Source organism: Brevibacillus sp. FSL K6-6036, from assembly GCF_037964015.1.
Lineage (GTDB): Bacteria > Bacillota > Bacilli > Brevibacillales > Brevibacillaceae > Brevibacillus > Brevibacillus borstelensis.
This window is the reverse complement of the sequence record NZ_CP150173.1, coordinates 2,914,072-3,029,414: the sequence shown is the minus strand read 5'-3', so window position 1 is coordinate 3,029,414 and position 115,343 is coordinate 2,914,072. Positions and strand designations below refer to the sequence as shown.

The following is a 115,343-nucleotide window of genomic DNA, read 5'->3' as shown; positions in this document are numbered from 1 at the left end:
GGTAAGAATCGTACTAAGAAGTGGAGAGAGTTATCTGTAAAAAGGAAGACGAGCTTCAGTCGGATTGCATACTTTAGTAGCTTCATTAAGTATATTCCATTATATTGGTTTTGAGGAAGCGTTATGAGGTTCATGAATGGAAGAGGCGGTGGAGATAGTCATTTTGATTGCTAGGAAGCAAATTACGGTATGCCATCTCAATCGAAAACAGTGTGTCCGGTTGGGAATGAAAATGGGCTCAATTCCAATATTATCACCAAATTGATCAAAATGAGAGAATCATTGAACTGCTTACGAAAAAAGCAAAAATGGCAAGGAATGACGTGGATCAGAAGGACGAGGGACGAAAAATGATCGAAACCATTCAAAAAGCGCTCAAAAGAATAGAAGAAGAGCATCAGGTACGCATTTTATTGGCTGTGGAATCAGGGAGCAGGGCATGGGGGTTTCCGTCTCAAGACAGTGACTACGACGTGAGGTTTGTGTATATCAAACCCCTTGAGTGGTATCTGTCTATCGACGACAAAAGGGATGTCATCGAGGAGCCGATCAATGATGTACTTGATAGTAGCGGTTGGGATATCAGAAAGGCTTTAAAGCTGTTTCGAAAATCGAATCCGCCGCTCTTGGAATGGCTGAATTCCGATATTGTCTATCACGATGCGTACGGTTTTAAAGAGGAGATGCTGAATATTAGGCATCAAGTATTCTCTCCAAAGTCGTCCCTCCACCATTATCTCAGCATGGCCAAAGGCAATTATCGGGATTATTTGCAAGGCGAACAGGTCCGGATAAAGAAATACTTTTACGTGCTTCGCCCTCTGCTGGCATGCATGTGGATCGAGAAATACAACACGAATCCGCCCATATTGTTTCAGGAATTGCTCGATGATTTGCTCGATGATTCACAGATAAAACACATAATCGAGGAATTGTTGAAAAGAAAGATAGCGGGAGAGGAGCTGAATCTGGAAAAGCGGATCGATGAATTACATCTGTTCATCGAAGAGCAAATGACACATTATACGGATTACGCAGCTTTGCAAAGGAGCGTCATTGCCGATCCAACACAGCAGCTTGATGAACTCTATCGCAAATATTTGAAAATCGTATGGCAGTAGGGCCTGCTGAGTTATAATAAACTGATTGACTACATGATGGTGCACTTGAGGTGAAGATATGGATGCAGTTGTGTTTGATCTGGAGACTACATTTACATACGAAAAGGGGCAAACTCCCGAAATTATCGAGATTGGTGCAAGAAAAATAAACTTATCTGATCCTCAGTCGGCACAGATGCAAACATTTCAGTGCTATACACATCCAGAGATAAGAGGAAAGATCGGCCTGAGAACAAGAAAGTTCATAGGGATGAAAGAAGCGGATTTGCAGCGAGTAGTACCGTTTCAGCAAGGCATTCGGCAGTTCATCGATTGGCTCGGTGATGACTATTATTTATGTTCTTGGGGAGGGGATGACAGACTACTATTCGTTGAGCATTGCGCGAGATACGGAATAAGCCTGAACTGGTTGAAAAATTATAATGATATTCAACCGGCGATCAGCCAGTACTTGAGCGGTCGTACACAAATGAAGCTGAAGGACGCTGTCCTGCAATCGGGACTGGAGGTTCAGGGAAGGCTTCACTCCGCTCTTACAGACTCGATCAACACGGCAAATTTGTTAATGAAGCATCGCGCTCACGTGGAGCTTGAGAGGAATGCGCCGGAGGAGAACTATTCGATGTCGTGTGCTCTTTACTGGAAATGCAGAAGATGTTCAAAAGAAAAGTACTACACCGCTTTTTCCGGGTCGAAACGCTTTTGTCTGGAATGTGCAGCGAGCAAGCAGGAAGTGCAAAGCACTTCGCTGGTTAGGGAATAAACGTGAAGACGAGGGCCCCCATTATCCATAAGTTTTCATTCATCTAATCAACTGAAACCAGCTAGAACTCAAACGAAGAAAAGGATTGCTGACAGTTTCACAGCAATCCTTTGTCAATTTGTTTTAACCGATTTCTAAGCTGATCCTGCCCCAAAAAGGAGCCATTCATTCAACGAAGGAATACCAAAGGATCCTTGGTTGTCGAGATACGACGCACAGCAAACATTCCTTGCCGCTCCCCAGCCAGACCCGGATACGTGGATAACGCCATTTCATAACCAGCCTTTTTTAACATGGGAAACATGTAAGGGCGATGATAGCCGTATGGATAGGCGAGGATCCGTACAGGTTTGTTCAGGTGCTGCTCCAGCATTCGCTTTGACTCGATAAACTCATTCCGTACCTCTTCCGCCTTCAATTTCAACAGATTTGGGTGGCTAATCGTGTGCGACTGAAAATCTATCAAACCGCTTTCCTGCATTTCCTTAATCTCATCCCATGACAAAAAATTCGGTTTCCCGATGGAGGAAGTGACGAGGAACACGGTAGCTTTTATTTGATATTTTTTCAAAATGGGAAAAGCAGTGGTGTAATTGTCTTTATAACCATCGTCAAATGTTAACAAAATAGGCTTGGAGACCGTCTTTTTCTTGTCTTTCCACATTTCGAGCAATTCTGATGCCGTAATTGGCTGATAGCCCATTTGCAAGATTGTTTTTACTTGTTCCTCAAAAGTAACGGGGTCGACACAATACATGTTGTCTTTATTATCCACGATGGAATGGTATTCCAAAATGGGGGTGGAAGCAGAATCCGTTTCCGCAGGAGCAGGTGAAAAAGCACATGCAAATTGAAGAGCGACTAATGAGACAATGAGGAGCCATTTCTTTTTCATCATATTTTTTCCTTTGTTTCTATCAATTTTTATGCTGATCCTTAGTCGTACCTCTCGTCTTCCTCTCTTGTTTCCCCTTCGACGATCAATTCCAACTCAGTCTCAAAATTTAAGACGAGTTCGCCAGGCAATCGTTTCAAAATCTGTTCCATCTCGGGGAGTCGAACAGCTTCGTCAAGCGACTTGGGCGCCTCTTCCAGGCCTGCGAACCAGTCCCGAATCTCATCTATCAAAGCGTAGAAGGAGGCCTCAAATTGATTTGCATCTTCCTCTGCGTCATCCTCCTGACTTTTCTTTAACCGGTCCCAGTTTTCCAGCATCACGCCGAGTGCCCTTTCAATCGTCGTATCCATTTGTTCAACTCCTTTCACTTTAATTTCCAGCTATTATTGTACCATCGCTTATGGCTGCTGGAAACTTATTTGCCAGCCCCCTCTTACTTTTTCTACAGTGGAAGCAAGAGGTGATGCTTGTCTATGTACGCGCGCAGTTTTTGCGGTACTGTTTACGGGATCAACGGCATGCTGGTCGCTGTTGAAACCGATATAGCTAATGGTTTGCCCCAGTTTGATCTGGTTGGCTTAGGGGGATCAGCTGTAAAAGAATCGCGCGATCGCGTCAGGGCAGCGCTTCGCAACTCCGGCTTCGAGTACCCGATGCAGCGAATTACAGTCAACCTTGCTCCTGCTTATCTGAGAAAGGAAGGCTCCGGATTTGATTTGTCTATCGCAATGGGAATCCTGCTGGCGTCCAAACAGATTCCACAGAGAAGAGAAGCAATTTTGCTGCTGGGGGAGCTGGCATTGGACGGCTCATTGCGGCCGGTCAGCGGTGTTTTGCCCATTTTGCTGCAGGCACAGGCGGAAGGCTTTACACATGTGATCCTGCCTGAGCAAAATGCCGCCGAGGCGAAATTGGCCGAATTGACCGTTCTGCCGGCTGCGAGTTTAAGCGCTGCTGTAAAGTATTGGTCAACGACCCTCGAAGCGCCGGAGGGAGTTGAAGAGAGGTCAGATGACAACTCTGCCCGGCAGTCTTTACCCGACTTCTCCTCGGTTTACGGTCAAACTTTTGTAAAGAGGGGACTTGAAGTGGCTGCCGCCGGCTTTCACAATGTGATGCTCATGGGCCCTCCAGGCTCCGGAAAGACAATGCTGGCAACATGCTTGCCGTCCATCATGCCAAAAATGAATCTGGATGAATCGTATGATGTTACAAAAATTTACAGTATCGCCGGGCAATTGACGGATAAAAGAGGACTCATCCAGGAGCGGCCATTTCGCTCTCCGCATCACACAGTGACGACGGCAGCGCTTGTCGGCGGAGGAGCCCATAGCCCGAGACCGGGGGAATGCAGTCTGGCTCATGGCGGCATCTTGTTTCTCGATGAAATGCCCGAGTTTTCACGGCACGTATTGGAAGCGCTTCGGCAACCGTTGGAAGCGGGAGTTGTGACTATCGCCAGATCGCGGCACGTTTTTACGTTTCCAGCAAGGTTTTTGCTGATATCGTCGTTAAATCCTTGTCCGTGCGGCTTCTACGGCTCAAAAGACCAGCGTGAATGCACGTGCACACCGCAGCAAATTTACAGATATCGCGCCAAGCTCTCCGGCCCTTTGCTCGATCGTATCGATCTTCACCTAGAAGTGCCAAGAGTCCCGGTACAGTTGCTGAACGAAAGGAACGCAGCTGAAAGCTCCGCTGAAATTCGCCTTCGAGTAGAAGCAGCCAGAGCGATCCAGAGCAAGAGGTTTGCGAATCGCCCTGCAGCACCGTTCAATAGCGCAATGAATGGAGAAGAACTGCGTCGTTACTGCAAACTGGACAAGGAGGGACAGGAGCTGCTCCAGATGGCTTTCGACACGCTGGGGCTGAGCGCCCGAGCCTACGACAGGATCGTAAAACTGGCCCGGACAATAGCGGATTTGGCGGGAGCGGTAGATATTGGGTCCGCGCACGTGGCGGAAGCAATCCGCTACAGGGCGCTAGATCGCAATATCGCTGTTTGAACGAGAGTTTTGCGGATGGGAAAGCATCATTGATTTCTCCTGCGATATAAAAATAACCCTCTTCAGATGAAGAGGGTCGAGGGAAAGAAACGGACTGCAAACTCGTACAAAAAGCTGCATTCTCGTCCGGCCCCAATATTTACTGGCCGATGATAATGCGTTCCTTTGGATAGTGATACGTAATAATGCGATCGTCTTTTTTGAGGAAGAGCAACAGGTTGATGATCCCGATCCGGCCGATGACCATCATGACAATCAATATCATTTTTCCGGCACCGCTCAGCTCGGGGGTGATTCCCATAGACAGTCCTGTCGTTCCAAAGGCGGAACACACCTCAAACAGAACCTGCGGAAGCGGGAGCTGCTCAATCCACATCAGCGACACAACCGCTGCGATGACAAGTATGACGGCAACGAAGAAGACGATGAACGAACGAATGATGTCTTCTTCGACCAGTTCCCGGCGGAAGACCTTTACGTCTTTATGGCCTCTCATATATGCGACCACTGTAGCGACGAGAACAAAGAAGGTGGTCGTCCGAATCCCGCCCCCTACACTGCTTGGAGAAGCCCCGATAAACATCAGGCCAGCCAGGACTACTATCGTAGGGGTGGAAAGGAGGCTGCTATCCATTGTGGATAGCCCGGCACTTCTCGTTGTCACCGACTGAAACAAGGAGTAAAACAGTGATTCATGCCAGCTCTTTCCTTGCAAGAAGAAGTCCTTTTCAAACAGGAAAAAGAGCAATGTCCCAACAACAATCAAAGAAAAAAAAGTAACAGTCGTAATTTTTGTAAATAGAGAAAAGGCAAATCGTTGCCCTACTCGTCGATGGGCAAAGTAGTTTCTCAGCTCGATCAGAACGGGAAAGCCAACAGCACCACAGATGATCAGGCCCATTGTGATGGATTGCAGGATATAGTCGTGGGAAAAGTCCTGCAGGGAGTTTCCGTAGATGTCAAAGCCTGCATTGGTAAAAGCGCTGACGGCGGCAAAAAATCCGTAGTAGTAAGCCTCGTACCAATCTTGGTGATAGCCTGCGATCAGGAAATAGCTGCCGAGCAAAATGGTCCCTACAAGCTCGATTACTACGGCGAGTACGATGATGTTGCGCATCAATTCAACCAGGCCGGCCAAGGTTGGGCGATTGTGGTCGGTTGCGATCCACTTGCGGTACTCCAAGCCAATTCGTTGCCCCAGCATCATCCAAAAAAAGGTTCCCAATGTCATAATCCCGATTCCGCCAACTTGAAAGAGCAGCGTAAGCAGAATAATCCCCTTTTGATTAAAGACCTCATGAATCGTAATTACGTTCAGTCCGGTTACGCTAATGGCGCTGGCTGCAGTAAACATGGCATCGATGAAGGAGAGCCTCACACCTGGAAGGTGGAAAAACGGCAGCCATAGCAAAATAGAAGCTACCAGCACACTGCATAAGTACAAAAATACGATGATTTGAACGGAACTAAATCTTTTTTTGTTATAGGTGAGTGTCAAAAAAAACTGCCTCCTGACCATGATTCATACCGGTAATCATACCGGAATCACAGACAACTTGCAAAGCTAAACAGATTGGCTGATCTCCTCAAAAATACTGCGGCGTTTGGTGACGTAAAGCAGAACCAATGCTCCCAGTCCAAACAAGAAGAGAGCCAGGGCGTCGATCTGCAGAATTCCCGTGTTGCCGACAGAGATGAGTTGGCGCAGTCCCTCCACTGCATAGGTCATCGGCAAAAACGGCTGGATAAAGGAAAAGAGGCCAGGCTCCAGTTCGACCGGATAGGACCCGCTGCTAGAGGTGAGCTGCAGCATTAATACGAGAACAGCAGCAAATCTTCCCACATCATTGCCGAGTACAGACAACAGCATAAACAAAATGGCAGTAAAGCACAGTCCGATCAGAATAGCAAAACCGTAAAGCAGGAGAGGGGGGAGCTCCGTATGGACACCCAGTCCGGCATGCAGGATGAACACCGAAATGATCGCCTGCAGGATGCTGACCGAAGCCAAAGCAAAATATTTGTTTGTGATATAAGAAAGCGGTCGTTTCGGCATCGCATATACCTTCTTGATATCGATCACAAAGAACAATACCAATGAGCCTACCCAGAGCGAGAGCGCGAGGAAGTATGGAGCAAAGCCGGTGCCGTTATTCGGCACGGGATGCAGATTTTGCTCAACAGCGACGACTGGGTCGGCAATAACCTGAACTCGCTGATCGGCCTTCCCGTCCTGCTTGGCCATGCCTGCTGCTTCTTGGAGCTTTTGGGTCAGCTCATGCTGCCCGCGGGAGATTTCTCCCAGACCGCTGCTTAGTTTGTCGGCTCCATCCATGAGTCTGGAATTCCCCTCCTGCAAACGGGAGAAGCCTTGGCCAAAGGTCTGTAAACCATTTACCAGGGCCGTACTGCCCTCCTGCAGCTTGTGGATATTTTCAGACAAGCTTCGCAGTTGCTCTGGCAGTGAAGCGAGGGCGGCATCGTTTCTCAGTTTGCTCGTAAGGCCGTTTATGCCGCTATGAATACGGTTCAGCGCCGCCTGTAATTGATCGGTTTGTTTTTGAATACTCTGGTCAGCCTCATTCAGTCTGGAATGGGCACTAGCCATATCGGCTCTAAGCTGGTCGACCGAATTCTTAGCCTGCTCCATATCATCCCGTACGGTTTGTCGGTAGCGTGAGGCATTTTCCAGCGCATTCAAGGCCCTTTTTCCCGCTTCAGAATTCTTCAGCTCGGGATGCGAATCGAATAAGCTGACAAGAGAATGATTGAGTTCGTCCATAGCTGCCTGCTGCTTATCCAGTGCTGTATTGACTGGAGCCAGTGCATCATCGCGCAATTTGGCTGCAGATTGAGCGCTGGTATTGATAGAGTCAGCGACAGCTGCTATCGCCTGGCGACCGTTGCGCAGCTCGCGGATTGACGCTTGTGCTCCTTCAGAAATCACATCCAAATCACTTGACAGTTTTTCAGATGACGAGACAAGGGACTGCAAGCGCTCCGCTGTTTTTCCGATTGCGGCAGATGACAGTCCGGCCACTGTGTCCAACCGTATGATTCCGTTTTCCAGTTGATTGGCACCTGTCGACAAATCAGCAAGTCCAGAGGACAATTTTGCCATCCCTGAATGAGTTTCCTTTAATCCGGCTGCCAACGCATTTGCCCCGTTTAGGGCCTGGACGGTTCCAGCGGCAAGTGCAGCCGATCCATCAGCCGCTTTTTGGAGGCCTTCTCCGCCTTCCATCAAGTTGTCAAATACCACTTGAAGATATCGTGTGGTCAGCTCATGCTGGAGTTGTTTTTCTACAGTTTCTGCGATGGTTCTGGAAATTTTTGCTCCCAGCATGTTTGCACCTTCGTTAATGCGGTACTGAAGCTGAGTCTGTTCTGGAGCAGAAGTACCTGCACTATACGCTTTTGCAGTAAAATCCTCAGGGATCACCAACAAGATAAAATAGTCAAGCTTGTTGATCCCTTCCTCACCTTCGGCCAAGGAAACTTCCTGCCAATTGGTTTTCTCATCGGCAATCAGTTTATTCGTCAAATCTTGTCCGAGGGTAACCTTTTTGGCGCCTTGGACCATCCCTTGATCCAGATTGACGACGGCCAAGGGAAGCTTGTTGACAAGCTCGGTCGGATTCCAAAAAGCCCAGAGATAGAGAAAACTGTACAACAAGGGCAGAATCATCAAGCCAAGTACGGACCTTCTCAGTAGGTGTGAGGACCACATCTCTTTAATGTCCTGTAAAGCAAGCCGAATTCCATTCATGTCCAAATCCTCCGCATCAATTCCTTCGCAATTACAAATACAATACGAATAATGTATCACCAAAACAGGTGAGGGAAAACCAAAAAAGAGTGCCCCTCTTCATGAAGGATACTCTTTTTTTGAATGTCAGGGCTTGAGCCGATCTGATTCGGCATCGGATTGACTTCCGATGGATTCATCTTCCGACAGAATCTCGTTAAGCTCGCCGGTGTCTCCCTTGGCGTTGATGACCTCGACCAATTGCTGCAAGCCATCTGCGTCATCCGCGTAATCATGCCGCTTTGTCCAAAAAGGCTCTTTCATCTTTGGCCTCCTGTCGTTTCCATTTCCAATAGAATGCACCGTGTCCTCTGATAATATGAGGAGATGCTCCGGGCATACTGTAGAAAAACACTGTAGCAGGAGGATTGCATGTCCAAGAACAAAAACATCGATTTGCATAAGCAGAGCAGCAAGGGCAAGGCGGCCGAAGTGGCTCCGCAGACCGAGCCCACATCCAGGGAGCACCAGCAAAACAAACGTTAATAAACGAAGGATTAGGCACCGCAACATGTGAAACGTGAACGAGTGAAGCGACAGTATGTAAAACAGCGACATGTGAAACTTGGAGTGACATCATAACGTATTAGTAGAAAGACGACTTAGTTTAAACAAGCGGGAGGGTGCGAGGATGATCGTTACAACAACGAGTACATTGCAAGGGAAAGAAATCGAGGAGTATCTCGATATAGTCAGTGGGGAAATTATTTTAGGCGCCAATGTTGTCCGTGACTTCTTGGCAGGGATTACGGATATTATTGGCGGCCGAAGCGGGGCATATGAAAGCAAGCTTGCAGAAGGAAGAGAGATGGCACTGCGTGAAATGAAAGACAGGGCACGTGCTCTCGGCGCGAATGCTGTCATCGGTGTCGATCTCGACTTCGAAACCCTCAGAGAAGGCATGATGATGGTAATCGCCACCGGAACAGCGGTCAGAGTCAGATAAGCCTTACTCTCAGTGCAGGAATCGACGCATCATAAACGCCAGCAGTAACCCCCAAAAAGAAGAGGAAGCCGGACAGCAGGAAGGTCCGGCTTCTTTTTTGCTTTACTCTGCACATTGAATCGGACTATGCTAATGAATAGAAGGAATATTTGGACAGAATGGACCAAAAACTGAAAAAGAGAATTGAGGAGTGATCCGTATGACAGTACAAGAGACAATGGCGGCATTAGCAGACAAAATAAACGCGAATCCGGCCGGTTTGGAAGGACTGCGGGCAGTCTTCCATTTTCAGCTCAAGGACAGCGGTCTTTTCCAGATAACCTTTAGCGAGAACGCCGTAAGTGTGGTCGAAGGTGGTCCGGACGAAGCCGCTTGCATATTGGAGATGTCTGATTCAAATTTCATCAAGCTGGTCCGGGGGGAATTAAATCCAACGATGGCCTTCATGATGGGAAAGCTAAAAGTGAAGGGTGATTTGGGGTTGTCTCTCAAGCTGCAGTCGATCCTGCAAAAGTATCAATAACCTCAAAAAAATAGGCAATCAAACACCTTGAAAACGGGAAAACATCCAAGTCAAATTTCTGGAAAACCGGATTCATTTCCGCAATTGACAGAAAAATACTGGTCAATCGCTGAAGGGCTGATATAGAATAAGACAAATGAACCAGGAGCCAAAAGAGGGAATTATGCGCCATACGTGTACATTTTTAGCGATCATCAAGGAAACGGATGAAAAAAGCGTTCACTTTGACTTTTATCACGTCACGAAACGACCGCCGACATCCAGAGAGCTGCTGAAGAATGCTGTCACACTGCCTCGCCATTACTTCGATTATCTCTTGTACAACGGGGTACTGGAAGTGGAGAGCAGCGCCCTTTATCAACCGCTGGAAGCCCAGCCGGCAGCCATCGGGATGAACATTCGTTCTCTGGGAAGCTCCGTTTTATTTGACATGTGTTTCTCGCCGCAAACCTACAAGCTCTGGCAAAATGCAGATATGATTCTAACCGATATTTCACTGCCGGCCGATATTTTTGAGGAGTACGTATACCGCTTGGGCGCGATAAGCCGTTTTCGCTATTTGGGACGGGTGGATGACCCTGTCGTTGCTACACAGCTCGGCGAAAATGACATGATTGAGTTTAAGCGGGATTTTCTCCTTTCCAAAAGCGGCATTATTAAAACGGTAGTAGCCTTTGCCAATTCCAATAACGGCAATCTGTTTTTGGGCATATCCGATGAGGGGGAAATCATCGGAGTAAACCATGAAGTGGAACAATATGGGGACCCGGACAAGTACGTTCTGGCCATTACACAGTACATCCAGGACAAGACGGTTCCGTTTTTGACTCCGTTTCCCAAGATTACAGTAAGAAAAGTGCAGGACAAATATGTGGTCGCCATTTTCGTGGAAGTGGGCTCAGAATTGGTATGCGGCTTGGATAAGAACAACGAAAAATTCGTAGCCATCCGAACGAACAATCGCTCTGTCGCAGTCAAAGATCCACACCAGATTGGGGAAATCTACGTGAAGCGTAAATTGGGCAGCGAAATCAGCCGTCGATTGGGGCTTCTGTGAGTGTGTTGACAGAAAAGCGAACACGATGGGGAGGTACCTGCATGAAGGGGAATTTGCGTACGTATCTGTTCCCGGTACTAATGGCCGGGTTACTCTTGGCTGGGTGCGCAGAAAACACGAATGGACAACCAGCTGACATGAAAAAACAGATGGATAACGAACTTGGGTCGGTTGAAAAGGTTACCGTACTGTCTACGGATGGTGTAGAAGTTCCGCTGGAATTGCAAAAGTTTCTCAAGGAATTGCCCGAGCAGGGAGGAGACCTGCACAAGTCTGATCAAGTACTGACCCGCGATGAAATCAGATATACCCTTGTTTTGTACCGGTCAAAGCAGGCTCCGTTGGTTGTCGAAGTGGGAGAGCAGGCCAGTCAATATGGAGAAAATACATACCGGGGACAGGGTGCCGTGAAGCTGTACCAATGGATTTACCGTCAGGCTGGAGTCGGCTTGCTGTCGGGCACATACAAGAATGCAGTGCTTTCTGCTGTCGATCTGAACCAAACAATGTCCTTGGATAATGGACAGACAGAAATGGTCCAGCAGACGTTTTTAGCGGCAGAACCACTCATAGAGAAGGAAAAACGGCAGTATCCGCTACATCCGTACTATCAACTGAGGGTAGACACCGGGGAGAGAATGCTGGACGCGACTTTGCTTACACCAACGATGATTGCCATTCCGTTCGGACGGGAGACCCAATATTACCGGATTCAAGGTTCGCTGTTTTCCAAGCTGACCCAATGGATGCCTCCCCGGAAAACGACCGATGATTCTTTTCAGCAGCTTTATCAAGCCACTTCGATACGCTTGATCGCCACTGGGGACGAGAAAGTGCCAGCGTTGGAAAAAAAGCCGACAGAGACTACAGTTGAGCAAGGAATGGCTCATCAATGTATCCGCCTGTTAAAAAACAGCGTCGCCCTGACAAAAGTACCTCAAAATGTAGGGAAAGAAAGGTTTCAGTTAACGTTTTTGGTAGGAGAGAAAAATCATACCATACATTTTTTTGACGACTATTTCCGTTACGAAGGGAAATGGTACTCCCAAAACAAGCTTGATGAAGAAATGATCCGGCTCCTCGGAGCAAAAAAGTAAGAGCCGAATTTCATGAAGTTCACCTCATATGGTCAGGATAAAAGAGAAGAAACCGATCATGACACTACCACTTTTGCGAATTTTGTCGTAGAATAGTCATGTTGCACTGATAGTGGCAGTTTTTATCATGCGCAAAAAGCGTTTGGCACGGTTGGACTGCCGATCTTTATCTGCCATAGGAGGATGGAGAATGAACATTCATGAGTATCAAGGCAAACAGATACTTAAGCAGTACGGTGTAAAAGTTCCTGAGGGAAAAGTTGCTTTCACTGTCGATGAAGCGGTTGAAGCGGCAAAAGAGCTGGGCACAGCGGTTGTTGTGGTGAAAGCGCAAATCCATGCAGGTGGCCGTGGTAAGGCTGGCGGCGTGAAAGTTGCGAAAAACCTCGACGAGGTTCGTACATACGCCCAAGAGATCCTCGGCAAAGTTCTGGTGACTCACCAAACCGGTCCAGAAGGAAAAGAAGTAAAACGCCTCTTGATCGAACAAGGCTGCGACATCAAGAAAGAATACTACGTGGGTGTGGTAGTTGACCGTGCAACGGGTCGTGTCGTTATGATGGCATCCGAAGAGGGCGGTACTGAAATCGAAGAGGTTGCAGAGCGCTCCCCTGAGAAAATCATCAAAGAAGTAATCGATCCGGTAACTGGTCTGACTGCTTTCCAAGCACGCAAACTGGCTTATGCCATCAACATTCCAAATGAACTCGTTAACAAGGCTGTCAAGTTCATGATGAGCTTGTATCAAGCATTTGTTGACAAAGATTGCTCCATCGCTGAAATCAACCCGCTTGTTGTTACCGGCGACGGCGAAGTTATGGCACTGGATGCCAAGCTGAACTTCGACAGCAACGCTCTGTTCCGCCACCCTGACATCCAAGAGCTGCGCGATCTGGACGAAGAAGATGAGAAAGAAATCGAAGCTTCCAAATACGACCTGTCCTACATCGCACTCGATGGAAACATCGGCTGCATGGTAAATGGTGCGGGTCTTGCCATGGCAACCATGGATATCGTGAAATTCTACGGTGGCGACCCTGCCAACTTCCTCGATGTAGGCGGCGGCGCAACGGAAGAAAAAGTAACGGAAGCATTCAAGATCATCCTGAAAGACCCGAAAGTAAAAGGGATCTTCGTCAACATTTTTGGCGGTATCATGAAGTGCGATGTCATCGCAAATGGTGTCGTGGCCGCTGCCAAACAAGTGAAACTGGATCGTCCGTTGGTTGTGCGTCTGGAAGGTACCAACGTCGATTTGGGTAAAAAGATTCTTAACGAATCCGGTCTGAACATCGTGGCTGCCGAGTCCATGGCAGATGGCGCTGAAAAGATCGTAGCGTTGGTAAAATAACAAACATTCCCTGACGTACAGGTTCGAAAGGCCATATTTTCGAGCGGTATCTACACGTGATGAAAAAGGTGGGAAATATACGCGATGAGTATTCTTGTTAATAAAGACACGAAAGTCATTACCGTAAACATTACTGGTGCAACTGGTCGTTTCCATGCACAAGGTGCAGTCGAGTACGGAACAAAAATGGTCGGCGGCGTAAACCCTGGCAAAGGCGGCATGGAAGTCGATGGCATTCCTGTATTCAACACTGTGCAAGAAGCAGTGGAAAAGACAGGCGCGACCGTTTCTGTGATTTACGTTCCGGCTGCTTTCGCTGCTGACTCCATCATGGAGTCTGTAGATGCAGGTCTTGATCTGGTAATCTGCATCACCGAAGGCATCCCTGTTCTGGACATGGTGAAAGTAAAACGCTATATGGAAGGCAAAAAGACAAAACTGATCGGACCAAACTGCCCTGGCGTTATCACTCCGGGCGAGTGCAAGATCGGTATCATGCCAGGCTACATCCATAAGCCAGGTAAAGTGGGTATCGTTTCCCGTTCTGGTACCTTGACTTATGAAGCGGTTCACCAAACCTCTACCCGCGGCATCGGTCAATCTACCGCTGTAGGTATCGGTGGAGACCCTGTAAAAGGCATGGAGTTCATTGACGTTCTGGAAATGTTCAATGAAGATCCGGATACCGAAGCAGTAATCATGATCGGTGAAATCGGTGGTACAGCCGAAGAGGAAGCAGCAGAATGGATCAAAGCCAACATGAAAAAACCGGTTATCGGTTTCATTGGCGGTCAAACAGCGCCTCCAGGAAAGCGCATGGGCCACGCTGGTGCGATCATTTCCGGCGGTAAAGGAACAGCTGCTGAAAAAATTGCCAAACTGGAAGAGTGCGGTGTTCGCGTAGCGAAAACCCCTGCAGTAATTGGCGAAACGCTGGTTGAAGTACTGAAAGAACGCGGACTTCTCGAAAAAGTAATGAGCAACTAAGCAGGATTCCTGCTTTAGCCATAGAAAGGACAGGCCTTGTGCCTGCCCTTTCTTTTTTTGTCCCGGGTCCAATGTTGTCAAATCAGCTCATGTTTTGTTATAAAAGCTCCGACAAACGTCGACTACTAGAAAAAAACGCATATCCAGGTTTTCTAGAGTGACTCTCTGTCTCTTTGTAAAATTAATGAAAAAGGGGCTCAAGGGAGAGTGGAGAAGGGATGACACCTGTCGGAAACGAAGAAGAGATTGCCTGGTATTGCGGGCTTGTGGGCATTCCGGGGCTGGGAAGAAAAAGGCTTCGAGAGTTATATGAGAAGCATGGGTCATTTACGGCAGTGGGCAAAGGGTGGCGTCAGGTTGCGGCAGAAGCCGGATTCCCCGTCAAGCTGATCGGAGCGGGAGTAGAACGGCTGAGCGGAGTGCATTCAGAAAGACGTCTGACTTTTTTAAGACAAAACGGTATCGGTGTGATCGGATGCTGGGAAGAGGTGTTTCCTCCTCTGCTGCGAAACATTTCCGATCCCCCGCTTGCACTCTTTTACAAAGGAAATATCGAATTGATCGCCGGGCCTGCGATTGGCATTGTCGGGTCCAGAAAGCCAACGCCCTACGGCCGGGCCGCTTGCGCACAACTGGTCAAGGAGCTTTGTGGCAAAGGTCTGGTTATCGTCTCCGGTCTTGCTCACGGGATTGATGCAGAGGCGCATCGGACTGCCCTGCGGATGAAAGGAGCGACAATCGGCGTATTGGGATGCGGCATCGACGTCGTTTACCCTGCCGCCCACCGTCCCTTGTTCCGAGAGGTTGAATCCGCAGGCCTGCTTGTCTCCGAGTATCCGCCGGGTGTGCCGCCGGTACCTGGCCTGTTTCCCGAGCGCAACCGGATTATCAGCGGTTTAAGTGTAGGGACAGTGGTCGTTGAGGCGGCGGAGAGGAGCGGGTCGTTGGTTACAGCGGATTGTGCGCTCGAGCAGGGGCGAGAGGTTTTTGCTGTGCCCGGACCCATATTTTCCGAGGTAAGCGCTGGGCCGAATAACTTGGTGAAACAAGGTGCAAAGCTAGTAACAGGCATTGAAGATGTTCTCGATGAGCTGCCACCTTATTGGAAAGCGGTCATTGCGAGCAAGAAAAAGGGTTCGGGTGCTTTCGCGGACGGGAAAGTCGCACTGGATGACGAGGAACAACGGCTTTTTCAGCATATCCGCCACGAACCGATCCATATGGATGAAGTAGGCCGACGTCTTTCCGGGGCTGATCAGGCCTGCTTGTTTCGGACATTACTAAAGCTGGAAAGTAAAAATGTGATTGCCAGCCTACCGGGAGGATATTATGTGAGACGATAGTCACTTTCTCCCGGAATCGCTGGAATCCTCCCGAAGCCTTCATGCTTCAAGTGTTTGACAAATCGGATAAGCATATTTAATAATAGGGGAGATTCCTTACAGAAAGGGGAGGAAAAAGATGGCTGACACGCTAGTGATTGTCGAATCCCCGGCGAAAGCAAAAACAATTGGAAAATATTTGGGAAGCAAATATATAGTGAAAGCGTCCATGGGCCATGTACGCGACCTCCCAAAAAGCCAAATGGGCGTTGATGTTAATCAGCAGTTTCAACCGAAATACATAACCATTCGCGGCAAAGGCGACGTTTTGAAAACCTTGAAGGACGCTGCGAAAAAAGTGAAAAAAGTCTATCTCGCAGCCGACCCGGACCGCGAAGGGGAGGCCATCGCCTGGCACCTGGCTCAATATCTTGGCCTTGATATGAACCAGCCTCTGCGGGTTGTTTTCAATGAAATCACGAAAGACGCCATCAAGGAGGCTTTCAAGCATCCTCGCCATATCAATATGGACCTGGTGAATGCCCAGCAGGCGAGACGAATTCTGGACCGTCTCGTCGGCTACAATATCAGCCCGATACTTTGGAAAAAGATCCGCAAAGGATTGAGCGCAGGGCGGGTTCAAACTGTCACTGTCAAGATGATTGTGGATCGGGAAAGAGAAATTCAACAGTTTATTCCCGAAGAGTATTGGACGATCAGCAGCATGTTAATCAGCAAAGGAAAAGTTTTTGAAGCCAAATTTTACGGGATTGGCGACGAAAAAACAGAGTTGAAGTCCGAAGCCGACGTCAAACAGGTGATCGAGCAGATCGGCAATCATCCTTACCTGGTGAAAAAGGTGACCAAGCGGGAAAGAAAGCGAAATCCGGCTCCGCCTTTTATTACCAGCTCGCTTCAGCAGGAAGCGGCTCGGAAGCTGAATTTCCGAACAGCCAAAACGATGAGGATTGCCCAAGAGCTATACGAAGGGATTGACCTGGGCAACAAAGAGGGAGCGGTAGGTCTAATTACCTACATGCGTACGGATTCCACGCGAATTTCCGTGACTGCTCAAAATGAAGCAAAAGAGTACATCCTGGAGAATTTCGGTGCAGACTACATATTGACGGAACAGAGAACACAAGCGAAAAACGAGAACGCTCAGGATGCTCACGAAGCGATTCGCCCGACTTCCGTGCTGCGGACGCCCGACCAGTTGAAAGAGGTCCTCAGTCGGGATCAGCTCCGCTTGTACCGCTTGATCTGGGAGCGCTTCCTGGCGAGCCAGATGGCTTCCGCCGTTTTGGATACGATGAGTGTGGATATTGATGTAAACGGGGTGACCTTCCGCGCCACCGGTTCCAAGGTAAAATTCCCCGGATTCATGAAGGTATATATAGAAGGAAGCGACGACAATAAAGAGGAAGAATCATTCCTGCCTCCAATTGAAGAAGGAGAATCCCTTGAATTGAAGGAGATCGAGCCCACCCAGCACTTCACCCAGCCTCCTCCGCGCTATTCGGAAGCAAGGCTGATCAAGACGCTGGAGGAGCAAGGAATCGGACGTCCTTCCACTTATGCTCCAACACTCGAAACCATTCAAAAGCGTGGCTACGTTGCCTTAGAGGAGAAACGCTTTCTGCCGACAGAACTCGGAGAGCTCGTCGTTACCATGATCGAGGAGTTCTTTCCGGAGATTGTCGATGTTGAATTTACGGCAAATATGGAATCGGATCTGGACGGAGTCGAAGAAGGTATTGCAGATTGGGTAAAGGTGCTGGACCAGTTTTATCAAGACTTTGCAAAACGGTTGTCAGTCGCTGAAGAACAGATGGAAGAAGTCGAGATCAAAGATGAAGAATCAGACGAGTTCTGTGAGCTGTGCGGAAGCGTCATGGTTTACAAGCTCGGACGTTTCGGGAAGTTTCTCGCTTGCTCCGGGTTCCCGGACTGCAGGAATACCAAGCCGATTGTCAAAGAAATCGGCGTAAAGTGCCCAAACTGTGAAACCGGATCGATTATCGAACGTAAATCCAAGAAGAACCGTATTTTCTATGGATGCAACCGATATCCAGACTGTGATTTCGTCTCTTGGGATAAACCGATTGCACGTCCTTGCCCGAAATGCAGCAGCCTGCTGGTCGAAAAGAAACGCAAGAAGCAGGGCGTCAGCGTGGTGTGCACCAATTGCGATTACCAGGAAGAAGCAGATTCCTAAGCGGATTCCTGAGAACGTATGGAGGATAACAGCATGACAAAACAACCGTATGTAACTGTGGTCGGCGCCGGGCTTGCAGGAAGTGAAGCAGCCTGGCAGATCGCCGAATCGGGTGTACACGTCAAACTGTACGAAATGCGCCCGACAAAGCAGACGCCGGCCCATCATACCGATAAATTTGCCGAACTCGTTTGCAGCAACTCTTTGCGTGCCAACTCGCTGACCAATGCAGTAGGCGTGTTAAAGGAAGAAATGCGCCGATTCGAATCTGTCATCATTGGCGCTGCGGATAAATGTGCCGTACCTGCTGGCGGGGCGCTGGCAGTCGATCGGCATGAATTTGCCCAGTATGTGACCGACGCTGTGCGGAACCATCCGCTGATTGAAGTAATGACAGAAGAAGTTTCAGAGATCCCGGACGGTATCGTCGTAATTGCGACGGGACCGCTTACCTCGCCCGCTTTGTCTGAAAGGCTCAAGTCTTTGACAGGAGAGGAGTACCTGTACTTTTACGATGCAGCTGCTCCCATTATTGAGAAAGATTCCATCGACATGGAGAAGGTCTTTGTGGCTTCGCGCTATGACAAAGGCGAAGCCGCGTACCTCAACTGCCCGATGTCGGAGGAGGAATTCAACCGCTTCTACGATGCCCTGATCGAAGCCGAGGCTGTTCCGCTCAAGGATTTTGAGAAGGAAATTTTCTTTGAGGGCTGCATGCCGATCGAGGTTATGGCAAAAAGAGGCCGTCAAACGATGCTGTTTGGCCCGTTAAAGCCTGTCGGACTGATCGATCCGCGCACCGGAAAACAGCCGTATGCGGTAGTGCAGCTTCGTCAGGACAACAGTGCGGCAACCCTTTACAACATCGTCGGATTCCAGACGCATCTGAAATGGCCGGAACAAAAACGCGTCTTTTCGATGATTCCAGGTCTAGAGAACTGCGAGATCATCCGCTACGGCGTCATGCATCGGAATACGTTTATCAATTCCCCTAAGCTGTTGAAGCCGACCTATCAGTACAAGGACCGGGATACACTGTTTTTTGCGGGACAGATGACTGGTGTGGAAGGTTACGTAGAATCGGCCGCGTCGGGCTTGCTTGCTGGACTGAATGCTGCCAGACTGGCAAAAGGCGAGGAATTGCTCGTACTGCCTCCGGAAACGATCATGGGCAGCATGGCACGCTACATCACGACAACCGATCCAAACAATTTCCAACCGATGAATGCCAACTTCGGGCTGGTGCCGGAACTCGAGAAGCGCATTCGCAATAAACGGGAGAAAAACGAAAAGCTCGCTGAGCGGGCGCTAGACACAATTCAGAATTTTACACAAAAACGACACAAATTAGGTTGATATCAGATTTTTGGCTATGTTACTATATAGGTGCCTTTGAGGAGGTGCGCGTCAGATGGACAATTCACAGCAAATATCCACGGAAATTGATATGTTTGTGGACTATTTGCGTGTCGAAAAAAACGCCTCTACTCATACGGTGAAGCATTACGTGGCAGATATCAGCGAATTCGTCGCCTTTATGGAACAGCACCAAATCCCTGTATTTGCTGCTGTTTCTTATTTGCACGGCCGCTCCTTTCTCGCTCATTTGGCTAAAAAGGGTCTATCGCGGCGCAGCATCGCCCGCAAGCTGTCCAGTTTGCGAAGTCTGTACCGTTTTTTGTTAAGGGAAGGTCAACTGGCGCAAAATCCGTTTCAATTGGTATCGACACCAAAAGTGGAGAAGAAACTGCCATCCTTCCTGTATCCGAACGAAATCCAATCGTTTTTTGACCTGCCTGACACTTCGACCCCACTTGGCATGCGGGATCGGCTCATTTTCGAGCTGTTGTATGCAAGTGGGATTCGCGTGTCGGAGCTGGTAACACTAACATTGGAAGCGGTAAACCCAAGCATGGGGATTGCTCTTGTTTACGGGAAGGGTGCGAAGGAGAGATATGTTCCAATCGGCAGTTATGCGTGCGACATTCTTCGGCAATACCTAGATAATGGAAGGAAGAAGCTTCTTGCCGGCAAGGCTGACCACGGGTACCTTCTTCTCAATTATCGCGGGGAGCCGCTCTCCGACCGCAGTGTCCGCCGTATCGTCGACAAGCATGTGGAGGCCCACGCGCTCAATCTGCGCGTATCGCCGCATACGTTTCGCCACACATTTGCTACCCATCTCCTGAATGGAGGTGCGGATTTGCGTACGGTGCAGGAACTGCTTGGTCACGTCAATATTTCGACAACCCAGGTGTACACGCATGTGACCAAGGAACGGTTGCGCCACGTTTACGACGCAGCCCATCCACGTGCGGGTCATTCCCGTCCAGGATCGGCCGGAAGTACATAAGCGGGAGGAATCTGCAATGGAACAGTTTCATGCTACTACAATTTTTGCCATACACCATAACGGAGAAGCGGCCATGGCTGGCGACGGTCAAGTCACGTTCGGCAACAGCATGGTAATGAAGCACGGCGCTAAAAAAGTAAGACGGTTGTATCGCGGTGAGGTGCTGGCCGGTTTTGCCGGCTCGGTAGCAGACGCGATCACCCTGTTTGAAAAGTTTGAAGCAAAGCTGGAGGAGTACCACGGCAATCTGCAAAGAGCTGCTGTGGAACTGGCAAAGGAATGGCGAATGGACAAAGTCCTCAGGAGACTGGAAGCGATGATGATCGTTTGCAACAAAAATAATCTGCTTTTGATCTCTGGAAACGGTGAAATCATCGAGCCGGACGACGGTATTCTAGCCATTGGGTCAGGAGGAAGCTTTGCGCTTGCTGCAGGCAGGGCGTTGAAACGGTATGCGCCGCATCTGAGTGCGAGAGAGATTGCCGAAGCTTCTTTGCGGACAGCTGCTGAGATTTGCGTATTCACCAACGACAATCTCGTTGTCGACGAGATGAAGTGAAAGGAAGGGAGGACTCCTGGTGCTGAGCCTTGAACAATTAACCCCGCGTAAGATTGTAGAGCATCTGGACAAATACATCGTCGGACAAGGTCAAGCCAAAAAAGCGATAGCCGTGGCCTTGCGCAACCGATATCGCCGGAACATGCTTCCGGAGCATATGAGGGATGAAGTCATACCGAAAAACATCCTGATGATCGGGCCGACAGGTGTGGGGAAGACAGAAATCGCTCGCAGGATTGCCAAATTGACGGGCGCGCCTTTTATCAAGGTCGAGGCCACCAAATTTACGGAAGTCGGATACGTAGGCCGTGACGTAGAGTCGATGGTTCGGGATTTGATAGAGGCAGCAATCCGCACTGTAAAACAGGAGAAGATGGAATCCGTAAAGGAAAAGGCCGAGAAACTGGCCAACGAGGCCATCGTAAATATCCTCGTTCCAACGCGAAAGCAGCAGCAGTCATTTAAAAACCCGCTGGAAATGTTGTTCGGAGGCGGACAACAGCAACAGCAATCATCTGAACCCGAGGACGTTTCCATTGAACAGCAGCGACGTCAGGTTAAGTGGCAGCTGGAGGCTGGACAACTGGAAGATCAGATGATTGAGATCGATGTGGAGGACCAATCCCCCTCCATGTTTGATATGTTCCAGGTTCCGGGTACAGAACAAATGGGGATGCAAATGCAGGATATGTTGGGCAATCTTTTGCCGAAGCGGACGAAGAAGAGAAAATTGCGAATTAAAGATGCACGAAAGGTATTAATTCAGCAAGAAGCGCAAAAACTGGTGGATATGGATGAAGTCACGCAGGAGTCGATTCGGCGTGCCGAGAACCACGGCATCATCTTTATTGATGAAATCGACAAGATCGCCGGCAAGGATGGGAGAGGCCCCGACGTATCGCGTGAAGGTGTGCAGCGAGACATCCTGCCCATCGTGGAAGGCTCTACCGTGATGACAAAATACGGTCCCGTAAAGACTGACTTTGTTTTGTTTATCGCAGCTGGCGCTTTCCACATCGCCAAACCGTCCGATTTGATTCCGGAGCTGCAGGGACGTTTTCCGATCCGGGTCGAGCTCACCAGCTTGCGGGTGGAGGATTTCGTCAGGATTTTGACGGAACCGAAAAATGCGCTGTTGAAGCAATACATCGCTCTTCTCGAAACAGAAGGGATTCGGGTCGATTTTACCCCGGATGCCATTTCGGAGATTGCCCGATTGGCCGCAGAAGTGAATCAGTCAACCGACAACATCGGTGCGAGACGGCTTCACACCCTGTTGGAAAAGCTTTTGGAAGACCTTTCTTTTGAGGCCCCTGACATTCATCTGGATGTGGTGCAGATCACGCCTGAGTATGTGCGTGAAAAGCTTGGCTCTATCGTTGGCAACAAGGACTTGAGCCAATACATCCTATAAAACATACGATGGTCAATTATTGACTGGGAGGAAACCATAATGGATCTGTTGTCAAAAACAAGAAGAATTAACCGTCTGCTGCAAAAGTCAGCGGGACACGCGGTCAATTTTAGTGAAATGGCCCAAGTATTAAGCGATGTAATTGAAGCAAATATTTTCGTGGTCAGCCGCAAGGGAAAACTGCTCGGTTTCTCGATCCACCAAGAAGTGGACAACGAGCGCATCCGTAAAATGCTCGAAGAACGCCGCTTCCCTGAAGAGTACAGCCTTGGCTTGCTCAAAGTGGAAGAGACGTCCGCAAACCTGGATGTGGACAGCCCGTACACCATTTTCCCAGTGGAGATGAAAGAAGTATTCCGCACAGGCTGGACGACATTGGTTCCGGTAATGGGCGGCGGTGATCGACTCGGTACCCTGATCCTTGGACGCGTCAACAACCCGTTTGTCGACGATGACCTGATTCTCGCAGAGGTAGGGGCAACTGTCGTCGGTATGGAAATTTTGCGTGAACGTTCCGAGGCAATTGAGGAAGAAGCACGCAGCAAAGCAGTTGTGCAAATGGCGATCGGTTCCCTGTCTTACAGTGAACTGGAGGCTGTTGAACATATTTTTGAGGAGCTGGAAGGAAAAGAAGGTCTTCTTGTCGCTTCGAAAATTGCAGACCGCGTGGGCATTACCCGTTCTGTCATTGTAAATGCACTGCGGAAGCTGGAGAGTGCTGGCGTGATCGAATCCCGTTCCTTGGGTATGAAAGGGACCTTCATTAAGGTTCTGAATGAGAAGCTGCTTCCAGAACTGGAAAAGCTGAAAACTTCATGACATTTTTTTGGCTCCAGGTAAGCGGGCTATGCAAATAAATAGGTTTCAAATGAATATATAACGGGAATAGGTAAGGTGTAGCTAAACGTGCTACACCTTTTTTCTAGGTATTTGTACCTAGATATTTGTCGAAATTGGGGGAATTAAATCGAAACGGTCAAAAATTATTAACTAAAAAAGCTAGTTTATTCAAATATATGTAAGGTTCTTTTACAATTTTCCATCACACTAACAAAAATAGGGAGCATCAGGGATTTAGTCCCATTGAATCATTTTGTCACAACTTGTGAGAATAGGGCTTTTTTCGCCATAGCAGTTTTGCTATGATTGAGTCGTATTCTTGTGTCGAATTAACAGGAAAAAATGGAATATTTGTGGGAATGGAGCGAAAGCAAGATTGGGGGAGTTTGGAAAAAATGCTAGTCAGTAACCATTTAGGAATCTTGGAGCGATCTTTGGACGCCGCTATGCTTCGACAAAGAACGATAGCCAACAACGTTGCTAACATTGACACCCCGCAATTTAAGAGCAAGCAGGTTGTGTTCGAAGACCTACTGAAACAAGAGATGAATGGGGCTTCAGGACAACAAAAACTGCAGGCGTATCGTACTAATGCCCGGCATATCCCGTTTGCCGACAGCGGTTTGAATGTGGTGCCGAGAATTGTCTCCAACCCAGAGAACTTCGTTCAAAACAATGGCAATGACGTGGATCTTGAGTTTGAGATGAGCGAGTACGCCAAAAACCAGATCTGGTACAATGGGTTAACCCAATTGACTGCAGGGCATTTTCAAAAATTGCGCAGCGTAATTGAAGGCGGAGGTAGATAAGAATGAGTTTGTTCCAAGGGCTTGATACAAGCGCTTCCGCTCTGACTGCAAACCGGCTCAGACTGGATACAATTGCAGCGAACGTGGCCAACGCAAATACGACCCGCGCTACATTTGTAAACGGGGCTTGGCAGCCTTACAAAAGAAAAATGGTTGAGCTGTCCCCGAAAGCGCCCAGCCAGTCCTTCGACAGTGTACTGCAAGGAGCGATTGGCATGGTGTCCGGCAGAACGGAGCAGGGAGTGAGGGTAACGTCCATTCGCGAAGACAATACCCCATTTAAGCGGGTATACGATCCGACACATCCGGATGCGGATGCGGACGGATATGTTCTGATGCCGAATGTGGACATGATGAAGGAAATGGTCGATATGATTTCCGCATCGAGAGCTTATGAAGCGAACGTTACCATACTGAACGGTGCGAAGAGCATGATGATGAAAGCACTGGAAATCAAGTAGGGAAAGGAGTAAGAACGGATGGATATTAACGCGCTTTCCCGGATTGGCGGAGTGCAGCCTCAAATCCAGACCAAGACCTATACGCCGGATGAGGTAAGCAAATCATTCTCAGCGTATCTTTCCGATGCACTGAACCAAGTCAACCAGGCCCAGGTAGAATCGGCAAATTTGGCAGACAAGTTTGCGATGGGACAAGTTCAGGATGTCCATCAGGTCATGATTGCAGGGCAGAAGGCCTCTGTCATGCTGCAAATGACCATGCAAGTTCGTAACAAAGTCATAGAATCCTATCAGGAAATCATGCGCATGCCACTTTAATGTTTTGGCGGTATCATTGGTGAGGTGAACCATGAACGAGCGTCTAGCACTATATAAAGATCAAGCTTTGGCGAAATGGAACCAGCTGCCTGCTAAACAGAAATGGATGATTTCCGGTATCGCGCTGTTTTTGCTCATATCACTTGGCCTATACATATACATCGCTTCTCAGCCGGTGTACAAGCCGTTATACAACCAGCGGTTAAGTGAACAGGAAATCGGGATCATCAAGCAGGAACTGGAAGGAAAGAAAGTTCCATTTCGAATTACAGACAACGGCACAAGTATAGAAGTGCCAGAAAAAATGGCTCAGGATGTCATAGTTGACTTGGCTGCACAAGGGATCCCCAGCGAAGCAGGCATCAACTCAGAAATATTTTCTAACACCCTGGGAGTAACAGACCGTCAGTTTGACGTGATGAAAAAAGAAGCTTTGCAGCAAGAACTGAGAAAAATGCTGGAACGGGTAAAAGGTGTTCGCACCGCGCAGGTAATGATTACTCTGCCGCAGGAAAGCGTTTGGGTGACGGAGACACCTGATAGCGCGACAGCTTCGGTCATCGTTGATGTCGAGCCCGGAACCAGACTGGATCAAAAACAGATCAACTCCTTGTATCTGCTTGTTTCCCGCAGCGTACCCAAGCTGTCGCCTGAAAACATTACCATTTCCGACCAGTACTCCAATCTGCTGGAGCGAACTGACGGCAGTGAACCAGAAGGAAACCTGACAGCTTACGAGCAGCAAGAGAAGATCAAAGCAGATGTGGAAAGAAAGATCCAGCAAAATTTGTACACGCTCTTGGGCACGATTATGGGCAGAGACAAAGTCATTGTTCATACCTTTATCAGCATGAACTTTGACAAGGAAAACCGTGTTGAGAATCTGGTTGAAGCGCCAGACAAGGAAAACAACGAAGGACTTATCATCTCATCGCAAAAATTATCGAAAACCTTTAGCGGCCAGGGCGCCCCTCCCGGAGGAATCGCGGGAACGGGAGCGAACGACACGCCAGGCTACCCGGGCAGTACGCCGCAGGGCAACAACAGTCAGTATGAAGAACTGAATGACACGATCAATCGGGAAGTCAACCGGATCACCCGCAATATTTCAATGAGTCCCTATAAAATCGATGACATCACGATCAACGTTGGGGTAGAACCACCCGAAGGCGGACAGCTCGACGAACAAACTATCGACAGTATCAAGCAAGTCCTTCGCAATGTGGTTCGCGTTACGTTAAGCGACAAAGGCATAGATTTGACACAAGAAGAACTGGACAAGCACATCTCTGTTCTGCCGCGTCCATTCTCCGGAAAAGTCGCAGTTGATGGTTCCGGAAGTCTGACTCCTGCCCTCTTGTATGGTACGGGTGCTGTAGCCTTGCTGGCTCTCGGAGCGGTTGCCTACCTGATCTACCGCAGACGCCGCCAGGCCAAACAGCAAGAAGAGGAAGTCGCAGATGTCATGTCGATGCAACCGACGGAGGTACCCGATTTAACCTATCAAGACGATACAGATCAGGCAGTGGTGCGGAAACAACTGGAAAAATTGGCGCGCAGCAAGCCGGACGAATTCGTTGTTTTGCTTCGTACTTGGTTAGCTGAAGATTAAGGAGTGAAAGCAAATGGCTCGCGGCGCAAAAGAATTGTCAGGAAGACAGAAGGCTGCGATCCTGCTCATCTCTCTCGGGCCGGAAATCTCCGCCCAGGTGTTCAAGCACCTCAGAGAGGACGAGATCGAGCAGCTCACGTTGGAAATTGCCAACGTTCGTAAGGTAGACGCGGATGAAAAGGACAAGATCTTGGCAGAATTCCATCAGATAGCGGTCGCTCAGGAAGTCATCTCTCAAGGCGGAATTACGTACGCCAAGGAGATCCTGCAAAAAGCACTTGGCGAGACCAAGGCAATGGACATCATTAACCGCTTGACAGCAAATCTTCAGGTTCGTCCATTCGACTTTGCAAGAAAAGCGGACCCAGGCCAGATCCTGAACTTTATCCAAAATGAGCATCCGCAAACAATTGCGTTAGTTCTTTCTTATCTGGAACCTCAACAGGCAGCGATGATTCTCTCCGCGCTTCCTCAAGAGAGACAAGCGGAGGTAGCAAAGCGCATCGCCTTGATGGACAGCACGTCACCGGAGGTTATCACGCAAGTGGAGCAGGTTCTGGAACAAAAACTGTCAGCCACCGTTACTCAGGATTATACCCAGGCTGGTGGTATCGAAGCGATTGTCGCTGTTCTTAATGGTGTAGACAGAGGTACAGAGCGGACGATTCTGGATTCTTTGGAAATACAAGACCCAGAGCTGGCAGAAGAGATCAAAAAGCGTATGTTTGTCTTCGAGGATATCGCTACTTTGGACAACCGCTCCATTCAGAGGGTTATCCGCGATGTGGAAAATGCAGATCTCCAGCTTGCGCTTAAAGTTGCCAGCGAAGAAGTCCGTGAAGTTATCTTCCGGAACATGTCCAAACGGATGGCAGATACATTCAAAGAAGAAATGGAATTTATGGGACCTGTCCGTCTGCGTGATGTAGAGGAAGCGCAGTCCCGTATCGTCGCGATCATTCGCCGCCTGGAAGAAGCGGGTGAGATCATCATCGCTCGCGGCGGAGGAGATGATATCATTGTCTAGGATTATCAAGCTGTCTCACTATCAGACATCGGACGAATCTTTTCTTCTCTCTGTGAAGTCTACACACATACAGACGGTTGAATCGGATGAAAGGTTGCAAGAAAATCTACAAATTGTAAAAAATGCAGAAGAAGAAGCCGGAATAATTCTCCAGGATGCGGAAGAAACCGCGCAGGGACAGCTTCGCGAAGCGATGGAGCAGGCTGAAAAAATTCGGCAGGATGCCCTTGCGGAGATTGAACAGTGGTGGGAAAACAAACGGCAGGAAGCAGCTGCGCTTTTTTCCGAAACCGAAGCACAAGCCCGAGAACAAGGGTTTCAAGCCGGTCTTCAGGATGGCAAGCAGCTGGCATGGGAGGAAGAGCGTGAAAAGGTAGAAGAAGCTCGGAATCTGTTGGAGTTTGCCCACCGGGAGAAAGAGCGAATCATCTCTGAAGCTGAACCGTTCCTGGTGGAGTTAAGCCTGGAAATTGCAAAAAAAATTATCGGCAATGAGTTGAGCGCATCTCCGGAAGCTGTCCTTGAGATCGTAAAAAATACGCTTCAGCGTTCGCGGGTGCACGGTGAAATAACTGTCTGCGTCAATCAGCGTCACTTTGACTTTGTTCAGCAGCACCGCCCGCAGCTGCTTGCGCTTTTGGATGGACAAGCAGAGATTGCGATTTACCCTGACCACACGGTAGATGAGGGCGGCTGTGTCATCCGCACCCCGCTGGGCAGCGTGGATGCCCGGATTGATACGCAATTGACAGAAATCAGACAAGCGCTGCTGGATATTGCCAAGGGAAGTGACGAGGCATGACTGTTCTTGATGTAGGCAAGTACAGACATATCCTGCAAGGAATAGATCCGGTACGCGTCAATGGAAAGGTTACCCAGGTAGTAGGGTTGACGATCGAATCGCAGGGACCGGAGGTTAAGCTCGGAGAAATTTGCCATATCTATGCAAGTCAAAGCGAGGAACCGATTGCAGCAGAAGTTGTCGGCTTTCGAGACAATAAAGTGCTGATGATGCCGCTCGGAGAACTGACCGCAATCGGGCCGGGCAGTGATGTTGTAGCGACTGGCCGCTCTCTCCACGTCAAAGTAGGCCCGGAAATTCTCGGACGAATTCTCGATGGGCTCGGCCGTCCGCTCCAGGGCAGCCTTCCGCTGGGCCTTGCTTCATATCCTACATCGAACATGCCGCCAAATCCGTTGTTGCGGCCGCGTATTCAGGAGCCGCTTAGTGTCGGAGTGCGGGCGATTGATGGATTGTTGACAGTCGGAAAAGGTCAGCGCGTAGGGATTTTCGCCGGGTCTGGTGTCGGTAAGAGTACATTGATGGGCATGATCGCCCGCAATACGACAGCCGACATTAACGTGATCGGATTGATCGGGGAGCGCGGGCGCGAGGTCATGGAGTTTATCGAACGCGACCTCGGTGAAGAGGGGTTGAAAAGATCGGTCGTCGTAGTCGCGACTTCGGATCAACCCGCTATGATACGGATCAAGGGTGCCATGATCGCGACCTCGATCGCCGAGTATTTCCGGGATCGCGGGCTCAATGTCATGATGATGATGGATTCAGTGACTCGCTTTGCCATGGCGCAGCGCGAGATTGGGCTGGCCATCGGGGAGCCACCTGCGACTCGTGGTTATACGCCTTCCGTCTTTGCCATGCTGCCAAAGCTGCTGGAACGTGCGGGTACAGCAGACAAGGGAAGTATTACAGCCTTTTATACTGTACTCGTTGATTCTGATGATATGAACGATCCGATTGCCGATGCTGTTCGCGGAATTTTGGACGGGCATATCGTCCTTGACCGGAAAATCGCCCACAAAGGCCACTTTCCGGCGATCGATGTGATGGCAAGCGTCAGCCGGGTGATGAACGAAATTTGTACAGACGATCATCTGGAGGCAGCCCGTCAGTTGAAGCGGTATTTGGCTACCTATAAGGAAGCAGAGGATTTGATCAATATTGGAGCATACAAGCCGGGCACGAACAGGGAGATTGACCAGGCGATTCGTTACCGAGATGTGATCAGAGATTTTACGATGCAGGGCACCCATGAGCCTTCGGATCTCCAAAGTGCCATTAAGGCGCTGACAGCTCATTTCGGGGGAGTGAACTAGTGTGAAGGTGTTCCAGTTTCATCTCCAGAAGGTTTTGGATGTGAAAGAGAAAGAGAAGGAACAGGCTGAATGGGACTTCGGCAAGTCAATCCAAAGAAAGAATGAAGAAGAGTGGAAGCTGGGGCAGCTGCATGAGCTCCATGAAGAAGCGACAGGGATGCTGCACTCCGTTCAAGCCGAGCCTGTCAGTGTTGCACACCTTATGGAGATTACGCGGTATCGCCAGTCAGTCGAGCGTTCTATCCACAACCAGAAGCAAATGGTGTATGGATGCGTACGCGAAATGGAACGGTGTCAAATGCTCTTGACAGAGCGCATGAAAGAAACGCAATTGTGGCATAAGCTCCGGGAGAGGGCCCATGGGCAGTATCTCGAGGCTGAAAAACAACGGGAACAAAAAGAGATGGACGAAATTGGCACGCAGCTCTATCTTCGCAAAAGCAACTGATGGAGGTTCACTATGGAAGAGATCCAAGAAGAACGGGAATACAGCAGGTGGGAATGGTTCTTTTACATGATTGTCATCCCTGCTCTGTTTGCCACACTCCTTGGGGGGGTCTTTCTCAGCTTTCTGGGTGTCAACGTCTTGGGACAAGTGCTTACATGGGCAAACAGCATTCCCTACGTGGAAAAATTAGTTCCCGACGATTATGCGGCAGGCGATGGAGAAGCACCAATGGTAGATAAGGGAAAACAGGTACAAAGCCTGCAGGAAGAACAAGCAAAAAGCCAGCAAACCATCGCCAGCTTGCAAGGAGAAGCAGAGAAGAAGGACGCCACCATTCAAGCGCTGGAGAAACAAGTTCAGGATTTGCAAAAAATGATCGAGGACAAGCGGACGACAGAGGAAGAACGCCAAAAGCAGTACCAGGATTTGGCGAAGCTGTATTCTACGATGTCGCCGAAAAACGCGGCTGCCATCGTAGAGAATTTAAGTCTGGAAGAAGCCGTTACGGTGATGAAGAAGATGAAGGCGGATCAGCAGGCGAACATTTTGGCCAAAATGGACCCGAAAAAAGCTGCTGATATCTCGATCCTGCTGAAGGACTCGGTTGTAAACAAAGACGACGACATCGCAGCCTTGCAGGAGAGAGTTCAAGTGCTGACAAAAGCGCTGAGCGAAACGAGGAAAGATACGACCAGCTTGGACGCGCTTGTTCAGACATTTTCACAGATGCCCGCCGAGGATGCGGCCTCCATTATCCGCTCGCTCATGGGGACCAATAAGAACCGTGCAATCTCGATTCTGGCGGGCATGTCCAATGACAAACGGGCGTCTATCCTGGCGGCCGTAGCCAAGGAAGACAGCAAAAAGAAAGAAGATGTAGCAGCCCGAATTACCAGCGAGTTGCTTCGATAAGCGGAGAAGAGCCTAAAGCTTGTTCGCTTGTCGTTTTCCATAAGCAACAAAAAACAAGAGGAGGTGACAGAGATGAATGTAGCCAATGTCGCTGCGCCAGCAGTACCCGCTTCGGTAGGAACATCTGCAAACGGTTCAGCCATTCTGACGGGGACGGCTGGTCAGCAACTGCCTGGGACTCTGGAGAATTTGTTTGCCATGCAGATGATGTCAGCTCTCGAACAATTAGAGGGAATGGAGGATGCTGTCATTCAGGTTGAAGCGGACGGAATGGACACAGAAGACCAGGAAGAAATTGCTGAATTGCTAGCCATGCTCCAACAGTTGTTTGCAACGTCGCAGTCCCAGAGCCATGACATCGTCAATTCGTTGGAAGCAAAGACAAAAGAGCTGGCTGACATGATGAACAAGCTTCCGAAGACAGCGGTCTTGTCTGACAGTCAAGTTCAGAACTTGCTAGCTACGTTCACTCAACGGGGACTTTCCCAAGCAACAGCAGAAAAGCTGGCCAATTTTATGGCGGCGCTCAACCAATCCAATGAGACTATGCCCCAAGGCCTTGTGCCCGCTCGTTCAAAGGAACAGTCGACTGCAGCGTATATGTCACAGCGGACAAACCTGATGTCGACGATGCAGCCGGTGCGCGTGTCACACGCATTGTCCAGCTACCAGGCCGAGGCCGGTGTGCAGGCGAAAACAGCCGCTCCAACCAGCCAGCAGCAAACGGCAGATTTCATGATGGAGCCAGACGCCAATCCTTTGACTGCACAACAGAACAATCCGAATGTGCAAACGTTTGGGCAAAAAGGAAATGTTCCGACTGGCGGCCATCCAATCCACGCGAATCAGTTCAGCCAGCAGGTGACACAGTTGTTTGTGAAGCAAATGAAGCTGACGCAAGTGGACGGGGTGCACGAGGCAAGGCTGATCTTGTATCCGCAGTCTCTCGGACAGGTTGACGTCAAAATCACTTCCCATAACGGGATGATTACCGCTCATTTTTCCGCGGAAACAACCGCCGGAAAAGAATTGCTGGACAACCAGCTGCCTCAGCTGCGCGCTGCATTGACGCAGCAAGGACTGCAAGTCGACCGTCTGGAGGTAAATCAGCAGCAACAGGCTGGAAGCTTGCCATTTCAGCAGCAGCAACGAGAACGCCAGCAGCAGCAAAACAATGAAAATCAGCAAAGCGACAGGCAGGACAAAGCTGAATTCTCGCTCGATGCTCTTGTAGAAGGCAGCGATGAGATCAGTAAAATCGGTTATTCCGGCTAAGGAATAGGACAAGGAGGAACCGCCATGCACTCGTTTAACGTCGGGCAGACCTACTTTCCTGTCAAACCAAGCCATACCGTACCTGCACGTTCAGGCAGTTCTGCGACAAACGGGAAAGCCTTTCGCGACTACCTGACGGAATCTGTTGAGAAAGCCAAGAGGTCTCAGGAGATCACTTTCAGTCAGCATGCGTTGAACCGTTTGAATGAAAGAGGAATCAGCCTGGATGAGACCAAGATGGACCGTCTGGCTGGCGGCGTCAAAAAGGCTGCCGACAAAGGCGCAAGGGAATCTCTGATCATGATGGACAATGTAGCGTTCGTGGTCAGCATCCAGAATCGGAAAGTGATTACTGCCGTAGATGACGGACGAATGAAGGATAGCGTTTTTACCAATATAGACAGTGCTGTGTTTGTGTAACGAATGAGGGCTGGACCTCTTCGGAGGAAGCCTGCGGACTGCCGACTGACTGAAGCAGTCAATTACTGAATATTATCGAGGAGGAATCGCATTATGCTGCGTTCTATGTATTCGGGCATCTCAGGTTTGCGCGGATTTCAGACAAAACTAGATGTGATCGGCAACAACATCGCCAACGTGAATACCGTAGGCTTCAAAAAAGGACGCGTCATGTTCCAGGACATTCTCAGCCAGAACATCGCGGGAGCGACAGCGCCAGCAGATCAGGGAGGGAAAGGCGGTACAAACCCGATTCAAATCGGTTTGGGGTCGCAAATGGCTTCAATTGATACTGTCTTCTCTGCCGGCAGCCCTATGCAAACGAACCTGCCAACCGATTTGTCCATTGAAGGCGACGGCTTCTTCATGGTAACGCCCGACGATGGCACTACCTTCTACTATACGCGGGCAGGGAACTTTACCCGGGATTCGCAAGGATACTTGGTAAACTCCCAGGGTCTCAAGCTCGTAGACAGCGGTGGAGGAACCATTCAAATCCCGCAGGACACCTACGTTTCCTATTCGATTGGAAAAGATGGGGTGGTCACTACGGTTGACGCGCAAGGTGCTTTGGACACGCCGTTCACTATTGGCGTCATGAAATTCAACAATCCGGGCGGGCTCAAAAAAATCGGCAATTCCTTGTATGAAAATACGAACAATGCTGGCCCATTCGATGGTGCTCCTGATACGCCGATCACAGCTGCTCAGGCTCAAGTAAGCATCATCTCCGGACAGCTGGAAATGTCCAACGTTGACCTGTCCGAGGAATTCACCGAGATGATCGTTGCTCAGCGCGGATTCCAGGCAAACTCCCGGATCATTACGACATCTGATACGGTACTGGAAGAACTGGTGAATCTGAAACGATAATGTGTAAAGGGGATCGGGGAGTGAAGCTGCTTGCTTCCTCCCCCCTACAACCCGAAAGGAGCGGCAGATGATCCAACTAACCCGATTCAACGGCGCACAGTTTTACTTGAACGCGACGCACATAGAGACGGTGGAGTCCACTCCCGATACGGTTATCACCTTGCTTACGGGGAAAAAGCACATCGTGAAAGAAACGGCAGAGGAAGTGATCGCGCGGATCCTGCGTTTCTACCAGCACGCGTTCCCGGCGTTTACACCGCCGCGCATGCCGGAAGACGATTCCATTGAATAGCGGGAGGCGCAAAAAATGTTTCAAAATCGCTTGTTTAACATGGCCCTTATCATCATTATTGCGATATCGCTTCTAGGAGTCATATCGTTCGTGCTCTGGCAAACCTATCTCTCCCCTGCAGCACAATCAGCAAGCCATGACGAATCCAAAGAGGTAAAGGCTCTTTCGGCCAAGGAAATGCAAGAGTACTCGGTTGACACTGGCGAGATTACCACAAACCTGCTCTCCAAAAACTACATCATCGTTCGTTTCACCATCACTGCGGACAGCAGCAGTTCCAAGGAAGAGCTGGAGCAACGCCTGCCTCAGGTGAACCAGATTATCATCAAGACACTAGCAGGTCTGGAACCCGATGACATCAAGGGAACAGAGGGAATCAACAAGCTGGAAGCCAAAATCATGAACGAGATTAGCGCATTGATGCAGGAAGGCAAAATCGTTCAGGTAATCACAACGAAACAGCTCCTATCTTAACAAATGATGAATGAATACATAGCAAGGGGGTGACGACAGATGGCCGAGGTTCTCTCACAAAGTGAGATTGACGCGTTGTTGGCAGCACTTTCTTCCGGAGAGATGGATGCCAACGAGCTGAAAAAAGAAGAGACTGAGCGGCGGGTTAAAGTATACGACTTCAAGCGGGCATTGCGATTTTCCAAAGATCAGATTCGCGGATTGACGCGTATCCACGAAAACTATGCACGGTTGTTGACGACATATTTTTCAGCTCAGCTTCGTACCTTCGTGCAAATAACAGTTGCCTCCGTCGACCAATTACCGTATGACGAGTTTATTCGCTCCATTCCGAAGATGACGATTCTCAATATTTTTGAGGCGCCACCACTTGAAGGCCGAATGGTTTTGGAAGTGAATCCAAACATCGCATACACGATGCTGGATCGACTCCTTGGCGGGCAAGGAATTATCCCCGACAAAATGGGGGCACTGACAGAAATCGAGACAACCGTGATGGAGCGCGTGTTTGGAAAGGCATTGGATACCTTCCATGAAGCGTGGAAACAAATTATCGAGTTGGACCCGTATTTGGAAGGGCTTGAAATGAATCCCCAATTCATGCAGATCGTTTCTCCGAACGAAATCGTGGCGGTTATCTCCTTTAGTACAAAAATTGGAGATACGACGGGGATGATCAACCTGTGTCTGCCACACGTCGTGTTGGAGCCAATCATGTCGAAGCTGTCCGGACAGTACTGGTTTTCCAAACAGAAGAAAACGAGGGATGAAGAGGAGCGATTGCGGGTTGAGGAGCGGGTGAAAGCAGCCAGCCTGCCGATTATCGCGGAGTTGGGTACCGCTGCCATCACCGTAGGAGAGTTTTTGCAGCTTCAGGTCGGTGATGTGATCCAGCTCGATCATCTCGTCGATAACAAGTTGAGAATTAAAGTGGGAGATCAACTGAAGTTCCTGGGACAGCCCGGCACGCAAAAAGGTCGTGTTGCGGTGCAGATCGACGAAGTCCTTGAGGAAGGGGAGGAAATGAATGAGTAGAGACATGCTTTCTCAAGAAGAAATTGACGCGCTGCTGCGAGCAAACAATTTGGTAGAAGAGGAAACGGAACAACAGAGCGTGCCAGATGTGGCCGACTACCTGTCGGCGTTTGAGCAAGACGCACTTGGAGAGATTGGAAACATCTCTTTTGGCAGTGCAGCAACGGCTCTCTCTACCTTGTTAAGCCAAAAGGTGGATATTACGACGCCTACTGTTTCGATGGTTCAAGTCAGCGAGTTGGAAAAAGAGTTTCCCATGCCGCATGTCGCAGTTCACGTAGAGTATACAGATGGCTTTAAAGGCGTCAACCTGCTTGTCGTCCGGATGGAAGATGCGGCGGTTGTAGCCGATCTGATGATGGGCGGGGATGGTCGCCCGAGCACGACGGAAATGTCCGATCTGCATATAAGTGCAGTTCAAGAGGCCATGAATCAAATGATGGGGTCTGCAGCCACGTCGATGTCTACCATTTTTAATCAACTGGTAAACATCACACCGCCAGGGATTGATGTGATGGATCTTGCGCAGGGGAAGGGCGGAGACAGCTTCACGGAGGATGACACCCCGCTGGTCAAAGTCTCATTCCGTTTAAAGGTAGGGGAGCAAGGAGAGCTGATCGACTCCAATATCATGCAGCTCTTGCCGCTATCCTTTGCGAAGGATATGATCGGACGTCTGACTGGCGCATCAGATGCGGATGCCGCTGCTGCAAGTCCTGCTGAGGAAGCTCAAGCGCCCTCTGCTCCTAGTCAGCCGGCTGGCCACACCGAACCAACGATTCCGGCAAGTCCAGCCACTCAGCCGCCAGCAGCAGCTGCACAGACACCTTATCCAGAACAGCCGGCACAAGCGCCGCACCCTGGTTACGCACCACCGCCGATGGGTTATCAGGCTCCGCCGATGTACCAGGATCCATATGGTCAGCATCCTTATCCACCGGCTTATGCGTACCCGCCGCAATATGTCCAGCCGCCGGTTCCACACGCTCCCCAGCACTTTGGAGCACAGCCGATGAATGTTGCCAATGTGAAAGCAGCGCAATTTTCTCCGTTCGGTGGCGGTATGATGGCTGCACCTGACGAACAGAACCTGAATTTGCTATTGGACATTCCTCTGCAGGTGACAGTCGAGCTTGGCCGTACGAAGAAGCTGATCAAAGACATACTGGATCTTTCAGCCGGATCGATCATCCAACTGGACAAGCTGGCTGGTGAGCATGTAGACATTTTGGTAAACAACAAATTGATCGCCAAAGGCGAGGTTGTGGTCATCGACGAAAACTTCGGGGTTCGCGTAACCGACATTATCAGTCCGATTGACCGCGTTTCGAAATTGCAATAACAACGGTAAAAACGAGGAGGAGCTAATCCATGTCTAACAAAGTTCTCATTGTTGATGACGCAGCATTTATGCGCATGATGATTAAAGAAATTCTGTCTAAAAACGGGTACAGCGTCGTCGGAGAAGCAAGCGACGGAGCACAGGCAGTAGAAAAATACAAAGAACTCGGTCCTGACCTGGTCACCATGGATATTACCATGCCAGAGATGGATGGAATCTCGGCACTGAAAGAAATCAAAAAGATTGATCCGAATGCTCGTGTCATCATGTGTTCTGCGATGGGGCAGCAGGCAATGGTAATTGACGCCATTCAGGCAGGAGCAAAAGATTTTATCGTGAAGCCGTTCCAGGCAGATCGCGTATTGGAAGCGATCAAAAAGACGTTGAGCTAATGATGAAACTCCGGGACACAAGGGTGCGGCTCATCTGGATTTGTTGCCTGCTGTTGTTGTTCGTCGCTTCCCTTCCGGCTCAGGCTTTGGCGGAGAGCAGTTCTGTCGCCGATGCACTGAAAAAAGGCACGCTATCGACTGATGGGTCCGCCGGTCCACAGGAACCGGCACCCATTCCAGGAAGCGGGTCTGGCAGTATGTGGGGTTACCTGATACAGGTTATTTTCTCACTGGGCATCATTCTGGTTCTCATCTATTTGTTGCTGCGTTTTTTGTCAAAGCGTCAGGTTGGAATGGCACAAGGGCCGATTAAAGTCATCAGTATGGCACCGCTCGGGAATGGGAAGTCGGTCCAAGTGGTAATGATCGGAGAATCATTGTACGTGCTCGGTGTCGGTGAAAATGTTCAATTGCTTCATCACATACCGGCTGGAGAGGAAGCTGACCTGATTTTGGCAGATGCAGAAATAAAAGGCGCGCTGCCATCGCCGCTGAAATGGCTCCCATTTGGCGGCAATCGAAAGAACAGTGACGAATTTTTCCAGCCTTCCGATGGGCAAGGTCGTACGTTTGAAGAAATCCTACGAAACCAGTGGGGAACGGTAACAAAACGCTCGGAACAAAATGTCCGCTGGATGGATGAGCAAGGTAAGGACAGAGGAGATTTGGGATGAAACAAATACTGCAGCTGCTCGTGATTGTGCTCGCATTGCTGGTCATACCGGATATGGCGGCAGCAGCACCGGTTCAACCATCATTGGTCCCTACGATTGACTTGAAAATTGGGGGCGGAGCTGGTACGCCGCAGGAGACTTCGACAGCCATTCAATTGCTGTTGATCTTGACAGTTCTGTCCGTAGCGCCTGCCATTTTGCTGCTCATGACCAGCTTTACGCGAATTGTCGTCGTATTGTCGTTTGTCCGCAATGCATTGGCAACTCAGCAAATGCCACCAAACCAGGTATTGATCGCACTCGCTCTGTTCATGACCTTTTTTATCATGTCCCCGACATTGGCCAAGGTAAATGAGACGGCTGTCCAGCCTTTTATGCAGGGGCAATTATCGCAAGAACAGGCGTTTGCGGCTGCGGTCATCCCATTCAAGGAATTTATGGCCAAACAGACACGTGAAAAGGACCTGGCGCTGTTTCTGGAGTTTGCAAAGGCAGAGCGGCCGAAGACAGTACAAGATATTCCGCTTACTGCATTGGTTCCCGCTTATGCGATCAGTGAACTGAAAACAGCATTTCAAATCGGTTTTATGATTTTTATTCCGTTTCTTGTCATCGATATGATTATTGCAAGTATTCTGATGGGAATGGGGATGATGATGCTTCCCCCGGTGATGATCTCACTCCCGTTCAAAATTTTGCTGTTCATCATGGTCGATGGCTGGTACCTGGTAGTCAAATCTCTTCTGACCAGCTTTTAGCGTACGAGAGGAACCCGGCCAAGGAGGGTAGAGCATGACACAAGAGTTACTTATGAGAGTTGCCCAAAGCTCTGTCTATACGATTTTGCTGATCGCTGCTCCGGCGCTGGGCGTAGGTCTGCTGGTAGGGTTGATCGTCAGCATTTTTCAAGCAACGACACAAATTCAGGAGCAAACGCTCGCTTTTATTCCCAAAATCGTCGCCATCCTGGTCACCATCCTGGCTGTCGGCCCTTGGATGCTGCGAATCATGCTCGAGTTCACCATGGGGATATTTGGGAATCTCCACAAGTTTGTCGGGTAACCAATGACAGCCTTCTTGGTTCACCTACCTGTGTTGTTGCTTGTATTTGTCCGCCTGACCGCTTTCTTCGTATCGGCTCCGTTTTTCTCGATGAAAGGCGTGCCGAATCAGTTTAAGATCGGTTTGGCTTTGTTTATGGCGGTCATCAGTTTTGGTTCTGTCCCGGTTCAAGGGGCAATCCCGATGGATTTGACATTTATCCTTTACGTCATCAAAGAGGCATTGGTCGGCGTCATATTGGGCTATATTTGCGAGTTGATGTATGTCACTGTCCAGGTTGCGGGCGGGATCATGGATATGCAAATGGGGCTGGCTATGGCCAACGTCATCGATCCGCGGACCGGTGCGTACGTTCCGCTTACGGGCCAATTCAAAAACGTTTTGGCGATGCTATACTTTCTGAGCATGAATGGACATCATATGCTCATTCGCGGAATCATCAAAAGCTATCAAGCCATTCCAATCGATGCCGTATGGGCTGCTTTGGGCAGCGAACAGGTCATGTGGCTGGCGGTAAAAGTATTTCGGGAAATGTTTCTAAGCGCCTTTCTGATTGCTACGCCGATAATCGTTTCATTGTTTCTGGTAGACCTTTCTCTTGGTATTATCGCCAAATCAGTCCCGCAATTTAATATTTTTGTTGTTGGATTTCCGATCAAACTGCTGGCAGGCTTTCTTCTGTTAATCGTAGTGATGCCTGCATTTCTCCTGACGTTAAGCAGTTTGTTCGAAAAAATGTTTCGATCGTTAGCGGAGATGATGAAGCTGCTCGGAGGAACAGGATGAACCGAATAACTTTTTTGTACCCTGTCGACCTCCAATACTTCAGCGGAGAGAAGACAGAAAAGGCAACTCCCAAAAAGAAACAGGATGCCCGTAAAAAAGGGCAAGTGGTGAAAAGCGCCGACTTGTCTCCGGCGCTTAGCCTGATGGCAGCGTTTCTCATGCTCGTCGCTTTTGGTGCAACTATGTTTCATTCCTTTGAAAACCTGATGAGAGAGTCCCTGATCACCTTTGCGACGTGGCAAGTAAATGAAGAAAACCTGGCAATCATTATCCGGAAGGTTGCCTGGGAAGCAGTCAAGATTGCCGGGCCAGTGCTCGCCGCTGTTTTTTTAGTTGCCCTCTTTGCAAACTACGCCCAGGTGGGGTGGCTGTTTACGACAGAGACGATTCAGTTCAAACTGGAAAAATTGGATCCTATCAAGGGGGCCAAACGAATGTTCAGCCTCCGTTCATTGGTGGAGCTGGCCAAATCGCTTTTAAAAATCAGTACAGGCATACTGGTTGCCTACATGATCTTGTGGGATGTGCGAGATGAATTAATCAAGCTCTCCATGCAACCGCTGGAAGCGACGCTCTCCTTTGCTGCAGCGGAAGCTTCCAAACTGGGACTGCTAATCGGGCTGTTGCTTCTCATCTTGGCTATTTTGGATTACTTGTATCAACGATATGAGTACGAAAAAAATCTGCGAATGTCCAAACAGGATATTAAAGACGAATACAAACAATCAGATGGTGATCCCCTCATTAGAGGGAAGATTCGTGAGCGTCAGCGCAGCATGGCAATGCGGCGCATGATGCAGGAGCTGCCGAAAGCCGATGTAGTGATTACCAACCCGACTCACTTTGCGGTTGCGATCCGCTACGACAGCAATGAGATGCACGCGCCGACAGTGATTGCCAAAGGGCAAGACTACATGGCATTGAAGATTAAGGAAATTGCAAAGAAACACCGTATTGTAACGATGGAAAACAAGCCTCTTGCCAGGGCTCTACATAGCCAGGTGGAGATTGGTCAGCCGATACCTGAAGAATTGTTTAAAGCGGTTGCCGAGGTTCTCGCCTATGTATACAAACTGCAAGGGAAAGTGAAGTAAAACAAAGAAGAGAGGAGGACTAACGGTGGGATTAAAGATGAAAGAGCTAGGTACGGTCTTGTTTGTCATTAGTATCGTTGTCATGATGGTGATCCCACTGCCTTCCGAGTTGTTGGATCTGCTTCTCATATTGAACATCTCCCTTGCCTTGACGATTTTGCTAGTGTCTATGTACACGCGGGAGACATTGCAGTTCTCCATCTTTCCTACAGTCCTGCTGATTACGACACTCTTTCGACTGGCTTTGAACGTCTCGACGACGCGAAACATTCTTTCGCATGCCGAGGGCGGAAAAGTTATTGAAGCGTTCGGCAGCTTCGTCGTAGGCGGCAATCAGGTCGTAGGTTTTGTTGTTTTCCTGATCCTTGTCATTATTCAGTTTATCGTGATTACAAAAGGCTCGGAGCGCGTTGCCGAGGTTGCAGCACGCTTTACCCTGGATGCAATGCCAGGGAAACAAATGAGTATTGATGCGGACTTGAATGCCGGGATGATTACCGATACAGAAGCTCGGGCCCGTCGGAAAAAAATCGAAGACGAGGCGGATTTCTACGGCGCGATGGATGGTGCCAGCAAGTTTGTGAAAGGGGACGCCATCGCCGGTATTATCATCTTTATCGTGAATATTATCGGTGGATTTATCATCGGCATGGTGATTCATGACATGAGCTTTGCCGAGTCCGCTTCTAAATTTACAACGATGTCCGTAGGTGACGCGCTTGTCAGCCAAATCCCGGCGCTGCTCATTTCGACTGCGACCGGTATCATCGTAACGCGCGCAACGTCTGGAGACGGACTGGGCGAAGATATCGCCAATCAGCTATTCAGCTACCCGCGCCTGCTGTTTATCGTGGCCGGTGGAATATTCCTGCTTGGCTTGCTCACGCCCATTGGTCTGGTGCCTGTTGTTCCGATTTCCGGCTTGCTCGCTTTTGCCGGATGGAAAATGACGCGGAAGCAAAAGGTGGCCTGGGAAGAGACGGCTCAACAAGAAGAAGATCAGCAGCTGGAAGAAGTGCGCAGTCCAGAAAGCGTCGTCAACCTGCTTCAGGTCGATCCGATCGAATTTGAATTTGGCTATGGACTCATTCCGCTTGCGGACAGCAAGCAGGGTGGTGATCTGCTCGATCGCGTCATTATGATTCGACGCCAGGTTGCCTTGGAACTTGGCATTGTCGTGCCGGTCATCCGCATCCGGGATAACATCCAGCTTCGCCCGAATGAATATGTGATCAAAATCAAGGGGAATCAGATTGCGACGGGAGAAATCCTGCTCGATCATTATCTCGCCATGAGCCCGGGCTTTGACGATGATTCGGTCGTCGGGATCGAAACCGTTGAACCTGCGTTTGGTCTTCCCGCTTTATGGGTAACAGAAGAAAATAAGGAGATTGCTGAACTTTCCGGATATACGGTTGTGGACCCTCCATCTGTTGTCGCCACTCATTTGACCGAAGTGATCAAGCGTCATGCTCATGAATTGCTTGGACGTCAAGAGACGCGGGCACTGATTGACAATGTTAGAGAGGTGGCACCGGTTCTCGTCGATGAGCTGATTCCAGGCTCTCTGTCGATCGGCGAAGTGCAGAAGGTGCTGCAAAAGCTTCTGCGTGAAAAAGTCTCGATTCGCAACCTGACAGTCATTTTGGAAGCATTGGCTGATCATGCGATGTACACAAAAGATCCGGAAGTGTTGACCGAATACGTGCGTCAGGCGATGTCGCGCCAGATCACCCTGCAATATACGGAGCCGGGACAGCCGCTCCGCGTCATCACCGCCGGACCAGGATTAGAAAAGACGATTTCCGAGCACGTAGAGCAGACTGAGCAGGGCAGCTACCTGGCTATCGATCCGGAAACATCACAGCGCATTTATCAGAATATGTCAGCGGAGGTTAGCAGAATGGTCAATTCGGGACAGCAGCCGATCATTCTCTCATCGCCTGCCGTCCGCATGTATCTGCGTCAGCTCATGGAGCGGATGATGCCGGATGTTCCTGTTCTGTCGTACAGCGAGCTGGAGCCACATGTTGAAGTGCAAAGTGTAGGGATGGTGAACATTTCGTGAGAGTAAAACGATACATAGTCGATTCCATGCCGGAAGCACTTGACAAAATTCGTGTTGATCTAGGGTCCGAAGCCATCATTCTCAATTCCAAAGCAATCAAGACGGGAGGCTTTCTCGGTTTTTTTGGAAAGCAGCAAATTGAGGTGGTCGCGGCTGTCGACGACAAAGAATCCGAAAAGCAAAAAAGCTCGGCTGCGGCCAGACAGCGGACCGTTCCCGCCAGACCTGTAACGACCGGCACGAGCACTGCCCAGCGAGCCTATCAGTCTATTGCGGCAAGCTCCCAGACCAAAAGCCAGGGCATTGGGAGCCAGCCGCTGTCGGAAGACGCTGCACCAGTCCTCTTCGGCAAGCAGGATACACGTGAGCAGAGGGTGGAGGCGGAACGTCACGGATCAGACAATCTTCTGAAAGAGCACCACCCAGAAAAAGAACCGATAAAAGAATTGATGAAAGAACCAATGAAAGAACCAATGAAAGAACCAATGAAAGAACCGATCCAACCCCGGAACTCGAAAACCGACTCGCCCCCGTCGGCGAGTGAGCAGAGCGATCAGATCGCACTTGAGGTCCGCAGCATGCGGCAGATGTTTGAAAAGCTGTTGACCAATGATATGACACAGCAATTGCCCCAGCCGGTTCAAGCGGTGAGAAGCCGATTGAGGCAGCAAGAGGTAACTGAGGAGGCTGCAGCGCAGGTTATTCAGCAAGTCATTCTGGAGTGCGAGACTGATTGGGATGATGCCAAGGCCTCGCAGGTAGCGGAGGAATTGATCGCCAAGCGTCTCGAAAAAGCCGTGAAACGGCCATCTTGCATCGAAAAAGACGTACGGTATGCTTTCTTCTTTGGACCGACTGGCGTGGGAAAGACGACGACCATCGCAAAATTGGCGGCAGCCTGCATGTTAAAGGAAAAGCGGAAAGTCGGCTTTATTACGGCAGACACATATCGGATTGCGGCCGTTGAACAACTGAAGACGTACGCAAACATATTGAATGTACCGTTTGAAGTGGTTTTTTCTCCGAAAGAGATTCCGCAAGCGATGGAGCGATTAAGCGGGTGTGATCTGATCTTTGTCGACACAGCGGGAAGAAACTACCGAAATGACGAGTATGTGCAAGGGATTCGCGATTTGGTGGTGGCAGATCAAAACAGTCTAAACTTTTTGGTACTGAGTCTCACGTCCAAATACAGCGACATGAAGACGATCATCCGCAATTTTGACGATGTTCCGGTTTCCCGGGTCATTTTTACAAAGGCGGACGAAACGGATGCCTATGGGGCCATGCTAAACGTAGCGTTTGAGACGGAGCTCTCGATTTCTTATGTGACTACGGGCCAAAATGTCCCGGACGATATTATCGTGGCGACCCCCCGACTGATAGCTAACATGATAATGGGGGAATGAATCGTATGCATGACCAAGCAAAACGACTTCGTGAGCGAATGCAGCAGAATTCGTCCTCCCGGCAGACGCGGTTGGTTACGGTGACGAGCGGCAAAGGGGGAGTAGGGAAATCCAACTTCAGCCTGAATTTCGCACTTGGCTTGCGCGAAAAAGGGCACAAGGCTATCCTGTTTGATGTCGATTTGGGACTTGCAAACCTGGATGTACTGATGGGAATTACGCCAAAGCGTCACCTGCTGCATTTGATCGATCAAGAGGCAACAGTCTGGGACATCATGGAGACAGGACCCGGAAATTTGGAATTTATCGCGGGAGGTTCAGGGTTTACCCAAATTCTTCAGCTCGACAACCACAAGCTGGATATCCTGTTTCAAAAGCTGGAACCGCTTCACGGCTACGCCGATACGATTATTTTTGACACCGGGGCGGGCATCTCTCAGGAGTCTTTGCGATTCATGCTGTCTTCGGATGAAGTGATTTTGGTCACGACGCCAGAGCCGCCGGCTATTACGGATGCGTATGCTGTAATTAAAATGATTCACTCCCGCAATCCTCAGACGAAGGTACGCCTTGTCATTAACCGGGCAACGTCGGATCGTGAAGGACAAGCCACTGCGGACAAATTGAGCATGGTAGCCAAACGATTTCTGGATATGGAGATAAGCAAGCTCGGCTATGTCATGGATGACGATCATGTCACAAAGGCTGTAAAACAGCAGCGTCCGTATTTCCTTGCCTTTCCGCAATCGCAAGCTTCCAAAAGCATCAGAAATCTGGTAGCTGCATATCTCGGGAGCGCTGGAGCAGCGGGTTCCGGTTCACCAGGAGGTTTAAAAGGTTTCTTTAAGAAGCTGAAGGGCTTCATCCCATAATACAACTAGACTTCGGAAGGGAGCGATGGCGGATGAGTACTATTCGTGTTCTCGTCACAGATGATTCGGCATTCATGCGTAAGGTTATTTCTGACATCCTGCAAAGCGACCCTGAAATCGAAGTAATTGATCGTGCGAAGAACGGACTTGAATGCGTGGAGAAGGCTGCCAAGCTGAAGCCTGATGTAATCACGCTGGATATCGAAATGCCGATCATGAATGGCTTGGAAGCTTTGGAACAGCTAATGAAGCAAAGTCCTGTTCCTGTAGTGATGTTGAGCAGCTTGACCAGAGAGGGCGCAGAAGCAACGATTCGAGCGCTTGAGCTCGGAGCCATCGATTTTGTTGCAAAGCCATCCGGGCCGATTTCACTTGATATTCACAAAGTCGGCGATCGTCTGATCGAGAGAGTGAAAGCTGCCTCTCAAGCCAAGAAAAGAACGAATAAGTTTAAGCTTCATGCAGAGAGTACTGCTTCCCCGTTCCTGTTCGCAGCCAAGGCCACGGAAGACATTGTGCTTGCACCCCGGCAGGCATCGACTGAAATGCCTGTAAACAGAGCTGCATCCGGTTCGGCCAAGCTTGTGGTGCTGGGAACTTCAACCGGAGGCCCCAAAGCACTGCAAACTGTTCTGACAGCATTGCCCAGTCAGCTCCCTGCTCCGATAGCAATCGTGCAGCATATGCCAGCCGGTTTTACAAAATCGCTGGCACAGCGTCTGGACTCTCTCTGTGCGATCCGCGTAACAGAGGTAACAGACGGAGAATGGTTGGAGCCCGGAACCGCGTACATCGCACCTGGCGGCTATCATTTTGAAGTTGTACAAACGAACGGAAGACTGCAGGCCAAACTGCATCAGGAAGAGCCCCGAGGTGGTCACCGTCCTTCTGTCGACATCCTTTTTGAGTCTGTCAGCCGATTGACAAAAGTAGACAAATGGGCAATTATCATGACAGGCATGGGAAATGATGGGACGAAGGGCCTGATCAAAATGAAGGAAATAGGTCCTGTAACGAGTATTATCGAGGATGAATCGACATGTGTCGTGTTCGGGATGCCGCGTGCGGCCATCCAGGCAGGCCTCGCTGATCATGTCGTGCCATTACACAAAATTGCAGAAACACTCTGCAAGCTGCTGCACTGATTTTGGGAGGTGGAACACCCATGGACATGAATCAATATTTGGACATGTTTATTGAAGAGTCAAAGGAGCACCTGCAAGCGATCAATGCGAACTTGCTCGTTTTGGAGAATGATCCGGAAAGCACTCAGATCGTCAACGAAATATTCCGTTCCGCGCATACGCTAAAAGGTATGTCGGCGACAATGGGTTTTGAGGATATGGCGAGTCTGACCCATGAAGCGGAAAATGTGCTGGATTTAATCCGAAATGACAAGCTGAAAATCAACAGCGATATTATGGATGTGATTTTCCAAAGCGTTGACCTGATTGAAGGCATGGTCATGAATATTATGGAAGGCGGAGATGGCTCGGCAGACGTGTCACAGCCAGTTGCTAAACTGCGGGCAATCGTATCGGGGGATTTTTCTGCCATTGCGAATGTGGCAGCCCAGGAAGCAACTGCGTCAGTCGAGCAAGTCGCTGCTGGCGGCTCCGAAGACGGCAACCGCGAGTACGATCTGGACGAGTTTTCTCTTACGGTTTTGAAGCAATCGAAGGAAGCGGGCAACAACCTGTTCTGGATCAAAGTAACCTTGCAGGAGAACTGCCTGTTGAAAGCAGCCCGTGCGTATATGGTTTTTGACCAGCTGGAGTCGATGGGGGAAGTGATCAAATCGACACCTGCGGTAGAGGATTTGGAAAACGAGCGCTTTGATCTTTCCTTCGAAGTAGTCTTTGTCACGATGGAACCTTTGGAGAAAGTGAAAAAAGCAATCAGTAATATTTCGGAAATTGAGGAAGTGCTCGTAGAACCGGTTGAAATGAAGGAAGCAGGAAAGCAAGCCAAGCAAGCAGAGCAGCAGGTAGCTGCTGCAGCCGCTGCGCCTGCAGAAGTCAAAAAAGCCGAAGGACCCGCACAGAACAACACGGCCGTGAAAAAAGTGACGGCGGGCGGAAAAACGATCCGCGTAGACATCGAGAGATTGGACGTCCTGATGAACCTGTTTAGTGAGCTGGTTATCGACCGTGGGCGTTTGGAGCAGCTGGCCCGCGAACTCGGCAAGAGCGAGTTGCAGGAAACCGTTGAGCATATGAGCCGCATCAGTGGCGATTTGCAAAACATCATTCTGACGATGCGCATGGTTCCGGTCGAGCAAGTATTCAACCGTTTCCCTCGGATGATTCGCGACCTGGCAAAAGATTTAAACAAAAAAGTAAATCTGGAGATATATGGCGCGGAAACAGAGCTTGATCGGACGGTCATCGATGAAATTGGCGATCCGCTTGTTCACCTCCTGCGAAATTCGCTCGATCACGGTGTGGAATCTCCAGCCCAACGAAAGCAGGCTGGCAAGCCGGAGGAAGGAACGATTCAGCTTCGTGCCTTCCATAGCGGAAACCATGTGTTTATCGAAGTAAAAGATGACGGTGCCGGCATTAACAAAGATAAAGTTCTGAAGAAAGCGATTGAACGGGGCATCGTAAATCCGGCTAACGCAGATTCCTTGAGCGACAGGCAAATCTTTGAACTGCTGTTCTCGTCAGGCTTTAGTACCGCTGAGGTCATTTCGGACATCTCGGGACGAGGAGTCGGGCTCGACGTAGTGAAAACGAAGATTGAGTCCCTGGGCGGAAACGTAAGCGTCGACTCTGTTCGTGGACAGGGAACGACATTCCTGATCCAGCTTCCGCTCACGCTCTCGATCATCTCGGCCATGCTCGTTCAGGTTCAAAACGAGAAATACGCTGTTCCACTCAGTTCTATCATTGAAACAGCGGTATTCCGCAAAGATCAAATCATGATGGCGCATCGCCAGAAAGTCATTGATTTCCGCGGAAGAGTGGTTCCTCTCGTTTCGTTGCAGGAAATCTTCCAGATTCCGGATAACGGAGCGGACAAAGATGACGAAGTAGCAGTCGTAATCGTCCGCAAGGGTGAAAAAATGGCCGGACTTGTCGTCGATTCATTTATTGGCCAGCAAGAAATCGTCCTGAAGTCACTCGGCAAGTACCTGGTAAACGTGTTCGCCATTTCTGGGGCAACGATCCTGGGAGACGGACAAGTAGCGCTGATTATCGACTGCAACGCACTGATTAAGTAAGAGGAGGGCAGCCGTATGCTCGAGCAAAAGGAAATCATCGGAGAAGTAAAAGTCATCGTATTTCGCTTGAAAGACGAAGAATACGGAGTTGATGTAAATCAGGTCAAATCGATTGAGAAATTGGAGCATATTACCCGCGTTCCGCGAACTCCGGCATTTGTCAAAGGGGTAATCAACCTGCGCGGAGTTGTAACGCCGATTATCGACCTGCGCAATCGCTTCAGTCTGGAAGAGACAGCGTATACCGAATCGACGCGGATTATTATTGTGGCGGTTGGTGAACTGGAAGTAGGCCTGATCGTAGACGCGGCTAATGATGTGATCGATATACCGGTGAACGCGATCGAACCGCCGCCGGAGGTTGTCGGAGGAGTGGAGGCCGCCTACCTGCGCGGAGTGGCCAAGCTGGAAAAACGCCTGCTGATCCTGTTGAATCTGGATAAGGTGTTGAGCAACGAGGAAATCAAACAACTTGACTCCTTTGAGGGATAAGGGATGGAATACTTTACAAAGTTTGGCGATTTTCAATTTGACGTACTTCGGGAAGTAGGGAACATTGGCGCTGGCAACGCGGCTACTGCACTTTCCAAACTGATACAAAAAGAAATCGACATGAAGGTGCCGCAGGTAAAAATTATTCCCTTTGACGAAGTAGCGGACTGCGTCGGAGGTCCAGAGGCGGTCGTTGTTACTGTCTTTCTTCGGGTTGAGGGAGATTGTCCGGGCAACATGTTTTTCATCCTGGATATGGCTTCCGCTCGGCACGTTCTGCAGCAGATTATCGGCGAAGTGAAGGATGTAGAAGAATGGACAGAGTACGAGGCTTCCGCTCTTCATGAAATCGGCAACATCCTCACCGGTTCCTACTTGTCTTCGCTGGCTGATTTTACGAATTTGAATCTGCAGCCATCCGTACCGGCTCTGGCGATCGATATGGCGGGGGCCATTCTCAGCTACGGACTTTTGGAACTGGGACAAGCAGGGGACTTCGCGCTCACTATCGATACGGCTTTCTTTGAAGGCAATGAACAAGTCCAAGGTCACTTTTTTCTGATCCCTGATCCCGAATCCTTAAAGACATTATTTCGATCATTAGGAGTACCGTTCGATGGAGATTATTAAAATTGGGATGGCGGACCTCGGAGTTGCAAAATCTCCTGACCGATTACGGACTACAGGGTTAGGTTCATGTGTGGGAGTCGTCCTGTATGATTCTGTACATAAAGTTGCCGGGATGGCCCATGTCATGCTGCCTGAGTCCTCTCTCGGAAAAGGCGGGGAGATCGCGATCGGGAAATACGCCGATACCGCTATCCCCCGTCTCATTCAGGACATGAAGCTGGCTGGAGCATCGACGACCAACATGGTGGCAAAGCTGGCCGGCGGAGCTCAGATGTTTGCATTCCTCGGAAAGAGTGACTCGATGAGGATCGGACCGCGAAATGTAGAGGCGTGCAAAATGGCACTGCAGCAGGCAAAGATAAAAGTAGTTGCCGAGGATACAGGAGGAAATTGCGGGAGGACCATCGAGTTTGATGCGGCTACGGGTCTTCTGCAAATTCGAACCGTCAATCAAGGTGTGAAGGAAGTATAGGTATGCTGGGTACGATGTGGGTGAATACAGGGTTCGGAGCACTTGCTTCTGTCATTACGTTTTTTACGGCTTTGGCCGGAAACGTCTGGCTGGTTTCTTTGGAACGCGCCGGTTATGCATTTATCCTTTTTTTTCTTGCAGCTTTCCCGATACGTTGGCTCGTTGCTAAAATCATGGGCTCTTTCCAAGCCCCTGAGACCATGGTTCCGGCAGAAGCTGCCGAGGGGGGCGTCCCCTCGGCTTCCGGAGAGCCGGATGATCCCCAGGGAGACGGTGAATTTATACCGCTGTCTCTGGACCAAATGGGGAGCGCTCCTCTGGCGCATGATCCCACCACCGTTGCAGATGTTGTGAGGCGTTTAACTGATGAGTAAAGGTTGGTGACGAAATCGTGGCACGGCTAACCAATCAAGAAAAAGCAAGGCAGTTTGACAAATGGGTATTGTGGAAAGAAGAAGGCAGCCGGGACGCGGAGGTGGATCTGGTCACACAGTATCTCCCGTTAGTGGACAAGGTAGCCAACAGGCTTGCGATCAACCTTCCGAATAATGTGGACAAAGATGATCTGATCAGCTATGGCCGCTTTGGCTTGTTGGACGCGTTGGCCAAGTTTGATCATACCCGCGGGCTTCAGTTTGAGACGTATGCGATGTGGCGGATTCGCGGTGCCATGATCGATGGTTTGAGGGAGAACGATTGGATCCCCAGGACGGTTCGAGACAAGGCAAAGAAGATCGAAGAGGCGTATACGCTCTTGGAGCAAAAGCAACTGCGAGCGCCGACTGACTCCGAGGTTTCTTCTTACCTCGGCATTTCGGAGAAAGACTTGCAGCAGGTCTTTTATGAAACTTCACTCGCCACGATGATTTCTATAGATGAAGCTGTGGGGGAAGAAGAGGAGCAAAAGACAGCAAGGCATTCCTACATCGTCGATGAAGTGACACCGCGTCCCGATCAGGTGGCTGAATTGGCAGGCCTGAAAGAAGTGTTGACCGCCGTCATCGACAAGCTGCCGGAAAAAGAGCGTCTTGTCGTTTCCTTGTTTTACTTTGAGGAGCTGACCTTGTCGGAAATTGCAGATGTGATGAGCTTGTCACCCTCGCGTATCTCGCAGCTTCATTCCAAGGCGATATTTCGTTTGCGTTCCGCACTTGCCAGATGGAAGTCTCAGCTTGTCTAAAAGATAAATAGCTACAAATAGAAGATACAGAAAATGGGAGAAGAGGGCCCATGGTTTGAGAGGGGTAGAAAGATGGAAGCGATAGGAAACTACAAGCTCGAAGTCAAAATCTCTCAGGACAAACTGGAAGCCGGGATCATGTTGGTGATTGCCGACCAGGAGCTAGGATCGCAGCTTCGCATAACGGAGACAGAAGTGCGTGAAGTATTGCGACAACAAAAAATTACACATGGAATTCTTGATCAGGTCGTCCAAGAACTGTGCAGCAACCCGGCAAAATTTGTGAACACGTACGTTACGATCGCGAACGGAACTGCTCCTGTTGCCGGGAAGGATGGCGAGATCGAGTACACCTTTCTTGAAAAAAATCAAGACGAAAAACGGCCAAAAGAGCTGGAAGACGGACGGGTTGACTATTACAGCATTACGAACATTCCCAATGTGGCTAAAGGGCAGCTGTTGGCGCGGAAAACACCCCCAGTGCCCGGAATAGCGGGTATTGCGGTTACCGGAGAGCCCATCGTTCCTAAAGCCGGCAAGGAAGCTGTGCTGAAGCTCGGCAAAAATGTGGTGTTGAATGCAGAGAAAACGATGCTGTATTCAGCGATAGACGGTCAGGTTTCCTTTACGGACAATCATAAAGTGAATGTATTTCCTGTGTTCGAAGTCAATGGTGATGTCGATTTTAGCGTCGGGAACATCGATTTTGTGGGAACGGTGGTCATTCGCGGTAACATTCCGACTGGCTTTCGGGTGAAGGCATCAGGGGATATTCGCGTCCTCGGAAGTGTCGAGGGCGCCGAATTGGAAGCCGGAGGTTCGGTTGAGATCAAGAGTGGTATTGTCGCTCAAGACAAAGGACAAGTAATCGCCGGCAACAACGTGAAGACGTCATTTATTCAAAATGCAAATGTCACGGCAGGCAATCAAGTCCTGGTTTCGCAGAGCATCATGTTCTCCCAGGTGCGGGCGGGAAAGCAAATTATTTGTAATGGTCCAAAAGGAATCATTATTGGCGGCACGCTTCAAGCTGGAGAAAAAATAACGGCTCGTGTGATAGGCAATACGAGTGCAACGCCTACGGTTCTGGAGGTTGGCGTCAAGCCGGAGCTGCGTCTGGAATTGGCATCGATCAATAAAGAACTGCAAATTGTGTATGAAAATTTGCGCAAAACGGATCAAGGGCTGGGCGTACTAAACCAGCTCCTGCAGGTAAATGGCGAGCTTTCTCCGGAAAAGAAGACCATGCAAATCAAGCTGGCCAATACAAGGCTGATTCTGGAGAAAGAAGGAAAACAGCTCGAAGCTCGCAAAAAAGAAGTGGAAGCGGAGCTGGAGGGAGATTCACCAGCCGCCATTGATGTGTATTACACGATGTATCCTGGCATTAAAATGGTATTTGGCAAACTGGTCCGGTTTATCAAGCAGGAGTTTGCACGTACCCGCTTTCTCGTCGTTAACGGAGAGATCACGACTTCCACTCTCGTCTGAGCATAGCGATACGGAAAAAGGAGATGGCCCTGATGAGTCTCAAAACGGTTGAGTTACAGGTGGCACTGCCGCGAACCACTGAGGTTGGGCGCATTCAGGAACAATACCAGCATCGGCTAACCAACGAGCAGCATCTCCTGCAACAAGAGCAGAAAGGGATAGACCAACAAAAAAGTCAGCGTGCAGCAGAGGTCAACGAGACAGATAAAAACCAGCTGAGGGATAAAGAGCGACAAGACCAGCAGGGCAGCAAGGAGTCGGCGTTGGAAGCCTCTACAAAACAGGCGGCACAATCTCCCGGAAATGGCGGCACCGCGTCTGGGGAAGTGGCGATGCGCGACCCTCTTCGCGGACGTTACATCGACATATCCTTGTAACCTTACCATCAAGAAGAAAATGAAGGAAGTATAGGTGACTACAATGAATGGGTCTTATTATATTTTGGCAGGGGCAGGGGTGGCAATCATGGTGCTGGCCCTGCTGTTTTCTTCCAGACGTTCAAAAAGGGATCGCATGCCAGCCGCTCCACAACTGAATATAGAGGAAGTGGAGGCAACGCTCCAGCGTTTTGTCCTGCAAATCAAGCAAGAGAAAGAAGCTGAGAGTGAAGCGTTCTACAAGTCGAATGCACAACTCAAGAAAGAACTGGCTGATGCGAAAGGGCGACTGGACAAAGTGGAGCGGGAATTGGCTGAACTGCGTACCGCCCGTCGGCAGCCGGCAAGTCCAGACCAGCAGGAGTCCTCCGGAGAGGCGGCGGATGTGCTTTCCATGCGTGAGCGCTATCGGCGCGTATTCGAATTGATGCAAGAAGGACTGGGGCCTGACGAGATTGCAAAAAGGCTGGGGGCAGGCAGAGGAGAGATCGATTTGATCTTGTCATTGGCCAAGCCGCGGGAGGCAGGAGCGGCCAATGAATAAGCGCGATATCTTTTTTGGATTCGGGGCCGGTCTCCTCGTGGCAGCATCGATTTTGGGAATTACAACACAAAAGGAAGCCCCGGGAACCCACCAGTCCTTGACGAAGGAACAGCTGGAGACAGCTGCAGAAGAGCTGCAACTGGTCGTTCTTTCTAAGGAAGAGTTCAATCAGCTGCAACAAGAAAAAAAGATTGAGCTCCAACCGCTGCCAACCCCGCCAAAGAAGCCTTCTGCCCCTGTTTCATCGACACCGGATCAGCCGCAAGCGGGAAAGCCTGAGAAACCCGAAGCAGCACTGCCGCAAGCGCCGGTGAGAGCAAAGGAACCAAAAAGCGAGACCTCGGTCATGCCCACTGCCGAAACTGCTGATCCAAGCAAGCCGCAGCAGCCTGTTCCGGCGGATAGTTCTCAGGTGTCCGTGCCGACAGAGCCCTTGCCAAAAGAGACGAAGACGATCCAGATTCCATATAAAGCGACGGCGGAAAGTGTCGAGCGCACATTGGTGGACGCAGGGATTTTGGAACCCGACAACCAGTTTGTAGAAACGTTGAAAAAACAGAACAAACTCAATCGCATACGTGTCGGCACGTATCAGATTCCCCTCGGGGCAAGCGAAGCTGACATCGTGTCCATCATCGCGACGCCTCCGAAAAAGTGAGGCGATTTTTTTTGCGGGAAATGGGATTGGTTTCTTGCAATCGTTTAGGTCATATGATATATTCATTAACGGTGTTGAATTCGCACGTCCACCAATTCCGGCAATGGTGCTGCCAGATTGGCAGTTTTGTTTGGAAAATGCGGTGAGGCGGAGGTAAGCACAAAAAAACCATTTTTTAAGGAGGTGTGAAAATATGGCAGTGATTTCGATGAAACAGCTCCTCGAGGCTGGTGTACACTTCGGTCACCAAACTCGCCGCTGGAACCCGAAAATGGCACGCTATATCTTCACCGAACGTAACGGCATCTACATTATTGACCTGCAAAAAACCGTGAAAAAAGTTGAGGAAGCGTACAACTTTGTACGTGAACTCGCTCAAAACGGCGGAAAAGTGCTCTTCGTTGGAACGAAGAAACAAGCACAAGAATCCGTAAAAGAAGAAGCAATCCGTACAGGCCACTACTACATCAACCAACGCTGGCTGGGTGGTACGCTGACGAACTTCTCTACGATTAAAAAACGTACTGCTCGCCTTGCTGAGCTGAACCGTATGGAAGAAGACGGTACTTTCGCAGTTCTGCCGAAGAAAGAAGTTATCGTTCTTCGCAAGGAAAAAGAGCGTTTGGAAAAATTCCTGGGCGGTATCGCTCACATGGAAGAACTGCCAGACGCGCTGTTCGTAATCGATCCGCGCAAAGAGCGCATCGCAGTAGCAGAAGCTCGCAAATTGGGTATCCCAATCGTTGCGATTGTAGATACTAACTGCGATCCGGATGAAATCGACTACGTGATCCCAGGTAACGACGATGCCATCCGCGCTGTTAAGCTGCTGACTTCCAAAATGGCTGACGCTCTGGTTGAAGGCAACCAAGGCGGCGAACAAGCTACAACAACTGCGTAAGCAAGTGTATGAGGGTGGACTGAGGGTTTCAGAACCCCGTCCACCCTTTTTAACACCTATACTTAGATTCGACTTTCCCAAGGAGGTTCTACGATATGGCAATCAGTGCACAAGCGGTGAAAGAACTGCGCGAGCGTACAGGCGCAGGGATGATGGACTGCAAACGCGCTCTCGAAGAAACGAACGGTGACATGGAAAAAGCGATTGACCTTCTCCGTGAACGCGGAATCGCGAAGGCTGCGAAAAAAGCGGGCCGCATCGCAGCAGAAGGCTTGACTTCCTGCGCTGTAGCCGGCAACGTTGCGGCAATCGTGGAAGTAAACTGTGAAACAGACTTCGTAGCGAAAAACCCTGAGTTCCAAGAGCTGGTGAAGGACATCGCTGAGCACGTTGTATCCCAACGTCCTGCGAGCGTAGAAGCTGCTCTGGAGCAGCCGTTCAAAGGCCAAGGAGAAACTCTCGGCCACATGATCAACGAAAAAATCTCCACCATCGGAGAAAACATTTCCTTCCGTCGCTTCTCCATCCTGGAGAAATCCGATAACGGCGTGTTCGGTAGCTACCTGCACATGGGCGGCCGCATCGGTGTTGTAGTCGTCCTCGAAGGAACTACAGACGAAACGCTGGCAAAAGACCTGGGTATGCACGCAGCTGCATCCAACCCGCGTTTTGCCAACCGTGAGGAAGTATCTCAAGACGAGATCGAGCGCGAGCGCGAAGTACTGAAAAACCAAGCTCTGGCTGAGGGCAAACCGGCAAATATCGTAGAAAAAATGGTAGAAGGCCGCCTCTCCAAATACTTTGAAGAGTACGTAATGGTTGAGCAGCCATTCGTTAAAGATCCAGACAAAAAAGTTGCCGCTCTGCTGAAAGAAAAAGGCGCTACTTTGAAGGGCTTTGTCCGTTATCAAGTGGGCGAAGGCATCGAGAAAAAACAAGAAGACTTTGCCGCTGAAGTAATGGCGCAAGTTAATAAACAGTAATGACCGTAAAAATAGGGAACACCTGCGTGTTCCCTATTTTATAAGAGCAGGCGGATCGCCGCTAGGCACGTATTGCCCGGTGATCGGAAAAGTCGCTCGGCTAGCTGGGAGGATTCCGGTAAAGCACAGAGAATGTTTCATGAATGGAGGCCGTTTCACATGCCACTTCCTGCCTATAAACGGGTTGTGTTAAAGTTGAGTGGGGAAGCTCTGGCGGGAGACATCGGGTACGGGATTGACCCGAAGGTGATTTTCTCCATCGCCAACCAGATTAAGGAAATTGTAGAATTGGGAGTACAAGTTGCAGTTGTTGTCGGTGGTGGAAATATCTGGCGCGGACTCTCAGGCAGCTCCAAAGGCATGGATCGGGCCACAGCCGATTACATGGGGATGCTTGCAACCATTATGAACTCGCTCGCTCTGCAGGATGGATTAGAAAAAGTGAACGTCCCGACTCGTGTACAAACGTCCATCGAAATGAGGCAAGTAGCCGAACCATACATACGCCGCAGGGCAATACGCCATCTGGAGAAACAACGAGTGGTCATATTTGCCGCAGGTACGGGGAATCCCTATTTTTCCACAGATACGACGGCTGCGTTGCGGGCCGCCGAAATCGAAGCTGAAGTCATTCTGATGGCTAAAAACAAAGTAGACGGTGTCTATTCCGCTGATCCGAGCATTGACCCAACAGCAGTGAAGTACGACAAGCTCACGTTCCTCGAAGTGTTAAGCAAGGGTCTGGGCGTAATGGATTCCACGGCATCGAGCCTCTGCATGGATAATGACATTACATTGATTGTCTTTAATATTTCTGAAGAAGGCAATATTCGTCGCGCCGTTATGGGTGAAAAGATCGGAACATTGGTTAAGGGGGAATAATACATGCCGCAAACCGTATTGAAAGATATGGAAGAACGTATGAGCAAAGCCATCAGCACACTAAAAAAAGATCTTGCCAGCCTGCGTGCGGGTCGTGCAAACCCGGCCATTTTGGATAAGATTGTGGTGGATTACTACGGAACACCGACACCGATCAGCCAATTGGCTAATATCAGTGTGCCGGAACCGCGCATGCTGACCATCCAGCCATGGGATAAGTCTTCCTTAAAGGAAATTGACAGAGCGATTCAGCAATCCGACCTCGGTTTGACTCCTTCCAACGACGGGACAATCATTCGCATTGTGATCCCGCCGCTTACAGAAGAGCGCCGCAAGGAATTGGTCAAGGTAGCGAACAAGAGCGGGGAAGAAGCGAAAGTAGCGATTCGGAACATCCGCCGCGATGCCAACGATGACATCAAAAAGCTGGAAAAGGGCGGAACGATATCCGAAGATGAGTCCCGCCGCCATCAGGAGACGATTCAAAAGGCGACTGACAAGTACATCGCTGAAGTCGATAAGATCGTCAAGGAAAAGGAAAAGGACATTCTGGAAGTTTAATGCATGATCCCCCTCATCTGAGGGGGATGAATGTCTATATCTCTCATTTTGGGGGAACACTTTATGTTAGAACATCTCGCGCGCAAGTTGACTCGAAAAGAAAAACAGGGGTCATCCGTAGAGTTTGACAGCTCCGGACCAGTCCCGAACCACTTGGCCGTAATTATGGACGGGAACGGACGCTGGGCCAAAATGCGGAATCTTCCCAGGATTGCCGGACACAGGGCAGGGATGAAGACGGTAAAAGAGATCGTCAAAGCATCCGATGAAATTGGCGTCAAGTATTTAACCATGTATGCATTTTCTACCGAGAACTGGAAGCGACCCAGAGAAGAAGTAGACTTTTTGATGAAACTGCCGCAGGAATTTTTGTCGACAGAATTGGAAGAATTGATCGAACGCAACGTTCAGATTCGAATGGTCGGCAGCAAAGACGAATTGCCTGCACATACGCTGAAAGCGCTGGAAACAGCGGAGGAGCGGACGAAGCAAAACACGGGGCTGCAGTTGATTTTTGCCCTTAATTACGGGGGACGAAAGGAAATTGCCTTAGCAGTAAAAGATATAGGTACCCGTTTGCAAGCGGGTGAGATCGACCTGGAACAATTGGACGAAGAGATGATTTCCCGACATTTGTACACGAGTGACATCCCAGATCCAGACCTGTTGATACGCACCAGTGGAGAACTTCGTTTGAGCAACTTTATGTTGTGGCAGCTGGCCTACACGGAATTGTGGTTCACCGATGTGCTTTGGCCCGATTTTACCAGGGAACATTTATATCAAGCGATTGCTGAATACCAGGGCAGAGCTCGTCGCTACGGAGCGGTATAAGCCGAGAGGTGGAATCAGTTGAAGCAGCGGATCATTACAGGCCTCATTGGTGGGGCAGGCTTTTTGTTATTGGTTTATTTAGGGGACCATTGGTTCTCGTTGCTCGTATTTTTCTTGGCCGTTATAGGCCTTTTTGAATTTTTGCGGATGGCAAAGGTTCAACCGCTGAGTGTGGCAGGGGTACTGGCGTATCTGCTCATGATCAGCCTGTTGTGGCCGTCTCTTTCCTTTACGAAAGAGACAGGAGTCATACTGCCTGATCTGGTACTGCCCGTAACCCTTCTTTTGCTTTTGTACGCGGTCTTTCGGAAAAATCAGTTTCACATTGAACACGCCGCCCTTGCATTGGTGGGGGCGTTATACATAGGCTATGGCTTTGCCTATATGGCTGCGCTGCGCAATTTGCCAGACACAGGGCTGATGCTTACAGTTCTCGTTATCCTGGGAATATGGGCAACAGATTCAGGAGCGTATTTCATGGGAAAAGCCATCGGCAAGCGGAAGCTTTGGCCTGCAATTAGTCCGAACAAAACGATTGAGGGAGCCGCAGGCGGCTTGCTTGCGGCTGTTCTTGTCGTTATGGCAGTAAACGTATGGATTGGCGGAATCTCTTTGGACAAGGCGCTGATCATTGCCCTCGTCAGTGGGATTGCGGGTCAGCTTGGCGATTTGGTTGAGTCCGCGATCAAACGTCATTTTGAAGTAAAAGATTCAGGACAAATCATCCCTGGACACGGGGGAGTTCTTGACCGTTTTGACAGCATGATTCTTGTCTTTCCGGTTTTGCATTTACTGGGCATTGTCTAACGGGAAAAGCCATATAGAAAGTATATAGAGGGTGAAGCGTTTGAAACGAATATCGCTCTTGGGCTCAACAGGCTCCATCGGCAAAAGCACGCTCGACGTGGTGTCTCAACATCCGGAGGAGTTTAGCGTAGTCGCGATGGCAGCCGGGTCCAATATCGAACTGCTGGCTGAACAGATCGAACAGTTCAGGCCGGAACTGGTCTCTGTAGGAAACGCTCAAGCGGCCAAAGAATTGCAGGGACGTCTGGGGAACAGCCGGGTCGAGATTATGTACGGAGAAGCGGGATTAGAGGAGACGGCGAAGCATGCTGAGGCCAATTTCGTAATGACGGCAGTGGTCGGAAGCATCGGAGTTGCGCCTACACTCGCTGCCATAGAAGCTGGCAAGACCATCGGTTTGGCCAACAAGGAAACGCTTGTCAGCGCTGGCCATATCGTGATGAAAGCAGCCAGGGACAGAGGTGTGCAGATCATTCCGGTCGACAGCGAACACTCGGCAATCTTTCAGTGTTTGCAAGGGGAGCGTCGCGAGGATATCGCCCGCATCATTTTGACAGCTTCAGGCGGGTCATTTCGCCATTTGAGCCGGGAGGAGCTGGCCGATGTGACTGTGGAGCAGGCTTTGCATCATCCGAACTGGAGCATGGGCTCCAAAATCACGATCGATTCGGCGACGATGATGAACAAGGGCTTTGAGGTCATCGAGGCTCATTGGCTCTTCGACCTTCCTTATGAACAGATCGAATGTGTTCTCCATTATGAGAGCATCATTCACTCTATGGTAGAATACAAAGACCGGGCTGTCATGGCACAACTGGGTACGCCCGATATGCGCGTGCCGATCCAGTATGCGCTGAGCTATCCGAAAAGAATGCCGCTTGGTACGGAACCGCTCGATCTGGTGAAGAGCGGCACGCTTCATTTTGCACCAATGGATTTTGACCGCTATCCTCTGTTACAATTGGCGTATGAGTGCGGAAGAGTAGGCGGGACTCACCCCACTGTATTGAACGCTGCAAATGAGGTGGCTGTAGACAGCTTTTTGCGAGGAAGCATCGCATTTCTGGAGATTGAAAAGATCGTTCGCCAAACGTGCGAAGCCCATCAGGGCACGAGTCATCCTTCTCTGGAAGAAATTTTGGCAGCCGACCAGTGGGCACGCGATCAGGCTGCGAGCTGTCTGGGCGTTAACAAGCGTTAAAAACGGAATGAAAGGTGGCTGTTCTCTTGCCTTTTCCCAACTTGGATTCAGTGGAATCAATTCTCGCGATAGTCATCGTGTTCGGTGTACTTGTCTTTGTGCACGAGCTTGGTCATTTTCTGTTGGCAAAACGGGCCGGCATTTTGTGCCGGGAGTTTGCACTTGGAATGGGACCAAAGATTTTTAGCGTAAAGCGAGGAGAAACAGAATACACACTGCGGCTGCTGCCGATTGGCGGGATGGTACGCATGGCGGGGGAGGACCCTGAGCTGGACGTTCTGAAGCCGCACATGGAAGTGACCTTGGAGCGAGATCCGGTGGGGAAGGTAACCCGCATCCTGCTGGATGGCCCAAATGGTGAAGGCAAAGGTGCGGTAACAGGTACAATTGTCGATTTCGACCTGGAGAAAGCATTGTCCATCGTTCTGGAAACAGACGGAGAACAACGCACTTTTTCGGTGCATCCGCAAGCCCAGCTCGTAAAAGACGGTCATGAGGTGCAAATCGCCCCGTTGGACCGCCAGTTTAAAGGAAAGACGGTTATGCAGCGCTTCTGGGCAATCTTTGCGGGCCCTGCTGCAAACTTTTTGCTCGCTTTCGTGTTGTTTATCGTCATCGGACTCGTTTATGGAGTACCTGTAAATGAGCCCGTGCTGGGCGAGATCATCCAGGGAGGACCGGCAGCACAGGCGGGATTGCAATCAGGAGACAAGGTTATTACGATTCAGGGACAGCCTGTATCGACATGGAGAGAAATGGTGGAGATCGTCAGCAAATCGCCGGACAAGCAACTGGAAATCGTTGTTGATCGGGGAGGACAGATGATCAATGCCATGGTCCATGTCAAGAACGAGGAGAATGTCGGGAAGATCATGGTGGGCAACGCTGTCACCTACGCTCCGGCGCAAGTGCTTCAGTATGGCGGAAAATCGACATACGAGTTTACCACGATGATTTTGACGAGTATCGGCATGCTCTTTACAGGTTCAGTGGGATTGAACGATCTTAGCGGACCAGTCGGAATCTTTAAGATGACCGGCGAATTTGCTCAGCAAGGCTTGGCGATCCTGATGAAATGGGCAGCTGTCCTGAGTATTAACCTGGGACTGATCAACCTGCTTCCTTTGCCTGCTTTGGACGGAGGCAGACTCGCCTTCCTGCTGATCGAAGCCCTGCGGGGAAGACCGCTTGATCCGCATAAGGAAGGGATGGTACACTTCCTTGGGTTTGCCTTTTTGATGTTGTTGATTTTGGTTGTGACATGGAACGATTTACACCGATTGTTTACAGAATAAAGCAGTGTTCACAGGCTGTTTGACAAACATAAAGGATGGTGCCCTATGTACAAGCGTGAGGAGACCAAACCGGTATTTGTGGGAGGCGTACAAATCGGCGGACAAAAAAGTGTTGTCATTCAATCGATGACAACCGCTGATACACGGGACGTAGAAGGGACGCTGGCACAGATTCAGCGGCTCTATGACGCAGGCTGCCAAATTGTTCGTCTGGCGGTTATCAACGAGGATGCGGCCCGTTCCATCAAAGCGATTAAAGAACGTTCTCCACTCCCGCTAGTGGCAGATATTCACTTTGACTATAAACTGGCGCTGATCGCCCTGGAGAGTGGAATTGACAAAATCCGCATCAATCCGGGGAATATCGGTTCAAAAGAGAAGACGAAAGCGGTCGTGGAAGCATGCCGTGAGCGCAATGTTCCGATCCGGATCGGGGTGAACTCCGGTTCCGTGGAAAAACGGCTGTTGGAAAAATACGGCTACCCATCTCCGGAAGCAATCGTGGAGAGCGCAATGGATCACGTGCACATTCTGGAAGAGCTCAATTACGACAACATCGTCATTTCACTGAAGTCTTCCGATGTTCCGACCATGATCCAGACGTACTCTTTGATGGCGCAGAAGCGCAATTATCCGCTGCACGTCGGAGTGACCGAAGCCGGGACACAGTTCTCTGGTAGCATCAAATCCGCTGTCGGGATCGGTACAGTGCTGTCAATGGGTATCGGCGATACGATCCGGGTTTCGCTGACCGCTGATCCGGTTGAGGAAATCAAGGTAGCTAAGCAAATTTTGCGCAGCCTTGAGATTGTGAACAACGATCCGGTCGTAATCGCTTGCCCGTCTTGCGGACGTTGTGCGATCGATCTGATCGGACTTGCAACCAAGGTGGAGGATGCTGTTTCTACACTCAAAACACCTTTGAAAATCGCCGTAATGGGATGCGCGGTAAATGGTCCCGGCGAAGCGCGGGAAGCGGACGTAGGTGTTGCCGGCGGTAATGGCGAAGGCCTGATCTTCCGAAACGGCGAAATTGTACGGAAGGTAAAAGAAACGGAATTGTTCGAGGAATTGATGAAAGAAATCAATGAAATCGTGGAAGAGAAAAAGACCACCCAGGTCGGCTAGACCCTCTGCAACGTGAAGGAGGACACGTGTGTGTTAAAGCAAAGTCAGATGTTGATTCCTACTCTGCGGGAAGTCCCGTCGGATGCGGAAATTGCCAGTCATAAACTGCTGCTCCGTGCAGGCATGGCGCGGCAGTTAGCTTCAGGCATTTATACCTATCTGCCGCTTGCGCTCAGGACCCTGCAAAAAATTCAGGCAATCGTTCGCGAAGAAATGAACCGGGCAGGCGGACAGGAATTGCTTATGCCAGCCATGCAGCCGGCAGAGCTGTGGCACCAAACCGGCCGCTGGGATGTGTACGGGCCGGAGCTGGTACGCTTGAAAGACCGTCATGATCGATCCTTTGCACTCGGCCCCACTCACGAAGAAGTGATTACGAGCCTGGTCAGAGACGAGATCAACTCCTACAAAAAACTGCCGATCAATCTGTATCAGATTCAGACGAAGTTCCGCGACGAGGTCCGCCCTCGCTTTGGTCTGATCCGCAGCCGGGAGTTTATCATGAAGGATGCGTATTCATTCGACACGACGCAGGAAGGGCTGGATAAGAATTTCCAAGCGATGTACGATGCCTACACACGCATTTTCACGAGGGTAGGTCTGAACTTCCGTGCAGTCGAAGCTGACGCGGGAGCGATTGGCGGAAAAGGCACCTATGAATTTATGGCGCTTTGCGATATCGGTGAAGATACGATCGCCTATTCGGAAAATGGCGACTATGCAGCCAATCTGGAAAAAGCGGAAGTGGTGTACAAGCCTTCAGCGAAGCCGCAGGGAGATACGCCGGCGGTTGAGAAGGTGCACACGCCTGATGTAAAAACAATTGAACAGTTGACGCAAGCTCTCGATGTTGAGGCCAGCCGGATTATCAAAAGTCTCGTTTACCGAGTGGATGAGAAGCTGGTCATGGTCCTGGTACGCGGGGATCACGAGATCAACGAGGTGAAATTGAAAAATCTGTATGATGCTACCCATGTCGGCTTGGCTTCAGAGCAGGACATTTTGGCGGCGATTGGAACACCTGTTGGCTTTGTCGGGCCAGTCGGTGTAGACCAGGAGAAGCTGGAGATCATCGCCGACAACTTTGTTCAGGATGTTGCCGACGGCGTAGCTGGTGCCAACGAGAAGGACTACCATCTCGTTCATGTGCAGGCTGGCCGCGATTTTACCGTCTCCCGCTATGCTGACCTGCGCAACATTATGGAGGGAGATGAATGCCCCCGCGGCGGCGGCTTGATCAAGTTTGCCCGCGGCGTGGAAGTGGGGCACGTCTTTAAGCTCGGCACGAAATACTCTACAGCCATCGGCGCGACCTATCTGGATGAAAACGGCCGAAGCCAGCCGATGATCATGGGCTGCTACGGCATCGGCGTGTCTCGTACACTGGCAGCTGCGATCGAGCAAAACAATGATGAACACGGGATCATTTGGCCTGTGTCGATCGCGCCGTTCCACGTCCATGTCATTCCGGTAAACGCCAAAGTCGAAGCGCAGCGACTGATCAGCGAGGAGATTACCGAAGCACTGGAGGCAGCCGGTGTTGAAGTGCTGTATGATGATCGTCCGGAACGAGCCGGCGTCAAATTCAAAGATGCGGATTTGATCGGACTGCCGCTTCGCATTACTGTTTCTGACAAGGCCTCAGAAGAGGGGCTGGTGGAGGTGCGGGTGCGCCGGACAGGCGAAACGCATGAAGTGAAACGAACCGAACTGGTATCGTTTGTCAAATCGCTTCTCGCCCGTGTGGACAGTACAGGTGCGGAACTGTTTTAAGTCCTAAAATCAAGCAGGAACTTGCACGGATTTTGTCGAATTAGTCGGGGTACGCCCCCTTGTGATGGGGGAGTATCCCTTTTTTATTTCTTTTGTTCGCTCCTTGCGAAAAAGGGAGACATTTTCGGGTAAGATCGGGAGATTGAGGTGGAAGAGACCGTGAATCGGTTACAAGAACAAAAACATCGCTTCTCACTGTTGGTTAAGCAGATGGACCTGCCAACTGATTGGGTGGAGCGATTTTTTCTTGATGCACATATCGACAAATTGGAGCTGTATCGTCAAAACAAGGAATGGGTCTTTCATTTTACACTTCCTCGCTTGCTTCCGGCTGATGTTTTCAAGGCGTTTTCCGAGCGGCTCAAGCAAACGTTCTCGCATCTGGCTTCGGTGGACGCCCGTTTCCGTTATCACGAGCAGCCATCCGTAGAATTTGCCGTTCAGGAATATTGGGATGTACTGCTCGCAAATTTGGAGCAAAGCCTCAATTCGTTGGCAGTCACTCTGCGTACGGCGCGCAAGCAGGTAGAGCAGCAGGAAGTCAAAATTTACTTGCCGACGGAGATGGCCGTAGAGATGGCCAAACGCAAACGGGCCGATAGTGAATTGGCGTCGTCGTTTGAAAAAGCGACAAGCTGTGTTCCCCGTTTTGCCTTTATTGCAGAAGAAAGCGATGAGGCGTACAAGGCCTTTGTGGAACAGCGCGAAGAAGAAGAACGTGCGCTGGTCGAAGTGGTCATGAGTGCTGTCCAGCAGGAGAAGGACAGCAAGGGAAGCGACCAGACGGAAGCAATCACTACGTTGATGATCGGCTATGACATCAAGGATGCGCCGATTCCGATCTGCGAAATACAGGAAGAGGAACGCCGTGTCGTGATCCAAGGTACGGTGTTCAATGTTGAGGTCAAGGAGCTGCGTAGCGGCAGACATCTCCTGACGTTCAACGTAACAGACTACACAGACTCGTTGACCGTCAAAATCTTCTCGCGCGACAAAGAGGACGTCAAAATGCTGGAGGCGCTCAAGGACGGCATGTGGGTGAAGGTTCGCGGAAGCGTCCAGCACGATACGTTCCTGCGCGAATTGGTCATGATGGCCAATGACGTCAATCAAATCGAGCAGGTAAGCAGGAAAGATACTTCGCCGGAGAAAAGGGTGGAGCTGCACTGCCACACGCCGATGAGTGCGCTTGATGCCGTCGCATCGGTCAAATCTCTCATTTCAACTGCTGCCAAGTGGGGACACAAAGCGATTGCCGTAACGGATCACGGTGTTGTACAGTCCTTCCCGGAGGCATACAGCATTGCCAAAAAGAACAACATCAAATGCATTCTCGGCATGGAGGCGTATGTCGTAGAGGACGGTGTCGACATCATCTACAATTTGACGCCGGAGAGTGATTTGCCGATCGACGAAAAGACGGAGTATGTCGTATTTGATACCGAGACAACCGGGTTGAACGCAGCCGAACATACGATTATCGAGATCGCCGCCGTAAAAATGCGCGGTCTGGAAATTGTGGACAAATGGACAGAGCTGATTGATCCACAGTTGGAAATCGGGCCCAAAACGACAGAGATCACAGGGATTACCAACGAGATGCTGCGCGGAAAAGACACCCTGGAAGTTGTCCTTCCCCGCTTTAAAGAGTTTGCCGGCAATGCAGTGCTCGTCGCCCACAACGCGGAGTTTGACAAGAACTTTATCAATGCCTGCGCAAAGCGGATCGGCATGGAGCCGTGGAGCAATCCGTTTTTGGACACTCTGCCGCTGGCCCGCATGATGTATAAAGGGATGCGAAACTACCGCCTGGGTACGCTGGCAAAACGCTTCAACGTTGAATTGATCAACGCTCACCGCGCTTTGGACGATACTGTCGCATTGGCGCACGTGTTCCAGTATATGCTCAAAGATATGCGAGAAGCCGGGATTCAAAGCCTCATGGACCTCAACGAGCGGAGCAATGCCGAAGTCGATTACAAGAGCGGAAGACCGTTTCATGCAACCATTTTGGTCAAAAACAAAGCCGGGCTGAAAAACTTGTACAAGCTGGTCAGCAAATCCCATGTGGAAACCTTCTACCGGGTGCCACGCATCCAGCGGAGCCAGCTCGTAAAATTCCGCGAAGGCTTGCTTATAGGGACCGCTTGCAAAGACGGCGAGCTGATGCAGTCGATTCTGCGCGGGAAATCGAGGGAAGAGTTGAAAGAAGTGGCAGCTTTTTACGATTACCTGGAACTGCAGCCCATCGCCCATTACGCGCCGCTGCTCAGAAATGAGGAAATTCCCTCGCTGGAAACGATGAAAGGCTATCACAAGATGATCGTGGAAATCGGGAAAGAGCTGGGAAAACCGGTGGTGGCGACCGGGGACGTTCATTTTCTCAACCCGCAGGATGATATTTTCCGGGATGTATTCTTGCTCTCGCAGGGCTCCCACGATGCCGGCAACCAGCCGCCGCTGTATTTGATGACGACCGATGAGATGCTGGAGGCTTTTCAATTCCTCGGGGAAGATATCGCCCGCGAAGTGGTCATCACCGCCCCGAATGAAATTGCCGACAGTATTGAAGAGGTCTCGCCGATCCCGGATTCGCTGTACACGCCGATCATCGAAGGGGCCGATGATGAGCTCCGTCAGATGTGCTATGACAAGGCCAAGAGACTGTACGGAGATCCGCTGCCTGAAATTGTTGAGAGTCGGCTGGAAAAAGAGCTGACGAGCATTATCAAGCACGGTTTTGGGGTCATTTACCTTATCTCGCAGCGACTCGTGACCAAATCGCTCTCTGACGGCTATCTCGTCGGATCACGGGGATCGGTCGGTTCATCCTTTGTTGCGACCATGTCCGACATTACCGAGGTAAATCCGCTGCCTCCGCATTACCGTTGCCCGGAGTGCAAGCACAGCGAGTTTATTACGGACGGTTCGATCGCTTCCGGTTTTGACCTGCCTGACAAGGAATGTCCCTCCTGCGGGCATAAGCTGGCAAAAGACGGACAGGACATCCCGTTTGAAACGTTTCTTGGCTTTAAGGGGGACAAGGTCCCCGATATTGACTTGAACTTTTCTGGCGAATACCAGCCGCGGGCGCACAAATACACGCAAGAGCTGTTCGGTGTGGACTATGTGTACCGTGCCGGTACGATCGGCACGGTTGCGGAAAAAACAGCGTACGGCTATGTCCGCAAATATGCGGACGAGCGAGGAATGACTCTCAGAAATGCAGAGATTGCGCGACTGGTAAACGGATGTACCGGGGTAAAACGGACGACCGGCCAGCACCCGGGAGGGATTATCGTCGTACCGTCCTATATGGAGATCGAGGATTTTTGCCCGATTCAGTTTCCGGCGGATGACAACGAGTCCGAGTGGAGAACGACGCATTTTGACTTCCACTCCATCCATGACAACCTGCTGAAGCTCGACATTCTTGGACACGATGACCCGACCGTTATTCGGATGCTTCAGGACTTGACCGGAATCGATCCAAAAACCATTCCGCTGGATGACAAAGCGACGATGTCGATTTTTAGCTCGACAGAAGCGTTGAATGTAACGCCGGAGCAGATTCGCACGAACATGGGGACACTCGGTATTCCGGAGTTCGGTACGAAGTTTGTCCGGCAGATGCTTGAGGATACGAAGCCGACGACCTTCGCCGAGCTTGTGCAGATTTCCGGTCTTTCACACGGAACCGACGTCTGGCTGAACAACGCCCAGGACCTGATTCGCAGCGGAACGTGCAGACTGCCGGAAGTTATTGGTTGCCGGGACGATATCATGGTTTATTTGATCTACAAAGGTCTTGAGCCATCCCGGGCCTTTAAAATCATGGAGTCGGTCCGTAAAGGAAAAGGGGTTCCCGAGGAAGATCAGGAAGAGATGCGCAAGAACAATGTGCCTGAATGGTATATTCAATCTTGTCAAAAGATCAAGTACATGTTCCCGAAAGCGCATGCGACCGCTTACGTCATGATGGCTGTCCGCATCGCCTATTTCAAGGTGCATCGCCCGCTTGAATTCTACGCGACGTACTTTACGGTACGCGCTGACGACTTCGACATTCCGTTGATGGTAAAAGGTTCCTCGGCGATTCGCCAAAAGATCGAAGAGATCGAGGGCAAAGGGCATGACGCACAGCCGAAAGAAAAGTCGCTCTTGACTGTTTTGGAGATGGCTCTCGAAATGGTAGAACGCGGTTTCAAATTTGCCAATGTGGACTTGTACCGCTCGGATGCCACCAAGTTCCTCATTGACGGCGACAAGCTGATCGCGCCTTTCAATGCCTTGCCTGGGCTTGGTACGAACGCCGCTATCGGGATCGTAAAAGCCAGAGAGGAAGGGGAGTTTCTGTCCAAAGAGGACCTGCTCACCCGCTCCCGCATTTCCAAAACCATTCTGGAATATTTGGAAGAACAAGGAGCGCTTCAGGGATTGCCAGAATCCAATCAGCTCTCCCTGTTCTAAAAAATAGGAGAGGGTTTGGCGACCTTCCCAAGCCGGTTCGGACAGGTTTCATAGCCGCGGTTGTCAACAAAGGGCTGTTATGCTATAATTTTTTTGGAAATACTGGTTATTACGAACGCAGATCGAGAGTGGGGAAACCCACTCTTTCTTTCTGGCTGAACTTAATGCTTCATTTGACAAGGAGGTACTTGCTTGAGCAAGGTAACAGACATCGTCACCGACCTGGTAACTCCCATTCTCGACGAGCTGGGTCTGGAACTGGTTGACATCGAGTACAAAAAAGAAGGCAGCAACTGGTTTCTGCGCGTGTTCATCGACAATGAAACAGGAAGCATCGACATCGATGACTGCGGCCTTGTCAGCGAGCGGCTAAGCCAGCGGCTGGACGAAGTGGACCCGATCCCGACCGCATACTTCCTGGAAGTATCTTCACCGGGAGCAGAGCGTCCTCTGCGAAAAGAAAGCGATTTTCGCAAAGCTGTTGGCAGGCACGTACATATCACGACAAAGGAGCCGATCGAAGGCGAAAGCACTTTCGAAGGCGAGCTGATTTCCTTTGAAGATGGTAAGCTGACAGTGAAAGAGCAGAAAAAAACGCAAGTCATTGCACTGGAGCAAATTGACACAGCCCGAATGGCGATTGTCTTTTAATACTGTGGTCTGTGGGTAAAGGAGGAGGCAACGAAAATCATGAACGCCGATTTTATCGAGGCATTGGAAGCCATTGAGAGAGAAAAGGGAATCTCCAAAGATATACTGATTGAGGCAATTGAAGCTGCTCTCATTTCGGGATACAAACGAAATTTTAATTCTGCCCAAAACGTACGTGTCGACGTCAATCGTCACTCGGGGCAGGTTCGGGTTTTTGCGCGCAAAACCGTTGTGGAGGAAGTGCTTGACCCGCGCTTGGAGATTTCCTTGGAGGCATCACAGGAGATCGACCCCAATTTCCGCCTGGATGACATCGTCGAAATCGAGGTAACCCCGCGGGATTTTGGACGCATCGCTGCGCAAACGGCGAAGCAGGTGGTTACCCAACGCATCCGCGAAGCAGAGCGCGGCTTGATTTACAGCGAGTTCATCGAACGCGAAGACGACATCGTGACTGGTGTTGTGCAGCGTATGGACCAACGCAACTACTACATTGACCTGGGAAAAGCGGAAGCGGTCATGCCGATTACGGAAAAAATGCCGACTGACGATTTTAAATCCCAGGATCGGGTAAAGGCATACATTATCAAGGTAGAAAAGACCACAAAAGGACCGCAAATCGTCGTGTCCCGTACACATCCAGGTCTGCTCAAGCGTCTGTTCGAGCTGGAAGTGCCGGAAATCTACGACGGTGTGGTTGAGATCAAGTCGGTTGCCCGCGAGGCGGGAGACCGTTCCAAAATTGCCGTTCATTCCATCAATCCTGACGTCGATCCGGTCGGCGCTTGCGTAGGCCCGAAAGGTCTTCGCGTTCAGACAATCGTGAACGAATTGAAGGGCGAAAAAATTGATATTGTCCGCTGGTCGGAGGACCCGGCTGAATACGTGGCCAACTCGCTGAGCCCGGCAAAGGTGCTCCATGTAGAAGTGAACGCGGCGGAAAAAGTAACACGGGTGATCGTTCCTGATTATCAGCTTTCGCTTGCCATCGGAAAACGCGGACAAAACGCTCGTCTCGCCGCCAAACTGACTGGCTGGAAAATCGACATCAAGAGCGAATCTCAGGCAGACCAAGAAGGCATCGTCTATCCGAAAGCGGAGGAAGGCGATGAGGGGGCGGATTGGGTATAACCATGAAGCAAAAGAAAATCCCTTTGCGAAAGTGCATCGTTTGTCAGGAAATGTTTCCAAAAAAAGAACTGGTACGTGTCGTACGTACGCCGCAGGAAGAGATCATTATTGATCCGACCGGCAAGGCGGCAGGACGCGGGGCGTATGTTTGCCGTCAGGAGAGCTGCCTGAAGCCGGATACATTTGCAGCAGGTAAATGGAAAAAAGTGTTGGAACGAGCCCTCAACATGTCTGTCACCCAGGAACAGTACGATGCGTTTCGTGAAAAATGGCTGGAGATGATGGGACAATGATCCCCAAGGCAGCGCAAATGTTGGGATTGGCGATGCGGGCCCGCAAGGTCATTACCGGAGAAGGATTGGTCGTCGAGGCCGTTCGGAACGGAAAAGCCAAACTGGTGCTTCTCGCTGCCGATGCCTCTGCCAATACATCCAAAAAAGTGCAGGACAAGTGCGCCCATTATGGTGTGCCGTGTGTATCAGCAACAGACCGCTATGAGCTTGGCCGTGCAATCGGCAAGGATGAGCGTGTAACGATTGCCGTAACAGACGGAAAACTGGCGGAAAGTATACAGCGTCTGCTCACCTAATTCAGAAGGGGTGATCTCATGAAGACACGCGTGTATGAATATGCGAAGCAGCACAACATGAGCAGCAAGGAAATCCTCAATTTGCTAAAGAGATTAAATATAGAAGTTGCAAATCATATGAGTATCATGGACGAACCGATGGTCAAAAAGATTGAAGAGCATTTGGCCAAATTGCGTTCGGGAAGCGGGAAACAACAAGAGCAGCAACGTTCTTCCGGACAGCGGGAGGCAAAGCCCGCTAAGACGGAAGAGAAGAAACGGGATGAATCCAAAGGACAAACACAACGAACCGGACAGTCGAATCAACAGCAACAGCAGCATCGCCGCAATGACCGTCCGGGAAATCAAACTGGCAGCCGACCAGGTGGACAACGACCAGACCAATCACGTCCACAGCACGGAAAAAATCAGGGGAAGAATCAGGAGAGAAAACCAAACGATATGAGAAGTCAACCAGGGAAACCGCTTGATCGCAAACCAGTCAACCAGCAAGAGCCAACGGTGAACGAAAAAGATGATGTACGCACGGGCGAGGATTTTGAAGAAAAGGTAAATATCCCGAACAAGGTAAGCTTGGAAAAACGGGAAAAAATCAAAAAAGCCCCAGGACCAAAGAAAACCTTTGAAGACAACAAGAAGAGCCAGCCGTTCAAAGGCGGAAACAAACGCCAGGACAACCGCAGGCATGGCGGCCAGCGCGAACAGCAGCAACAGCGTCCTGTTCTCGAGCCACCTAGCAAAATTACGTTCACTGAATCTTTGACCGTAGGAGAGCTGGCGAAGAAGCTTCGCAAGGAACCGGCGGAAATCATCAAAAAGTTGTTTAATTTGGGCATCATGGCTACGATTAACCAGGATCTCGATCGCGATGCCATCGAATTGATCTGTTCGGAATACAATGTGGAAGTCGAAGAAAAAATCGTCATCGACGAAACCAACTTTGAAACGATCGAAGAAGTGGACAATCCGGCAGATATGGTGGAGCGTCCGCCGGTCGTTACGATCATGGGTCACGTTGACCACGGAAAAACGACACTGCTTGATGCCATCCGCTCCACGAACGTAGTGGCAGGCGAAGCAGGAGGCATCACGCAGCACATCGGTGCATATCAGGTCGAGATTAAAGGCAAGAAGATTACCTTCCTCGACACGCCTGGCCATGCAGCCTTTACGACCATGCGTGCGCGCGGTGCGCAAATTACGGACATTACCATTCTGGTAGTTGCTGCAGACGACGGCGTAAAACCGCAAACCATTGAAGCGATCAGTCATGCCAAGGCAGCAAAGGTTCCGATTATCGTCGCCGTAAACAAGGTCGACAAACCGGAAGCCAATATCGACCGAATCAAGCAAGAGCTGACCGAGTATGAGCTGGTAGCAGAAGAATGGGGCGGAGATACGATCTTTTCTCCAATTTCCGCTAAGCAGCGCCAAGGTATCGAAGAGCTGCTCGAGTACATTCTGCTCGTTTCCGAAGTGCAAGAGCTGAAGGCCAATCCAAACAAGCGGGCCCGCGGTACCGTCGTGGAAGCCGAGCTGGATAAGGGACGCGGACCTGTAGCGACTGTCCTCGTTCAACACGGTACCCTGAAAGTCGGAGATCCGATTGTCGTCGGTTCCGCCTTTGGACGCGTTCGTGCCATGGTAAATGACAAAGGACGCCGCATGAAGGAAGCTGGACCGAGCACGCCTGTAGAAATTACCGGTCTGAACGACGTGCCGCAAGCCGGGGACCAGTTCATGGTCTTTGAAGATGAGAAAAAAGCGCGTGCAATCGGGGAAGCCCGTGCTTCCAAACAGCGTGAATCCGAGCGCCGCGCAAACACTCGCGTATCTTTAGACGATCTGTTTCAGCACATTCAAGAGGGCGACATCAAGGAGCTCAACCTGATCGTCAAGGCTGACGTTCAAGGTTCTGTCGAGGCTCTTCGCGGCTCTCTGGAAAAAATCGATGTCAACGGAACGCGTGTAAAAATCATTCACACAGGCGTAGGTGCGATTACGGAATCCGATATTACGCTGGCAAATGCCTCCAATGCGATTGTGATCGGCTTCAACGTACGTCCGGAACCAAACGCGCGGAGCATGGCTGAGCAGGAGAGCATTGATATTCGACTGCATCGGGTTATTTACACCGTGATTGAAGAAATTGAACAAGCACTGAAAGGCATGCTGGACCCTGTCTATAAAGAGTCCATCATCGGCCAGGCAGAAATTCGCGAGGTATTTAAAGTGTCCAAAGTGGGCAACATCGCAGGCTGCTATGTTACAGAGGGCAAGCTGACCCGCGATGCCGGTGCTCGTCTGATCCGCGAAGGCGTCGTGATCTACGAAGGAAAGCTGGATACGCTGAAACGCTTCAAGGATGACGCCAAAGAAGTTGCCGCAGGCTACGAGTGCGGACTTACGCTGGAGCGCTACCATGACATCAAGGTTGGCGATGTGATCGAAGCCTTCGTCATGGAAGAAGTAAAACAATAATGATTGCGGGTGCGCGGATTCAATTGTTTCTGCCTGCCTGCCAAAATCTGAAAGAGAAAAGGGCCATTGTCAAAAGCGTTCTGGGAAAACTGCGGAGCAGATTCCATGTCTCCGCGGCAGAGCTGGCCTATCAGGAGCAGTGGCAGCGTGCCGAAATTGGTATCGCTGCCGTTGCCAATGAAATGTCCTTTTTGGCAAATCAGATGCAAGCGATGATACGGCTGGTGGAAAACCATCCCGGTGTGGAGTTGATCCAAGCCGATACGGAATACTACGAGTAGGAAGCCAGCGGAGGTGATAAATATGAACAAGACACGGATGAGCCGGGTTGGCGAAGAGATCAAAAAAGAGCTGAGCATCGTTTTGCAGCGCGGTTTGAAGGACCCTCGCATCGGGTTTGTGACCGTTACGGATGTAGAGGTGACAAGCGACCTGCAGCTTGCGAAAGTATACGTCAGCATTTTTGGCAGCGAAGAACAACGGAGAGACTCTCTGGCTGGGTTGCAAAAAGCGAAGGGCTACCTGCGCACAGAGATCGGAAGACGGGTAAAGCTCCGTCATATACCGGATTTTGTATTTAAATTGGATGAATCGATTGATTATGGCAGCAAAATTGAAACCATCCTGCGTGAAATCTCCACGGATGGAGAAAAAGGGGACAAACAGGATGAGTAATTACAACCGTTCCTTGGAGGAAGCGGTCAGCTTCATGAAGAAGCATGACCGTTTTCTGGTTCTTTCCCACGTCAATCCGGACGGGGACGCCACGGGCTCTGCGTTGGCCGTCGCCCAGATGCTGCGTGATCTCGGCAAAACCTTTGTAGTCATCAACGAAGGCGAGACACCGGCCAGATTTTCCTTTTTGCCCGGATTTGAACAGATTCGCAATGTATCGCAGTCACCGCTGGAGGAGTCTTTCTCGGCGGTGATTGCTGTCGATTGCGCGGACCGCTCTCGCATGGGCAATGTCGAGCATCTCTTTGCTCAGGATGTGCAACTGTTAAACATCGATCATCATCCGACCAACGACGAATTCGGCACATGCAATGTGATCCGGACCGATGCCGCTGCGACTGCGGAAATCCTGTACGATCTGGCTGTAGCCGGCCATTTGCCGTTTCAAGCGGATTTGGCGCTATGCCTCTATACCGGCCTCTTGACCGATACAGGGGGATTTCGCTATTCCAACACCACGCCGCATGTGATGGAGAGTGCCGCCAGTCTGCTCAAATATGGCGTTAATCCGGGCGAGGTCGCTGAGCGTTGCCTCGAAGTGATTACACTCGGGCATGTGAACATTTTGCGCCAAGCGTTGGGCAGTCTGAAGCTGTCATTCCAGAACCAGGTTGCCTCTGTTTGCGTCAGCAGACAGGATCTGGCCGAGGCGAATGCCGACCGCGAAGACGCAGGCGGCCTTGTGAATTACTGCCGCAACATCGAGGGTGTCGAAGTCGGCATTTCCTTCGTGGAAGCGGAGCCGAATGTGGTCAAGGTGAGCTTGCGGGCGCGCAGCTACGTCAATGTAGCCGAGATAGCCAAGCAGCTCGGTGGAGGAGGCCACGCCAAAGCGGCGGGATGTACGCTTCACGGATCATTGGACGAGGTTCGCGATCGAGTCTTGGCCCTGCTGGGGGAAGTCATGGGAGTGAAGGACAATGAGTAAGGTCCACGGTGTCGTGGTGATCGATAAACCGGCTGGCATGACCTCCCATGACTGTGTGGCACGGGTACGCCGGATGTTTGGAACCAAGAAAGTCGGTCATACGGGTACACTGGACCCGGAAGTGACCGGTGTCTTGCCGATTTGTATCGGTAATGCGACGCGGCTGGTGGAGTATTTGCAGGAGCTGCCGAAACGCTATGACGTCATCATGCAGCTCGGCTCCTCGACAACGACCGAGGATGCTGGCGGTGAAATAGTCGAGCACAAGCAGGTCGACCCGCATGACGTTACACAGCAGAAAATCGAGGAAGCGTTCCGGCAGTTTTTGGGTGAAATCGAGCAGATCCCGCCGATGTACTCCGCTGTAAAGGTAAACGGGAAACGTCTGTACGACCTTGCACGCGAAGGAATTGTGATTGAACGGAACGCGAGGAAGGTAACCATTTACGAGCTGGATTTTCACCAGGTAAAAACGGACGGCGAGTTTGTGGACGTTTCCTTTTCCTGCACATGCTCAAAAGGAACGTATGTCCGCACTTTATGTGTTGACCTTGGGCGTGCTCTGGGGTATCCTGCCCATATGAAGCAGTTGCGGCGAGTCAAAAGCGGTCCGTTTTTGGAAAAGGAAGCGATACCGCTTGAGCGGCTGGAAGAAGCAGTCCAGACAGGTGAGGATATAACGAAGCACGTTATTCCGATCTCCCATGCGCTGTCGTTCCTACCGCGGTATGAAATCGCCCCCGACCGAAAAAAAGCGGTGCTGAACGGACTGTCGACCGCTCTCCCGGGTCTTGCGGCTAAAGAAGGTACGCTGATCTGTCTTTTTTCGGGAGAACAGCTTCTGGGAATCCATCGCGTCTGCCTTGGACCCAAGGGCCTTTTTGCAAAGGCTGAAAAAGTCTTTCCTCCTGAGGTGTAACCGTGAAAACGATATCCTTGACTTATCCTTTGCCAAAAGATTTGCTACCTGTCCCCTGCGCGGTCGCTCTGGGGTATTTTGACGGTGTACATATCGGTCACAGGCGGGTAATCCAGAAAGCGATTGACACAGCCAAGGCAAATGGATGGAAAAGCGCTGTGATGACATTCGATCCGCATCCGCGGGAAGTGCTGGGACAAACCGGGTACAGCCAGTATCTTACCCCCCTCCCGGAAAAGCTGGAGCAGCTCGAGAAGATGGGCGTCGACCTGGCGTACGTCATTCGCTTTGACATTTCCTTCGCGGCTGTCTATCCCGAGGACTTTATCGAAGAATGCTTGCTGCCATTGGGGTGCCGTCATGTCGTTGTCGGCTTTGACTACACATTCGGTCACCGGGGGATGGGAACGGCCCAGACTCTGCAGGAGCTTGCCAGGGGCAGATACGGCGTAGACATCGTTGGCCCGGTCAACCGCCTAGGCGAAAAAGTTAGCAGTACGGTCATTCGCGAATACCTGCACCATGGAGATGTGGAACAGACCCGGCACTTGCTGGGACGTCCTTACAAAATCAGCGGAGAAGTGGTACACGGGGATAAACGCGGGCGTACCATCGGTTTTCCGACGGCGAACGTACGCGTCTCAAGTCCTTATCTGATCGGCAAGAACGGAGTGTACGGTGTCCGGTTTACCGTTGGCGGACAAGTATATCAAGGTGTCATGAATGTCGGGATCAAGCCGACATTTGAATTGGAGAAGAAAGAAAAATCGTTGGAAGTGCACATTTTTGACTTCAAACGCGAAATCTACGGGGAAAAAGTAGAAGTAGAATTTTTGTTCTTTATTCGGGATGAACAAAAATTCTCTGGGGTTGAAGCCCTGATCGCGCAAATCCAGCAGGATGTACAGGTCGCCAAGGAAAAATTCGCTGAGGGAAATGCATGATTCGTCTTTGCTTTTAGCGGGCCTGTATGCTATAATTCATAACGTTGCAGAAAAACCGCAGCTTGGTTGTCCGATTCTCACCGACGGCAAACTCGGCTGACGGGGATAAAATGTAGGAGGTGAGTCAAGATGGCATTGTCTCAAGAACGTAAAGCACAGCTGATCCAAGAGTTCCGCACTCATGAAAATGACACCGGTTCTCCGGAAGTTCAGATCGCTATCCTGACAGAAAACATTAACAATCTGAACGAGCATTTGCGTACGCACAAAAAAGATCACCACAGCCGTCGTGGTCTTTTGAAAATGGTAGGTCAACGCCGCAACCTGTTGGGCTACCTGCGCGAGCTGGATGTTACACGTTATCGCGAACTGATCAATCGTCTTGGTCTGCGTCGCTAGTTCGTATCAGGAGAAAAAAGCGGGTTCATCCCGCTTTTTCTATTATCTAAAACCGCTGCCAAAGCTGCCCATTTAATTTTGATGGCGGCAGGAAATAATACATACAGGTAGAAAATGATTGTGTATCGTGCACAATGAGGTAAAGGAGGACTGCTAGCAACATGGAGCAACAATTCCGTACATACGAGTTTGAACTGGCAGGCCGCAAACTGACGCTGGAATTTGGCAAAATGGCAAAGCAGGCGCAAGGTTCGGTCTTGGTTCGATACGGCGATACGGCTATTCTTTCTGCCGTTACGGTTTCCAAAGAGCCGAAGCCGCTTGACTTCTTTCCATTGACTGTCAACTATGAGGAGCGTCTATACGCTGTCGGAAAAATCCCCGGAGGGTTTATTAAACGGGAAGGACGCCCGAGCGAGAAGGCTATTTTGGCCAGCCGTCTGATCGACCGTCCGATCCGTCCGCTGTTCCCTGAAGGATTCCGCAACGACGTCCAAGTGGTAAACACCGTACTGTCGGTGGATCAGGACTGCTCTCCTGAGATCGCAGCCATGATCGGAACGTCTGCCGCCCTCTGCGTTTCCGAGATTCCTTTCAACGGGCCGATTGCCGGCGTGATCGTAGGGCGTGTAGATGGTAAGCTCGTCGTTAACCCTACTGTTGAACAGATGGAGAAGAGCGACATTCACCTGGTGGTAGCAGGAACGTATGATGCGATCAACATGGTGGAAGCAGGAGCAGATCAGGTTCCTGAATCAGTCATGCTGGAAGCGATCATGACCGGTCACGATATGATCCGGAAGCTGGTAGAGTTCCAGAACAAGATCGTAGCTGAGATCGGCAAGGAAAAAATGGTTGTGGTGCTTCATGAGGTAGACCCGCAGGTCAATCAGGCTGTTCGGGAATACGCTGAAGCGCGTCTGAAAGAAGCGATTCGCATTGAAGAGAAACAGGCTCGTTACGACGCCATCGATGCGATCAAAGCGGAGACCAAGCAGCATTTCGCCGAAGCAAATCCGGAGACTTATGCGGAGCAAGAGCGGGCCATCGACGAGGTTCTCTACAACATCGTCAAGGAAGAGGTACGCCGCTTGATCACCGAAGAAAAAATTCGCCCCGATGGACGAGCTCTGAACGAAATTCGTCCGCTGTCCAGCGAGACGAACATCTTGCCGCGTACACACGGTTCCGGACTGTTTACGCGCGGTCAAACCCAGGCTCTCAGTGTCTGCACCCTCGGCGCGTTGGGCGACGTGCAAATCCTGGATGGCCTTGGGCTGGAAGAGTCTAAACGCTTTATGCATCACTACAATTTCCCGCCGTACAGCGTAGGGGAAGCACGTCCGCTTCGTCCTCCAGGCCGCCGCGAGATTGGTCACGGTGCGTTGGGTGAACGCGCAATTGAGCCGATCATCCCATCCGAAACCGAGTTCCCGTATACAATCCGACTTGTATCGGAAGTAATTGAATCGAACGGTTCCACCTCGCAGGCCTCGATTTGCGCCAGCGTACTTGCTTTAATGGATGCCGGTGTGCCGATCAAGGCACCTGTAGCCGGAATTGCCATGGGTCTGATCATGGGCGAAGACGGAAAAACCTTCTCTATTCTGACAGACATCCAAGGGATGGAAGACCATCTGGGCGATATGGATTTCAAAGTCGCAGGTACCGAAACAGGGGTTACTGCGATTCAGATGGACATCAAGATCGCCGGCATCAACCGTGAAATTCTGGAGCAAGCGCTGGAACAGGCAAGAGAAGGCCGTTTGACCATTCTCAAGCATATGCTCAGCACGATTTCCGAGCCGCGCAAGACGCTGTCTCCCTATGCGCCTAAGATTCTCACGATGCAAATCAATCCGGACAAGATCCGCGATGTCATCGGACCTCAAGGCCGTATCATCAACAAGATCATCGATGAGACCGGGGTCAAAATCGATATTGAACAGGATGGCCGCATCTTTATTGCATCGGTGGACCACGACGCAAACCTGCGGGCAAAACAGATCATCGAAGATCTCGTGCGCGAGGTAGCCCTCGGACAAACATACCTGGGAACTGTGAAGCGCGTGGAAAAATACGGTGCATTCATCGAGCTGTTCGCTGGAAAAGAAGGGCTCTGCCACATTTCCCAGCTGGCTGAAGAGCGCGTAGCGAAGACAGAAGATGTCGTATCCGTTGGCGATAAAGTGATGGTAAAGGTCACCGAGATCGACGACCAAGGCCGTATCAACCTGTCCCGCAAAGCTGTTCTGAAAGAGCAAGCGGCGCAAAACGCACCAGTACAAGCAGAATAACGGGTTAACCGTTTCCCAGAAAAACGTCATGACGTTTTTCGCAGACAAAGGCTTCGTCACTCGAAGGACTCTTCGCGTACGGAAGCTTTTTCTTTTTCCTTCTATCTTCCCGGCTCTCCTCATACATTGGACAAAGAAGGACTTGTACGTGTGAAAGCCGGGAGGGGCATGTGGATGAACAAAGCAGTGACATTTCGGATCCTGTTTACGGTAGGCTGCGCCGTATTGCTCGCACTGACCCTGAATTACAGACCGATCGATCGCTATATAGAAACGGTAAAAATCAAATCGATAACGGCCGACAAGCCGATTGCGGGTGGGCAGGAGGATGAGCTTCGGAAGAAAATCGACGAGTGGAAGCAGGGGAGGGAGGAGGCGCCGATCAATGCGAAGGTCGACCGGGTGTGGCGTGCCATTCCGGGATATAACGGATTGGCTGTGAACGTGGAAGCCTCCCTCGAAAAGCTGAAGACCGCGCAGACAGCAGGCCCCGGAGCGCTTGTCTTCGAAGAAATCCCTCCCGCCATCTCGCTGGAACAGCTGGGAGCCCATCCGATTTATCGCGGAAATCCGCAAAAACCCGCTGTTTCTTTTATGATCAATGTTGCTTGGGGCAATGAATATTTGGATACGATTTTGGATACGTTGGACAAACACGGCGTGAAAACGACTTTTTTCCTGGATGGCTCCTGGGTGAAGCGGTACCCGGAGCTGGCCAAAAAAATTGCAGAGCGCGGCCACGAGATCGGCAACCACGCCTATTCTCATCCGGATATGGCAAAAATCGGCGTGGAGCGGATGAGGCAGGAAATCTCAAAAACCCAGGAAGTGATTCAAAAGACGCTGGGAATAAAACCGGTCTTGTTTGCACCTCCTTCCGGTTCCTTTAATCAATCGGTGGTCAACATTGCTCACAACGAGTTTCAGATGAAGACCATTTTGTGGACGGCAGATACGGTCGATTGGAGGAAGCCGCCAGTGGGCGAGATGGTCAGTCGCATCGAGGCCAAGCTGGGCAACGGTGTTCTGATTCTGATGCACCCAACGGCACCTACAGCTGCAGGATTGGATAAAATGATCCAGGACGCCAAGAAAAAAGGCCTGATGCCGATGCCGGTTTCAGAAGTAATTTCCAGTAAGCGGCTGCGATGACACCCCCTTTATTGTGAGAATAGGCGTATTTTGTTATAGTAAAACTTGTTTGCAAGCAATCAAACGAGCAAAGGATGGAATAGCAACCGAGGAGGGTTTATGTGATACAACGATATACATGTGAGAACGGGCTCCGCATCATTACGGAGAAAATCCCATCCGTACGTTCAGTGGCTTTGGGTGTATGGGTCGGAACCGGTTCCAAGTTTGAGACGGAACGGGATAACGGAATCTCGCATTTTCTTGAACATATGTTCTTCAAAGGAACGACGAACCGTTCAGCAAAGGAAATTGCGGAAACGTTTGATGAAATCGGAGGGAATGTAAACGCCTTCACCTCCAAGGAGTACACGTGTTACTATGCGCGCATCCTCGATCAGCATGCGCCGATCGCCCTGGATGTATTGACGGATATGTATTTTAACTCCGTATTTGATCCAGAAGAGCTGGAGAAGGAAAAAAATGTGGTCATCGAGGAAATCAGCATGTACGAGGATACTCCAGACGACCTGGTCCACGATTTGATTGCAATGGCAAGCTACGGGGACCATTCGCTAGGATATTCGATTCTCGGGACGGAAGATGTGCTGCGCTCTTTGAAAAGAGAGAATTTGCTCGATTACATTGATGGTCATTACCTCCCTTCCAATACCGTCGTGACGGTGGCCGGAAATTTTGACGAAGCATTGATTGAGGATATCAAGCGCAGATTTTCTTCCATGCAGCGAAATGCAAGGATGCAAGAGGTACGGACGCCGGAGTTCCAGGGACGCTCGATTGCCCACCATAAAGCAACGGAACAGGCACATTTGTGCATTTCCCTGCCAGGCTTTCAGGTAGGCCATGAGGATACCTATTCACTGATCTTGTTGAATAACGTGCTCGGCGGCAGCATGAGCTCCAGGCTGTTTCAAGAAATTCGTGAGGAACGCGGCCTGGCTTACTCGGTGTACTCGTATCATTCATCTTTCAAAGAGGCAGGTACATTCACCATTTATACGGGAACCGCACCGGAGCAGGTTGGGCAGGTTTTCGATATTGTCGCCAATGTGCTTCGCGATGTTACCGAACATGGAATTACCGAGAAAGAACTGAAAAAGGGCAAGGAGCAGTTGAAGGGCAGCTTGATGCTCAGCCTGGAAAGCACAAACAGCCGGATGAGCCGCCTCGGCAAAAACGAATTGCTGCTCGGGCGTCATCTCAGTCTGGATGAGATTGTCGCGAAGATCGACCGTGTTTCGCATGAGTCCGTCCTTTCAGTCGCTAGACAGCTGTTCCGCTCCAAGCTGGCCATGGCCATGGTAAGTCCATTGGACGGTTTCCCCGACAACGTTAGAAGCGATATTCTCCTGTGAAAAAATCCGGCATAGACCGGATTTTTTTTCGTATAAAAGTAGAAACGAATAACCTTGACGAGCCCCGGAATGGCGGGTCCGTAAAGGAAGCGGCCACTTCATAAGAACTGGCATGAGAGGCGGTTCAAAATAAGGGGGATGGAGTGCATGCGTTTAAGCGAGATGAGCGGCAAGGAAATCATCGGGTTGGACAATGGGGAGCGATTGGGCGTGATCGGCGACTCTGACCTGGAGATCAATACCGAGACAGGAAGCATCCACGCGATTATCGTACCGGGTGGAAGCTTTTTTGGTTTCGGAAAGAAGCGCGACGACATGGTCATTCCCTGGGACGCCATCGTCAAAATCGGGCCGGATATGGTGATTATTCAGGTAAATAAAAATCAGTCACAAGCTTTGGAAAAATAGGCGCTTTAGTCACCGAACCGGATACGGCCGAATAGGATGGGGTAGACGTAACGCTTTCCGTTATCTTTTTCACACGGAAAAACCTTTGCGTTTCGATCGTTTAATGCAGTAAAATGTGTGGAAAGGGGAACGCAGCATGCTAACGGGTAAACACGTTGCCTTTATCGGCGGCGACGCACGCCAGTTGGAAGTGATCAAGCGTTGCATTCAACTGGATGCCAGTGTCACGCTGATTGGCTTTGACAACCTGGAAAGCATCTTCACCGGGGCAACCAAAAGACCATTAACATGCGATGTGTTGAAAGACGTTGACGCCTTGATTCTTCCCATCGTCGGGTCGGATGACAACGGCTATGTGGAAAGCATATTCTGCTCTAAGCCGCTGCAGCTATTGGATGAGCATGTAGCGAGTCTTCAAAAGCACTGCATTGTCTACACGGGTATGGCAAAGACATATTTGAAGCAACTGCTTGCCGCCCAGCAAATTGAGCTGGTGGAACTTCTGGATCGTGATGATGTGGCCATTTACAATTCGATCCCGACCGTAGAGGGAGCCTTGATGATGGCCATCCAGCATACAGACATCACGATACACGGTTCGCAGTCCATCGTGCTTGGTTTGGGACGGACAGGCATGTCCATGGCGCGTGCGCTGCATTCGCTGGGAGCCAGAGTTCGTGTAGGGGCAAGACGTCAGGAACACATAGCACGTATTTTTGAAATGGGGCTGACGCCCTTTCATATGAGCGAATTGAAACAGCAGGTGAACAATGCCGATTTTATTTTCAATACGATCCCGAAGCTTGTACTGACAGCGGAAATCATCGCCCAAATGCCGCAAACGGCATTTATTCTTGACCTCGCTTCCAAACCGGGGGGGACTGATTTTCGCTATGCCGAAAGACGGGGAATCAAGGCTTTGCTTGCACCCGGATTACCCGGTATCGTCGCACCCAAAACAGCCGGACAGATTTTAGCCCAAACCTTGTCGCGTCTTATCGGGGAGCAAACGATCACCAGGGGGAATCAGCATGGGTAAACTTCAGGGAAAGACGATCGGTTTTGGACTGTCTGGCTCACACTGCACGTTTGAGGAAACCATGCCGCAAATCAAGCGGCTTGTGGACGCGGGCGCCCGTGTCGTTCCCATTGTTACGAATACGCTCCTTACCACTGACACCCGTTTCGGCACATCCGAGAGCTGGCAAAAGCAGCTTGTGGACATAACCGGGGAAAAGCTGATCACAACGATCCCGGAGGCGGAGCCGCTCGGTCCATCCAAGCTGCTGGATGTAATGGTGATTGCTCCATGCACGGGCAACACGACCAGCCGCCTGGCAAATGCCATCACGGACAGCCCCGTGCTTATGGCAGCCAAGGCTACGATGCGAAACTTGCGGCCAGTTGTAATAGCGATCTCGACCAATGACGGATTGGGTTTGAACGCAGCCAATATTGCAAAGCTTCTGGCGGCGAAAAACGTCTATTTTGTGCCTTTCGGACAGGATGCTCCTGACAAAAAACCTACCTCGCTGGTAGCTCGTATGGAACTTATTTTGGAAACGTGTGAGGCTGCGTTAGAAGGCCGACAATTGCAACCCTTGTTGATAGAAAGATACCAATACTAAAACCAGTACTGTTTGAGCGCGATTAGGAGGAGAGTAGAAGATGGCGAACCAACTGACCTACAACGTTGCTGTGGTCGGTGCAACCGGCGCAGTCGGGCAGCAGATGATCAAAATTTTAGAAGAGCGGAATTTCCCAATTAAGCAGTTGAAGCTGCTTGCTTCCAGCCGTTCGGCAGGCAAAACGGTCATGTTCAAGGGACAAGAGATCGTTCTGGAAGAAGCGACACCGGACAGCTTTGCTGGAGTTGATTATGCCCTGTTCAGCGCAGGCGGAGCGATCAGCAAGGAGCTGGCTCCTCACGCTGTGCGCCACGGCGCAGTCGTAATCGACAACACAAGCGCTTACCGGATGGACCCGGAAGTCCCGCTGGTCGTTCCGGAAGTGAACATGGATGCCGCTCTTGCCCACAAGGGGATCATTGCCAACCCGAATTGCTCGACAATTCAAATGGTAGCCGCTTTGAAACCCCTTTATGATCGCTATGGAATAGATCGGATCATCGTCTCTACTTATCAGGCAGTCTCCGGAGCGGGCGCGTCTGCCATTCAAGAGCTGTTGACGCAGTCCCGTGACGTTTTGGATGGCAAAGAACCGGAGTGCAAGGTGCTTCCGGTAGGGAAACTGCCTGTTCATCATCAGATCGCGTTCAACGCTATTCCGCAAATCGACGTGTTTACGGAAAACGGATTTACGTATGAAGAAATGAAAATGGTGAACGAGACAAAGAAAATCTTCGGGGACGACAATGTGCTCGTATCTGCTACCTGCGTTCGCATCCCGGTTGTATATGGACACAGCGAAGCTGTCTATGTAGAGCTGAAAGAGGATTACGATCTGGCAGAAGTAAAATCGCTGCTGGAAAAAGCTCCCGGCGTCGTATTGACCGATGTACCGGAAGAGCAGCGCTATCCTTTGGCTACGGATGCGGCAGGCAAACTGGATGTGTTTGTAGGACGCGTACGCCGCGACCTTCATCATCCAAGAGGACTGCACATGTGGATTGTGTCCGACAACCTGCTCAAGGGTGCTGCTTGGAATACAGTACAAATCGCTGAAGAACTCATCAAAGCACGAGCATAGGGGAGAGGTTTGTGAAAATTCTCGTCCAGAAATTCGGTGGATCTTCACTGACAACAGAAGATTGCCGGATCAGGGCTATTACGCATATAAAAAGAGCAATCGACGAAGGCTATGCCCTCGTCGTTGTCGTGTCAGCGATGGGGCGCAAGGGCGATCCCTACGCGACTGACACATTGCTGCAGCTCATTCGCAGCAACGGGAACGGTTTGCCCAAAAGAGAGACGGATCTGTTGATGCACACGGGTGAAATCATCTCGGCAACGGTCATGTGCAGCATGCTGAATGCCGAGGGAATACACGCGACGATTTTGACAGGCGGGCAGGCGAATATTGTCACCAGCGATGATTTTACTAATGCGCAGATCGAGACGATTGAACCAAAGCGAATCTTGCAGGAGCTGGAAGCCGGGAAAGTGGTTATCGTTCCCGGTTTTCAGGGACGGACGCCGGATTGGGAAATTACGACGCTCGGCCGAGGAGGAAGCGACACGACGGCAACAGCTCTAGGCGTCGCGCTCCATGCCGAAATGGTAGACATTTTCACTGATGTGAACGGAATCATGACGGCTGATCCACGGATTGTGGATGAGGCCCAGCCGCTGGCGACGGTTACGTATTCGGAAATCTGCAACATGGCACATCTGGGGGCGAAGGTTATCCATCCGCGTGCTGTCGAGATTGCCATGCAGGCAAATGTCCCCATTCGTGTCCGATCCACTTTTTCGGATGATCCAGGTACACTGGTTACCAACCTTTTGGAGATTGGTCGAATGGGGTACACTGTACATGATCGGCTGGTCATGGGGATCGCGCATGTCCCGAATATTACGCAAATCAAAGTCGCCAACAAGGATGGCCGTTACGATACGCAGCTGCAGGTATTCAAGGCGATGGCCAAGAATGACATCAGTGTCGACTTCATCAACGTGAATCCGTTGGGTGTCGCGTATACGGTCCATGATGAAATGGGAGAAAAGGCTTCCCGCATCTTGACGGATATGGGATACGAGCCTCAGTTATTGCCGCATTGCGCAAAGGTCTCTGTAATCGGTGCGGGGATGACGGGCGTTCCCGGTGTCATGGCTCAGATTGTGGAAGCTTTGACGCACGAGGACATTCCCATTCTGCAGTCTGCTGACTCCCATACGACCATTTGGGTTCTGGTGCACGAGGAAGACATGGTACGGGCCGTTCGCGCCCTGCATCATCAATTCCAACTGCATACCGGACACTTATAGCAGCTATGACATTATACATGTGAGAATAGACAGAGGAGTTGGGGGCAGTGGCACGTTTTGGCCGATTGGTTACCGCGATGGTAACTCCTTTCAATCAACAACTGGAAATCGATTATGAACAAACCGAGCGTCTTATTGATCATTTGCTGGCCACCGGGACGGATGCGGTAGTAGTAAGCGGGACAACGGGCGAGTCGCCGACGCTGTCCGCCAGGGAAAAGCTGGATTTGTTCAAGCATGTCGTGTCCTATGCAAAAGGGAAATGCCATATTATTGCCGGTACAGGCAGCAACAATACGGCGGCGAGCATCGAGTTTACGAAAGAGGTTGAAAAGATCGGCGTTGACGCAGTCATGCTCGTCACTCCGTATTACAGCCGTCCTTCCCAGGAAGGAATATATCAGCACTTCAAGGCTCTTGCCGAGTCTACCAAGCTGCCAGTCATGCTGTACAATGTTCCCGGCCGTACGAGTGTAAACATGACAGCAGAGACTACTCTCCGGCTCGCGCAATTGCCCAATGTGGTTTGCGTGAAAGAAGCATCCGGCAACCTGTCTCAAATGGCATCCATCATTGAGCATGCGCCGGAAGGGTTTGAGCTGTACAGCGGGGATGACGGGTTGACACTTCCGGTACTGTCTATCGGGGGCGTAGGCATCGTCAGCGTGGCCAGCCACGTGGTAGGTGCACAAATGTCCGAGATGATGTCCGCGTTTTTCCGTGGAGAGCATGCACAGGCAGCGGCTATTCATCGCAAACTCCTGCCTGTATTTGAAGGCTTGTTTGCCTATCCCAGCCCAGGACCGGTCAAAGCGGCCCTGGAGAAGCTCGGAGTACAGACCGGTGGCGTTCGGTTGCCATTGGTCGATTTGACCGAAGAAGAAAAAGCGTTTGTCCATTCGCTGTTGGGATAAACAGCGAACCAAAAACGGGAGCCGCTCCAAGGCCCCCGTTTTGCTGTTTCGCTTCTGTTCTCAGACCAGCAAGGGACTGAACATCCAGTGAAGGAAAAGAACCAGCACTCCCAGACTGATGTTGATCCAGCCGAGGAGCTTTGCGGCTCGTCGTTCTCTCTTCATGTTTGCCGCCCGGTAAGTCTCGGAGTCGATCAGAAGGACGAATATGCCGGTAGCTATCGCCAGAAACACTACATAGTAGATGTACCCGAGATGCAGGGAGAAACTCATGTATTGACCTCCTAACCCAGGCTCATTCCGACGCGGCGTATTGTGGTCGTAAAGTTGATCTCCACATCCAACTCCTTAAATTTCTTCCGCCAGTTTTCTTTCGTTTTGATGTGGGTATTCCAGTAATCGGGGAGCTTGGCCCGAACGTGCTCTCCAAAGCCGAATATATCTGATCCGTTCTTTTGGGTCATGGCAAGAATATTTTTAATGGTGTTTTTGCCACGGTCCGATACTTCGGCAGAGATGTCTTTTAACAGGCCTGGCTGATTCAAAGACCGGGTATTTTTTGTCTTTTCAACGATATCAGCTTCCACGTGGATAAAGAGCTTGATCTTTGGCTGTCCATGATCCAGTACGGCGTCAATTTGCGCGTCGCGAGAGCGGGAGCGGACCAATACGCTTCCCGGTTGGCCGGGGACAGGAGTAAAAGCGGAATAGCCTCCTTGTTTGATTCCCATCACTGCCATATAAAACCCAATTTCTAAAGGCTGGAGAACCCCGACCATCCGATCTCCTTGAAAATATGCCATCCCCGAGATTTCGGTGTTTTCATGCCGTTTTACTTCAACGACTGGCAAAAACGGTTCTTGGCCCAATTTGGAAGAGGCGCTCCAAAATAGGCCGAGGAACGCTCGTGGAAACTTGCCCAGAGAAACGGCGTTTTCCATCATGGCCGAAAGATAGAGCGTAGGGATGCGTTCCAGTTGCGGTGAGCTCTCCATGACCTTTGAGGCTCTGCCATTGGAGATGATCATCCATGCAGTACGGCGTACTTCAGGATTTCGGCGCAAATAATCGTTAAGATCGCCAAGACCTTTGCGGGCAACTTCATTGCTGACGATAATGACTCGCAAATGACCGAAAAAAAGTCGATCCGCAATTTCTTGCTGGAGGTTCAGGATCGCGTCATCCAATGTATGACCGACGGTGCTGACGAGCCAGACCGGCTTTTGCGAACCGTTGCTTCCGCTTTCCGGCCCGAGAGGAATTCTTCCCGGTACAGCAATTTGTGCCGTAATCTGGATCAGCTTTTTGTTCGGCTCCGGGAAGATACCGGTCATATGGTTTACTTCGGATTCATGCATCTGTTGGTTATCTTCGGATACGTCAATGGCGATTCCGAGAATGTTGGCTCTCGTCTCGATCTCGGTTCTGTCCCAGCATCCTGTCAGAAAAGGCAGGAGCAGAGCGAGTATCAAAACGATATTAAGGTGTTTTTTGTGCGTGTTCCCGATCATGTTGATCCTCCCTTTTCTTGCGTAAAATCGCGATAATCAACAGGACTGCGGGGTAACCGATGGTGATGATGAGGCCGCACAGACCGATTGTAAGGATAAATCGGTAGGTATCCATAACATTTTGCGGGACCATGGCCAGCACGAAGATGACCGGCAACAGAAACAGCGAAAACATCTTGTGATCTCTGAGGCGAAGCAGATTGCTCAGCGAATGGATCGTAAAGTAGTAGGTGGAAAACAGAGTCGTAAATACACCCGTTACCCAAACAGCGAGAAACAAAATATCCAACCGCTCCAGGACATTGGCCGGGAGAGAGGTCATTCTGGCCAGTTCAAGGGTGGGCCAAATGAGCATCTTTGTCTCCTCGGCTCCAAAGATCGCCACGCTGGCAATCACGATCAAGAGGTAGAGACCGCCTGAGACGATAATCGCCAGCACACAGGCGATCGATGTTTTCGCCGGATGGCGCATGGATGGAATAATCATGGTAACGATAAATGAACCTTGAAACAGGGCTGCAATGGTCAAGCTGCCGTAAAACCACTGGCCTTTGTGAATCGGGGCGATGGGCTGCAAATTAATCAACTCAGCGTTTTGCAGAGACAAAGCGACAATTAATAGTCCCGGAGCCAGAATAAAAGGCAGGTAGAAAAGATGGATGTAAGAGAATGTGCTCAGGTCGTTTCGGCAAGAGATCGCCGCTAAGGCAAGCATGACAATGACAGTGACCTCCAATGGAGTATTTCTGAGCACAGCAGTAACGACGACTTCTCCGAATTCTCGGGCTGTCAGAGCAGATAAGACGGCAAAAAAGAAGATAATCGCGACACTCCCGATCCTGCCTATCCAGACACCGAGAATGTCTTCGCTATAGTGAATGATCGATTTGCGGGGAAAGCGTTTCCCCAACGCCGCCAGGATACCCAAGGAAAAAAGGGCGATCATGGTTCCGATAAAGGTAAGGAGCGGGGCGCCGGTATCTACCGCTTTTACGGCGATGACCGGCAAGGAAAGAACCCCGACTCCGATGATGGTGCTGATCAACACGGCTGCAGCCTGCAAAAACGTAATTTCACGTGGAGTCTCCATCCGAATCCTCCCACCTCCTATTTCCGACAGAAACCGGATCAAGCGTATTATGTGGTCTAGGCTCGATTACCTGGGATTTTGTCCCTGTCCGATTGGGATCACGAGGGTGCAAGAGTTCAGGACGCTTGCGGGAAAGCCAAAAGGGACCACGCACTGCCGTATCCTTCATTCCCTGCCATTGCCCAGGCACGAGAGGACTCATGTAAGGTATCCCAAAAGACCGCAGAGAAAGCATGTGGTTTACGATCAGAATCAAGCCAACCATGACCCCATAAAGCCCAAAGATTCCCCCCAGGATAATCAGCGGAAAGCGAAGAAGTCGCAGGGCCAGAGCCATGTCATATGCTGGTGTGGCAAACGACCCGATGGTAGTAAGAGCGATAACAACGACGGTAATCGGGCTGGCAAACCCTGCTGATACGGCAGCTTGTCCGATCACAAGCACTCCGACGATCGACAGTGCGCCGCCGACCTGCTGAGGCAGCCTGATCGTCGCTTCCCGCAAAACTTCCATGGAGATTTCCATGATCAGCACTTCTACGAGGGACGGAAAAGGGACCCCTGCGCGACCACCGGCAACAGCAACGGCGAACTCGGTCGGGATCAACTCGGGATTGAAAGAAATAACAGAAACATATAAAGATGGAAAAATTAAGGAAAACAGAAGGGCTACCAGGCGCGATAGCCGGACAAAGCTGGATAGCACGAACCGTTCGGAATAGTCATCGACAGATTGATAAAATTGGCTGAACACAGCTGGGGCTATCAAGGCAAAAGGGCAGCCGTCGACGAGAATAATCACTCTGCCTTCCAGCAAGTTGGCCACACATTTGTCCGGGCGCTCCGTATTTTGTATTTGCGGGAACGGTGAAAAATGGTGATCTTCGATGAACTGTTCCAAATAGCCGGAATCGATCACGCCGTCGATGTCAATTCGCTGCAGTCTGTCTATCACCTCTTTAGCGAGTGCAGGATTGCACACATCCCGCAGATAACAGACTGCCACTTTCGTCTTTGTCCTTCGACCGATCTGAACGGTTTTGACGAGCAAATCCACGGAAGGAAGCCGGTTTCGCAGGAGGGCAAGATTCACGCCAAGGCTTTCGATAAAGCCTTCCCGGGAACTGCGGATCACTTGCTCCGTTTCGGGCTGACTAATAGCACGGTGCTCGACTTTGCTGGAACCCGAAATGATTGCTCTATCGAATCCGTCGATGATAATCACGACTTGACCGGACAAAACCTGCTCGACCAGGGAGCGAATCTCATGTTGGGTAGATACGTTCCCTCCGATCAGGATGTCATTTGTGATCATGGTGAGCAATTCATTTTTATCAACAATTCCGTTTTCATCCTGCGTACCGTTTTTTTGGAGGAGCGGACGCAGGATGTCTTCTTTCATTTCCCGTTGATTCGTAAGGTGCTCCAAGTAGAGTAGTGCTGCCGGAAAGCGGCCAAACACATCAAACCGACGAATCTTGAAGTCGTCGGTGTCTCCAAATGTCTGCCTCATGTAAGCAAGCGTCTCTTCTAGATTGGCGGTTAACCGCCGATTGTCAGCGAAGGAAGAGCCAGACGTGGCCTTGGAAGAAGAGAGCTTCTGAGTCTCTTTCTTGTACTTTAGCCTCTGCCACACAGACATGCGGGCCACCTCCTTTTCGGCAAGTTACCCTATAGTCTGTCAGATTCCCGCCAATTCATTCTGATAGGTGCTCTTTTTTATTCTGGAAAATGACTTTTCCGGGTGGTTGTTTTTTCTTGTGTTCCACTTTTCGATTCGGGTATAATGAATCTAAGTGATTTGGGGCGGTTAATTTGAGTGTGAAAGACAACTAAATATAGGAGGTTACACGTTTTGGCAAAATCGAATCACTCTGTTCTCATTTTCGCCCTGGGCGGAGTAGGCGAAATTGGGAAAAATATGTACGTAGTCCAATGTGACGATGAAATTGTGGTCATCGACGCCGGATTAAAATTCCCGGAAGAGGAAATGCTGGGAATTGATATGGTAATCCCGGACATTACGTACCTGGAGGAAAATCGCGACAAAGTTCGCGGTATTATTGTTACGCACGGACACGAGGATCACATCGGCGGACTTAGCTATGTGCTAAAACGTTTGAAGGTACCGGTATATGCGACAAAATTGACGCTGGGTCTGATTGAAGCAAAATTAAAAGAAGCGGGTATTCTAAACGATACAAAGCGCATTTTAATTAACAGCGACTCGGAAGTTGATTTCGGGAACATGAAGGCGACGTTTTTCCGCGTCAACCACAGTATCCCGGACAGCGTAGGCGTTTGTCTGGAAACCCCTGAAGGATACGTAGTGCATACGGGGGACTTCAAATTTGATCAGACACCGGTAAACAATCAACAGGCTGATTTGGCCAAGATGGCCATGATCGGTGACCGTGGCGTATTATGTCTGCTGTCGGACAGCACCAATGCCGAGCGGCCCGGTTTTACCGGCTCGGAGCGTTCTGTCGGTGTTGCGATCAAGGATGTGTTCAGCAAAGCGGAAGGACGGATCATCGTTTCCACTTTTGCATCCAACGTTCACCGGATTCAGCAGGTAGTCGATGCTGCGACCGAATATCGTCGCAAGATCGCTGTCGTGGGCAGGAGCATGCAAAACGTCATCAATATCAGTAAGGATCTGGGGTACCTCAACGTGCCTGAAGGTCTGTTCATCGATACGGATGAAGTGAACAAGCTTCCTGCCGAGCAAGTAGTCATTTTATCCACTGGAAGTCAAGGGGAGCCGATGTCCGCGCTCACTCGTATGGCCCGATCCGCCCATCGGAAAATCGATATTCTTCCAGGGGACACAGTAGTAATCGCAGCTACACCTATTCCTGGCAATGAAAAATACGTAGCACGCACCATCGATCAATTGTCCCGGATTGGCGCTGAGGTGATTTACGGCGGGCACGGTCCGAATGGCGCTGTGCACGTTTCCGGTCACGGCAGTCAAGAAGAGCTTCGTCTGATGTTGAATCTCATGAAGCCAAAGTACTTTATCCCGATTCACGGCGAGTTCCGCATGCTGAGAATGCACGCCATGTTGGCAGAACAGGTGGGAGTTCCAAGTGAGAACATTTTCCTGTTGGACAACGGTGACACAGTGGAAATCTCCGGGGGAAAAGCACGGTTTGGGCCAAAGGTCAACGCTGGCAATGTCTTGATTGACGGCCTTGGTGTCGGCGATGTAGGAAATATTGTTCTTCGGGACCGCAAATTACTGTCACAAGATGGAATTCTGGTAGTTGTCGTTACACTCAGCAAACAAAATGGTACGATTTTGTCCGGTCCAGACATCATTTCCCGCGGATTTGTCTATGTTCGGGAATCTGAAGAGCTGTTGGACGAGGCAAATCGCATCGTCACCCAAACACTTGTAAAATGCATGGAAGAAAATGTGAATGAATGGTCTTCTTTGAAAAATAACGTCAAGGAAGCCTTGGGCCGTTTCTTGTACGATCAAACCCGCCGTCGTCCAATGATCTTGCCCATCATCATGGAAGTTTAAAAATGCTTTTTTCTTACAAGCAACATCCGAGCCGAAAATCCTGTTTGCACAAGGGTTTTCGGCTTGTTTTATTTTTCTTGAAAAGCCTCTTTACTGCAGCGAAATTAGTGGCCCTGCACTACTTGCCAAGGCTTTTGCCCTGCTCTCCTTATTTTTATTTTGAAAAAAATGGAATAGCACGGTAAAATGAACCAATCCCATGCCCGGGATGTAATTCCCAAGTTGCTGACAGTCCTGGATTGAAACAATCACGAAGCGTACAACGTCACATTACATGCTACACGTATTTCTTGAAGGTTCTTCCCTTATATGTGTTTAGAAGCAAAGGAGAGCGATCATATTGAAAACGAAGATCATTCCTCTGGCGATTGTAGCCTGCTTGCTGGTACCCTCATCCCAAGTGTGGGCCGAATCTGCCATCGTCAAAAAAATGAAAGAAACGGATCAAAAACAGCTGGCCGAAGAACGAAACAAAGAGTGCACAATGGGATGCCGGACGACGAGGGGATGGTCCCATCAGATTGGACCCGATTTTTTCGCATATCCCGACATGGCTAACGGTGCTGAGCTTTCACCCGATCAACTGTATCTTTTGCGGCGGTTGAACGATCTGTATCTGCAGCAAACGAAAATACTGCAGCTTGTCTGGGAGCAAAAGGTTTCCGCTCCCTACTCTCAGCAGAGAGAGGAAATAAAGGGGATTGTGCTCGACATGTTTGCACGTGTCGGGTCAATGCAGGACGTTTCTCCGAATGAAGTGAAGATCCTGCAGGAGGCTGTCCGCGTCGCAAGCAATCTGCACCTCTGGGACGACCTGCGAGAAGAGTGGGTGGAGGACAGGGATATCAATTTTGCTTACCAGTATGCAGAAGGCGTAGAGAAAGCTCTCGACCGTTTTCGGGAGGACATTTACAAGTACCGGGACCATATCCCTGGTGGACATTTTGCCCGCTTTGAATGGGGGCACGCTTTTACGATGAATGTCCTTAAAGATTTTCATAAGCCGTTGGCATCAGCATACCCTGAGACTGTACACGCCTGGACCGAAAAATATACAGTGAAATTTTTAGATGATCTGCAAAAAGACAACACAGCGAAGCTGGATGAAAGATTACGGGCTGTTCTTTCGATCTACAACACTTACAAAGCGATGCCTGGAACAGCAGGGAAAGGCAGTCTGTCTTTTTCCCTGGGAGACAGAATCATTGAAATGATCAAAACCAATAATCAGACGATCACAGAGAACGAACGATACTACCAGGATTATGCCATCTCTCTTGGAAACCTATATGAGGTCTCCAAGCTTCCAGATATCGCTGCCGACAAGAAAAAGGCGATGAAGCTGCAGTGGTACCGTTCCTTTATGGAGGGACTTGGCAAGCTTGATGTCCCGGCTGTCTACAAAGGGAATTTCTATTGGTATGTTAACTATTTGGTTGACAATGACTTGAAGCTGTTCAACGCAGAATTTCCAAATGAGCGGAAGCTGCTGGCCAAACAGCTGCTCACAAAACTGAAGGAAGAAAAAAATCCAGAAAACAAGGCGGAATACAACCAAACAATCGGCAAGCTGACAAAGCTGGCGAACGGTAAATAAACGGATTGTCTTCCAAAGCTTGCATCTTTTCTCCTCCTGCGACCCATACTATCACAGACAGCGAAGGAGGAGGATTCATGCAAAACAGACAAAGGCCCGATTATTTGAATCGCCCCCCTTTTGGGAGCAATCAGGAGGCCCCGCAAACCGCGCCGACAGAACCGCAACAGCCTGGCCAGCCTCCGGGTGCAGAAGATCCGAAAAAGCGTTTGCTCGACTCCATCACGCAGTTGGGGCAAACCAATGTTCCTCAACTGGAAAGCAATATTTATTGTTTGACGATCATCGGACAGGTGGAAGGTCACATCCAGCTGCCGCCGCAAAACAAGACAACGAAATACGAGCATATCATTCCGCAACTGGTTGCGGCAGAGCAAAACAGCAAAATTGAGGGAGTCATGGTGATCTTGAATACGGTCGGGGGAGATGTAGAGGCAGGCTTGGCGATCGCGGAGATGGTCTCTTCTCTCTCGAAACCGGTCGTTACACTGGTCCTTGGAGGAGGACACAGTATTGGCGTGCCAATCGCCGTCGCTGGCGACTATTCCTTCATAGCAGAAACGGCGACCATGACGATTCACCCGATACGCTTGACCGGCCTTGTGATCAGTGTCCCGCAAACCTTTGAATACCTGGATAAAATGCAGGATCGAGTCGTCAGCTTTATCGCCCGCCACTCCAGGATCACAGAGGACCAGTTCCGCGAGCTGATGCTGAGGACAGGCGAATTGACGCGGGATATCGGCACCAATGTCATCGGAGCAGATGCGGTCAAGTACGGGTTGATTGACGAGGTAGGAGGGCTCGGCAAGGCTTTGAAAAAGCTGAACGAGCTGATCGAAAAAGCCCGGAACGGAGAGAAGGTGCTGCAGTGATTTTCTATTCCGTGGTCCCGATGGAAGTAGTGTTCGAAGGGATGGATCAGGTAGAGAAACAAGTCCTGCGTGAGCTCCCGATGGGTGAGGCGACTATGGTGGTTGAGCAAACAGGTCCTTACGAGGGCAAGATGGTTCGCCTGATCAGTCCCAATCCGCAGGACTATCTCAACCCGGCGTTTGCACCCGGTCAAGTGATTCGTTTTCGGCCGGAAGGTTTCGGGCAATAAGACCTGTATTTCTATGAATTTCCTGTGTTATACTAGATGTGGACAAACAGCAGCCGACCTACAAACGGCTGCCTTTTTATACGTCCGGACTTTTTTTGAGTGATAGATGAGTGATGGAAACGAAAGAAGGGAGGCATGCCACCTGAGTAGAAGAGCAAAAAGACAGTCGCAAGCGGCAGTTGCCTCTGTTGTCAAACTGGAGCTGCTGGGACTGGTCATGATCGTGCTTTGTCTCATCGGACTTTTGGAAAGCGGCTGGCTTGGAAAGAACATTCTCGCCTTTTTATTCCGCTTTTTGGCCGGGTCGTGGGATTTTACCATCCCATTATTGATCATGGGGCTGGCCGTACATATGATGTTTACCCGAAAACCGCCGCGGATGTCGTTGCGCGTTTTTGGATTGCTGCTCATACTTGTCGCTGTTTTGACCTGGGATCACATGTTTTTGTACAAGCAGGTAACGGCTGGAGGAACGTTTTCCGATCAGAGCATCATCCGCGTCACCTGGGATCGGATCTGGCTTGACCACAGCCAGAAGGTGTCGACGACCGGAGTCGGCGGCGGGATGGTGGGGGCGGTATTTTTCGCTCTATGCAATGGTCTCGTCGGGCCGATCGGTACCGGATTGATTATCGGCTTTTTGATTTTGGCCGGAATCATGTTTTTGTTCAACCTGTCTTACGTGGACATCGCCATTTTTGCGAGAGACAAAATCGCTCTGCTGTATGCCAAGATGAAAGATTCGGTCAAAGATTCTGTTCAAATGCTGCAAAATGAAAGCGAAAAGCGGAAGCAACTGGCTGAAGAAGAGCGCGAAGCGAAGAAAGCCAAGGAAGCGCAGATGGCAGCCGCGTCGAACGCAACACATGCTTTTGATGCCGGCAATGCTGACACCTCAGGGGACAGCCAGCCTGGAACAGGCGGAGAAGAGCAGACACAGCATGCAAGCGCACCGCTTATTCGCGATTTTGCGGAAAGGCTGGTGACCGAGCAGGGAAGCGAGGCGGACGAGGAAGCGATTGCAACTCCTCGCACGAAACCATCGGTTGAGCGCGAGATTACCTTTTCACTTGAGGGGGACGAAGAGATCTTTGGCACGCTGGAGGAGGAAGGGACGCAGCCGAGCGTTCCTTATGTGCTCCCCAGCATTCAGATGCTGACCCGACCAAAGGCGTACATTCCAGGCAAAGATGTCGATCATACGTCCAACGCGAACAAATTGGTGCAAACGCTCAAAAGCTTCGGGGTCAATGCCATCGTCTCCGAGGTTCACCGCGGTCCGGCCGTTACCCGTTATGAAGTGCAGCCTGCAACCGGGGTGAAGGTGAGCAGGATTGTCAGTCTGACAGACGATTTGGCGCTGGCGCTCGCTGCCAAGGACATTCGCATCGAAGCGCCTATTCCGGGAAAATCAGCGATCGGGATCGAAATCCCGAATTCCGAGGTTGCGGTTGTCTCGCTTCGAGAGGTGCTGGAATCGGCCTCTTACCAGGATGCCTCCGCGAAATTGACGGTTGCCCTCGGGCGCGATATATCTGGCGAGCCGATCGTTGCCGACCTGACGAAAATGCCGCATTTGCTCGTCGCAGGCGCTACGGGCAGCGGGAAGTCTGTATGTATCAACGGGTTGATCATGAGTATTTTATTCAAAGCAAGCCCGGACGAAGTAAAGCTGATGATGGTCGATCCCAAAATGGTCGAGCTAAACGTATACAACGGCATCCCGCATCTGTTGGCACCGGTAGTCACTGACCCGCGAAGAGCCTCGGTTGCGCTGAAAAAAGTCGTGGCTGAGATGGAGCGGCGGTACAATCTGTTCGCCAAGACAGGCAGCCGCAACATTGAGATGTACAACCAGCAGGCAGAAGGGGCTCCACTTCCTTACATTGTCGTGATCGTGGACGAGCTGGCAGACCTGATGATGGTCGCGCCCGGTGAGGTGGAGGATGCGATTTGCCGTCTCGCCCAGATGGCGCGTGCGGCGGGGATCCATCTGATCATCGCTACGCAGCGCCCGTCAGTAGATGTCATCACGGGATTGATCAAGGCGAATATCCCTTCCCGGATTGCCTTCGGCGTATCATCCATGGCCGATTCCCGAACCATTCTGGATATGGGCGGTGCGGAGAAGCTCCTCGGACGCGGAGACATGCTCTATTTGCCGATGGGCGCTTCCAAGCCGACCCGTGTACAGGGGGCCTATGTTTCTGACAAGGAAGTAGAGGAAGTAGTAACGTTTGTCAAGGAACAGCAAGAGGCACGCTACCAGGAAGACATGATTCCGGAAGAGACAACAGAAGACGCGCAGCCGGTAGTCGACGATGATATGTACGACCAGGCTGTCCAAGTCGTAGTAGAGGCCCAGACGGCATCGGCTTCGCTTCTGCAGCGCAGACTGCGGGTTGGGTATACACGTGCGGCCCGTTTGATTGACATGATGGAGGCACAAGGCGTCGTGGGGCCTTACGAGGGAAGCAAGCCGAGAGAAGTGCGTTTGCCAAGGCCCACTCCCGAGAGCAACATTTCCTAAAATGAACATGATTTTCATAAATGTACCTGCGGGGCGCAGAGACGAGACGATCGTCAGAAAACTGTCATCTAGTCAAAAAAATTGGCTTGCATGATATTCGCCCCTAGGGTACAATTTTTACGGGATTGAAGGAAATTGTTGTTATCCTCTCTTGATTTCAAGAGGTCTGACGTCCTACCTATTCGAATAGCTGAGGAAGCAGGAGTGGAGGAAGATGAGCATCAAGGGGAATTTCCGTTCGCTTTGTCTCTTGGTAATGGACAAGATCAAAAGCGACATCGATTCCGGGAAGCTAAAACCCGGTGAACGTCTACCTTCCGAAGCCGACCTTTCCAAGCAGTTGGGTGTGAGCCGAGCGACGCTGCGGGAAGCTCTTCGCTTGCTTGAAGAAGAGAAGATTGTCATTCGGAGACACGGTGTGGGGACCTTTATTAATTCTCGACCTGTTTTTTCAGGTGGAATTGGGGAACTCTTTAGTGTGACGGATGCAATCGAACGCCAAGGCTATGTTGCCGGCACAACCATTTTGCGTACAGCTTACGGCGAACCTGCGGAGGAAGAGCGGAAAAAGCTTTCTCTCAATCCGGGAGAGGGCGTTCTCATGGTAGAACGGATTCGCACGGCAGATGGGGAACCGGTGGTCTACTGTTTTGACCGCATACCCGCCCATTTGGTACCTGGAGGCTATACGGAGGGTGGAGAATCTATTTTCAAGTGGCTGGAGTCCGTGACCGGGATCCGCATCGCTTATGCGATTGCCGATATGGAACCGCTCGGACATTGCGAAAAGGTATCTCCCCTGTTGCAGTGCAACAAGGCGACGCCTCTCTTGCTCTTGAAACAGATTCACTACGACGAAAGTGAACGGCCTGTCTTGTATTCACACAATTACTTTCGGGCTGACAAATTTCACTTTCACGTTGTACGCAGACGGTTGTAACACGTGAGGGAAACCTCACTCAACAATTTCATCTCATTAAAAATAGGGGGTATTCTGACATGAAAAAGGTACTTTCTGTCCTGTCCGTGGCAACCCTTAGCCTGTCTTTGGTTTTGGCCGGCTGTGGAAGCAAACCAGAAGGACAACCAGGTGGTGCTAACCAAGGTGGAGCAGAAGGGGGAGCCCAAGGCGGAGCAGCGCCTACTGCACGCATCGGCATGGTTACCGACGTGGGCGGGGTAAACGACAACTCCTTTAACCAAAGTGCATGGGAAGGGCTGCAAAAACTGCAGAAGGACCTGAACCTGCCGCAGGACAACGTAAGCTACCTGCAATCCACCTCTGATGCTGACTACATCCCGAACTTGACTCAATTTGTAAAAGACAAGTGGGATCTGACTTGGGGTATCGGTTTCGTTATCGGTGACCACGTGAAGAAAGTAGCTACTGAAAACCCTGACAGCAAGCTCGCTATCATCGACGCAGAAGTAGACGCGCCAAACGTGGAATCCGTTCTGTTCAAAGAGCATGAAGGTTCCTTCCTGGCTGGTGTCGTAGCGGCGAAAATGTCCAAGAGCAAAAAAGTTGGTTTCGTGGGCGGTATGGAAATCCCAGTAATCAAGCGCTTTGAAGTTGGCTTTGAAGCTGGTGTAAAAGCAGCTGATCCAAGTGTTGAAGTAGTAAAAGTATACACGGGTGCATTTGACAAGCCTGACCTCGGTAAATCTACTGCATCCCAAATGTACGGCCAAGGCGTAGACATCATTTTCCACGCTTCCGGCGCAACTGGCGATGGCGTGTTCAACGAAGCAAAAGACCGCAAATCCAAAGGCGAAAATGTTTGGGTAATTGGTGTAGACAAAGACCAGTCCCTGACATTTGGTGATGAAGTAACGCTGACTTCCATGGTAAAACGCGTGGATGAAGCTGTTTACCGCGTATCCAAAGACGTGATCGACGGCAAATTTGAAGGCGGAAAAATCGTATGGCTCGGTCTGGCTGAAGACGGTGTAGGCCTGGCAGAAACCTCGAAGAAAAATGTGCCTGAAGACGTATTGAAGCTGGCAGATGAGTTCAAGCAAAAAATCGTTAAAGGCGAAATTACAGTACCAGAAAAGTAAGAAGACCTCTAAGACTGCACACGGACAAGGCTAGTTCGAGCGACTAGCCTTGTTCTTTACCTTCTACACTAGACCCACAAAAACGGGGGGAACATGGTTGAAACCTGTACAGACTGTTGTTGAAATGCGCGGTATCACAAAGCGCTTCCCCGGCATTATTGCCAATGACAACATCAACCTTGTTGTGAAAAAAGGGGAAATCCACGCCCTCCTGGGAGAGAATGGCGCTGGCAAGTCCACACTGATGAATGTTTTGTTCGGTTTGTATCAGCCTGAAGAGGGCGAAATCCTCATTAACGAGAAGCCGGTGAAAATCACCAGCCCCAGCGTAGCGAATGATCTTGGTATTGGAATGGTTCATCAGCATTTTATGCTCGTAGAAAAGTTTACGGTTACAGAAAACATTGTATTAGGAAATGAACCGAAATCCGGGTTACAGATAGATATGCAGAGTGCCATCAAAGCAGTCGAGAAGTTGTCCAATCAATACGGCTTGAAGGTGGATCCGCGAGCCAAAATTGAGGATATATCCGTGGGGATGCAACAGCGTGTAGAGATTTTGAAAACGCTTTACCGCGGCGCCGATATTCTGATCTTCGATGAGCCGACAGCTGTGTTAACCCCTCAAGAAATCGTGGAACTGATCGAGATTATGCACAACCTCGTCAAAGAAGGCAAAACGATTATCTTGATCACCCACAAGCTAAAAGAAATCATGGCTGTCTGTGATACGGTTACCATCATCCGCAGAGGAAAAGTCATCGATTCCGTAGGGGTAAAGGATACAAATCCGGATGACCTTGCGGCAAAAATGGTCGGTCGTGAAGTTAACTTCCGTGTCGATAAGAAGGAAGCAAATCCGAAAGAAGTCATTTTGTCTGTGGAAAATATTACGGCGATGGGCAACAGAGGCGTCAATGCGCTCAACAGCATCTCGCTGGAAGTAAGGAGCGGGGAGATCCTCGGCATCGCGGGTGTCGATGGCAACGGGCAAAGTGAACTTATCGAGGTATTGACAGGGCTGCGGAAAGCCTCCAGCGGACGTGTGCTGCTCAAAGGTCAAGATATAACGAACAAGACACCGCGCGTCATTTCGGAGTCGGGCTTGTCGCACATTCCCGAAGACCGCCACAAGCACGGTCTTGTCCTTGACTTCCCGATGAGTGAAAACATGGTGCTGGAAACGTATTTCCATCCAGAGTTCAATAAAAACGGCTTCCTGGACTACGCGGCAATAGACAAGCATGCGAGCAAACTGATCGAGGAGTTTGACGTGCGGACACCGAGTATTCACACCCCTGCACGGGCTCTTTCCGGGGGCAATCAGCAAAAAGCGATTATCGCCCGCGAAGTGAACAAGGATCCGGATCTGTTGATTGCAGCTCAGCCTACACGTGGTCTCGACGTTGGAGCCATCGAATTTATCCATAGACGTCTGATTGAACAGCGGGACAAAGGAAAGGCCGTCTTGTTGCTATCCCTGGAGCTTGACGAGATCATCAACGTTTCCGACCGGATCGCGGTCATTTACGAAGGGCAGATCGTCGGCATTGTTGATGCAAAACAGACGGACGAGCAAGAACTTGGCTTGATGATGTCTGGTGGAAAACGAATGCAAGGAGGCGGCAACGGTGAATAGAGTCATTGCCATCTTTACCAAGGAGTCGTTCCTCGTACCGGTTGCTGCCATTATTCTGGGCCTGTTGACGGGCGCTGTCGCCATGCTGGCAGGCGGTTTTAATCCAATTCAGGCATATGCGTCCCTGGTTGAAAAGGTATTTGGAAGCTCTTATAACTTTGGGGAAACGATTCGTCAGATTACCCCGCTGATCTTTACAGGTCTCTCCGTGGCATTTGCGTTCCGGACCGGTCTTTTCAATATCGGTGCCGAGGGGCAATTTATTATCGGGATGATCGCTTCTACGGCAGTAGGGATTTCTTTTGATCTTCCGGCGTATATTCATGCTCCGCTCGCAGTGATTGCAGGTGCTCTTGCCGGGGGACTGTGGGGCGCTATCGCGGGATGGCTCAAGGCTGCGCGAGGCGTAAACGAAGTGATCACGACAATCATGTTAAACTGGATTGCCTTGTACTTTGCCAACTACGTTGTCAAGGCGTTTTACCTTCAAGAAGGCCAGCAGCGCTCGGAAATGATCAAGGATTCGGCGTCTATCTCTTTTGCATGGCTTTCCCAGATGTTTGACAGTGCCCGCCTGCATTGGGGGACGTTGCTTGCGATTTTGGCCGCGGTATTCTTTTATATCCTTCTCTGGAAGACAAAGTCGGGCTTCGAGCTCCGCGCTGTAGGGTTAAACCCGCATGCTTCGGAATACGCGGGGATGAATGTGAACCGCAATGTGGTCAATGCCATGTTCGTCGGCGGCATGTTCGCAGGTATCGGCGGAGCGTGCGAGATTTTGGGCGTATTCCATTACCAATCGATTATGGCTGCACAGCCCGGATACGGCTTTGACGGTATTGCGGTAGCGCTGATCGGAGGAAACACCCCGCTTGGTGTCATTTTGGGGGCCATTCTGTTTGGAATGCTTACATTTGGAGCTGCCGGTATGAAATTCGGTGCAGGGGTACCGGTCGAGCTGATTCGGGTAGTAATCTCCTCTGTCATTTTCTTCGTTGCAGCGCATGGAATCGTCAAGTTTTTCATTAAGCCACTTTTACAGAAGAAGGAGGGTGGAAACTGATGGATTGGGGAGTGATTATCGGCAACCTTATTCATGATACCATCGTGTTTTCCACTGCCTTGATATTCGCCGCTCTGGGCGGTATGTATTCGGAGCGATCCGGCGTGGTGAACATCGCGCTGGAAGGGATGATGGTCATCGGCGCCTTTACCGGTGCAGTGTTTACTTTCTTTGCTCAGGATTCATTCGGCTCATTGGCTCCTTGGATCGGTTTGGTGGGAGCGTGCATTGCCGGAGCGCTATTCGCTACGCCGCACGCGGTCGCTTCTATCACGTTTAAAGCCGACCAGGTCGTCAGTGGTGTCGCCCTCAACTTTTTGGCAACAGGTCTGTCTGTCTACCTGACCAAGATCATTTTCAACGGTGCAGGACAAACGACGACATTGCAGCAAGTATTCAGCAAGTGGCACATCCCGGTGCTCAGCGACATTCCCATTTTGGGACATGCCATTTTCGAAGGCTACCCGACCAGTTATATTGCCTTCGCACTGGTTGCGCTTTCCTGGTATCTGCTGTTTAAAACGTCATTCGGGCTTCGCCTGCGGGCGGTCGGGGAACACCCGCGTGCTGCCGATACCGTTGGGATCAACGTAAAACGCATGCGTTACACGGCTGTTATGATCAGCGGCGCTTTGGCAGCTATGGGTGGAGCAACGATTGCGCTTACTACCACCAGCAACTTTTCTCACAATACCGTGTCCGGACAAGGCTTTATCGCCCTTGCCGCTCTCATTTTCGGGAAATGGCATCCTGCCGGCGCGATGGGGGCTGCCCTGTTCTTCGGGGTAGCGCAAGCGATCAAATCGCTGGTTCAAATTTTTGGTCTCACCAAATACGTCCCGACCGAAGTGATTTTCATGCTTCCATACATTCTCACCATCCTGGTGTTGGCTGGTGTGGTTGGACGCTCCAGCGCTCCTGCCGCATTGGGCAAAGTGTATGATACCGGATCTCGCTGATTAACATTTTTTGCGTCTGGAACCTGCTTTCTCCCCTGTGCGATAATGTGTACGAGTTTGAACGCATAGGGGGGAAAAAGATGACTCGCTGTGTACATACTAACAGCCCTCGTCTTATCAGCAGGCTTCTGGGCGCTTTTTTGCTTGTGACATCTTTCACGATAACCCACAGCATGGATGCTCATGCCCAGACATCACGCCCCGTCATCTCGATGATGATAGATGGCAAAGGGGTGCTCTCCGATGTACAGCCTCTTCATCAGAACGGACGCATTTTGGTTCCAATCCGCCTGCTTGCGGAGCACTCGGGCGCAGATGTTTCCTATGATCCGGATACACGCCAGGTGACCTTGCGGGATGGAGCCCATCAGGTGGCTGTGTTCCCTGAAAGCAGAGTGGGATATGTAAATGGAAGCCGCAAAAAGCTGGATACAGCACCCGTAGTCAGAAATAGAAGGACACTTGTACCGATTCGGTTTGTCAGTGAATCCTTGGGATACGAAGTGACGTGGGACCAACGGGCAAAAGTGGCGAAGATTTGGACAAAGCCAGTCGCCGAAAATGAAAGGAAGCGTTTGGAGCGAGGAAACCCGTATATCGTCCAGGCTGGAGATACCTTGGAGACGATCGCCAAGCGGCATGGTACAAGTGTTTCTGCAATTCAAGGCAACAATGCTGACGACGCCGGGTATCTGCTCACGGGTCAACTGCTGTTTTTGCCGGGTAACGCGAAAAAGGCAGTGAACCCTCTGTCTGCCGCGGTGGACCATTCTGTGCTGCTCTCGGAAAGATACGTCTTCCCATTTGACAGCAAAAGCGAGTATCAGCCATTTGGAGACAGCTTTGGCTTTGGGCGGGAGTGGACAGAATCAAACTCGGGAACAGTCCGCTCCCATGAAGGAATTGACATCATGGCACCACAGGGGACGCCTGTTTACAGCGTAGGAGACGGCGTGATCAATCGGATCGGCTGGAACACTTATGGCGGGTGGCGAGTCAACATCACCGATGAAAACGGGAAATACCGGATGTACTACGCCCATTTGACAGCCTATCCGCCTGATCTGAAAGTAGGTTCGACGGTCAGACCCGGGCAGTTGATTGGATTTGTCGGCACGACAGGCTATGGACCACCTGGGACAGATGGCATGTTTCCGTCTCACCTGCATTTCGGACTGTATCGGACTGCAGACGATCGGGCAATCAATCCGTACTACTACCTGCAATACTGGGAAAACAACAAGGTTGATTAGCAGCTGATTAGCAAAGGAAGCATTTGGGGCAGACTACCTGTATGGAAGGACTTCAACCATGAGGAAGAAGGAGGACACCATATGTGGACATGTCCCTACTGTGGCGGGAATCACGGCTTGCCTTTTCATGACGGTCAGCTGGACGGCATGCTTTGTCTGGAACCCGATTGCGGGCGATTTGCGGAAAGCGTTTCAGACCACGACGATCTCAGTGAATGGGACGCCACGGATTTTTAGTGCATGATTAGAGGGAGCGCGAATCGCTCCTTTTTTCTTTTCCTTTTTTTCGGTAAAGTGGAAGCATAAAGGAGGTAATCCGATGCAGATTGAATTGATCGAATTTTTAGACTTGATTCCGTACGGGATTGTTTTGGTTGATTGGGATGGAATGATTACCTTTGTCAACACGGCCGGTTCACAGCTTTTGGGACTGAAGAGAGAAGAGATTGTGGAGCGGCCGATCAGCAGTATTGCCCCCGGCTCTGATATGCTGCAGGTCATGAGCCAGGGACGACCCAGTTTACGCAGAGAGATTCGCTATGGCGAAAAGCTTTTTCTCGTTGACCGCCTCCCTTTCTCTGTTGCAGGAGAAGTGGTAGGTGGCATTTCCATTTTTCAGCCTCTGGGCCATATGGCAGACAGCCTCGGAAGGTGGACCGAACAAGAACGCGAGCTGCATCAGTTCAAAGAGCTGGTCGAGCAGCTATATGACGGAATTGTCATGTGTGACAAAAGCGGGATCATTACGATGATCAATCAAAGCTACTGCGATTTTTTAGGCACGACGATTGAGGAGGCGATCGGACGCCATGTTACGGAAGTGATTGAAAATACGAGAATGCATCTCGTCATCAAGAGCGGCAAACCCGAGATAGACCAGCTAATGCGGATCGGTGACAGGGAGATCATCGTAAGCCGTATGCCGCTGAAGGAAGGGGAGGAGACGGTAGGCGCATTGGGCAAGGTCGTATTCAGCGATTTGCGCGAGCTGCGCAGTATCGTGGAACGCTACAACATCATGGAGCGAAAGCTGGACTTTTACCGTCAGGAGCTAAAGCGGATGATGGGAGCGAAATACTCGTTCGCCCATATTTTTGCCGAGCACCCCCTCATGAAAGAAGCCGTCCATCTGGCCAAACGGATCGCGCAAACGAAATCCTCGGTATTGATCCTCGGTGAGAGCGGGACCGGTAAGGAGCTGTTTGCTCATGCAATCCATGAAGAGAGCAGCAGGGCGGATGGAGCGTTCGTCCGGGTAAACTGTGCCGCCATCCCAAAGGATCTGATGGAAGCAGAGCTGTTCGGGTACGAAGACGGAGCGTTTACCGGAGCGAAAAAAGGAGGAAAGCCCGGCAAGATTGAGCTGGCAAACAACGGGACGCTGTTTCTCGATGAGATCGGGGACATGCCTTTGGATATGCAGGCGAAGCTGCTTCGCGTCCTGCAAGAAAAGGAAGTGGAGCGGATCGGAGCGACCAGACCGGTCAGCGTGGATATTCGCGTCATCGCGGCCACCCATCGTCCTTTGGAGAAATTGATTCGGGAAGGCAGCTTTCGCGAGGATTTGTATTATCGACTGAATGTCTTCACGATTAACCTGCCGCCTCTCCGGGTGCTCGGACTCTCCATCATTGCGCTGGCCCATGAGCTGATCAAAAAGCTGAACAACGAGCTGTATACCGATGTGACAGGCATCAGCCGGCAGGTGCAGGAGATTTTTTTGGCGCATCGTTGGCCGGGCAACATGCGGGAAATGAACAATGTGCTGGAGAGGGCCGTACAGTTGGCGGAACAGGGTGAGCTGGATGTAGAGCATCTGCCGCCTTATTTGCTGGACAAACAGGTGACTGTTGACAGTGAAAATGCTTCGTTTGACCTTGAGGCGGAATTGGCCAAGACGGAAAGACGCGTACTCGAAGCTGCACTGGCTCACTGCGGCGGAAACAAAGTCCAGGCAGCCCAACTGCTAGGCATACATAGGGCAAGCTTGTACCGGAAGCTGGAAAAGCACCGGATACCCAACGAATGATCGTCGCAAAAACGCAACATGTCGCAAAGTTGAATCAAGAATGTGTCGCAAAAATGAAACATTCAGATTCAAGAAAGCGATCAATTCTGCTCCTTTCCACTTGGCACAAAGGTTGCAAATATTCTGAATTGAAAACGGTTACAAGTGTGGAAGGAGGACCTATGCTAACAAATCTGAAACTCGACAAAGTCGCTTTGATTACAGGGGGGGCAAGCGGGATCGGGCTGTCGATCGCAGAAAAAATGTATGCCGCGGGGTGTCAGATCGCCATCGCTGACATCGACGAAAAGAAGGCGCGGTCTGCTGTTGACTCCATGGAAGCGAGGGACAGCCAAAAGAAAATCGCCATTCAGGCGGATTTGTCAAACTTCGCTTCGATCCGCGAGATGGTTGCTGTTTGCCAAAAAGAGCTTGGCGCTGTCGACATCCTCGTGAACAATGCCGGCTTCCAGCATGTTTCTCCGATTGAGACGTATGATCCTGCGACGTTTCAAAAAATGATTGAGGTCATGCTGGTAGGACCATTCGTGGCGACACAAGCCGTTTTTGCCCAGATGAAACAGCGGGGCTGGGGCAGAATCATCAACATTTCCTCGATCAATGGCAAAATCGGTGCTCCGTTTAAAGCCGGTTATTGTTCTGCAAAACACGGGATTATCGGACTGACGAGAGTGACGGCGATGGAAGCGGCAGACTCAGGTGTGACCTGTAACGCCATTTGCCCCGGGTATGTGGATACGCCGCTCGTCCGCAATCAATTGGCTGATCTCGCAAAAAGCTACCAGGTACCAGAAGAAGAAGTGCTCGAAGAGGTGATTCTCAGAAACGTGCCCCAGCACCGCTTGCTGGAGGCGGGGGAAATTGGCGAATTTGCGGTATTTCTCGCATCTGACCAAGCTGCGGCAATCACCGGTCAGGCCATCAATATCTCGGGCGGATATGTCATGCACTAATAATTTTGGGTAAGAGGGGGACTGGCAGCAGTGAAAAAGACAAGATGGTGGTTTACGTTGGCGATGGTACTTGCCGTGGGGGCAGCGGGATGCGGACCGCAGCTGGACCAATCTTCAGGCGGTCAATCCGGCGGGCAGACGCAGGCGGGAGCAGCACCCGGCAGCCAGAGCTCCGGGGGAGAGTTCAACGTCGGATTGGCGATTTCGCTCAGCGGCGGAACGGCCAAGTTCGGGGAAGCGGTCAAGCGGGCTGCCCAAATGGCGGTCGACGAGTTTAACGAAGCGGGCGGAGCTGATGGCAAGAAAGCGAAGCTGATCGTGTACGATGACGAGGCCAAACCCGAGAAATCGGTTGAGATCGTTCAGAGATTGATACAGCAGGACAAAGTGGTCGGCTTTGTCGGGCCTGCCAACTCCGGAAATGCAAAAGCCCACATCAAGTTTGCTCAGGAAGCCGGGGTGCCGGAGATCATCCCGGTCGCGACGGGAACGACCATTACCCAGACCTATGAAAAGGAGGACAAGAACTACATCTTTCGGGTAGCGCCCTATGACAAGGGGCAGGTAGAAACCATCCTGAAGTGGGTCGTGGAAGAGAAAAAATTGACCAAGATCGGTCTGCTGCATGATACGACCGGTTACGGGCAGGGCGGCAAGACGGACGTGGAAGGCGTGCTGAAAGACAAATACAACATGACTTTGACCGCAACCGAGTCGTTCCAGGTAAACGATACGAACATGGAGGCGCAGTTGAGCAAAATGCGCGATGCACAGGTTGAAGTCGTGATCTTTTACGGTCTTGCCCCGGAGGCGGCTCAATATTTGAAATCCCGGCAAAAGCTGAACTACTATCCGCTGACGGTCGCGTCCTGGGCGATGGGGGACCCGACAGTGAAAGAGCTGGTGGGAGATCTGGTCAACAAGGACGTTTACATGGTTCAGTCCTTTACGATCGATCAAAGCGCTGAATCAAAAGCATTTCACGACAAGGTGGTAGCCAAATACGGCGAAGACATCTTCCCGATCGCATCGGCTCAAGGGTACGATTGCATGCAACTGATCCTGCAGGCCGTCAAGAAAGCGGGAACAGACCCGAAGGCGATACGGGACGCTATCGAAAATATGACCGGCTTTACCGGCATCACGGCGATTGGGGAACAGCCGTTTACAAAAGAGAATCACGAAGCGTTGACCAGCTCCAATATGTTTTTGGCGACCTATAGGGATGGCGTAATCGTCAAGCCTTAGCGCTTCGAAGTTCTCTTGACGACTTCGTGGCACGGAAGATCTGGAGAGGAGGTAGTGTTATTGCTGCAAGCCATCGTGAGCGGATTGATTCTGGGGAGCATTTACGCGATTATTGCCCAAGGCTATTACATTACGTTTGTGACCACCCGGACGATGAACTTCGGCCAGGGAGACTTTCTGATGCTGGGCGCTTTGGTGGGATTGACAACATTGGGTACGGTGACTTCTGCAGGAATGAACCTGTTTGTATCAGTTCTCGTCACGATGGTGGTCGTGGCAGCGGCTATGGCCATGCTTGGCTGGGGGCTGGAGAGGGGAACGATTCGGCCCCTCGGCCACGTTTTGTCCGTGGGCTGGATTCTCAGTACGGTTGCCGTTTCCTTGATGATTCGCAATATTGCGATGCTGATCTGGGGGAGAAATGTGATCCCGTTTCCGTCCCCTTTTGGAAATGAGGTCTACCGATTTGGTTCCGTGGGCATCACCAAGCACGAGATCTTTGTCGCGATCTGTGCCATCGTCATCATGGCCTGCCTGTTTTTCTTCCTGAACCGATCGCTGCTCGGAAAGGCTCTCGCTGCTGTCGCTTTCAACCCGGATGCTGCGTCGCTGATGGGCATTAACCCAAGGCGGATGGCGGTACTCGCCTTTGCTCTCTCGTCAGCGTTGGCCGGCGTCGGCGGCATCCTGGTCGGACCGATCACCAATACCGCGTTTTTCATGGGAGCAACACTCGGTTTAAAGGCTTTTGCTGCTGCCATTATCGGGGGATTGACCAATCCGCTCGGAATTTTGATCGGCGGACTGCTGCTCGGGGTCATCGAGCAGGTATTCTCTCTCTACAGTTCTGCCTACAAGGATGCCAGCGCGTTTTTGCTGATCCTGATCGTCCTTATTTTTATGCCCCAAGGATTGCTCGGAAAGAAAGTAAAGGAGAAGTTTTGATATGAAAAAGTGGCTCCTTTATCTCTTGATAGCGCTTGCCTTGTACTTCTTTCCCTGGCTGTTTCCCAGCTCGTATTACGTGCATATGGCCCAAGGCTTCCTCTACACCTATATTGTCGTAGCCGGACTCAATCTGCTTGTCGGCTTGTCTGGCCAGCTTTCATTGGGGCATGCCGGATTTTATGCCATAGGCGCCTATGTCACCGGCCTTTGCACTGTAGCCGGGGTGCCGTTTCTTCTCAGCTTGCTGCTAGGGGTCCTGATTTGTGCCGGAGCGGGCGGACTCGTGGCAATGCTGTCGCTCCGGGCCAAAGGGCCGTATCTTGCAATGGTGACGATCGCCTTTGGTTTGCTCGTGGAGATTGTAGCCAATCGCTGGGTAGAAGTGACGGGTGGACCGGCAGGCTTGTATTTGCCGGAAGCAAAGCTGTTTGGACTTGGTCTTGGAACGGTGTCTTACTACTGGTTCATTGCTGTCATAGCGCTTGTCGTCACCGTTTTGATCGACAATCTCTTTACCTCTCGATATGGCAGAACATTCCGGGCGATGGGGAACAGTGAAGTAGCTGCGGCCACAGCAGGCGTACACGTCCGCAACTGGAAGGTGCTGGCGTTTGCAATCAGCGCCTGCACGGCCGGTCTCGGAGGAGCGCTGTTTGCGTTTCAAAATGCGTATTTCAACAGCGATACCTTCACCTTCGACAAATCGATTCTGTTTCTTGTCGGCGTCATTGTCGGCGGTGCCGGTACGAGACTGGGACCGCTGGTCGGGACGATTGTCATTTTCCTCCTGCCGCAATGGGTGCAAAGCTTGTACAATTACCACCTGCTGATATTCGGCGGAATTCTGCTGCTTAGTCTGATCGCCCTGCCTGAGGGGATCGTCGGGGGGATCCAGCGCATCTTCAAACAAAGGAACCAATATTCCGGCACACCTTCGCTACCTGCTCCTGATTCGGATGGGCCGAGCCAGATGGGCAGCCGGGACGGAGCCGATTTAAACGTACAGGCAGCGGTCATGGAGTTTGACGGATTTCGGGCGGTGGATGCCATCGATCTGCAGATAAAAGGCTCGGAGGTAAGAGGGCTGATCGGGCCGAACGGGTCGGGCAAAAGTACGACTGTCAACATGCTCTCCGGCGTCTATGTCCCAACCAAAGGGAAGCTGTCGTGGAAGGGTGTGGACGTAACCAGCTTTCCGCCTCATCGGATGGCTGCCGCCGGGATTACCCGAACGTTTCAAAATCTGCAGCTTTTCCACGAATTGACCGTACTGGAAAACGTGATGCTCGGCTTCCATCTCCACTACCGGAAGGGCTTTGCCGCCAATATCCTGCATACGCCCGGCTTTTTGAGAGAAGAAAGCCATTTCCGGGCGGAAGCGATGCGTCTGCTTCAATTTGTCGGCCTGGCCGAAAAAGCGGGCGAGCAGGCGGCAGTGCTCTCCTACGGTCAGCAGCGCTTGTTCGAAATCGCCCGTGCACTCGCCACCAAGCCCGATCTTTTGATCCTCGATGAACCTGCGGCAGGAGCCAGTCTGTATGAGGTGGACAATATCGTTCGGGTCATCCGCAAAGTGAAGGACTCGGGGATTGCCATTTTGCTGGTGGAGCACCATATGGAAATCGTCATGAACGTCTGCGATACAATCACCGTGCTGGACTTTGGGAAAAAGATTGCCGAGGGCGATCCCGCTTTCATCAAGAACCATCCACAAGTCATCGAAGCCTATCTGGGCGGGGAGGAGGTGACGAAGCTTGTTGTCGGTTAATAACGTTCGGGTTCATTACGGGATGGCCGAAGCACTGCGTGGGGTCAATCTCCAGGTCGCGAAAGGGGAGGTCGTCGCTCTGATCGGGCGCAACGGCGCGGGCAAGACAACGCTGTTAAAAGCGATTACGGGACTGGTAAAACTGCGAGAAGGGGAGATTCATTTCCAAGGAAAGCGGATATCCGGCATGCCTGCTCATGAGATCATGCGTCTCGGCATCGGCCATGTACCGCAGGGGAGGCAAGTATTCGGAGACCAGACGGTGGAGGATAATCTCATTCTGGGGGCGTACACAAAGATCAAACAGCAGCCACGTCAGGTTCGCGAGTGGCTGGAGCGGGAATACACCCGTTTTCCAAGACTGAAGGAACGCGCGAAGCAAATGGCCGGGACCTTGTCCGGGGGAGAGCAGCAAATGCTGGCGCTGTCCCGTGCGCTGATGTCGGATCCCGAGCTGCTCGTCCTGGATGAACCGTCAATGGGGCTGTCGCCCTTATACGTGAAGCTCATATTGGATACGGTGACACAGCTTCGCAGCGAAGGCAAAACGATCCTTTTGGTAGAACAGCTGGCTGCCGCTGCCTTGGCCATTTCAGACCGGGCCTATGTCCTCTCCTCCGGCCAGGTGGAAATGAGCGGAGCTGCCGACGAGCTTTTGCATGACGAAAAAGTCGTACGCACCTATCTCGGCGCATAATGTAAGAAAAGCAGCAAAAGGCGGATTGTGTAAATGCCGCTTTTTGCAGGGCAAACCGCCCGGCCGTAGCTCCTGCTATTGCCGGGTGGGTTATTTTCAGGGAGTGATCTTTGCTGAACCCCCTTCCAATTGGTTACAATAGAGGGGAGTAAGTCGACGGAGAAGGGAGTTTGGCCATGAGCGAAAGCGTAAAGGAAATTTCATTTCATACCACTGCTTTGAACGGTATAAACGTACATATCATGCCTACAGCCAAATTTAAGACAACGACAATCGTGACCATGATCGAACAAGAGCTTTCAGAGGAAACCGTCACGAAGACGGCTCTGCTGGCGATGGTGATGAAGCGGGCAACAGCCCGATTTCCGGAGACCAAGCAGCTTCGTGAGCATCTGGATTTTCTTTACGGAGCGATCTTTGATGTGGACGTTGTGAAAAAAGGCGAGCGGCAAATCCTCCAGATCTACATGGAGGTCCCAAACGAGAAGTACCTGTCCCAGGAAAACGCTCTTTTGGAAAGCGCGATCCGCTTTGTGGGCGACGTGCTGAGCCGTCCCTATCTGGAAGGGAATGCATTCGCAGAAAAATACGTTGCACAGGAAAAAGAGACGCTGCGCAAGCGGATCGAAAGCCTGATCGACGACAAGATGAAATACGCCAACCAGCGCGTGACGGAAGAGATGTGCCAAGGCGAGCCGTTTGCTCTCCTGGCCCAAGGGCGGACGAAGGATCTTGCCGGCATCAGCGGCGAAAGCTTGTACGCCCATTTTCAAGAGCTGATGAGCCACAGTCCGATCGACATTTTTGTAGTCGGAGACGTGGAGCAAAAAGAGGTTGAGGCGGCAATCGGCAAATTCGTTCAGCTTGACCGCAAGGATGTCAAGCAAATCGGGCCGACCAAAGCAAAAAAACAGGTTGCCGATGAGCGTGTCGTGATCGACAGGCTGGAAGTAAATCAGGCCAAGCTGAACATTGGCTGCCGTACCCAGATCAGCTATGCGGATGAAGACTACCCGGCGCTGCTTGTGTACAACGGCGTATTGGGCGGCTTCCCGCACTCCAAGCTGTTTGTCAATGTGCGCGAAAAGGCGAGCCTCGCTTATTACGCGGTCTCCAGACTGGAGAGCCACAAGGGTATCATGATGATGATGTCCGGGATCGATGTGAAAAACTTCGACCGGGCTGTCACGATTATCAAGGAACAACTGGAGAGCATGAAGCAGGGAAATGTCGGTCAGGAGGAGCTTGAGCAGACGAAGGCGACACTCTCCAACCAATTTCGCGAGCTTCTGGACAGTGCCCGGATGATGATCGACTTTGCCTATAACGGCGTGATTAGCGGACGCAAGCGGCATCTGGAGGAGCTGCTCGCCCAGATCAACGGGATCACCGTCGAGGATTTGAAGCGGGTAGCGGCACAGGTGGCCATTGACACGATATACTTGCTGCGGGACAAGAAGGGAGATGCCTGATATGCAGACGACCGTATTTGAACAGCTGAATGAGACTGTCTACGAGGAAAAGCTACCA

At 50.7% G+C, this 115,343-nt stretch carries 112 protein-coding genes (1 of these 112 running past the window's edge); 103 read left to right on the top strand and 9 right to left on the bottom strand.

Features of this window, described 5'->3' with window-relative positions; genetic code table 11:
• Positions 1–350: 350 nt before the first annotated feature.
• A complete protein-coding gene (locus NST37_RS15170; RefSeq protein WP_171506400.1) occupies positions 351–1,121 on the top strand; it encodes a nucleotidyltransferase domain-containing protein in 771 nt (256 codons plus the stop codon).
• A gap of 70 nt (positions 1,122–1,191) precedes the next feature.
• Positions 1,192–1,884, top strand: a complete 693-nt coding sequence (locus NST37_RS15165) for a 3'-5' exonuclease (RefSeq protein WP_231504268.1) — start codon at positions 1,192–1,194, stop codon at positions 1,882–1,884.
• A 169-nt stretch (positions 1,885–2,053) separates the two neighbouring features.
• Here NST37_RS15165 and NST37_RS15160 read toward each other — a convergent pair whose 3' ends face one another.
• A complete protein-coding gene (locus NST37_RS15160) occupies positions 2,054–2,779 on the bottom strand; it encodes a polysaccharide deacetylase family protein (RefSeq protein WP_003386011.1) in 726 nt (241 codons plus the stop codon).
• Positions 2,780–2,820: 41 nt separating this feature from the next.
• Positions 2,821–3,132 carry a hypothetical protein gene (locus NST37_RS15155; RefSeq protein WP_003386010.1) on the bottom strand — a complete coding sequence of 104 codons (312 nt, stop codon included), beginning with the start codon at positions 3,130–3,132 and terminating at the stop codon, positions 2,821–2,823.
• A 123-nt stretch (positions 3,133–3,255) separates the two neighbouring features.
• On the opposite strand from NST37_RS15155, the gene NST37_RS15150 reads away from it, so the two are divergent.
• Complete coding sequence (locus NST37_RS15150) at positions 3,256–4,788, top strand: YifB family Mg chelatase-like AAA ATPase (RefSeq protein WP_339185544.1); 1,533 nt, start codon at positions 3,256–3,258, stop codon at positions 4,786–4,788.
• A 139-nt stretch (positions 4,789–4,927) separates the two neighbouring features.
• On the opposite strand, the gene NST37_RS15145 is transcribed toward NST37_RS15150, so the two are convergent.
• The 3 genes from NST37_RS15145 to NST37_RS15135 form a co-directional block, all read right to left on the bottom strand.
• Entirely contained in the window at positions 4,928–6,307 is a 1,380-nt protein-coding gene (locus NST37_RS15145; protein WP_051567323.1) for a TrkH family potassium uptake protein, read from the bottom strand.
• Between the two features lie 45 nt (positions 6,308–6,352).
• On the bottom strand, positions 6,353–8,557 hold the full coding sequence (locus NST37_RS15140) for a YhgE/Pip domain-containing protein (RefSeq protein ID WP_172921128.1): 2,205 nt from the start codon (positions 8,555–8,557) through the stop codon (positions 6,353–6,355).
• Positions 8,558–8,683: 126 nt separating this feature from the next.
• Positions 8,684–8,860, bottom strand: coding sequence for a hypothetical protein (locus NST37_RS15135; protein ID WP_170208357.1), 177 nt, complete (start codon positions 8,858–8,860; stop codon positions 8,684–8,686).
• Positions 8,861–9,227: 367 nt separating this feature from the next.
• On the opposite strand from NST37_RS15135, the gene NST37_RS15130 reads away from it, so the two are divergent.
• The 80 genes from NST37_RS15130 to dapA all read left to right on the top strand — a co-directional run bounded on the left by NST37_RS15130 (position 9,228) and on the right by dapA (position 87,830).
• Positions 9,228–9,542: a YbjQ family protein gene (locus NST37_RS15130; RefSeq protein WP_003385915.1), complete on the top strand. Its 315-nt coding sequence runs from the start codon at positions 9,228–9,230 to the stop codon at positions 9,540–9,542.
• 199 nt (positions 9,543–9,741) lie between these two features.
• On the top strand, positions 9,742–10,065 hold the full coding sequence (locus tag NST37_RS15125) for an SCP2 sterol-binding domain-containing protein (protein ID WP_003385914.1): 324 nt from the start codon (positions 9,742–9,744) through the stop codon (positions 10,063–10,065).
• 163 nt (positions 10,066–10,228) lie between these two features.
• Entirely contained in the window at positions 10,229–11,122 is an 894-nt protein-coding gene (locus NST37_RS15120) for an ATP-binding protein (RefSeq protein WP_227277809.1), read from the top strand.
• 41 nt (positions 11,123–11,163) lie between these two features.
• Positions 11,164–12,219: a hypothetical protein gene (locus tag NST37_RS15115; protein WP_003385912.1), complete on the top strand. Its 1,056-nt coding sequence runs from the start codon at positions 11,164–11,166 to the stop codon at positions 12,217–12,219.
• 190 nt (positions 12,220–12,409) lie between these two features.
• A complete protein-coding gene (gene sucC / locus NST37_RS15110) occupies positions 12,410–13,570 on the top strand; it encodes an ADP-forming succinate--CoA ligase subunit beta (RefSeq protein ID WP_003385911.1) in 1,161 nt (386 codons plus the stop codon).
• Positions 13,571–13,654: 84 nt separating this feature from the next.
• Positions 13,655–14,557 carry a succinate--CoA ligase subunit alpha gene (gene sucD / locus NST37_RS15105; protein WP_003385910.1) on the top strand — a complete coding sequence of 301 codons (903 nt, stop codon included), beginning with the start codon at positions 13,655–13,657 and terminating at the stop codon, positions 14,555–14,557.
• 218 nt (positions 14,558–14,775) lie between these two features.
• Entirely contained in the window at positions 14,776–15,900 is a 1,125-nt protein-coding gene (dprA, locus tag NST37_RS15100; protein ID WP_051925546.1) for a DNA-processing protein DprA, read from the top strand.
• Positions 15,901–16,018: 118 nt separating this feature from the next.
• On the top strand, positions 16,019–18,097 hold the full coding sequence (topA, locus tag NST37_RS15095; protein WP_003385908.1) for a type I DNA topoisomerase: 2,079 nt from the start codon (positions 16,019–16,021) through the stop codon (positions 18,095–18,097).
• A gap of 33 nt (positions 18,098–18,130) precedes the next feature.
• The gene (gene trmFO / locus NST37_RS15090; protein WP_003385907.1) at positions 18,131–19,453 is read left to right on the top strand and encodes an FADH(2)-oxidizing methylenetetrahydrofolate--tRNA-(uracil(54)-C(5))-methyltransferase TrmFO; all 1,323 of its coding nucleotides are present in this window, start codon (positions 18,131–18,133) and stop codon (positions 19,451–19,453) included.
• Between the two features lie 55 nt (positions 19,454–19,508).
• Positions 19,509–20,450 (top strand): tyrosine recombinase XerC, encoded by a 942-nt coding sequence (xerC, locus tag NST37_RS15085; protein ID WP_003385906.1) that lies wholly within the window; start codon positions 19,509–19,511, stop codon positions 20,448–20,450.
• Between the two features lie 16 nt (positions 20,451–20,466).
• Positions 20,467–21,009, top strand: a complete 543-nt coding sequence (gene hslV / locus NST37_RS15080) for an ATP-dependent protease subunit HslV (RefSeq protein ID WP_003385905.1) — start codon at positions 20,467–20,469, stop codon at positions 21,007–21,009.
• Positions 21,010–21,028: 19 nt separating this feature from the next.
• Positions 21,029–22,423 carry an ATP-dependent protease ATPase subunit HslU gene (hslU, locus tag NST37_RS15075; protein ID WP_003385904.1) on the top strand — a complete coding sequence of 465 codons (1,395 nt, stop codon included), beginning with the start codon at positions 21,029–21,031 and terminating at the stop codon, positions 22,421–22,423.
• A 39-nt stretch (positions 22,424–22,462) separates the two neighbouring features.
• Positions 22,463–23,242, top strand: a complete 780-nt coding sequence (gene codY, locus NST37_RS15070; RefSeq protein WP_003385901.1) for a GTP-sensing pleiotropic transcriptional regulator CodY — start codon at positions 22,463–22,465, stop codon at positions 23,240–23,242.
• 416 nt (positions 23,243–23,658) lie between these two features.
• Positions 23,659–24,072, top strand: a complete 414-nt coding sequence (gene flgB, locus NST37_RS15065; protein ID WP_003385900.1) for a flagellar basal body rod protein FlgB — start codon at positions 23,659–23,661, stop codon at positions 24,070–24,072.
• A 2-nt stretch (positions 24,073–24,074) separates the two neighbouring features.
• Entirely contained in the window at positions 24,075–24,533 is a 459-nt protein-coding gene (gene flgC / locus NST37_RS15060) for a flagellar basal body rod protein FlgC (RefSeq protein WP_003385899.1), read from the top strand.
• A gap of 18 nt (positions 24,534–24,551) precedes the next feature.
• Complete coding sequence (fliE, locus tag NST37_RS15055; RefSeq protein ID WP_039070085.1) at positions 24,552–24,851, top strand: flagellar hook-basal body complex protein FliE; 300 nt, start codon at positions 24,552–24,554, stop codon at positions 24,849–24,851.
• 31 nt (positions 24,852–24,882) lie between these two features.
• On the top strand, positions 24,883–26,463 hold the full coding sequence (gene fliF / locus NST37_RS15050; RefSeq protein ID WP_024983841.1) for a flagellar basal-body MS-ring/collar protein FliF: 1,581 nt from the start codon (positions 24,883–24,885) through the stop codon (positions 26,461–26,463).
• A 13-nt stretch (positions 26,464–26,476) separates the two neighbouring features.
• The gene (gene fliG / locus NST37_RS15045; protein ID WP_003385895.1) at positions 26,477–27,490 is read left to right on the top strand and encodes a flagellar motor switch protein FliG; all 1,014 of its coding nucleotides are present in this window, start codon (positions 26,477–26,479) and stop codon (positions 27,488–27,490) included.
• Complete coding sequence (gene fliH, locus NST37_RS15040) at positions 27,474–28,292, top strand: flagellar assembly protein FliH (protein ID WP_171506812.1); 819 nt, start codon at positions 27,474–27,476, stop codon at positions 28,290–28,292. Before fliG ends, fliH begins: the two co-directional genes overlap by 17 nt.
• Positions 28,289–29,608 (top strand): flagellar protein export ATPase FliI, encoded by a 1,320-nt coding sequence (gene fliI, locus NST37_RS15035; RefSeq protein ID WP_003385893.1) that lies wholly within the window; start codon positions 28,289–28,291, stop codon positions 29,606–29,608. Before fliH ends, fliI begins: the two co-directional genes overlap by 4 nt.
• A 1-nt stretch (position 29,609) precedes the next feature.
• On the top strand, positions 29,610–30,056 hold the full coding sequence (gene fliJ, locus NST37_RS15030; protein WP_003385892.1) for a flagellar export protein FliJ: 447 nt from the start codon (positions 29,610–29,612) through the stop codon (positions 30,054–30,056).
• 12 nt (positions 30,057–30,068) lie between these two features.
• Positions 30,069–30,968, top strand: a complete 900-nt coding sequence (locus NST37_RS15025; RefSeq protein ID WP_003385891.1) for a hypothetical protein — start codon at positions 30,069–30,071, stop codon at positions 30,966–30,968.
• A gap of 72 nt (positions 30,969–31,040) precedes the next feature.
• Positions 31,041–32,243 (top strand): flagellar hook-length control protein FliK, encoded by a 1,203-nt coding sequence (locus tag NST37_RS15020; RefSeq protein ID WP_003385890.1) that lies wholly within the window; start codon positions 31,041–31,043, stop codon positions 32,241–32,243.
• Positions 32,244–32,267: 24 nt separating this feature from the next.
• A complete protein-coding gene (locus NST37_RS15015) occupies positions 32,268–32,663 on the top strand; it encodes a TIGR02530 family flagellar biosynthesis protein (RefSeq protein WP_003385889.1) in 396 nt (131 codons plus the stop codon).
• A gap of 93 nt (positions 32,664–32,756) precedes the next feature.
• Complete coding sequence (gene flgG / locus NST37_RS15010; RefSeq protein WP_003385887.1) at positions 32,757–33,575, top strand: flagellar basal body rod protein FlgG; 819 nt, start codon at positions 32,757–32,759, stop codon at positions 33,573–33,575.
• A gap of 67 nt (positions 33,576–33,642) precedes the next feature.
• The gene (locus NST37_RS15005) at positions 33,643–33,867 is read left to right on the top strand and encodes a flagellar FlbD family protein (protein WP_003385886.1); all 225 of its coding nucleotides are present in this window, start codon (positions 33,643–33,645) and stop codon (positions 33,865–33,867) included.
• A gap of 15 nt (positions 33,868–33,882) precedes the next feature.
• Complete coding sequence (locus NST37_RS15000; protein WP_003385884.1) at positions 33,883–34,341, top strand: flagellar basal body-associated FliL family protein; 459 nt, start codon at positions 33,883–33,885, stop codon at positions 34,339–34,341.
• A 39-nt stretch (positions 34,342–34,380) separates the two neighbouring features.
• Positions 34,381–35,376: a flagellar motor switch protein FliM gene (gene fliM, locus NST37_RS14995; RefSeq protein ID WP_339185543.1), complete on the top strand. Its 996-nt coding sequence runs from the start codon at positions 34,381–34,383 to the stop codon at positions 35,374–35,376.
• A complete protein-coding gene (gene fliY / locus NST37_RS14990) occupies positions 35,369–36,718 on the top strand; it encodes a flagellar motor switch phosphatase FliY (RefSeq protein WP_003385882.1) in 1,350 nt (449 codons plus the stop codon). The genes fliM and fliY overlap by 8 nt, the downstream gene beginning before the upstream one ends.
• A gap of 29 nt (positions 36,719–36,747) precedes the next feature.
• On the top strand, positions 36,748–37,110 hold the full coding sequence (locus NST37_RS14985) for a response regulator (RefSeq protein WP_003385881.1): 363 nt from the start codon (positions 36,748–36,750) through the stop codon (positions 37,108–37,110).
• Positions 37,110–37,784, top strand: coding sequence for a flagellar biosynthetic protein FliO (locus NST37_RS14980; RefSeq protein WP_024983837.1), 675 nt, complete (start codon positions 37,110–37,112; stop codon positions 37,782–37,784). The genes NST37_RS14985 and NST37_RS14980 overlap by 1 nt, the downstream gene beginning before the upstream one ends.
• The gene (gene fliP, locus NST37_RS14975) at positions 37,781–38,542 is read left to right on the top strand and encodes a flagellar type III secretion system pore protein FliP (protein ID WP_003385879.1); all 762 of its coding nucleotides are present in this window, start codon (positions 37,781–37,783) and stop codon (positions 38,540–38,542) included. Before NST37_RS14980 ends, fliP begins: the two co-directional genes overlap by 4 nt.
• Positions 38,543–38,576: 34 nt before the next feature.
• Positions 38,577–38,846: a flagellar biosynthesis protein FliQ gene (gene fliQ, locus NST37_RS14970; RefSeq protein ID WP_003385878.1), complete on the top strand. Its 270-nt coding sequence runs from the start codon at positions 38,577–38,579 to the stop codon at positions 38,844–38,846.
• Between the two features lie 3 nt (positions 38,847–38,849).
• Positions 38,850–39,632 carry a flagellar biosynthetic protein FliR gene (fliR, locus tag NST37_RS14965; protein WP_003385877.1) on the top strand — a complete coding sequence of 261 codons (783 nt, stop codon included), beginning with the start codon at positions 38,850–38,852 and terminating at the stop codon, positions 39,630–39,632.
• Complete coding sequence (gene flhB / locus NST37_RS14960; RefSeq protein ID WP_003385876.1) at positions 39,629–40,726, top strand: flagellar biosynthesis protein FlhB; 1,098 nt, start codon at positions 39,629–39,631, stop codon at positions 40,724–40,726. Before fliR ends, flhB begins: the two co-directional genes overlap by 4 nt.
• 25 nt (positions 40,727–40,751) lie before the next feature.
• Entirely contained in the window at positions 40,752–42,794 is a 2,043-nt protein-coding gene (gene flhA / locus NST37_RS14955; RefSeq protein ID WP_003385875.1) for a flagellar biosynthesis protein FlhA, read from the top strand.
• Positions 42,791–44,203, top strand: a complete 1,413-nt coding sequence (flhF, locus tag NST37_RS14950) for a flagellar biosynthesis protein FlhF (protein ID WP_339185542.1) — start codon at positions 42,791–42,793, stop codon at positions 44,201–44,203. The genes flhA and flhF overlap by 4 nt, the downstream gene beginning before the upstream one ends.
• 5 nt (positions 44,204–44,208) lie before the next feature.
• Positions 44,209–45,075, top strand: coding sequence for a MinD/ParA family protein (locus tag NST37_RS14945; RefSeq protein ID WP_003385872.1), 867 nt, complete (start codon positions 44,209–44,211; stop codon positions 45,073–45,075).
• Positions 45,076–45,107: 32 nt separating this feature from the next.
• On the top strand, positions 45,108–46,220 hold the full coding sequence (locus tag NST37_RS14940) for a chemotaxis response regulator protein-glutamate methylesterase (protein ID WP_003385871.1): 1,113 nt from the start codon (positions 45,108–45,110) through the stop codon (positions 46,218–46,220).
• A 20-nt stretch (positions 46,221–46,240) separates the two neighbouring features.
• A complete protein-coding gene (locus NST37_RS14935; RefSeq protein WP_003385870.1) occupies positions 46,241–48,301 on the top strand; it encodes a chemotaxis protein CheA in 2,061 nt (686 codons plus the stop codon).
• 15 nt (positions 48,302–48,316) lie between these two features.
• Positions 48,317–48,793: a chemotaxis protein CheW gene (locus NST37_RS14930; RefSeq protein ID WP_003385869.1), complete on the top strand. Its 477-nt coding sequence runs from the start codon at positions 48,317–48,319 to the stop codon at positions 48,791–48,793.
• A 3-nt stretch (positions 48,794–48,796) separates the two neighbouring features.
• Positions 48,797–49,423 carry a chemotaxis protein CheC gene (locus NST37_RS14925; protein ID WP_003385868.1) on the top strand — a complete coding sequence of 209 codons (627 nt, stop codon included), beginning with the start codon at positions 48,797–48,799 and terminating at the stop codon, positions 49,421–49,423.
• Entirely contained in the window at positions 49,410–49,895 is a 486-nt protein-coding gene (locus NST37_RS14920) for a chemotaxis protein CheD (protein WP_003385867.1), read from the top strand. The genes NST37_RS14925 and NST37_RS14920 overlap by 14 nt, the downstream gene beginning before the upstream one ends.
• Positions 49,896–49,897: 2 nt before the next feature.
• On the top strand, positions 49,898–50,269 hold the full coding sequence (locus tag NST37_RS14915) for a hypothetical protein (protein WP_003385866.1): 372 nt from the start codon (positions 49,898–49,900) through the stop codon (positions 50,267–50,269).
• A 17-nt stretch (positions 50,270–50,286) separates the two neighbouring features.
• A complete protein-coding gene (locus NST37_RS14910; protein WP_003385865.1) occupies positions 50,287–51,075 on the top strand; it encodes a FliA/WhiG family RNA polymerase sigma factor in 789 nt (262 codons plus the stop codon).
• Positions 51,076–51,147: 72 nt separating this feature from the next.
• The gene (locus tag NST37_RS14905; RefSeq protein WP_003385864.1) at positions 51,148–52,566 is read left to right on the top strand and encodes a FapA family protein; all 1,419 of its coding nucleotides are present in this window, start codon (positions 51,148–51,150) and stop codon (positions 52,564–52,566) included.
• A 32-nt stretch (positions 52,567–52,598) separates the two neighbouring features.
• Complete coding sequence (locus tag NST37_RS14900; protein WP_003385863.1) at positions 52,599–52,943, top strand: hypothetical protein; 345 nt, start codon at positions 52,599–52,601, stop codon at positions 52,941–52,943.
• Positions 52,944–52,986: 43 nt separating this feature from the next.
• Positions 52,987–53,487: a hypothetical protein gene (locus NST37_RS14895; protein ID WP_003385861.1), complete on the top strand. Its 501-nt coding sequence runs from the start codon at positions 52,987–52,989 to the stop codon at positions 53,485–53,487.
• Entirely contained in the window at positions 53,480–54,145 is a 666-nt protein-coding gene (locus NST37_RS14890) for a hypothetical protein (RefSeq protein WP_024983831.1), read from the top strand. Before NST37_RS14895 ends, NST37_RS14890 begins: the two co-directional genes overlap by 8 nt.
• Positions 54,146–54,338: 193 nt before the next feature.
• Positions 54,339–55,046, top strand: coding sequence for a 30S ribosomal protein S2 (rpsB, locus tag NST37_RS14885; protein WP_003385859.1), 708 nt, complete (start codon positions 54,339–54,341; stop codon positions 55,044–55,046).
• 95 nt (positions 55,047–55,141) lie between these two features.
• The gene (tsf, locus tag NST37_RS14880) at positions 55,142–56,029 is read left to right on the top strand and encodes a translation elongation factor Ts (protein WP_003385858.1); all 888 of its coding nucleotides are present in this window, start codon (positions 55,142–55,144) and stop codon (positions 56,027–56,029) included.
• A 159-nt stretch (positions 56,030–56,188) separates the two neighbouring features.
• A complete protein-coding gene (gene pyrH, locus NST37_RS14875; protein WP_003385857.1) occupies positions 56,189–56,911 on the top strand; it encodes a UMP kinase in 723 nt (240 codons plus the stop codon).
• A 3-nt stretch (positions 56,912–56,914) separates the two neighbouring features.
• Positions 56,915–57,472: a ribosome recycling factor gene (gene frr, locus NST37_RS14870; RefSeq protein WP_003385856.1), complete on the top strand. Its 558-nt coding sequence runs from the start codon at positions 56,915–56,917 to the stop codon at positions 57,470–57,472.
• A 63-nt stretch (positions 57,473–57,535) separates the two neighbouring features.
• Positions 57,536–58,306, top strand: coding sequence for an isoprenyl transferase (locus tag NST37_RS14865; RefSeq protein WP_003385855.1), 771 nt, complete (start codon positions 57,536–57,538; stop codon positions 58,304–58,306).
• 18 nt (positions 58,307–58,324) lie between these two features.
• Positions 58,325–59,113, top strand: coding sequence for a phosphatidate cytidylyltransferase (locus NST37_RS14860; RefSeq protein WP_003385854.1), 789 nt, complete (start codon positions 58,325–58,327; stop codon positions 59,111–59,113).
• A 40-nt stretch (positions 59,114–59,153) separates the two neighbouring features.
• The gene (locus NST37_RS14855) at positions 59,154–60,314 is read left to right on the top strand and encodes a 1-deoxy-D-xylulose-5-phosphate reductoisomerase (RefSeq protein WP_031932907.1); all 1,161 of its coding nucleotides are present in this window, start codon (positions 59,154–59,156) and stop codon (positions 60,312–60,314) included.
• Between the two features lie 26 nt (positions 60,315–60,340).
• Complete coding sequence (gene rseP, locus NST37_RS14850) at positions 60,341–61,609, top strand: RIP metalloprotease RseP (protein ID WP_003385852.1); 1,269 nt, start codon at positions 60,341–60,343, stop codon at positions 61,607–61,609.
• Positions 61,610–61,654: 45 nt separating this feature from the next.
• Positions 61,655–62,737: a flavodoxin-dependent (E)-4-hydroxy-3-methylbut-2-enyl-diphosphate synthase gene (ispG, locus tag NST37_RS14845; RefSeq protein WP_003385851.1), complete on the top strand. Its 1,083-nt coding sequence runs from the start codon at positions 61,655–61,657 to the stop codon at positions 62,735–62,737.
• Between the two features lie 30 nt (positions 62,738–62,767).
• On the top strand, positions 62,768–64,510 hold the full coding sequence (locus tag NST37_RS14840; protein WP_279041871.1) for a proline--tRNA ligase: 1,743 nt from the start codon (positions 62,768–62,770) through the stop codon (positions 64,508–64,510).
• Positions 64,511–64,669: 159 nt separating this feature from the next.
• Positions 64,670–68,980 carry a PolC-type DNA polymerase III gene (locus tag NST37_RS14835; protein WP_031932904.1) on the top strand — a complete coding sequence of 1,437 codons (4,311 nt, stop codon included), beginning with the start codon at positions 64,670–64,672 and terminating at the stop codon, positions 68,978–68,980.
• A gap of 192 nt (positions 68,981–69,172) precedes the next feature.
• Complete coding sequence (gene rimP, locus NST37_RS14830) at positions 69,173–69,631, top strand: ribosome maturation factor RimP (RefSeq protein ID WP_003385847.1); 459 nt, start codon at positions 69,173–69,175, stop codon at positions 69,629–69,631.
• Between the two features lie 39 nt (positions 69,632–69,670).
• Positions 69,671–70,762: a transcription termination factor NusA gene (nusA, locus tag NST37_RS14825; RefSeq protein ID WP_003385846.1), complete on the top strand. Its 1,092-nt coding sequence runs from the start codon at positions 69,671–69,673 to the stop codon at positions 70,760–70,762.
• A gap of 2 nt (positions 70,763–70,764) precedes the next feature.
• Positions 70,765–71,055 carry a YlxR family protein gene (locus NST37_RS14820; protein WP_003385845.1) on the top strand — a complete coding sequence of 97 codons (291 nt, stop codon included), beginning with the start codon at positions 70,765–70,767 and terminating at the stop codon, positions 71,053–71,055.
• Positions 71,052–71,351, top strand: coding sequence for a YlxQ family RNA-binding protein (locus NST37_RS14815; protein WP_003385844.1), 300 nt, complete (start codon positions 71,052–71,054; stop codon positions 71,349–71,351). Before NST37_RS14820 ends, NST37_RS14815 begins: the two co-directional genes overlap by 4 nt.
• Positions 71,352–71,369: 18 nt before the next feature.
• Positions 71,370–73,832 carry a translation initiation factor IF-2 gene (gene infB / locus NST37_RS14810; protein WP_003385843.1) on the top strand — a complete coding sequence of 821 codons (2,463 nt, stop codon included), beginning with the start codon at positions 71,370–71,372 and terminating at the stop codon, positions 73,830–73,832.
• Positions 73,832–74,113 carry a DUF503 domain-containing protein gene (locus NST37_RS14805; protein ID WP_003385842.1) on the top strand — a complete coding sequence of 94 codons (282 nt, stop codon included), beginning with the start codon at positions 73,832–73,834 and terminating at the stop codon, positions 74,111–74,113. The genes infB and NST37_RS14805 overlap by 1 nt, the downstream gene beginning before the upstream one ends.
• A 22-nt stretch (positions 74,114–74,135) precedes the next feature.
• A complete protein-coding gene (gene rbfA, locus NST37_RS14800) occupies positions 74,136–74,507 on the top strand; it encodes a 30S ribosome-binding factor RbfA (protein WP_003385841.1) in 372 nt (123 codons plus the stop codon).
• On the top strand, positions 74,500–75,495 hold the full coding sequence (locus NST37_RS14795; RefSeq protein WP_031932903.1) for a bifunctional oligoribonuclease/PAP phosphatase NrnA: 996 nt from the start codon (positions 74,500–74,502) through the stop codon (positions 75,493–75,495). Before rbfA ends, NST37_RS14795 begins: the two co-directional genes overlap by 8 nt.
• Entirely contained in the window at positions 75,488–76,414 is a 927-nt protein-coding gene (gene truB / locus NST37_RS14790; RefSeq protein WP_339185541.1) for a tRNA pseudouridine(55) synthase TruB, read from the top strand. The genes NST37_RS14795 and truB overlap by 8 nt, the downstream gene beginning before the upstream one ends.
• 2 nt (positions 76,415–76,416) lie before the next feature.
• Positions 76,417–77,358: a bifunctional riboflavin kinase/FAD synthetase gene (locus NST37_RS14785; protein WP_003385836.1), complete on the top strand. Its 942-nt coding sequence runs from the start codon at positions 76,417–76,419 to the stop codon at positions 77,356–77,358.
• A 129-nt stretch (positions 77,359–77,487) separates the two neighbouring features.
• Complete coding sequence (rpsO, locus tag NST37_RS14780) at positions 77,488–77,757, top strand: 30S ribosomal protein S15 (RefSeq protein ID WP_003385834.1); 270 nt, start codon at positions 77,488–77,490, stop codon at positions 77,755–77,757.
• Between the two features lie 161 nt (positions 77,758–77,918).
• Complete coding sequence (gene pnp / locus NST37_RS14775; RefSeq protein ID WP_003385833.1) at positions 77,919–80,054, top strand: polyribonucleotide nucleotidyltransferase; 2,136 nt, start codon at positions 77,919–77,921, stop codon at positions 80,052–80,054.
• A 174-nt stretch (positions 80,055–80,228) separates the two neighbouring features.
• A complete protein-coding gene (locus tag NST37_RS14770; RefSeq protein ID WP_003385832.1) occupies positions 80,229–81,206 on the top strand; it encodes a polysaccharide deacetylase family protein in 978 nt (325 codons plus the stop codon).
• A gap of 101 nt (positions 81,207–81,307) precedes the next feature.
• On the top strand, positions 81,308–82,561 hold the full coding sequence (locus tag NST37_RS14765) for a pitrilysin family protein (RefSeq protein ID WP_339185540.1): 1,254 nt from the start codon (positions 81,308–81,310) through the stop codon (positions 82,559–82,561).
• Positions 82,562–82,708: 147 nt separating this feature from the next.
• Positions 82,709–82,969 carry a YlmC/YmxH family sporulation protein gene (locus tag NST37_RS14760; RefSeq protein WP_003385830.1) on the top strand — a complete coding sequence of 87 codons (261 nt, stop codon included), beginning with the start codon at positions 82,709–82,711 and terminating at the stop codon, positions 82,967–82,969.
• A 136-nt stretch (positions 82,970–83,105) separates the two neighbouring features.
• Entirely contained in the window at positions 83,106–84,008 is a 903-nt protein-coding gene (gene dpsA / locus NST37_RS14755) for a dipicolinate synthase subunit DpsA (RefSeq protein ID WP_024983827.1), read from the top strand.
• Positions 84,001–84,597 (top strand): dipicolinate synthase subunit B, encoded by a 597-nt coding sequence (locus tag NST37_RS14750; protein ID WP_003385828.1) that lies wholly within the window; start codon positions 84,001–84,003, stop codon positions 84,595–84,597. The genes dpsA and NST37_RS14750 overlap by 8 nt, the downstream gene beginning before the upstream one ends.
• Before the next feature lie 40 nt (positions 84,598–84,637).
• On the top strand, positions 84,638–85,678 hold the full coding sequence (locus NST37_RS14745) for an aspartate-semialdehyde dehydrogenase (protein ID WP_003385827.1): 1,041 nt from the start codon (positions 84,638–84,640) through the stop codon (positions 85,676–85,678).
• 11 nt (positions 85,679–85,689) lie between these two features.
• Positions 85,690–86,916: an aspartate kinase gene (gene dapG, locus NST37_RS14740; RefSeq protein ID WP_003385826.1), complete on the top strand. Its 1,227-nt coding sequence runs from the start codon at positions 85,690–85,692 to the stop codon at positions 86,914–86,916.
• 47 nt (positions 86,917–86,963) lie between these two features.
• Positions 86,964–87,830, top strand: a complete 867-nt coding sequence (dapA, locus tag NST37_RS14735) for a 4-hydroxy-tetrahydrodipicolinate synthase (RefSeq protein WP_003385825.1) — start codon at positions 86,964–86,966, stop codon at positions 87,828–87,830.
• Positions 87,831–87,890: 60 nt separating this feature from the next.
• Here the strand turns inward: dapA and NST37_RS14730 are convergent, their stop codons facing one another.
• The 4 genes from NST37_RS14730 to NST37_RS14715 are packed head-to-tail and all read right to left on the bottom strand — an operon-like array spanning position 87,891 to position 92,073.
• Entirely contained in the window at positions 87,891–88,103 is a 213-nt protein-coding gene (locus NST37_RS14730; RefSeq protein WP_003385823.1) for a CLC_0170 family protein, read from the bottom strand.
• 11 nt (positions 88,104–88,114) lie between these two features.
• A complete protein-coding gene (locus NST37_RS14725) occupies positions 88,115–89,341 on the bottom strand; it encodes a Ger(x)C family spore germination protein (RefSeq protein WP_172921125.1) in 1,227 nt (408 codons plus the stop codon).
• Positions 89,310–90,431, bottom strand: coding sequence for an endospore germination permease (locus tag NST37_RS14720; RefSeq protein ID WP_003385821.1), 1,122 nt, complete (start codon positions 90,429–90,431; stop codon positions 89,310–89,312). The genes NST37_RS14725 and NST37_RS14720 overlap by 32 nt, the downstream gene beginning before the upstream one ends.
• Positions 90,415–92,073, bottom strand: a complete 1,659-nt coding sequence (locus NST37_RS14715) for a spore germination protein (RefSeq protein WP_339185539.1) — start codon at positions 92,071–92,073, stop codon at positions 90,415–90,417. The genes NST37_RS14720 and NST37_RS14715 overlap by 17 nt, the downstream gene beginning before the upstream one ends.
• A 213-nt stretch (positions 92,074–92,286) precedes the next feature.
• On the opposite strand from NST37_RS14715, the gene NST37_RS14710 reads away from it, so the two are divergent.
• From NST37_RS14710 to NST37_RS14615, 20 genes are all read left to right on the top strand, one after another.
• Positions 92,287–93,963, top strand: a complete 1,677-nt coding sequence (locus NST37_RS14710) for a ribonuclease J (protein WP_003385819.1) — start codon at positions 92,287–92,289, stop codon at positions 93,961–93,963.
• A 340-nt stretch (positions 93,964–94,303) separates the two neighbouring features.
• Positions 94,304–95,560: a hypothetical protein gene (locus NST37_RS14705; protein WP_339185538.1), complete on the top strand. Its 1,257-nt coding sequence runs from the start codon at positions 94,304–94,306 to the stop codon at positions 95,558–95,560.
• Between the two features lie 77 nt (positions 95,561–95,637).
• Positions 95,638–96,435, top strand: coding sequence for a ClpP family protease (locus tag NST37_RS14700; RefSeq protein ID WP_003385817.1), 798 nt, complete (start codon positions 95,638–95,640; stop codon positions 96,433–96,435).
• The gene (locus NST37_RS14695) at positions 96,432–96,665 is read left to right on the top strand and encodes a YlzJ-like family protein (protein WP_003385816.1); all 234 of its coding nucleotides are present in this window, start codon (positions 96,432–96,434) and stop codon (positions 96,663–96,665) included. The genes NST37_RS14700 and NST37_RS14695 overlap by 4 nt, the downstream gene beginning before the upstream one ends.
• 106 nt (positions 96,666–96,771) lie before the next feature.
• Positions 96,772–99,195 carry a DNA translocase FtsK gene (locus NST37_RS14690; RefSeq protein ID WP_339185537.1) on the top strand — a complete coding sequence of 808 codons (2,424 nt, stop codon included), beginning with the start codon at positions 96,772–96,774 and terminating at the stop codon, positions 99,193–99,195.
• 214 nt (positions 99,196–99,409) lie between these two features.
• Positions 99,410–100,135, top strand: a complete 726-nt coding sequence (locus NST37_RS14685; RefSeq protein WP_003385811.1) for a GntR family transcriptional regulator — start codon at positions 99,410–99,412, stop codon at positions 100,133–100,135.
• 59 nt (positions 100,136–100,194) lie between these two features.
• Entirely contained in the window at positions 100,195–101,256 is a 1,062-nt protein-coding gene (locus tag NST37_RS14680; RefSeq protein WP_003385809.1) for a BMP family ABC transporter substrate-binding protein, read from the top strand.
• A 124-nt stretch (positions 101,257–101,380) separates the two neighbouring features.
• Positions 101,381–102,895, top strand: a complete 1,515-nt coding sequence (locus NST37_RS14675) for an ABC transporter ATP-binding protein (RefSeq protein ID WP_031932897.1) — start codon at positions 101,381–101,383, stop codon at positions 102,893–102,895.
• A complete protein-coding gene (locus NST37_RS14670) occupies positions 102,888–103,958 on the top strand; it encodes an ABC transporter permease (RefSeq protein ID WP_003385804.1) in 1,071 nt (356 codons plus the stop codon). Before NST37_RS14675 ends, NST37_RS14670 begins: the two co-directional genes overlap by 8 nt.
• Positions 103,958–104,917 carry an ABC transporter permease gene (locus tag NST37_RS14665; RefSeq protein WP_003385802.1) on the top strand — a complete coding sequence of 320 codons (960 nt, stop codon included), beginning with the start codon at positions 103,958–103,960 and terminating at the stop codon, positions 104,915–104,917. Before NST37_RS14670 ends, NST37_RS14665 begins: the two co-directional genes overlap by 1 nt.
• 80 nt (positions 104,918–104,997) lie before the next feature.
• Positions 104,998–106,170 (top strand): stalk domain-containing protein, encoded by a 1,173-nt coding sequence (locus tag NST37_RS14660; protein WP_039071453.1) that lies wholly within the window; start codon positions 104,998–105,000, stop codon positions 106,168–106,170.
• A gap of 81 nt (positions 106,171–106,251) precedes the next feature.
• The gene (locus tag NST37_RS14655) at positions 106,252–106,407 is read left to right on the top strand and encodes a hypothetical protein (protein ID WP_170208368.1); all 156 of its coding nucleotides are present in this window, start codon (positions 106,252–106,254) and stop codon (positions 106,405–106,407) included.
• A gap of 82 nt (positions 106,408–106,489) precedes the next feature.
• Complete coding sequence (locus NST37_RS14650; protein WP_339185536.1) at positions 106,490–108,199, top strand: sigma 54-interacting transcriptional regulator; 1,710 nt, start codon at positions 106,490–106,492, stop codon at positions 108,197–108,199.
• 161 nt (positions 108,200–108,360) lie between these two features.
• The gene (locus NST37_RS14645) at positions 108,361–109,152 is read left to right on the top strand and encodes a 3-hydroxybutyrate dehydrogenase (RefSeq protein WP_031932896.1); all 792 of its coding nucleotides are present in this window, start codon (positions 108,361–108,363) and stop codon (positions 109,150–109,152) included.
• A gap of 30 nt (positions 109,153–109,182) precedes the next feature.
• Positions 109,183–110,400: an ABC transporter substrate-binding protein gene (locus NST37_RS14640; protein WP_339185535.1), complete on the top strand. Its 1,218-nt coding sequence runs from the start codon at positions 109,183–109,185 to the stop codon at positions 110,398–110,400.
• 60 nt (positions 110,401–110,460) lie between these two features.
• Complete coding sequence (locus NST37_RS14635; RefSeq protein ID WP_339185534.1) at positions 110,461–111,345, top strand: branched-chain amino acid ABC transporter permease; 885 nt, start codon at positions 110,461–110,463, stop codon at positions 111,343–111,345.
• A 1-nt stretch (position 111,346) separates the two neighbouring features.
• A complete protein-coding gene (locus tag NST37_RS14630) occupies positions 111,347–113,116 on the top strand; it encodes a branched-chain amino acid ABC transporter ATP-binding protein/permease (protein WP_339185533.1) in 1,770 nt (589 codons plus the stop codon).
• On the top strand, positions 113,103–113,813 hold the full coding sequence (locus tag NST37_RS14625) for an ABC transporter ATP-binding protein (RefSeq protein ID WP_003385795.1): 711 nt from the start codon (positions 113,103–113,105) through the stop codon (positions 113,811–113,813). Before NST37_RS14630 ends, NST37_RS14625 begins: the two co-directional genes overlap by 14 nt.
• A gap of 176 nt (positions 113,814–113,989) precedes the next feature.
• Positions 113,990–115,285, top strand: a complete 1,296-nt coding sequence (locus NST37_RS14620) for a pitrilysin family protein (RefSeq protein ID WP_031932894.1) — start codon at positions 113,990–113,992, stop codon at positions 115,283–115,285.
• A gap of 1 nt (position 115,286) precedes the next feature.
• Positions 115,287–115,343 carry the 5' end (the start) of a pitrilysin family protein gene (locus tag NST37_RS14615; RefSeq protein WP_003385792.1) on the top strand. The gene runs 1,236 nt beyond the window's last position, so only the first 57 of its 1,293 coding nucleotides appear in the window; its start codon is at positions 115,287–115,289; the stop codon falls past the right edge of the window.

Bases quoted from the DNA above. Each gene is read 5' to 3' on its own strand.
- NST37_RS15170 (WP_171506400.1), top strand. From the start codon at position 351: ATGATCGAAACCATTCAAAAAGCGCTCAAAAGAATAGAAGAAGAGCAT.
- NST37_RS15160 (WP_003386011.1), bottom strand. From the start codon at position 2,779: ATGAAAAAGAAATGGCTCCTCATTGTCTCATTAGTCGCTCTTCAATTT.
- NST37_RS15155 (WP_003386010.1), bottom strand. From the start codon at position 3,132: ATGGATACGACGATTGAAAGGGCACTCGGCGTGATGCTGGAAAACTGG.
- NST37_RS15150 (WP_339185544.1), top strand. From the start codon at position 3,256: ATGTACGCGCGCAGTTTTTGCGGTACTGTTTACGGGATCAACGGCATG.
- NST37_RS15145 (WP_051567323.1), bottom strand. From the start codon at position 6,307: ATGGTCAGGAGGCAGTTTTTTTTGACACTCACCTATAACAAAAAAAGA.
- NST37_RS15140 (WP_172921128.1), bottom strand. From the start codon at position 8,557: ATGAATGGAATTCGGCTTGCTTTACAGGACATTAAAGAGATGTGGTCC.
- NST37_RS15135 (WP_170208357.1), bottom strand. From the start codon at position 8,860: ATGAAAGAGCCTTTTTGGACAAAGCGGCATGATTACGCGGATGACGCA.
- NST37_RS15130 (WP_003385915.1), top strand. From the start codon at position 9,228: ATGATCGTTACAACAACGAGTACATTGCAAGGGAAAGAAATCGAGGAG.
- NST37_RS15125 (WP_003385914.1), top strand. From the start codon at position 9,742: ATGACAGTACAAGAGACAATGGCGGCATTAGCAGACAAAATAAACGCG.
- NST37_RS15120 (WP_227277809.1), top strand. From the start codon at position 10,229: ATGCGCCATACGTGTACATTTTTAGCGATCATCAAGGAAACGGATGAA.
- NST37_RS15115 (WP_003385912.1), top strand. From the start codon at position 11,164: ATGAAGGGGAATTTGCGTACGTATCTGTTCCCGGTACTAATGGCCGGG.
- sucC (WP_003385911.1), top strand. From the start codon at position 12,410: ATGAACATTCATGAGTATCAAGGCAAACAGATACTTAAGCAGTACGGT.
- sucD (WP_003385910.1), top strand. From the start codon at position 13,655: ATGAGTATTCTTGTTAATAAAGACACGAAAGTCATTACCGTAAACATT.
- dprA (WP_051925546.1), top strand. From the start codon at position 14,776: ATGACACCTGTCGGAAACGAAGAAGAGATTGCCTGGTATTGCGGGCTT.
- topA (WP_003385908.1), top strand. From the start codon at position 16,019: ATGGCTGACACGCTAGTGATTGTCGAATCCCCGGCGAAAGCAAAAACA.
- trmFO (WP_003385907.1), top strand. From the start codon at position 18,131: ATGACAAAACAACCGTATGTAACTGTGGTCGGCGCCGGGCTTGCAGGA.
- xerC (WP_003385906.1), top strand. From the start codon at position 19,509: ATGGACAATTCACAGCAAATATCCACGGAAATTGATATGTTTGTGGAC.
- hslV (WP_003385905.1), top strand. From the start codon at position 20,467: ATGGAACAGTTTCATGCTACTACAATTTTTGCCATACACCATAACGGA.
- codY (WP_003385901.1), top strand. From the start codon at position 22,463: ATGGATCTGTTGTCAAAAACAAGAAGAATTAACCGTCTGCTGCAAAAG.
- flgB (WP_003385900.1), top strand. From the start codon at position 23,659: ATGCTAGTCAGTAACCATTTAGGAATCTTGGAGCGATCTTTGGACGCC.
- flgC (WP_003385899.1), top strand. From the start codon at position 24,075: ATGAGTTTGTTCCAAGGGCTTGATACAAGCGCTTCCGCTCTGACTGCA.
- fliE (WP_039070085.1), top strand. From the start codon at position 24,552: ATGGATATTAACGCGCTTTCCCGGATTGGCGGAGTGCAGCCTCAAATC.
- fliF (WP_024983841.1), top strand. From the start codon at position 24,883: ATGAACGAGCGTCTAGCACTATATAAAGATCAAGCTTTGGCGAAATGG.
- fliG (WP_003385895.1), top strand. From the start codon at position 26,477: ATGGCTCGCGGCGCAAAAGAATTGTCAGGAAGACAGAAGGCTGCGATC.
- fliH (WP_171506812.1), top strand. From the start codon at position 27,474: ATGATATCATTGTCTAGGATTATCAAGCTGTCTCACTATCAGACATCG.
- fliI (WP_003385893.1), top strand. From the start codon at position 28,289: ATGACTGTTCTTGATGTAGGCAAGTACAGACATATCCTGCAAGGAATA.
- NST37_RS15025 (WP_003385891.1), top strand. From the start codon at position 30,069: ATGGAAGAGATCCAAGAAGAACGGGAATACAGCAGGTGGGAATGGTTC.
- NST37_RS15020 (WP_003385890.1), top strand. From the start codon at position 31,041: ATGAATGTAGCCAATGTCGCTGCGCCAGCAGTACCCGCTTCGGTAGGA.
- NST37_RS15015 (WP_003385889.1), top strand. From the start codon at position 32,268: ATGCACTCGTTTAACGTCGGGCAGACCTACTTTCCTGTCAAACCAAGC.
- flgG (WP_003385887.1), top strand. From the start codon at position 32,757: ATGCTGCGTTCTATGTATTCGGGCATCTCAGGTTTGCGCGGATTTCAG.
- NST37_RS15005 (WP_003385886.1), top strand. From the start codon at position 33,643: ATGATCCAACTAACCCGATTCAACGGCGCACAGTTTTACTTGAACGCG.
- NST37_RS15000 (WP_003385884.1), top strand. From the start codon at position 33,883: ATGTTTCAAAATCGCTTGTTTAACATGGCCCTTATCATCATTATTGCG.
- fliM (WP_339185543.1), top strand. From the start codon at position 34,381: ATGGCCGAGGTTCTCTCACAAAGTGAGATTGACGCGTTGTTGGCAGCA.
- fliY (WP_003385882.1), top strand. From the start codon at position 35,369: ATGAGTAGAGACATGCTTTCTCAAGAAGAAATTGACGCGCTGCTGCGA.
- NST37_RS14985 (WP_003385881.1), top strand. From the start codon at position 36,748: ATGTCTAACAAAGTTCTCATTGTTGATGACGCAGCATTTATGCGCATG.
- NST37_RS14980 (WP_024983837.1), top strand. From the start codon at position 37,110: ATGATGAAACTCCGGGACACAAGGGTGCGGCTCATCTGGATTTGTTGC.
- fliP (WP_003385879.1), top strand. From the start codon at position 37,781: ATGAAACAAATACTGCAGCTGCTCGTGATTGTGCTCGCATTGCTGGTC.
- fliQ (WP_003385878.1), top strand. From the start codon at position 38,577: ATGACACAAGAGTTACTTATGAGAGTTGCCCAAAGCTCTGTCTATACG.
- fliR (WP_003385877.1), top strand. From the start codon at position 38,850: ATGACAGCCTTCTTGGTTCACCTACCTGTGTTGTTGCTTGTATTTGTC.
- flhB (WP_003385876.1), top strand. From the start codon at position 39,629: ATGAACCGAATAACTTTTTTGTACCCTGTCGACCTCCAATACTTCAGC.
- NST37_RS14945 (WP_003385872.1), top strand. From the start codon at position 44,209: ATGCATGACCAAGCAAAACGACTTCGTGAGCGAATGCAGCAGAATTCG.
- NST37_RS14940 (WP_003385871.1), top strand. From the start codon at position 45,108: ATGAGTACTATTCGTGTTCTCGTCACAGATGATTCGGCATTCATGCGT.
- NST37_RS14935 (WP_003385870.1), top strand. From the start codon at position 46,241: ATGGACATGAATCAATATTTGGACATGTTTATTGAAGAGTCAAAGGAG.
- NST37_RS14930 (WP_003385869.1), top strand. From the start codon at position 48,317: ATGCTCGAGCAAAAGGAAATCATCGGAGAAGTAAAAGTCATCGTATTT.
- NST37_RS14925 (WP_003385868.1), top strand. From the start codon at position 48,797: ATGGAATACTTTACAAAGTTTGGCGATTTTCAATTTGACGTACTTCGG.
- NST37_RS14920 (WP_003385867.1), top strand. From the start codon at position 49,410: ATGGAGATTATTAAAATTGGGATGGCGGACCTCGGAGTTGCAAAATCT.
- NST37_RS14915 (WP_003385866.1), top strand. From the start codon at position 49,898: ATGCTGGGTACGATGTGGGTGAATACAGGGTTCGGAGCACTTGCTTCT.
- NST37_RS14905 (WP_003385864.1), top strand. From the start codon at position 51,148: ATGGAAGCGATAGGAAACTACAAGCTCGAAGTCAAAATCTCTCAGGAC.
- NST37_RS14900 (WP_003385863.1), top strand. From the start codon at position 52,599: ATGAGTCTCAAAACGGTTGAGTTACAGGTGGCACTGCCGCGAACCACT.
- NST37_RS14895 (WP_003385861.1), top strand. From the start codon at position 52,987: ATGAATGGGTCTTATTATATTTTGGCAGGGGCAGGGGTGGCAATCATG.
- NST37_RS14890 (WP_024983831.1), top strand. From the start codon at position 53,480: ATGAATAAGCGCGATATCTTTTTTGGATTCGGGGCCGGTCTCCTCGTG.
- rpsB (WP_003385859.1), top strand. From the start codon at position 54,339: ATGGCAGTGATTTCGATGAAACAGCTCCTCGAGGCTGGTGTACACTTC.
- tsf (WP_003385858.1), top strand. From the start codon at position 55,142: ATGGCAATCAGTGCACAAGCGGTGAAAGAACTGCGCGAGCGTACAGGC.
- pyrH (WP_003385857.1), top strand. From the start codon at position 56,189: ATGCCACTTCCTGCCTATAAACGGGTTGTGTTAAAGTTGAGTGGGGAA.
- frr (WP_003385856.1), top strand. From the start codon at position 56,915: ATGCCGCAAACCGTATTGAAAGATATGGAAGAACGTATGAGCAAAGCC.
- NST37_RS14865 (WP_003385855.1), top strand. From the start codon at position 57,536: ATGTTAGAACATCTCGCGCGCAAGTTGACTCGAAAAGAAAAACAGGGG.
- ispG (WP_003385851.1), top strand. From the start codon at position 61,655: ATGTACAAGCGTGAGGAGACCAAACCGGTATTTGTGGGAGGCGTACAA.
- nusA (WP_003385846.1), top strand. From the start codon at position 69,671: ATGAACGCCGATTTTATCGAGGCATTGGAAGCCATTGAGAGAGAAAAG.
- NST37_RS14820 (WP_003385845.1), top strand. From the start codon at position 70,765: ATGAAGCAAAAGAAAATCCCTTTGCGAAAGTGCATCGTTTGTCAGGAA.
- NST37_RS14815 (WP_003385844.1), top strand. From the start codon at position 71,052: ATGATCCCCAAGGCAGCGCAAATGTTGGGATTGGCGATGCGGGCCCGC.
- infB (WP_003385843.1), top strand. From the start codon at position 71,370: ATGAAGACACGCGTGTATGAATATGCGAAGCAGCACAACATGAGCAGC.
- NST37_RS14805 (WP_003385842.1), top strand. From the start codon at position 73,832: ATGATTGCGGGTGCGCGGATTCAATTGTTTCTGCCTGCCTGCCAAAAT.
- rbfA (WP_003385841.1), top strand. From the start codon at position 74,136: ATGAACAAGACACGGATGAGCCGGGTTGGCGAAGAGATCAAAAAAGAG.
- NST37_RS14795 (WP_031932903.1), top strand. From the start codon at position 74,500: ATGAGTAATTACAACCGTTCCTTGGAGGAAGCGGTCAGCTTCATGAAG.
- truB (WP_339185541.1), top strand. From the start codon at position 75,488: ATGAGTAAGGTCCACGGTGTCGTGGTGATCGATAAACCGGCTGGCATG.
- rpsO (WP_003385834.1), top strand. From the start codon at position 77,488: ATGGCATTGTCTCAAGAACGTAAAGCACAGCTGATCCAAGAGTTCCGC.
- pnp (WP_003385833.1), top strand. From the start codon at position 77,919: ATGGAGCAACAATTCCGTACATACGAGTTTGAACTGGCAGGCCGCAAA.
- NST37_RS14770 (WP_003385832.1), top strand. From the start codon at position 80,229: ATGAACAAAGCAGTGACATTTCGGATCCTGTTTACGGTAGGCTGCGCC.
- NST37_RS14760 (WP_003385830.1), top strand. From the start codon at position 82,709: ATGCGTTTAAGCGAGATGAGCGGCAAGGAAATCATCGGGTTGGACAAT.
- dpsA (WP_024983827.1), top strand. From the start codon at position 83,106: ATGCTAACGGGTAAACACGTTGCCTTTATCGGCGGCGACGCACGCCAG.
- NST37_RS14750 (WP_003385828.1), top strand. From the start codon at position 84,001: ATGGGTAAACTTCAGGGAAAGACGATCGGTTTTGGACTGTCTGGCTCA.
- NST37_RS14745 (WP_003385827.1), top strand. From the start codon at position 84,638: ATGGCGAACCAACTGACCTACAACGTTGCTGTGGTCGGTGCAACCGGC.
- NST37_RS14730 (WP_003385823.1), bottom strand. From the start codon at position 88,103: ATGAGTTTCTCCCTGCATCTCGGGTACATCTACTATGTAGTGTTTCTG.
- NST37_RS14725 (WP_172921125.1), bottom strand. From the start codon at position 89,341: ATGATCGGGAACACGCACAAAAAACACCTTAATATCGTTTTGATACTC.
- NST37_RS14720 (WP_003385821.1), bottom strand. From the start codon at position 90,431: ATGGAGACTCCACGTGAAATTACGTTTTTGCAGGCTGCAGCCGTGTTG.
- NST37_RS14715 (WP_339185539.1), bottom strand. From the start codon at position 92,073: ATGTCTGTGTGGCAGAGGCTAAAGTACAAGAAAGAGACTCAGAAGCTC.
- NST37_RS14700 (WP_003385817.1), top strand. From the start codon at position 95,638: ATGCAAAACAGACAAAGGCCCGATTATTTGAATCGCCCCCCTTTTGGG.
- NST37_RS14690 (WP_339185537.1), top strand. From the start codon at position 96,772: ATGAGTGATGGAAACGAAAGAAGGGAGGCATGCCACCTGAGTAGAAGA.
- NST37_RS14685 (WP_003385811.1), top strand. From the start codon at position 99,410: ATGAGCATCAAGGGGAATTTCCGTTCGCTTTGTCTCTTGGTAATGGAC.
- NST37_RS14680 (WP_003385809.1), top strand. From the start codon at position 100,195: ATGAAAAAGGTACTTTCTGTCCTGTCCGTGGCAACCCTTAGCCTGTCT.
- NST37_RS14675 (WP_031932897.1), top strand. From the start codon at position 101,381: ATGCGCGGTATCACAAAGCGCTTCCCCGGCATTATTGCCAATGACAAC.
- NST37_RS14665 (WP_003385802.1), top strand. From the start codon at position 103,958: ATGGATTGGGGAGTGATTATCGGCAACCTTATTCATGATACCATCGTG.
- NST37_RS14660 (WP_039071453.1), top strand. From the start codon at position 104,998: ATGACTCGCTGTGTACATACTAACAGCCCTCGTCTTATCAGCAGGCTT.
- NST37_RS14655 (WP_170208368.1), top strand. From the start codon at position 106,252: ATGTGGACATGTCCCTACTGTGGCGGGAATCACGGCTTGCCTTTTCAT.
- NST37_RS14650 (WP_339185536.1), top strand. From the start codon at position 106,490: ATGCAGATTGAATTGATCGAATTTTTAGACTTGATTCCGTACGGGATT.
- NST37_RS14645 (WP_031932896.1), top strand. From the start codon at position 108,361: ATGCTAACAAATCTGAAACTCGACAAAGTCGCTTTGATTACAGGGGGG.
- NST37_RS14630 (WP_339185533.1), top strand. From the start codon at position 111,347: ATGAAAAAGTGGCTCCTTTATCTCTTGATAGCGCTTGCCTTGTACTTC.
- NST37_RS14620 (WP_031932894.1), top strand. From the start codon at position 113,990: ATGAGCGAAAGCGTAAAGGAAATTTCATTTCATACCACTGCTTTGAAC.